This window comes from Ruegeria sp. BJ6 (genome assembly GCF_056537885.1).
The window spans coordinates 115,343-207,666 of record NZ_JBQFSG010000010.1 but is presented as its reverse complement, the minus strand read 5'-3'; the positions used below and the strand labels follow the sequence as shown (position 1 = coordinate 207,666).

Here is a 92,324-nt window from a genome sequence, read left to right as displayed (position 1 = left end):
ATAACCTCAGATGCCCCCAGTCTATCCTGAGCGTCTCCGCCGCTTCCGCCGCGTCCCAAGCGCCTCAGCAGCGCCGGTGAAGGGGTATTTACGGATTAGGTCCGAGACCTGCAACCCCCATTTTGAAAAAACTTCACATTTCTCGGTGAAAACTTACCCACTTTAATGAAAACAATAACTTAGGTTAATAATGCACTTATTTTCCCTGGTCACACTCCCCCAAAACCATCCGCTATAAGACCCAGAAGACCGCCTGGGAACGGAATCGTACCTCCAACACGACTTTCACCAGAAACTCACCAATAGAAAACGCCGCCACGGTTTCCCGTGACGGCGCAGTTCACCAATATCCGGGTGAAGTTACTTCAGATCAAACCGATCAGCGTTCATCACCTTGTTCCATGCAGAGATGAAATCGCAGACAAATTTGCCTCCGGCATCAGCCTGACCGTACACTTCCGCAATCGCTCTCAGCTGGGAATTTGAGCCAAAGACCAGATCAACACGGGTTCCTGTCCATTTGACGTCGCCCGTGGTGCGATCGCGGCCTTCATACACGCCGCCTCCGTCTGCGGCCGGTTTCCACTCGGTCCCCATGTCCAGAAGGTTGACGAAGAAGTCCGTGCTAAGTGTCCCGACTCGGTCGGTGAAGACACCATGAGACGTCCCATCGGAATTTGCACCAAGAACGCGCATACCGCCGACAAGAGCTGTCATTTCGGGCGCGGACAAAGTGAGCAGTTGCGCTTTGTCGACCAGCAACTCCTCTGCTGAAACACTGTATTCCTTTCGCTGATAGTTGCGGAAACCATCTGCAATCGGTTCCAGCATCCCTACGGATGCAACATCCGTCTGGTCCTGGGACGCATCCGTGCGGCCCGGGTTGAACGGAACCTCAACATCATGACCCGCCGCTTTGGCGGCCTGCTCGATTGCAGCGCATCCGCCCAGTACGATTACATCGGCCAGCGACACTTTCTTGTTGCCCGATTGCGCATCGTTAAAGGCAGTCTGCACAGCCTCCAGCGCAGTCAGGACCTTGGACAGCTTCAGAGGTTCATTGACTTCCCAGTCCTTCTGCGGCGCCAGACGGATACGTGCGCCATTGGCACCGCCGCGCATGTCGGACCCCCGGAAAGTCGAAGCCGACGCCCAGGCCGTCGAAACCAGTTCGGATACCGATAGGCCAGAGGCCAGGATGCTTGCCTTCAGCCCGGAGATATCCCCGTCATCAACCAGATCATGATCGACGGCCGGAACATTGTCCTGCCACAGCAATTCCTCTTCCGGTGCCTCCTCACCCAGATAGCGGGAGCGCGGGCCCATGTCGCGATGGGTCAGCTTAAACCACGCGCGCGCAAAGGCATCCGCGAATTCATCAGGATTTTCATGGAACCGCTTTGAGATCGGGCCATAGATCGGGTCCATGCGCATCGCCATGTCGGCGGTGGTCATCATGGTCTTGACCTTTTTCGACGGATCACCCGCTGCCGGGGCCATATCCTCTTCCCGGACACCGACGGGTTCCCAGATCCACGCGCCCGCCGGGCTTTTGGTCAGGTTCCAGTCATATCCGAACAGCAGGTCGAAATAGCCGTTGTCCCATTTCGTCGGGTTTGCGGTCCAGGCGCCTTCGATGCCGCTGGTGGTGGTGTCGTCACCCTTGCCGCTGCCAAAGTCGTTGATCCACCCCAGGCCCATCGCCTCGATCGGGGCCGCTTCGGGCTCGGGGCCGACCAGTTCAGGATCACCCGCGCCATGCGCTTTGCCAAAGGTGTGGCCACCAGCGACAAGCGCAACGGTTTCTTCATCGTTCATCGCCATCCGGCCAAAAGTGTCACGGATATCACGGCCCGAGGCCAGAACGTTCGGCTCGCCATCCGGACCTTCCGGGTTCACATAGATCAGGCCCATCTGAACGGCGGCCAGCGGGTTTTCCAGATCACGCTCGCCACTGTAACGCTCATCCCCCAGCCACTCGGTCTCAGTCCCCCAATAGATGTCCTCTTCGGGTTGCCAGATATCCTCGCGGCCTCCGGCGAAGCCAAAGGTCTTGCCGCCCATGGACTCGATGGCGCAGTTCCCCGCCAGAATCATCAGATCGGCCCACGAAATCTGGTTTCCGTATTTCTGCTTGATCGGCCACAGCAGGCGGCGCGCCTTGTCCAGATTGCCGTTGTCCGGCCAGCTGTTGAGCGGCGCGAACCTTTGCGTACCGGTCGAACCGCCACCACGGCCGTCTGCCGTCCGGTAGGTGCCTGCACTGTGCCAGGCCATACGAATGAACAGACCGCCATAATGTCCGTAGTCCGCAGGCCACCAATCCTGCGAGTCGGTCATCAGCGCATAAAGGTCCTGCTTGAGCGCCTTCAGGTCCAACTTTTTGAACTCTTCGGCATAGTTGAACTCCCCGCCCATTGGATTGGACGCAGGCGCGTGCTGATGAAGAATGTTGAGGTTCAGCTGGTTGGGCCACCAGTCGCGGTTCGACCTGACCCCCGAGGTTGCGTGCATGACAGGGCATTTACCCATGCTGGCATTGTCGCTTCCGTCCATTTCAGTCTCCAATCATGGCTAAGGTTTTGGCAGATTTTAATTTAGAAACAGAGATATCGCCGAAGACGAAAGCACATCTTCCATCAAGCCACCAAACCTCGCCTCACGTTAATTCCTGCGAAACGCCAATGTCTGAGAAAGCTCGGTTCAGAAAATGTGACTCCCTGTCTCGTCGTGAACAGATCTAACACTTTTGATCCATTCTAATAAGTTTTGTTTTTCAATCAATTTCATAGATTATTCTTATGGGTTGGCCAAAGTCACTTTGATGGCCGCCAGGCCAACTTCGGTAAACCAAAGCTTAGATGCAGCCGCAGAGCGCGATATCCAAAAATCATAAGTACTTGATTTAAATTTATAAATTACTGTCGCCAATTCACCGCCTAGTATTGGAAGAAAGCCTCGTGGATCTTCTCAGTTGTGAAAACAAAGGAGCAATCACATGGCAAAACGAACTTCAATGACCTCTTCCGCAGTTAGCCGGATCAAAAGTGCCACGGCAAAATCTTCTGGCGGAAAAGTGCCCAAAGGTTCCTTCGCGGCAAGGGCGGAATCTGCAGCCGCCAAGCAGGCCAGTTCCAAAGTTTCAAGGCTCAAATAACCAAAACTCATTGTGGCGGACGCCAAGAGTGTCCGCCATTATCAAGGATACAAGTATGAAGTACTGCAACGACAAAGACATCCACAAAATGATTAAAACAGAAGTGAAGCTTGGGTCGGTTTTTTACCGCGGGGGCAAGCATGGAAAGCTTACTCTGCCCAATGGTGGCGTTCAAATCGTCCCCTCAAGCCCGAGCGATCGAAAAACGCTGTCGATATTGAAAGCACAAGTACAATTTTTGAAGTCTCAGGGAGTTTAAGGGCAATGGAGAAAAATGAACTTAGCCCGATCCCTCAGATTAGTGAAATTGTCGCGTTCTTTTTGCAGAATTTCACAGCGCAACCAGACGTAAAAACCAAAAAAGCGATGGATAAAGCCATCGAGAGACTTCGCGATGACACTCCTTTGAGCGTTGAAGATGCCGCGAAAATACTGAGAAGGTACGCTTCCAAAACAGTGAGTCTTTTAGATCCATCAAAGCAACTGATCAACGACCTGCGGATTGCCTTGCAAGGCTATATCGAACACGTGTCGGAAATTGATTGCGGGCCGCTTCCATCACACGAAGTGAGGCGTACCTTTGATCGATACGCGAGAAGCTATTGGTACATGGTTTTTTCCTTGTATTGCCCGCTTCTGGACGACCAACAAGTGCGGACGTTGATGAACGACCCGAATTCCGCGGTTCCTATTGCTTGGCGTGCATTTCGAGAGGGAAAATCTTGGAGCGAAGCGCTGGTTAAAATTTCCACTCTCAGGCGTTCAAAACGACAAGAAACTTGGGAAGAACAAGTAAAGGGCTGGGAAAACGGAACGGAAATGCGCGTTTCTACAATCTTGGAAATTGCCACCGTTGAGCGTGAGCAAGCTGTGGCGCTTCTTTTGGCGAGGGCTTACGCGCGCTACTGCCAACAAAACCTCGCTGCGAATTCCGCATACATGCCTACCTATATCATCACGATTGAGCAAATTCAGCCAGCGCTACAGTCTCTGCTAGCCGGACCATATGCGGACTTAGAAACATTCGATCCAGTTACAGAAAATTCCGTGCTCGAGCTGGTAAAGTTACTAGATCCAAACCGCCGCAAGGAATTGGGTGACCTAACCAAGGCAAGAGAGTGTATTAACGCCATTGAAGCGAGGCCAGAAAAACATCTAAGGCCGTCTGAGTTACACATTTTCAAAGGAATACTTGAAGTTCAGTGCGGAAACTTTGAACAGGCGATGCTTGAGTTCGAGCAATCTGCAACATGGTCTAAGTGGCGCTGCCCACATCAGTTCAGGACAGCACTATATCTCATCCTCATCGCGGCTCCCGCTCTCAAAAGAAAACAAAAGAGTATTTTCAAAAAATGGCGAGGTTGGGCTGAAGCCTATGGTTTAGCCACCGTTGAGTTTGAGCAAGCCGGAAAGCTCTTAGAAAACTTTCCTTATCCTTTCTTGGAGACAAAACAGCGGCAAACAAAACTCACTATGGAAACCAGTAAGAGTCTCGTGACGGTGCAAGACGTAATGCGCGCCATTATGGAAACAACAGGGGAAAATGCTGATCTCCCTGCGCGCACAATAGTAAACCAACAGGATAAAAGCGGACGAACGTGCTTGCAACTGGCGGTTTGCCTTTGCAAGCCAATTTGGGTGCAAAAACTGATCGATGCTGGCGCTGACGTTGAGGTGCAAGGCAAGTTTGGCCAGACACCGCTCTATGACGCTGTTTCTATGTTCCAAAAAAATTGGGCTGGAAGTTCGCAGTGTCCAAAGACGGAACTTCAAAACGCAGTGGGTCTATTGCCGACAAGATCACAAGTGAGCGTATCGCCGTTCTTGAGCGATGAGATTAAAGCACTGCTGTCGTCCCGTCCCGAACTTGCGCGATTGCTGAATGTACTTAACGAAGAGTTCACGCCCAAGTTTCCCAAGGGCGCCTCTAGGAGAATTGTGATGACATTGCTCCACGACGGAGGGGCCAACCCTAATACGCGCGTGGCAAATAAAGAGGATGGTCTGACGCCATTCTTGTGGGCAGCGGAGATCGGGGACCCTTGGTTGATCGAAACCTTACTGAACGAAGACGCCAACATATGCGATTCTAGCCAGGGGGCTAACGCTTATGATCGCCTTGTGAACTTCGGGCACGTCGATGTGGCGAAATGTTTCGAAGATCGACTAAGGGATACTGACCAGAATAACGACGCGCTGCCCGAACGCATGCATTGATAGTGCGCTGGCGTATCGAATGTTGCCGTGCGGTTCTTTTGTGTCTCTTCGATGATCCACGCTGACTGCAGGCGAATGGCCGCTGCGCCGGTCGCTTCCTGTGGTCCAGGATTGGTGGTCTGAGCACCAATTCAAGGCCTCTCCTCTGCCGTCCGCTAGGGTCCATTATGTTAGTTGTTTGCCCCTTACTGGGCAGCGTCTAGTCTGGTGGAGCTTAAAGGTCCAACCATTTCACCAGGCAAGCACAGCCATGGTAGTCTTTTTCGATTGTCTAATGCGCTCACAGAAATCCGGGTCTGAGCAATCCTGTGCCCGGATGCGAAAAGTACGCTACTGTTCGAGCGTCTCTAGATAGTAGTACGTCAATTTTGTTTCGTTCCTCTGCAGACACCGCAGATGTGCATTGTGATGCGGCTTTTTCGAGGGTTTGCCTCGCAATTTCATTTGCGAGCACCAGGTGAACATTTTCAAGTTGCTCGGTACCCAACTCTACGTCCAAGTGAATTGTCTTCCGCGGTCCGAGGCTACCTAAAAGCTCTCTTTGTAAGGTTACTTGACCTTCCATGAGCAGCGGTTGCAAGCGTTCGTACTTGTGCACCCACTTTTTCAACCCCCAATTATCTTTGTGACTGAGTGGCACCAAGCTGCTAGCTGCACCCTTTGTAGTACCGATGCTTAAAGTTCTCTGTGCTTCAATAGGTATGTCGAACAAAGAAACTAAGTCGGAAGCGGCAATAAGCTCCGGTCCGTTGGCGATCATTCCGCCGTCCGCATACCGCTGATCGCCTATCCTGTGCAATGGGAAGTAGCCGGGGGCTGCAGCCGATGCCAAAATGACGTCTACGAGTTTGATCTCTTCTTGGCTTCGATCGTAACTCCTAAAGATCTCAGGACATCCTTTGGTTTCATTTACGGCAGGAATCAGGAGGGCTTTATTCATATCTCCCAAGCGCTTATCTTTTAGTTTTTCCTCCAGAACTTCCCTCAGTTTACCCGAAGAGAAACGAGCTGACGTAATCCCAGGTTTGGTTTTCCAGTAGCGCCGTTCTGGAAAAATATCCTCCCCATTGTCTCGCATTAGTGAGAGGACTTCGTCTGTTGGGATTTCCGCGGCAACTGACGCGGCGAGGATTGAACCTACCGAAGTACCGCAGATGATGTCAAAACTGCTTGTTAGAGCACTGTTGTCTCCAAGCTTTTCTTTTCTCAACTTCAGCGCATTTGCCACTAGTGCTGAAAAGTAGCCCAGGAATCCTCCGCCGTGAAAGCTTAACACACTTGCTGTGGAGGGTGGCGAATATACAAGACCATCAGGTGCTAATGCGGGCATCAATCAGCCCACTGGATTCTTATGTCTATCCCGGCATTTTCTAGTAATTCAATGGTCTGAGAGTTTTCGTCTGACTTCACGAGAAGCAGAGTGGCGTCCTCTGCTCGGACGATGGAAATTGTCTGACAATCAAAGATATCTACTTGGTCAACCGGCGTCGCTTCGCGGATATGGCCAAATGCGTCGATGCTATCTCCGGAGAACGAAATGAGCTTGTATGCTGGGGGAGCGACCTCTAACCCCGGGCTACTGTTTTCCTCAGTCCCTTTCAGAATTCCATCCAGCCTGTTGCGAAGCTTTGTCTTCTCTGCTTCGTCATCCATTCCAAGAATAGCGTCTAGAGCTCCAGCGATTGCTGGAGCAGCTAGCGCAACGACTTGTGTTGTCTCCCTGAGCGCTCTCATGATCGGTAGTTCAATCGAACCATCCACAAGTTGGATCGTCTCTGTGACGCCGAGGATTATCATTTCTTTTTAGACCTTTCTCACCTTCCTGCCGAAAGAGCCTCTGACAATGATCGACGGTTCTGAAAAACCTTCTTCCGAGGTCTAGTAGAGATCTCATTGGCTGGAGACTCGTGAGCTAGGTCGCGAAAAAGATCCTGCCCAGTTGCATAACGCGGCTTGGACAGCTCCCTAAGTGCTTCCAGCATTGCATCCACCTCGCTTTCGAGCAAGAGAACAGCTCTCTCTTTGCCGGCTTCCTTTGCGTTCCCAATTAACTGAGGGCCAACCTCTTCAAGTTGCTTCAGGATGTCGGCGTACCTTTGCTTCAAGTCCGTTCTTTTCCATAGCCCTTGCTTTGTTGCGCCGTATTCTCGCCTCTTCCTGCTGGAGAGGAAAAAACGCAGCCTACTTTCGGCCCTCGACGTATTCTCGGTGTTCGACTCAACAACAGAAGCACCCCTTAGTACGTGGGCAATGATTGCAGCCTCGCGACTTTCGACTTCGTGATTTGTTATCGTCATTGGCTTGCCTCCTCGAAGTGGCAGGGTAGAGCTATGTATAGGTGCATTTATATGCCACATAGGTGCGGTTGGCAACATAAATGTACCTTTCAAACCTCAATATGCACCTTTGCATGCATGATTTCAAGGCTCTCCAAAGCAGTAAAATCTAATTAGAAACACCCCAACATATGGTGCTCGAACCTACACCGCTCACATGATAGTGGGTCGTGAGCGCGGGAAGGGGCCCATAAGCGCCCTTATGATATTTTGTGCCGATAAGCGCTTTTTGTGGGCCAACAGCGCTACGGCCAGCAGCCTTGACGAACTAGCCGACCGTAACGCGTTCCTTGCAGGCCTCGGTCTCACCGGTATTTGGTTTGAAACTAAGCGCTACGAGTGCGTCGAAAGTATCTTGAGGCTCGCTCGAAACGAACTCGCATACCGCGAGGCCCAATAGATATTTTCCATTAAGTATTTGATTTGTCTTGGTAAGTGGTGCCTCAAGAGGGACTCGAACCCCCGACCTTGTCCTTACGAAGGACCTGCTCTACCAGCTGAGCTATTGAGGCTTTCAGGCCCTACTATGGCCCTACTAGTTCTATGCTTTTTCCGCGAACCCTTTGGTTTTGCAAGTCATTCTCGCGGGGACCCGCTAATTACGAAGGACGTGCTCTACCAGCTGAGCTACAGCGGCACACCGGGGGTTCGTTTAAACGGTCGGCCGTAATCGTGCAAGGCGTAATCGGGTCGGGATGATGACTTCAGTTTCCAGCAAACCGAGCGCTCGAAGTTCCGAATTCCCGACACTTCACAGCCCCCGAAATATCGCGTGTCCGTTTCGGTAAACTCGTCTCACCAGCGCGTGACAAAAGATGTCATCGGATTGCTCACCTCTTATTCTGTTGGCAGCCTGCCTTCGAAGGAGACGCAGATGACCCCGATTGCAAAACACAAACCTCTTGCGCTTGCCGCAGTCTTCGCACTAACCGCATCGTTGACCCCCGCTGTCGCGCAAGCCGCTGAAACCCAGTCGCTGACAGTGGCTGGCGGATGTTTCTGGTGCGTTGAATCGGATTTCGAATCTGTTCCCGGCGTGATCGAGGCTGTATCCGGTTATACCGGCGGCAAGGTGGACAACCCCACATACGATCAAGTCTCACGCGGCGGAACCGGCCATTACGAGGCCGTCGAAATCACGTTCGATCCGGCAAAAGTGTCGCGGGAAACGCTGCTGAACATGTTCTTCCGATCGGTCGACCCGACCGATGCCGGGGGCCAGTTCTGCGACAGGGGGGAAAGCTATCGCACGGCGATATTCGTCTCTAATACAGGCGAAAAGGCGCAGGCTGAGCAGGCCAGGAAGGACGCTCAGAACGCGTTGGGGCAGGCGATCGTTACACCGATCCTGCAGCAATCGACCTTTTATCCGGCCGAAGCCTACCATCAAGACTACTACAAGGGTGACAAACTGATCTTCACCCGCTTTGGCCCCAAACGTCAGCGCAATGCGTATAAGGCGTATCGCAAGGCCTGCGGGCGTGATGCCCGCGTCCAGGAGCTTTGGGGCACTGCCGCACCATTTGCGGCCGGTCACTGATCCAGTCGGGCCGCTTGCACCTCTTTCAGGTCCGGGATCACATCGGCTGTTCCGCGCCGCGTCACCATAAGGGCTGCGGCGCGCATGGCCTGTGAAATCGCCTGCGCCATCGGCAAACCGCGATCCATTCCGGCCAGAACATATCCGGTAAAAGTATCGCCCGCGCCGGTGGTATCGACCGGGTCAACCTTGTGCGCTGGAAACTCCTGAGGTGCCTGACCGCGCCGGATATACCGCGCGCCCTGCGCTCCAAGCGTGACAATGACGTGTTCGACCGGCAAATCCGAAGCCGCAAGGCCCGTGCTCTGACGCAGTTGCTCGGCCTCGATCTCGTTCAGGATCAGAAAATCCAGATAAGGTTGAATGGCTTTGACCGCATCTGCGTCAAACGGAGCGGCGGCATAGCAAACCACCAGCCCCCTCTCACGTCCCAGTTTTGCGGCATCAACCTGTGCGCTTGTTTCGTTCTGCATCACCAGCAGATCGCCCGACTGCGCCCCGGTCAAGGCCTGCGCCACCTGCTTTTGCTGAATTTCCTGATTGGCACCCGGGAAAAGAACGATCTGGTTTTCACCATCGGCATCGACCGAGATGATGGCATGGCCCGTCGGCGCATCAACCTCGGAAATCTGGCGGGTATCCACTCCATATTCCGTCAGCCGATCCCGCGCCCAGCGCCCATCTGGCCCGATCGCGCCGATATGGCAGACATGCGATCCCGCCCGCGCCGCGGCAACAGACATATTCGCACCCTTGCCGCCCAGAAACTTGTCCAGCGCCGAGGCGGCAAGTGTCTCACCCGGGCCGGGCAGATGCGGAACGGCATAGACCATGTCCGCATTGATCGAGCCGAGGTTCCAGATCGTCATGGATCACCCGATATCGCAGGAGGCCAGAATGGCCATGTTTAGGATGTCATTCGCAGTCGAAACCGTCGAGCAGATCTGAATCGGCTTGTCGATCCCGGTCAGAATCGGGCCGATCACTGTCGCACCGCCCATCTCCTGCATCAGTTTGGTCGAAATACTGGCAGAATGGCGGGCCGGGACGATCAGGATGTTGGCCGGGCCGGTCAGGCGTGAGAACGGATAGGCCTCCTGTTGATGCGCGTTCAGCGCGACATCCACGGTCATTTCACCCTCATACTCGAAGTCGACGCGGCGCGCCTCAAGCACCTGTGGCGCTTTATAGAGCTTTTCTGTCCGTTCCGAGACCGGATAGCCAAAGGTTGAAAAGCTGACGAACGCCACACGCGGGTCCAGCCCCATATGCCGGGCAACAGCGGCGGCGCGTTCAGCAATCGTCGCCAGATCATTCTCATCCGGCCATTCATGCACCAGAGTGTCGCCGATCAGTACAATCCGCCCCTTGTGCAACAGTGCCGTAATCCCTGCCGCGCCATCCGCAGCACCTGCGTCAAACACATGGTTGATCTGGTCCAGAACATGCGCCGATTTACGCGTTGCGCCTGTTACGAGACCATCTCCGTGCCCATGTGCCAGCATCAGGGCCGAAAACACATGCCGGTCCCGTGCGGCAAGACGATGAACGTCCTTGCCGTCAAAACCCCTGCGTTGCAGGCGTTTGTACAGGAAATCCTTGTAGGTCTGCAGATGCTGGGTGTTGGCCGCATTGACGACCTCTATCTCGCGCACGGCATCCGCCAGACCGGCAGCTTCCAGTTTTTCCCTCACATCGTCGAGCCGACCCACAACCAGCGCTTTGCCGAACCCCGAGCGCTGATACATCACCGCAGCGCGCAGCACGCGGGGATCGTCACCTTCGGCAAAGATCATCCGGCTTTGCGCAGCACGCGCCCGGGCGTTCAGGCCGCGCAGGATACTGGCCGTCGGATCCATCCGCGATTTCAGGCTCAGCTCATAAGCCTCCATGTCAATGATCGGACGCCGCGCTGCCCCGGTGTCCATCCCGGCCTTTGCCACGGCTGGCGGAATGCGGTGAATCAGACGCGGGTCGAACGGCGTCGGGATGATGTAGTCGCGACCGAATGTCAGCGACTTGCCATAGGCCATCGCCACCTCGTCCGGTACATCCTCGCGCGCCAGACGTGCCAGCGCGTGCGCGCAGGCAATCTTCATCTCGTCGTTGATGGCGCGGGCATGAATGTCCAGCGCTCCCCGGAACAGATAGGGGAAACCCAACACGTTATTGACCTGGTTGGGATAATCGCTGCGCCCAGTAGCGACGATGGCATCGACACGCACCTCATGGGCCTCTTCCGGCGTAATCTCGGGATCCGGGTTGGCCATGGCAAAAATCACCGGATTGTCGGCCATGCTGGCAACCATCTCCTGCGTCACGGCACCTTTGACCGAAACGCCAAGGAACACATCGGCACCCTTCATCGCATCCTCAAGCGAGCGCAGGTCCGTCGCGATCGCATGGGCCGATTTCCACTGGTTCATGCCCTCGGTCCGGCCCTGATAGATCACACCTTTGGTGTCACAGACGATGCAATTCTCGTGCCGCGCGCCCATCGCCTTGAGAAGCTCGATACAGGCGATCCCCGCGGCACCTGCCCCATTCAGCACGATCTTCACATCCTCGATCTTTTTGCCCGAGATCTGAAGCGCGTTGATCAGCCCCGCCGCACAGATCACCGCTGTACCGTGTTGGTCATCGTGAAAGACGGGGATGTCCATCTCTTCCTTCAGGCGCTGTTCGATGATGAAACATTCGGGCGCCTTGATGTCTTCAAGGTTGATGCCGCCGAATGTCGGCCCCATCAGCCGCACTGCGCGACAAAACTCATCCGGGTCTTCGGTATCCAGTTCGATGTCGATCGAGTTCACATCCGCGAACCGCTTGAACAGGACCGATTTCCCCTCCATCACGGGTTTCGAGCCCAGCGCGCCCAGATTGCCTAATCCCAGAACTGCCGTCCCGTTGGAAATCACTGCAACAAGGTTGCCCTTGTTGGTATAGTCATACGCCGTTTCGGGGGCTTCAGCGATTGCTTCACATGGAACAGCCACGCCGGGGCTGTAGGCCAGCGACAAATCCCGCTGTGTGGTCATGGGAACGGTGGCCTGCACCTCCCACTTGCCGGGGGTTGGTTCGATGTGAAAGGCCAGCGCCTCTTCTTTGGTGATTTTCGCTTTGGGCATGTGATGGGTCGTTTCTCTGCATCTTCGGGGCTTCCGCCTCATAGCGCAGGCAATCGCCCGCCTCAACGGGAATACGTTTTCATCTTTCACAGCAGAAGGGGGATTTGTAAGGTCGCGTCCGGAATACGCCAGAAGGGGGCCGCCTTGTCCACAGTCACGCCGATGATGGCGCAGTATCTCGAAATCAAAGAGGCCCACGCCGATGCCCTGCTGTTTTATCGCATGGGCGATTTCTACGAGATGTTTTTTCAGGATGCCGTCAACGCGGCCGAGGCGCTGGATATCGCCCTGACCAAACGTGGCAAACACAATGGCGACGACATTCCAATGTGCGGCGTACCCGTCCATGCCGCCGAGGGTTACCTGCTGACGCTGATCCGCAAAGGGTTCCGCGTCGCCGTGTGCGAACAGATGGAAAGCCCCGCCGAGGCGAAAAAAAGAGGCTCTAAATCAGTCGTAAAGCGCGATGTCGTGCGTCTGGTGACGCCCGGCACCCTGACCGAAGACGCCCTGCTTGAGGCCCGCCGCCACAACTATCTGGCCGCTTACGCCGAGGTCCGGGATGAGGCCGCACTGGCCTGGGCCGATATCTCAACCGGCGCGTTTCACGTGATGCCGCTGACCTCGGTGCGGCTTAGCCCTGAACTGGCCCGGCTGGCTCCATCCGAGCTGATCGTGGCCGATGGGTCCGAACAGTTGCTGCAGGAACCCATCCGCGATCTGGGGATTTCATTGACGCCGATTGGACGCGCCAGTTTCGACAGCACCGCGGCGGAAAAACGCATCTGCGGCCTGTTTCACGTGGGCGCGCTGGATGCATTCGGCACATTCGGGCGCGCCGAGATTGCAGCGATGGGTGCGCTGATCGATTATCTGGAGATCACGCAAAAGGGTAAACTGCCCCTGCTGCAAACACCACTGAAAGAATCCGAAGATCGCGTCGTACAGATCGACGCCGCCACACGGCGCAATCTGGAACTAACCCGGTCCCTGTCAGGGGGTCGCGCCGGATCGCTTTTGTCCGTGGTCGACCGCACCGTCACACCGGGCGGTGCGCGGTTGCTGGAACAACGTCTCTCAAGCCCATCGCGCAATCTGGATGTGATCCACGCCCGTCTGGACGCGGTATCCTTTGCGGCCGAAGACGGGCTGACTGCATCAGACCTGCGCGAGGCGCTGCGCAAGACCCCCGATCTGGACCGCGCCCTGTCACGTTTGTCGTTGGAAAGGGGCGGCCCACGCGATCTGGCCGCCATCCGCAACGGGTTGGCGCAGGCCGCGACCATTGCTGAACTGTGCGAAAGCCGCGACTTGCCGGTCCTGCTGGCCACTGCCGTACAAAACCTGACCGGATTCGACGACCTGCTGTCCCTGCTGGACGAAGCCCTTGTTGCCGATCCCCCGCTGCTGGCCCGTGATGGTGGCTTCATCGCACCCGGTTACGACGAAGAGCTGGACGAAGCCCGCACCCTACGCGACGAAGGCCGCTCGGTCATCGCTGGTTTTCAACAGAAATACGCGGAACACACCGGCATTACGTCGCTGAAGATCAAGCACAACAACGTGCTGGGTTATTTCATCGAAACCACGGCCACCCATGCCGAGAAAATGCTGAATCCACCCTTCAGCGAAACCTACATTCACCGACAGACAACCGCCAATCAGGTCCGGTTCACCACCGTCGAACTGTCCGAGATCGAAACCCGCATCGTGAACGCGGGCAATCTGGCATTGGAGATTGAAAAGCGGCTCTATCAAAGGCTTTCTGGCGAAATACTGACCAAGGCCGCGCACTTGAATCAAACCGCTCGTGGGCTGGCCGAACTGGATCTGACCACAGCACTGGCCGATCTGGCACGCGGAGAAAACTGGTGCCGCCCGCAGGTCGACACGTCTCGCGCCTTCGACATACAGGGCGGTAGACATCCGGTCGTCGAACACGCGCTGCGCCAACAAGGGGGCGACGCTTTCATCGCCAATGACTGCGGTCTCAGCGCCGAAACAGGAGCAGCGATCTGGCTGCTGACCGGCCCCAACATGGCGGGTAAGTCGACCTTTCTGCGCCAGAATGCACTGATTGCCCTGCTGGCCCAGATGGGCAGCTATGTTCCGGCAGAACAGGCGCATATCGGCATTGTAAGCCAGCTGTTCAGTCGGGTCGGAGCCTCAGACGACCTTGCGCGCGGGCGTTCGACCTTCATGGTCGAAATGGTCGAAACCGCCGCCATTCTCAATCAGGCGGATGACCGCGCTCTGGTCATCCTCGATGAAATCGGGCGCGGCACGGCCACTTACGACGGCCTCTCCATCGCCTGGGCGACGCTTGAACACCTTCACGCCTCGAACAAATGCCGCGCCCTGTTTGCCACGCACTACCACGAACTCACCGCTTTGGCCGGAAAACTGAAAGGCGTCGACAACGCCACTGTCGCGGTCAAGGAGTGGGAGGGTGAGGTGATTTTCCTGCACGAAGTCCACAAAGGCGCCGCCGACCGATCCTACGGGGTGCAGGTCGCGCAACTTGCCGGCCTGCCGGCATCCGTCGTCGAACGCGCCCGCGTTGTATTGGACCAACTGGAGAAAACCGAACGAGAAGGCGGCAAGCAAAAGGCTCTGATCGACGAACTGCCCCTGTTCTCCGTCGCGCCTCCGTGGGCACCTGCGCCCAAAGCTTCACCCGTCACGGATATGCTCAATGACATCCTGCCGGATGAACTCACCCCGCGCGAGGCCCTCGACCTGATCTACAAACTGAAAGAGGCGGCCAACACCTGACCGCCCCTTCATCTTTTCAAAAATACTCTCGCCGAAGGCTTGGCCTCTACGAGGCCAATCAGCTCGCAGGCGTCGAAGACACACCAACCTGTGCTGGACGCAGCAACCGGTCGTGCAACATGAACCCCTCGGCCGAGACCTGAATGATGTCCCCTGCCCGGGTTCCCGGCACCGGCGCTTCGAACATCGCTTCATGGACCTTCGGGTCGAACCTGTCGCCAACCTCGGGCGTGATCACCTCGATCCCGTGTTTCTGGAACACGTCCTTCAGGGCACGCATGGTCAGCTCGACACCTTCGATCAGACCGGCAGCCACTTCTTTCTGCTCATCGGTCGCCGCCTCAAGCGCGCGCTTCATGTTGTCGTAAACCGGCAGCATGTCGCGTGCCAGTTTTGAACCACCGTACTGTTCCGCATCTCGGCGCGCCTTGTCGCCACGTTTGCGCGCGTTTTCCGCATCCGCCAGCGCGCGCATGAATTTGTCCTTGAACTCGTCACGTTCCGCGCGCAGCGCATCAATTTCCAGCGCCTCTTCGCTGATCTCCGCAAATTCCTCGGCCAGCTCTTCCGCTTCGGCGGTTGCGATATCGTCCAGAAAATCTTCGTTCTTGGGCTCTGCCATCTCTTACCCTCTAGCTCCGGTCGGATATCAGCTTGCCGACCAGTTGCGCCGTATAATCCACGATCGGCACGATCCGTCCATAATTCAGTCGTGTGGGTCCGATGACCCCGACCGCACCGATTATCTTTCGATCAGCGTTCATATATGGAGACACCACCAAAGAGGAACCCGAAAGTGAGAAAAGTTTGTTCTCAGAGCCGATAAAAATGCGCACACCTTCGCCTTCTTCGGTCAATTCCAGAAATTCCGCGATATCCCGCTTGCGTTCCAGATCGTCAAACAGCGTTCGGATCCGGTCCAGTTCCCCGGCTTCGCCCGGTTCACCCAACAGATTCGCCCGCCCCCGGACGATCAATCTGGCCGAGTCGGTCCCGTCGCCCTCCCACACGGCCATGCCGCTGTCGACCATCTCACGCGCCAGAACGTCGATTTCCTGCTTGCGCGATGCGATCTGACTTTGCATTTGACGGCGCACTTCGCTCAGCGTCCGTCCCTCGATCAGTGCGTTCAGAAAATTCGCCGCCTCGCGCATCGAACTTGGCGTCTGCCCCGGAGGAGGCGTGAACAGGCGGTTTTCGACCTGCCCGTCCGAAAAGACCAGAACCACAAGCGCGCGATCATGGGCCAGTGAGACGAACTCGATATGTTTGATTTCAGACTCGTGCTTGGGGGTCAGAACCAGCGACGCCCCATGTGTCACGTGTGACAATGCTGACCCGACCCGGTCCAGCATTCCACCCACATCCCCTGCGTTAGAGCCTAATGTCTCGTCCAGCTTCTGCCGGTCATCAGCCCCCAGATCACCCACTTCCAGCAAGCCATCCACGAACATCCGCAATCCCTGCTGCGTCGGAATCCGGCCGGCACTGACATGAGGGCTGTCTAGCAGACCCAGAAACTCCAGATCCTGCATCACATTGCGCACGGTCGCGGCACTGACCTTTTCCGACAGGGTGCGTGTCAGGGTCCGGCTGCCGACGGGTTCGCCGCTGTCCAGATAACTCTCGACGATCAGCCGGAACACCTCACGCGACCGATCATTCATCTCGTCCAGAATTTTACTTGCTTCGCTCATCGGCGTTCCCTTGCTGGACCGTCATTAAATCGCAGGCAATTGAAAGGTCAATCGGGGTTGCATCGTAACGCCGCGGGGCGTTATCCCCAACCCAGCAAACAAAGGATTTTCCATGCGACCCTCAGGACGAGATTTAAGCGAAATGCGCGCCGTTTCAATCGAAACGGGGTTCACCAAACATGCCGAAGGTTCCTGCCTGATCAAGATGGGCGACACCCATGTTCTGTGCACCGCCACGATCGAAGATCGCGTGCCCCCCTTTATCAAAGGGTCAGGTCTGGGTTGGGTCACCGCCGAATACGGCATGCTGCCCCGCGCCACCAACACCCGGATGCGGCGTGAGGCGGCGAGCGGCAAACAAGGCGGACGAACCGTCGAAATTCAACGCCTGATCGGTCGTGCCCTGCGCGCGGGCGTAGACCGGGTTGCACTGGGCGAACGTCAGATCACTGTGGACTGCGATGTGATTCAGGCCGATGGCGGCACCCGCTGCGCGTCGATCACCGGCGGTTGGGTTGCGCTGCGTCTTGCGGTGAACAAGCTGATGAAAGCCGGCGATGTAATTTCCGATCCGTTGGTCGATCCCGTGGCCGCCGTGTCCTGCGGTATCTACGCCGGTCAGCCGGTGCTGGATCTCGACTACCCCGAGGACAGCGAGGCGGGTGTCGACGGCAATTTCATCATGACTGGATCGGGCAAACTGATCGAGGTACAGATGTCCGCCGAAGGCTCGGTCTTTAGCCGCGCACAGATGGATCAGCTGATGGATCTGGCGGAAAAAGGCGTGGGCGAACTGGCCGCAGCCCAAAAGGCCGCCACCGCATGACACGCAAGTTCGACGGTGACAGGCTGCTGGTAGCCACCCACAACAAGGGCAAGCTAGAGGAGATGGTCCATCTCCTCGAACCCTTTGGCGTGACTGTTGTCGGCGCGGGAGAGATGGACCTGCCTGAACCGGAAGAAACCGAAGATACTTTCGTCGGCAACGCCCGGATCAAGGCCCACGCCGCCGCCAAGGCTACCGGCCTGCCTGCACTGTCGGACGATTCCGGCATCACCATCGACGCGCTGGACGGTGCACCGGGGGTGTACACCGCCGATTGGGCCGAAACTGGCAATGGTCGCGATTTCCTGATGGCGATGACCCGTGCGCATGATGAGCTGGAGGCGAAAAACGCCGCCCATCCGCGTACCGCACAATTCCGCTGTACGCTGGTTCTGGCCTGGCCCGACGGTCATGATGAAGTGTTCGAGGGCATCGCCCCCGGCCATCTGGTCTGGCCGATCCGCGGCAAGGACGGGTTCGGCTATGACCCGATGTTTGTCCCCGACGGCCATGACATTACCTTTGCTGAGATGGATCGCTGGGAAAAGAACAAGATCAGCCATCGCGGTCGCGCGGTGGAGATGTTCGTGAAAGGCTGCTTTGGCGGATGATTGGCGCAACGGGGGCTTTGGCCTATATGTGCATTGGCCTTTTTGCGAGGCCAAGTGCCCCTATTGCGACTTTAACAGCCATGTATCAAAAAATATTGATCAAAAACAATGGCTTGATGCATATCTAAGCGAATTGAAGCGGTCTGCGGCCGAAACGCCTAACCGCGTCCTGAACACGATCTTCTTTGGTGGTGGTACGCCTTCCCTGATGGCGCCCGAAACCGTCGCCGCCGTGATCGATGAGGCCCGTGCCCTCTGGCGACCCGCCAATAACATGGAGATCACACTTGAGGCCAATCCCGGCTCGGTCGAAGCGGGCCGGTTTGCCGCTTATCGAGACGCTGGTGTGAACCGCATCTCAATGGGTGTGCAAGCCCTGAACGACGTAGATTTGCGACGCCTTGGGCGCATTCACACCGTCACCGAGGCCCGATCAGCCTTCGATATCGCCAGAAACTGCTTTGACCGCGTCAGTTTCGATCTGATTTATGCGCGGCAACACCAAACCCTCGAAAACTGGCGCGCGGAACTGACCGAGGCGTTGTCCATGGCAGTTGACCATCTGTCACTTTACCAGCTGACCATTGAAGAAGGCACCGCCTTTGGTGATCGCTATGCCATCGGCAAACTGCGCGGCCTGCCCGAAGATGACAGCGCCGCAGACATGTATCTGGCCACGCAAGAGATTTGCGAGGCGTATGGCTTGCCCGCTTATGAGGTTTCGAACCATGCCCGCCCAGGGGCCGAGTCACAGCACAACCTGATCTATTGGCGATACGGGGATTATGTCGGCATCGGTCCCGGTGCGCATGGACGGATAACAGTTGGTAATCGGAAGCTGGCCACGGAAACCTATTTGTCCCCGAATACCTGGCTCAACGCGGCAAACAGCGGCAGCGGGGAAAAGCAGCGAGACGAGCTGTCGCGGCAAGATCAGGCGAGTGAATACCTCATGATGTGTATGCGGATCATTGAGGGGCTAAATATTGACAGATTTAATGCACTGTCAGACTATCCGCTACCGCAGGACAAGCTGAATGATCTTATCGAGTTTGGCATGGTAGACCAAACAGGCGGACGACTGATCGCCACCAAAGATGGGCGTGCCGTGCTGAATGCCGTGATTCGCGAATTATTGGGGTAGAGGATGCAGTACATTTGGGCCGCCTTAGGTCTGATCAGTGTTGGGCTTGCCGTGATTGGAATTGCCCTACCCCTATTGCCGACAGTGCCCTTTCTGCTTTTGGCGGCGTTCTTCTTTGCCCGTTCCTCATCGCGATTGCACAATTGGCTGATTTCTCACCGAACCTTTGGTCCCATGATTCTGGATTGGCAAAGTTCCGGAGCGATTCGACCGGCCGCAAAAAAGGCGGCCACCGTCTCGGTCGCCGCCGTGTTTGGCCTGTCTGTTCTACTGGCCTTGCCGTCGCACGTTCTGATCATTCAGGCCGTGGTTCTGTCCGCAGTGATGATCTTTATCTGGACGCGCCCTAACGGCTGAGCTTTGCGCACAGATCGTCCAGCTGATCCAGGTTTTCATAAGTCAGAACCACTTGCCCGGTTTCCGTTCCGGCCTTGTGATTGATTGAAACCTTCATCGCCAGAATGGCCGACAAATCCTTTTCCAAGGCACGCGTGTCTGCATCCTTATCTGCGCCTGCACTTTTAGCGCGCGTCGGAGATTTTTCTGCATCGCCCTGAAGCTGCTTTTTGACCAAAGCCTCGGTCGCCCGCACCGACAACCCATCCCGAACCACGATTTTGGCCAGTTCCGACGGGTTTTCAGCAGTAATCAATGCCCGTGCATGCCCGGCCGACAGCTTTCCTTCGATCACCAATGCCTGAACATCCATCGGCAGGGACAGCAAACGTAAAAGGTTGGCAATGTGGCTGCGGCTTTTTCCAAGGGCCTCGGCCAGCTTTTCCTGCGTGTGGCCAAACCGATCCATCAGCTGTTTGTACCCGGCAGCCTCCTCAACCGCATTCAGGTCTGCGCGCTGGATGTTCTCGATAATCGCAACTTCAAGAACCTCGGTATCATCAAACTCGCGCACGATAACCGGGATTTCGTGCAACTGCGCCATTTGCGCGGCCCGCCAGCGGCGCTCACCCGCAACGATTTCATACTCTCCAGCATTCAGCGGACGGACGATCAGGGGCTGGATGATCCCCTTTTCCTTGACCGACGCTGCCAGTTCGTCCAATTGCCCCTGCGAAAACGTCCGGCGTGGCTGATTTGGGTTGGCGCGCAGCTTTTCGATTGGCACTTCCATGTCCGGGCGGCGCGGCAAGGTCGCAACGGCACCCTCTACATCATGGGTGACATCCGCCATCAAGGCGGACAATCCGCGCCCCAGCCCTCTGGATTTTCCCTTTTTGACGTTCACTGTGCCCTCCTGACCGCCGTTCAAGCAGCAATTCTGTTGTGTTTTTGCATGACCTCGCGCGCCAGATGTCGATAGGCCATGGCCCCAAGCGAACCCGAGTCATACTGCAACACCGGAAGCGCAAATGACGGCGCTTCGCTGACCCTGACATTTCTTGGTATCTTGGTTTTAAACACCATCCCGCCCAGATTGTCACGCGCATCCTTTTCCACCTGACGGGACAAGTTGTTGCGGTTGTCGTACATGGTCAACACAACACCTTCGATTCTCAGGTTCGGATTCGCAGTCTGCCGAACCTCGCGAACAGTCAGCATAAGCTGGGACAATCCCTCCAACGCGAAGAACTCACTTTGAAGCGGAATAAGTACCGAATGTGCAGCCACCATTGCATTTACAGTCAGCAAATTCAGAGACGGAGGGCAATCGATCAGGACATAATCGAACTCATACCCGTCAATCGCGGTTTGTCGCAGTGCATCATGCAAAAGATAGCTGCGTTTTTCGTTTGAAATCAGTTCAATATCCGCAGAACTCAGATCGACGGTCGCGGGAACAATGTACAAACCACCGATCTCGGTTTCCTGAACGACCGCCTCCAACGGTGCATCGTCTAAAATCAGATCATAAGTGGTCCAATCCCGGTCCTCGACCCCCAATCCGGTCGATGCGTTGCCCTGAGGGTCCAGATCTACCACCAGAACCCTGCAGTTTGCCTCGGCGAGGCCCGCCGCTAGGTTGATCGCTGTCGTGGTTTTTCCAACTCCGCCCTTTTGATTGGCAACCGCTATGATCCGGGGCCCAACAGGACGAGACAAATCAACCACGTGTGACTCCTTTTATTTTCAGGATAACTGCCTGAGGTTCAGTCAAACTTGTAATCGGCTCAGCATCGAATTTCCATTCCTTGCGAGCCTCTGCCAGTTCTTTTTTCCACGTGGCGCCTTTTGGAAACAGCGCCGTGCCGCCTGCCCCCAAATGCCGATGACAAAAAGATAGCAAAACTGTCAGATCCGCCAGCGCCCGAGCTGACAAAATATCCGCATTCAACGGCTCAACTACCTCGATCCTTTTTGAAATCACCCGGGAAGACGCGCCGCATTCCCGTGCCGCATTGCGTAAAAACGCCGATTTACGCTGATCGCTTTCCACCAGCGTAAATTCCATCCCCGGCGCTTCCTCTGTTGCCAATATCGCGCAAATTATCCCGGGAAATCCACCCCCACTCCCCAGATCGACCCAGTTCTTTGAGGCAGAGATGCACCGAAAAACCTGCACGGAATCAACAATGTGCCGAGTCCATACATCCTTCAGACTGTTCTTCGAAACCAGATTGATCTTTGGGTTCCACCGCTGCAAGAGATCTACGAATACCGCCAGGCGCTCTTGTGTTTCACGTGAAACATTAAGATCAGCAAGCATCTGCCCGTGTTCAGGACTCATGCCTTCATAGCTTTCTGTTTACGGCGCAGCTTTGCCAAAACCAGCGTCAATGCGGCGGGTGTCACACCTTCTACGCGGCTGGCTTGCGCAATATTGGCAGGTTTCGCCTCTGACAGCTTCTGCTTCATTTCAGCGGATAGACCGTCCAAAGCAAAATAGTCAAAATCCCTTGGGATTTCATGCGCTTCATCGCGCTTCATTGCTTCTACATCGCGCTGCTGACGCGCTATATAGTTGGCGTACAAAGCATCCCTTTCGATCTGACGGCGAGTGTCGCCATCGACCTCTTTCAATCCGTCTACCAACGGCAGCAACTGTTCAAATGTCACATGAGGGAAGGCCAGAATGGCCATTCCGTTTCGCCGGTTTCCATCCTGATTAACCTCGATCCCTGCTGACAGAACCTCACGCGGTGTATAAGTTCGACTGGTCAGCGCCAACCTCACGGTTTCCAGCTTCTCCAGTTTCTTCTGAAATGCTGTCCGCCTAATGTCACCCACACATCCAACATCGATTCCTATCGGAGTAAGCCGCTGATCGGCATTGTCCGCCCTCAGCGAAAGCCTGAATTCTGCGCGTGATGTAAACATCCGATAGGGTTCTGCCACACCACGGGTAGTAAGATCGTCGATCATAACCCCAATATAGCTGTTTGAACGGGTGAAGTTCAGATGGTCCCTACCCAACACCTCCAACGCGGCATTAAGCCCGGCAACCAAACCTTGTGCGGCTGCCTCTTCGTATCCAGTTGTACCGTTGATCTGCCCTGCCAGGTACAGGCCGGACACTTCGGGCAAGGAAAGTTGGGCAGTCAGGACACGCGGATCGACGTAGTCATATTCGATAGCATAGCCCGGTTGCAGAATCGTGGCGTTCTCCAGCCCTTTGATGGAACGTACGTATTCCTCTTGAATATCTTCGGGCAAAGACGTGGAAATACCGTTTGGATAGATCGTATGATCTGAAACGCCTTCAGGCTCCAAAAAGATCTGATGCGAATCCTTATCTGCAAAGCGAACAATCTTGTCCTCGATCGAGGGGCAATACCTCGGACCGACCCCGTCGATGTGCCCCCCGTACATGGCAGAGCGGGACAGGTTTTTTTCAATGATTTCATGGGTCCGCGTATTTGTATGCGTGATACCGCAGGCAATCTGGGGGGCAACTACCTGTTTGGACAGAAAGGAGAATAAGGTTGGGTCCTCATCACCATCCTGCCGTTCCAGATCAGACCAGTCGATTGTACGCCCATCCAAACGCGGGGGCGTTCCAGTTTTCAATCTGGCCAAAGGCAGATCAAAACTATCCAGACGCTCAGCCAGCCGGACGGATGGCCGATCACCCATACGCCCACCGGGTCGCGAAACGTCTCCGATATGGATAACACCCCGTAGAAACGTCCCCGAAGTCAGGATCACCGTTTTGGTTGGGACAATCGAACCGTCTGCCAGTTCTACTCCGGTAATTCGATGGTTTTCGATAAGGAAATCGACAACTTCGCCTTCAACAACCGTCAGGTTTTCCCGCCCCACCGTTTCACGCTTCATGGCTGCGCGATACAAGGCACGATCAGCTTGCGCCCGTGGTCCCTGCACGGCCGGACCCTTTCGCTTGTTCAGCAGGCGAAACTGAATCCCTGCCTGATCCGCGACACGTCCCATGACACCGTCCAATGCATCGATCTCGCGAACAAGGTGCCCCTTTCCCAACCCACCAATTGCCGGATTGCAGGACATGACGCCGATATCATTTTCTGACAGCGTTGCCAAAGCCGTGTTCGCGCCCATGCGAGCAGCCGCATGGGCAGCTTCGGTTCCAGCATGGCCCGCACCAACAACGACAACATCGAATTGTGAATGTTTCACGTGAAACACTCCTTACTTACCAAGGCAGAAACTGGCGAAAATCTCGTCCAGTAGATTTTCAACATCTATTCTGCCGACCAGTGATTCTAAGGCGCGAATGGCGGTTCGCATCTCTTCAGCAGCGATATCATACAAATCGTCACCCGATTCCAGAACCTCCAAGGCAGCGCCAAGCGCAGAAAACGCCTTGTTCATAGCAACACGATGCCGTTCCCGCGTTGCAATACCAGAACTTGTAGCTCTGTCCGATAGAACACGCGATATCTGGGATATTAACCTATCAATCCCCTGACCTGTCTTCCCCGAAATTCCGGCATCACTAGTTCCGCGGGTATCGGATTTTGGCAGAACGTGAATATCACCAGGTTGCATCGGAATACCCAGATCATCGGGAGAGTCTGTCAGGAACACCCTCAAATCAGCTGATTCAGCCCGCCTGCGCGCCAAGGCAATTCCCAAGCCCTCGACATGATCATCGGTGTCCCGCAATCCAGCCGTATCCAGCAGGGTGACCGGCAGTCCGGCAAGATCCATTCTGACTTCGATAACATCCCGCGTCGTCCCGGCGTATTCCGAGGTTATGGCAGCTTCCCGCCCCGCCAGTGCATTCAGCAAGGTGGATTTTCCCGCATTTGGCGGACCGACGATCGCCACTTCGAACCCGGTCCGGATGCGTTCAGCGATTGTGACACCCTTTGCTTCCCGCTCCAGCTCTGCCATGACGTCGGTCACAAGGTCGCGCACTTCCGGGGTTACATCCGTAGGCACATCCTCATCGGCAAAGTCGATCACCGCCTCCAACAAGGATGCAGCCCGGATCAACTTGCGCCTCCATCCTTCGGCCAGTTGACCTAACTCCCCGGCCAGTATGGTCTGGGCCTGCCGGCGTTGCGCTTCGGTTTCGGCGTCGATTAGATCGGCCAGCCCTTCGACTTGCGCCAGATCCATTTTACCATTTTCCAATGCCCGCCTGGTAAACTCACCGGGTTCGGCCATACGCAGGCCTTCAACCTCAGACAAACATCGCAAAATTGCATTAATCGAGGCCGTGCTGCCATGAATCTGCAACTCGGCAACATCTTCGCCGGTGAAGCTGGCCGGGGCCTGAAAGGTCAGAACCAGCCCGTCATCCAGCCGCGCGCCATCGGACGCAAACAGGCTGCGCACACGCATCCCGCGCGCTGGAAGGCTGGCACCGGTCAATGCACTTGCTGCGGAAATTGCCTGAGGTCCAGAGAGGCGAATGACCGCCACCCCGGCTTTGCCTTGTGCGCTGGCCAAGGCGAATATCGTGTCCATTCGAAGGCCTCGCGTCGTTTAAGACCTGTGTCAGGTGTTCATAGAATCGAAGAACTCACCGTTTGTCTTGGTCTGTTTCAACTTCGACAACAGGAACTCGATCGCATCGGTTGTTCCCATCGGGTTCAGGATGCGGCGCAGGACAAAGGTCTTGGCCAGATCGCCCTTGTCAACCAACAGATCCTCTTTCCGCGTGCCGGACTTGAGAATGTCGATGGCCGGGAAGACGCGCTTGTCCGCGATCTTGCGATCCAGAACGATTTCCGAGTTACCGGTGCCTTTGAATTCTTCAAAGATCACTTCGTCCATCCGGCTGCCGGTATCGATCAATGCGGTGGCGATGATGGTCAGCGACCCGCCCTCTTCGATGTTCCGGGCAGCACCAAAGAACCGCTTTGGCCGCTGCAGCGCATTCGCGTCCACACCACCGGTCAGAACTTTACCCGAGGATGGCACCACGGTGTTAAACGCTCTACCAAGTCTTGTGATCGAGTCGAGAAGAATAACAACATCTCGTTTATGCTCGACCAAACGCTTGGCTTTTTCGATGACCATCTCGGACACAGCCACGTGACGGGTCGCCGGTTCGTCAAAGGTCGAGGATACAACCTCACCCTTCACCGAGCGCTGCATGTCGGTCACCTCTTCCGGGCGTTCGTCGATCAGCAGGACGATCAGATAACACTCAGGATGGTTCTGTTCGATCGAATGCGCGATGTTCTGCAGGATCACCGTCTTACCGGTCCGCGGCGGCGCGACGATCAGCGAACGCTGACCTTTACCGATGGGGGCCACCAGATCGATCACACGGGCCGACTTGTCCTTGATGGTGGGATCCTCGATCTCCATCTTCAGCCGCTCGTCGGGATATAGCGGCGTCAGGTTGTCGAACAGGATCTTGTGTTTGGCCTTTTCGGGGTTTTCAAAGTTGATCTTGGTGACTTTGGTCAGGGCAAAGTAACGCTCGTTATCGTCGGGCGCCTTGATTTCACCTTCGACCGTATCCCCGGTGCGCAGCGAATGCTGACGGATCATGTCAGGCGACACATAGATGTCGTCTGGACCCGGCAGGTAGTTCGCCTCAGGCGACCGTAGAAAGCCGAAACCGTCCTGCAGGACCTCCAGCACCCCGTCACCGCCAACGACCCATCCTTCGTCCGCACGTTCGCGCAGAATCTGGAACATCATTTCGCCCTTGCGCATGGTCGAGGCGTTTTCGATCTCCAGCTCTTCGGCCATCGCCAGAAGGTCTTTGGGGCTTTTTGCCTTGAGGTCGGCAAGATTCAGGGATTCAGTTGTCATGATGATACGGACCTTGGCCACATCAGTTGCAGCTCAGAGTTGGATTTCAAACAGGAAGAGACGCCACCCGGACGGGCGCGTTTTGACCTACATAGGCTGACTGCTGTCCGGAGTCAAACCTGCTTCAGAATTTCAGAACCACGGCAAGCACGATCACCACCATCAGAATGGTGGGAACCTCGTTCATCATGCGGTACTGGCGCCCTGTCAGGGTGTTTCGCCCTTCTGCGAAATCCCTGCGCCTGGCCAGCAGCCAGTGATGAAACCACGTCATGCCGATCACGGCTGCGCCCTTAGCCCAGGGCCAGGCCCAGTCCCAGCCGACAACACCGGGGGTAAAGACCATGATCAGCCCGCAGGCCCATGTCACGATCATCGCCGGGCGCATGATGACACGCAGCAGTTTGTCTTCCATCTCAAGGAAAATCTTTGATGCTCCGTCCACCTTCTGTGCTTGTTCGACGTGATAGACGAAAAGTCGGGGCAGGTAGAACAAGCCAGCCATCCAGGAAATGACAGCCATGATGTGAAACGATTTCACCCATGGGTACAGTGTGTAAAGCAGATCGGTCATTCCGGCTCCGGGCGTTGGACGGGTCATCCCTAATAAAAAAGAAAGAAAAGAAAAAGGATGATGGTTTTGTAGTGTGAACAAAAACCGTGGATTACTTTTTTACCCCTCAGTTTTCCCCAGGTGGAAAGGAAAGTTCCGGGGCAGATTGAATGGCTCCGATAAATCTGATTAATTATATAATATCAAATAGTTACATGAACACGCACGGGTATCAATCTGGGGATAACTACAGGATGGTTCTGGAATATCCCGTTTATCCGGATCAGGCCACTTATCCTTGTCCCGGCTGGACAGAGTTCGGGCGACTCAGGGAAGTTTCGGGCGAAATTCGCGGGGTTGCGTGTCAACCGGAAACCCATACAAACCGTTCAGGAACGTTCAACGATTTGCCCACGGGGTTTTCCACATGTCTGTCCCCCTTATCCTTGCATCAGGCTCAGCAATCCGCGCGCAGCTGCTGGAAAATGCGGGTGTTCCATTTGCTGTTCAGGTTCCGCGTGTCGACGAAGATACGGTAAAGCAGGCCCTTCTGGCCGAGGACGCCCCGCCCCGCCATATTGCCGATGCGCTGGCCGAGTTGAAGGCGCGCAGGATCAGCGACAAGAACCCCGGTGCAATGGTTTTGGGCTGCGATCAGGTTCTGGACTTTGACGGTCAGCTTCTGTCGAAGCCTCAATCGCCCGACGAGGCGCTGACGCAGCTGAAAAAGATGCGCGGCAAGCGGCATATGTTGTTGTCTGCGGCCGTGATCTATCAAAACGGCGAACCGGTGTGGCGACATGTCGGGCAGGTGCGGTTACGGATGCGCGCCAGTTCGGACGCTTATCTGAAATCTTATGTGGCGCGAAACTGGGACAGCATCCGCCACGCGGTTGGTGCCTACAAGCTTGAGGAAGAAGGCGTGCGCCTGTTCGCCACCATTGACGGCGACTACTTTAACGTTTTGGGTATGCCCCTGCTGGAGCTTCTCAATTTTCTGGCGTTGCGAGGTGTGATCGAACAATGACCGACAAGCGGATTCCACTGGCCGGGGTGATCGGGCATCCCATTGCGCATTCCAGATCGCCGAAGCTGCATGGTCACTGGCTCAGAACTTATGACCTGCCGGGGCACTATGTTCCGATGGACGTTGCGCCCGCCGATCTGGAACAGGTGTTGCGCGCATTGCCCAAGGCTGGTTTCGTGGGTGCCAATGTCACCGTTCCGCATAAAGAGGCTGCACTGTGTCTGGCCGATCATGTCTCGGACAGCGCATCGGTGATCGGGGCGGCAAACACCCTGACCTTCCGCCCGGACGGAACCATTCATGCGGACAATACGGATGGCTATGGTTTCATGGAAAACCTGCGCGCAGGCGCGCCCGACTGGAACCCGCAGGATGGGCCGGCCGTTTTGTTTGGCGCAGGCGGTGCGGCCCGCGCGGTGATTGCGGCCCTGTCCGATGCAGGTGTTCCCGAGATTCTGCTGACCAACCGCACCCGCAGCCGGGCCGATCATCTGAAAGAGGAATTCGGTCAGAGGATCACCGTGGTTGACTGGGTTCAGGCCGGAAATGTCATCGAAGGGTCCGAGCTGGTGGTAAACACCACTTCGCTTGGCATGACCGGTCAGCCCGAACTGCGTGTCCCCTTGGATGGTCTGCAGCCGGGCACGGTTGTGACCGATCTGGTCTATGCTCCTCTGCAAACCCACCTGCTGCATGTGGCGGAAAAGGCCGGATGTACCACCGTTGATGGTCTGGGCATGTTGCTACATCAGGCGGTTCCGGGTTTTGAGCGCTGGTTCGGACAGCGCCCCGAGGTGGATGAGGCAACCCGCACGGCGGCCCTGGCATGAGTTTTCTCCTTGGTCTGACCGGCTCGATCGGCATGGGCAAAAGCACCACGGCGCAGATGTTCGTCCAGGAAGGCTGCGCGCTGTGGGATGCGGATGCGGCCGTACATAGACTCTATTCAAGGGGTGGAGCGGCGGTTGAGCCAATGCGCTCGGTTTTTCCGCAAGCCATTGTTGACGGCGCCGTCAGCCGCGATGCGTTGAAACGGATCATCTCGGAAAACCCCGAAACCCTGAAACGTATCGAAGCCATTGTTCATCCGCTGGTGGCCATGGATCGTGCGCAATTCCGTCAGGATGCGGATGCCGACATTCTGGTTTTTGACATTCCGCTGCTGTTTGAAACCGGCGGTGACGCCGCGATGGACGCGGTTGCTTGCGTTTCCGTTCCGGCCGAGGTTCAGAAAGACCGCGTGATGGCGCGCGGAACCATGACGGCAGAGCAGTTCGATCAGATCCGCGCTAAACAGATGCCCAACGATGAAAAATGCGCCCGTTCGGATTTCGTGATTGTTACGGACACTCTGGACCATGCGCGCGCGCAGGTGCAGGATATCGTCAGGCAGATACGGGCAGGGCTGACACATGCGTGAGATCGTTCTCGACACCGAAACCACCGGCTTTGACCCGGAAAGCGGCGACCGGATCGTTGAAATCGGCGCGGTCGAGCTGTGGAATCACGTGGCCACGGGCGAAACCTATCACGTCTATATCAATCCCGAACGGTCGATGCCCGAAGAGGCGTTTGGCGTTCACGGCATCGGCCCTGACCTGTTGGATCCCCCGCGCCCGCCGGAATCGGGGCAGATCACGCTTAGGGACAAGCCGGTCTTTGCAAAGGTCGGGCAGGCATTCCGCGATTTCGTGGGCGACGCTAAGTTGGTGATCCACAACGCGTCATTCGACATGAAATTCCTGAACGCTGAACTGGGCTGGATGAATGTCCCCCTGATCCCGATGGATCAGGCTATCGATACGTTGGCCATCGCGCGCAAGAGGTTTCCGGGCTCGCCCGCATCGCTGGATGCTTTGTGCCGCCGTTTCGGCATCGACAACTCGAACCGTGTTTTGCACGGCGCGTTGCTCGACTCGGAAATTCTGGCCGAGGTCTATCTGGAACTGATCGGCGGGCGTCAGCCCGACTTTGGGTTGGCGACGTCCGCGGCCTCGATGGGTTCCGGCGGGGCTGGCGACTGGCGCCCCACCCCGCGCGCTACGCCGTTACCCTCGCGTATTACCGAGGATGAGCGCGCCGCGCATGAAAGTTTTGTCGGGAAACTGGGCGAAAACGCCCTGTGGAACCGCGCCTGACCGATATCAGGCGCGGATAATCTGATCAGGCTTCGGATTTCTGCGCCTGTTCGGCCTGACGGCGCATCAGCTCGTTACGGTACAGCGCAACAAAGTCGATGTTGTCCAGGTTGACCGGCGGATACCCACCATCGCGGGTCACGTCGCTGACGATGCGGCGCAGGAACGGGAACAGCATGCGCGGGCATTCGATCAGAAGGAACGGATGCATTTGATCCTCGGGCACACCCTCGACGTGGAACAGCCCGCAATAGTCGACCTCGAACAGGAACAGAACGTCTTCCATGCCTTTGGCCTTGGATTTGACGCTCAGCTTGATCGAAACTTCGTACTGATGCTCGGTTGGCCGTTTCTTGGCATCCAGATTTACCTGAACGGCGACCTCGGGCTGTATATCGCCCGATACACCTTTCTGCGCCATTACGTTTTCAAAGGACATGTCGCGGATGAACTGCCCCAGAACACGCATCTGAACCTGTGGTGCCTGTTCGGCCGCGGCGTTTCCTGCGGCGCTTTCTTCGGTCATGGAACTACTCCAAAAATGAAATTCGCCACTGCTTAGCAACTTGCGCGCGGCACCTCAATGCCGGTGCGGGCCTTCGACCCATTTCGAGGGTCCGGACGATTCTCTTTTGGGCTTTACCTCGGTGAATTCGCCGTCGATCGTGTCACCCTGACCAAACGGATCCTGCCCGGGTCTGAAATTGGCCTGGGTTCCCATCTGGAAATGGGAAACGGTAACTTTCGACTGAACGTACCGGAACACGCCCACCCGAACGGCAGGGATCAGCAAGGCAAACCCGATAGCGTCGGTGAAAAACCCCGGCGTCAGCAGCAGAACACCCGACAGCAGGATCATCGCTCCATGGGCCAACGGCTCGGTCGGGTCGTCCAGTTCGGCAAACGAACGCTGCAGTTGTCCAAGCGCCATGCGACCTTGTGTCCGGACCAGAACCGTGCCCATCACGGCCGTCAGAACGACGATGGCAAGGGTCGGCCACAGCCCGATCAGACCGCCAACCTGTATGAACAGGGCGATTTCGATGATCGGAACCAGCAAAAAAGCCAGAAAAAGGTACATCCGGGTTATCCTTTCATGCACGGCGGGCTGTGGACTTGCCCCCGACTGTCACCTACATAGTACCACGAGGCCATGTATACAAAGTCTCGGTTCTGAAAAGAGGACGAAATGAATTCACCCCTGATCCAGCTTCTCGTGCTGGCCGGCATTGCAGTTTTCCTGATCCTGCGTCTGAAGAACGTGTTGGGTACGCGCGAAGGGTTTGAAAAGCCGCCCCTGTCGCAGCAACCCGACAACAACAAGTCGCGCCGGGATTTCGAGGTGATCGAAGGTGGCCCTGATCACGACATCACAGATCATGTGCCCGAAGACAGCGAACAGGCGCAGACGCTGGCCGCAATGAAGCGGGTGGAGCCGACCTTTTCGGTCAGCGAATTCGTTCAAGGTTCGCGCGGCGCCTATGAAATGATCGTGATGGGGTTCGAACGCGGCAATCTGGACGAGATTCATCCGTTTCTGGCGGAAGATGTGTTTGACACCTTCGTCTCGGTTGTTGCCGCCCGCGAAGATCAGGGCCTGACCATCGAGGCCGAGTTCATCGGCGTTCGCGAAACGGTGCTGGCTGATGCACAGTTCGACAAGGATACCAACCGCGCCGAAATCACCATGCGGTTTGTAGGCGAACTGACCTCGGTCGTGCGTGACCGCGGCGGCGATATCATCGAAGGCAACCCGAACACCGTGAAACGCCAAAAGGACAGCTGGACCTTTGCCCGTGTTATGGGCACCGACGATCCGAACTGGCTGCTTGTTGCAACGGACGCATGATTGGTGCCCTCCGGTCGCTTGCTCTGGCGGGTGCGATGACTGCGGCAGGCGCGGCCGGAGCGGATGTGACGCGAACGATCCTGTCGTTTGACGAACTGGATGGCTGGGCCGCTGATGACCACGGGGCGGCCCTTTCCACTTTTCTGAACACCTGCGGGGATCTGAACGATCCGGACTGGCGCGCCCTGTGCGGTGTGGCGCGAACCTATTCCGGTGACGCCGCCAAGTCGTTTTTCGAGCTGTTCTTTCGCCCTGTGCTGGTCGAGGATGGCAATGATGCCCTGTTCACCGGCTATTTCGAACCGGAGCTGGACGGGTCCAAAACTCGCTCTGACCGATACAGATACCCGCTGTATCGCATCCCGCCAGAGGCGCGCGATGCATCACAGTGGCTCGACCGGCGCGAGTTGCTGAGCAGCGGTGTGATGGAAAATCGCGGTCTCGAAATCGCCTGGGTGGACGACCCGGTCGAGCTGTTCTTTCTGCAGATACAGGGTTCGGGCCGTATCCGTTTGCCAGATGGCAAGATGCTGCGGGTCGGGTATGGCGGCGCAAACGGCCATCCCTACCGTTCCATCGGGGCCGAGCTGGTCCGGCGTGGCTTGTTGGGGGCGCATCAGGTCAGCGCCCAGATGATCCGAAGCTGGGTCCGCAAAAACCCCGAGGCCGGGGCCGAGCTTTTGTTCCATAACCCGTCCTATGTGTTCTTTCGCGAGGTCACGCGCGTAGCGCCCGAACTTGGGCCGCTGGGTGCGATGAACCGGTCGGTCACAACCCTGCGCACGATTGCCGCCGATCCGGCTTTTACCCCGCTGGGTGCGCCGGTCTGGGTCGAAAAGGATGGCAAAACCCCCATGCGCCGCCTGATGGTCGCGCAGGATACCGGGTCGGCCATCAAGGGCGCCCAGCGCGCCGATATCTTTTTCGGTACCGGAGATGCGGCAGGTCAGGCGGCGGGCAGATTGAAAGACCCGGGCCGTATGGTGGTTTTATTGCCTATCCAGCGTGCCTATGCCCTTTTGCCGGATGAATTCTGATGTCGCGCCGCAAGCTGACGTCAGAAGAGATCGAGCTGTGGCGCAAGGTTTCGCGCCAGGCCGAGCGTCTGCACCCCGAAATCCCGCAATCGGTTCACCCGGTGAGCCTGCCCAAACCCAAGCCGAAGAAAACGCCGAAATCCCGTGTCGATGAATTCGAAGTCGGACAATCCGCCAAACCCAAAGCGGCTGCGGACCGGTTCAAACCTACCCTGACCGAAAGCCTGCGCGCTGCGCCGGTTCAGATGGATAAAAAGGCTTTTGGCCGGATGAAACGGGGTAAACTGAAACCCGAAGGCCGGATCGACCTGCACGGGATGCGGATGGACACTGCGCATCCGGCCCTGGTCCGGTTCATCCTGTCGGCACAGGCTTCGGGCAAGCGGCTGGTGCTGGTGATCACCGGCAAGGGCAAGGACCGGGATGAACCCGGCCCGATTCCCACACCCCGCGGCGTTCTGCGCAATCAGGTGCCGCAATGGCTGTCCCTGCCGCCGCTGACGCAGGCGGTGATGCAGGTCACGCCCGCGCATATCAGCCATGGCGGTGATGGGGCCTACTACGTCTATCTCCGCCGCACCCGCTAAAGGCTGCGCACAGCGCGGGCGATACCGACCCCCACCGACAGACAGGCCAGCAGGAAAAAGACGGCGATCCATCCGAACTGCGTTTCCAACCCGACCCCCTGATCGATCAGAACGCCCGTCAAGCCCGGCCCAATGGCCGACCCCAGAACCATGACCGCTGCTGCTGTTGCCTTGATCGCACCGATGTGCCGGGTGCCGTAGAACTCGGCCCAGAAGGCGCTGGGCAACGTACCGTTTGCACCCATGGTCACAGCAAGAAAAGACATGGCCACCAGTGCACCTCCGACCGACTGGATGGTGGACAGAATCCCGAAGCCGATCGCCATTGGCAGCAGGGAAAACGGCATCATCCGCGCGGTGCCCCATTTGTCCAGCGCCCAGCCCGAAGCGAACATGGAAATCATCGCAACTGCAGTAAAGGCGGGAAACAGCGCGACCAGCTCCACATGCTGCCAGCCTTTTATCTCGGCCAGATGAACCTGATGAAAGAAAAACGCGGTGATGAAGGCGGACGGGCCCAGCAAGGCCGGTGTCATGAACCAGAACAGGGGATGCAACAGCGCCTCGCGCCGTGTCCAGTGACGGCCTTCCATGCCGGTTGCCGAGTATGAGGTGGACAGGCTTTGCGGTGTACGCTCTCTGCGCAGCAACCGCATCAGCACGGGGATTCCCAGTAAGGCGACACAGGCGGACCCGACCCACAGCAGTCGCCAGTCGATCACGGCCATCGCTGAAACGAACAACAGCGGCAACAGTGCCTCACCGGCGGCAAAGCCAAGCGTGGCGATGGCCAGCGCCCTGCCCCGCGTCGCCGTAAACCAGCGCGCCATGGCCACCAGCGCCAGATGGTTACTCATGCCTTGTCCGAAAAACCGCAGCAGGAAAATCACCACTGGCAGCAACAACAGCCAGGTGTTGAATGCCATTGCCAGCGCTGCCAGCCCCAGCCCGCCCAGAACTGCCGGCCCCAGAACCCGGACCCGGAATATGTCGGTCAGACCGCCTGCCCAGATCATGACAACCGCCGACGCGGTGGTTCCCAGCGAATAGATGCCGCCCCATCCCCCGTGGCTCAGCCCGTACTCGGCCCGGATTTCTCCGGCAAAGACCGAGATAAGGAAGGTCTGACCGAAGCTGGACAGAAATGTCAGCAGAATTCCCGCACTCAACCAGGTTGCGTTCCCGGCAAGGTACCGGCGCAACCCGGCCATCATCATTCGGTTGCGACAGTCGCAGACCCGCTTTCGGTCAGTACGATTTCCGTAGCGCCCGAGTCGTGCCGGACATGCGGCGGAACCAGCAGATCAAACCCCGCCTCGGGGCCGAATGTGTTGCTGACCCTGCTTGCGGAATTGAGGATGGACAACATCGCAGGCGAGGTCGCGGCCACAAAATGCGACGACCCCGCATCGCTGCTGAAGGCTGTCGTGTTCACCACGTCGATCGGATACTCGGCCACCTTTTCGACCGAGTCGATGCTGCCCAACCGATCACTTCTGGATGTGCCGCGAATGCGTGCTGAAATGTTCAGTATCTTGTCCTTCTCGGACACCATCACGACGAAGGGCTGAGGCGGGTTCTTGATGCTGTCCATCTGTGATCGGAACACATCCACATCCAGATCGGGTGAGATCAGGATTACACCTTCGATGTTTTTTGCCGACCAACCCGGCTGGCGCAGCTCGGCCTGGCGCATCATCTCCATCGTCAGGGCCGATCCCATAGAATGGGCGACAATGACCACACGCTCCACCCCGAGGGCCTTGAGGTCGCGGATCGTCTGTTCCAGCCCGTCGCGCGCAAACAGCATACTGTCGATGTCATAGGCATAGCCACCTGCCTTGGCCCGGCTGGGCCAGGAATAGATCAGGATCGATCCGGGGATACCGATATCATGTGACAGCTGCGCCGCGCGAAACGCCGTCTCGGTCTGAGTGGCGTTATACCCGTGCACAAAGATCGTCACCTCGCGGGCTGGCCTGCCCTTTCTGTTCCGCAGTTGTCGGCCGAATTCCTGCACCGAATTGTATTCGGTCACACCGGCCAGCACGAACTGCTTGTTCGGATTAGGATTGCCGTATGAAAAATTCAGGTTGCCCGGCGTGTGTGTCGGTGGAACGGATACGGTCATTTTCATAAACCGAAGCCGATCGGCACGCTCAAACCCGTATGTTCCATCCGATTCCTTTGCGCGGGTCGTTGCGGCAAACACCGTTTCCGGTGTGCCAACCTCCAGCGCTTTGGGCACAGTGACCGAAACACTGCGATCCGTACACGCGGCCATCGCGAACACGACCAGAAAACCAAGAAGAATCCGCACCTGAGCCCAACTCCAATTCAGTCAGCGTCACGTTATATAAAAACGGGGACGCGTCCAGTGGGTTCGGGCATATGGTGGTTAATCCGCGAATGCCTGCCAGCCGCTACAGGACGTAGCGGCTCAGGTCGGTCGATTTCGTCAGTTCGCCAAGGTTGTCCTGCACGAATTTCGCGTCCACCGTGATCTGTGTGCCCGCCTTGTCGGGCGCCACAAAGGACAGTTCCTCGAACACGCGCTCCATAACCGTATAAAGCCGCCGCGCGCCGATGTTTTCGACGCTCTGGTTTACTTCGGCCGCGATCCGCGCAAGGGCTGCGATGCCATCCTCGCTGAAATCCACCGTGACCTCTTCGGTGCCCATCAGCGCGGTGTATTGCAGCGTCAGCGCGTTGTCGGTTTCGGTCAGGATACGCACGAAATCCCCTTCGGTCAGCGCCCGCAGCTCGACCCGGATGGGCAGACGGCCCTGTAGTTCGGGCAACAGGTCGGATGGCTTGGCGATGTGGAACGCGCCACTGGCGATGAACAGGATATGGTCGGTCTTGACCGGGCCGTGTTTCGTGGACACCGTGGTGCCTTCGATCAGCGGCAGCAGATCGCGCTGCACGCCTTCACGGCTGACATCGCCGCCACGCGCCTCGGTCCGGGCGCAGACCTTGTCGATCTCGTCCAGAAACACGATGCCGTTCTGTTCGACCGCTTCCAGCGCGGTTCGGGCGACGGTTTCGTCATCCAGCAGCTTGTCGGCCTCTTCGCCGATCAGCGCTTCATAACTGTCCGCGACGGTCATCTTGCGCTTGACCGTCCGGCCTCCGAAGGCCTTGCCGAATATGTCACCCAGATTCATCATCCCCATCTGGCTGCCGGGTTGGCCGGGGATGTCGAACATCGGCATCGGATTCGATGTGTCCGACAGTTCCAGCTCGATCACGGTGTCATCCAGCTCACCCGCTTTCAGCTTTTTGCGGAACATTTCGCGCGTGCCTTCGCGGGCGTCCTCACCAGCGATGGCGGCAATGACCCGATCCTCGGCGGCCTGGTGCGCCCGCGCCTTCACATCCTCACGCATGTACTCACGCGTTTGTAAGATCGCCGCATCTGCCAGGTCGCGCACAATCTGTTCCACGTCGCGCCCGACATAACCAACCTCGGTGAACTTGGTCGCCTCGACCTTGATGAAGGGCGCGCGCGCCAGTTTGGCCAGACGGCGGCTGATCTCGGTCTTGCCGACGCCGGTGGGGCCGATCATCAGGATATTCTTGGGATAGACCTCTTCGCGGATGTCATCGGGCAGCTGCTTGCGCCGCCAGCGATTGCGCAGGGCCACGGCAACCGCGCGTTTGGCATCCTTCTGGCCAATGATGAAACGGTCCAGTTCCGAGACGATCTCGCGCGGGGTCAGGTCGGTCATGTGTTTTCTATCCAGTTGTTCCGCCCCGGAACCTAATCATGGGGCGCAAAAACACAAGCCGATCACGAAAAGATCACGCGTGCACACGAAACGCGCACGCTTTCTCGTTGTGTTGTGAGTGGCTTACTCACCTCATCCTCCGACATAAAGAACGGCATCAGGCATGTCGCCTGTATCTATTCAATGGAGACCACCGAAATGCTGACTCGCCGTTCCCTTTTTCTTACCGCTGCTGCTTCGGGCGCGGCCCTGACCCTTGCCAGCGCCACCACCGCATTGGCCGGTGGCTACAAAAAAGGCAGCTTCGAAGGCCGTTCGAACCATGTAACCAGCGGCTCCGTCAAGCTGGTCAAAAACGGTGACCGCTATATCGTCGAACTCGGCGATAACTTCTCACTGGATGGCGGCCCGGATCCGCGCGTGGCGCTGGGCAAGGACGGAACATACGATCCCGACACCAAACTGGGCGCTCTGCTGAATCTGACCGGCAGCCAGTCTTACGCGGTGCCGCCGACGCTGGACACGTCGAAATACAACGAGGTTTACATCTGGTGCGAAGTCGCCGGCGTGCCATTGGGCGTTGCGACGCTGAACTAAGTCAGGTCGTAAAAGTCGATGTACAAGGGGCCGGATCCGCCGGCCCCACTTGCATTCCGAACCCAGCCATTCCGATCCGGTGGGAAAAAACGGAAATTCTGCTAAACTCCCGCCATTGGGGGAATTTTGCATGACAACCATTACCCGGATCACATTGCTTTTTGTTGTTTTTGTCGACCTGATCGGACAGGGATTGGTCTTTCCGATCATCAACTCGCTGATCATGGAGACGGATTCCGGGTTTCTCCCCAAATCGACGCCGATGGGCAGCCGCCATTTCTATTATGGCCTCGTCATCGGATCGTTTTTCCTGTCGTGGTTTCTGGGCGTTGTTTACGTTTCCAAGGTTTCGGATTCGATTGGACGCAAGAACGCCCTGCTGATCTGTCTGGGTGGCGCGTTGGCCGGGTATGCCATCACGATCGTGTCGCTATATCTCAACAGTCTGGCCCTGCTGATACTTGGACGGTGCATCACCGGATTTACCGCGGGAAACCAGCCCATAGCGCAGGCCGCCATGATCGATGGCAGCACAGATGCGGCGGATCGAGACCGCAACATGGGTTATATCGTGACAGGTGTCAGCTTTGGCCTTGTCGGCGGCCCGATCATCGGCGCGGTTCTGTCGGACAAAACCCTGCTGGGCAGCGCCGCAACACTCAAAACACCTTTCTACGGCGCCTTCATTCTTGTCTTCATCGCGATTTTGCTGGTGCTGTTCTTTTTCAAGAATACCCGGACCGAAAGGGTGCCGTTCGTATTTCGCCCGCGTGACATCACCGACAGCCTGATCGCAGTACGCGGACATCCGATGGTGCTGAAAATCCTGCCGGTCTATACCTTTTTCATGATCGCCAACGTCACGTTTTACGTCTTCGTTGATAACTTCCTGACCAGCGCTTTTGGTTACGGCGTCGTGGGCGGCAGCATGGCGATGGTGACCATCGGTTTTGCGCTGGCCTTTTCAAGTACGTTTCTGGTGAAACCTGCGCAGGAACGGTTCAGCAAGCACGCCATCATTCACACTTCACTTGTGACCATGGTCATCTGCGGCTTTGCCTTTGCCTTCAGCCCCAGCGGCGTGCTCAGCTATATCCCGGTGTTCTTATTCTATTTCCTGTTCGGGGTTGCCTATCCGACAATGCTGGGCCTGTTTTCCTCCAGCGTCAGCGAGGGGGATCAGGGCTGGGTCATGGGCGTCACGACCGCCGTGTTCTGCCTGGCAGGCGGCATCATGTCGCTGATTGGCGGCGGATTGATGAGCATCGACATCCGCGTGCCGTATTACATCGTGATCGCCTCGGCCATCATCGGCATCATCGGGATGTATCGCAGATGGCGCGGCAAAGAGATCGCCGCGCTGTTGGCCTGACCCGTCACTAGATGGTTTCAACCGTCAGGTTGCCGTTGGTATACACGCAGATATCGGCGGCAATCGCCATTGCCTCGCGCGCAACCTCTTCTGCGGTTTTGTCGCTGTCCATCATGGCCCGCGCGGCGGCCAGCGCGAAGTTACCACCCGATCCGATGGCGGCCACATCATGCTCGGGCTCCAGCACATCCCCTGCCCCGGTGATCACCAACAGCTCGGTGCCGTCGGTCACGATCAGCATCGCTTCAAGCTTTTGCAGGTACTTGTCGGTGCGCCAGTCCTTGGCCAGTTCTACCGAGGCCCGCGTCAGCTGACCCGGTGTCGCCTCCAACTTGGCCTCAAGCCGATCGAGCAGGGTGAAGGCATCCGCGGTCGAACCGGCAAAGCCCGCCACAACCTCGAACCCGCCCGGCGACAGGCGGCGCACCTTGCGTGCGGCCCCCTTGATCACGGTCTGCCCTAGGCTGACCTGACCGTCCCCGGCAATGACAACCTTGCCGCCCTTCTTGACGCCGATGATGGTCGTGCCGTGCCAACCGGGAAAATCGTTATCTGCCATGAAAGCCTCCGTTGGGTTCGCAGAACTATATGGGCCGACTGCGCGTGTGACGCAACCGGTTCTCAAACCACCTCAAAGATATGCATAAATTGCATTCCGGGGCTGTCGAACCGGCAATTGTGGGACTCAGTGAATGCACTTACATGAGCCTTACAACCGACGAGGGGTCGGCTGTTTGAGTTAAAAGGAACGCGCAAAATGGCAACTACCGCAAACATCCATGCGCCGCTCGGAGCAGCTACCGTTCTCCATGTAGTGGACGCTTTCATCTCGGCCAAAAACGCCATCATCGAATGGAACGAAGCCCGGGTGACCCGTAAAATTCTGTCGAAGCTGAGCAACGCCCAGCTTTCCGATATCGGCCTGAGCCGTAGCGACATCGAAAAAATCTGATCCTGACAACGGATCACCAAATTAAGACAGGCCGCTCATGTGAATGAGCGGCCTTTTTTGTCAGCTCTGCCTGTATTGACCGGAAAGATCCGGCAAAAATGCCTCGATCGCCGCCGTTGCCACAACGTGACGTGTGCCCGTGTCGGCATCCTCGACATCCAGTCCGCCCTTGACGGCCCGTACCTTCGCCTGCCCGCGCGGCAGATCGGCAGCAACCAGCACGCAATCCACCTTGTCAGGCTGCTGCACGGCAATGGTCACTTCGACCCGCATTTCACTGTGATCAATACCTAGGTTTGAAAACAGGGTGATCGACGAATGGTGCAGCGCGTCCTGAACCGCCCGGCGGGCGGCTTTAGTATAATCCTGACCATACAGGTCATTGCCGGTGCCCATTTCCAAAATGATGCGTTTGTCGGTCATGCGGTGCGCTCCATGTCAAACGAAACGGCAATGGCCGCGTTGGCAATGACGGTCCGGTCCTGGCCTTGTGGTTTATCGATGTCCAACCCGCCCTGCGTGACGGTGATCGACGGCTGACCATATGGAAACACGGCTTTCAGCGCCTCGGCATCCACCTTGTCGGGCTGCTGCACTCCGATCTCGGCATCTATGATCATCGCTTCCTTGGGAAAGCCGAACAGCTCGGCCATGTTGACCGAGTTGCGCCACAGCGCATCCCTGACCGCCCGCAGCGCGGCCTCGGTATAATCTTCCCGCCTGAGCGACGTGCCCATTCCGAATTCCACAAGTACGCGTGTTTTGGGCATGTGGCCTCCTTTTCATAATTCCATGGCCAGACCTGCACGACTTTGCGCAAATAGAAAGGACCAGAATGGCCGGGTACATCCGGCCACCTGACCCGTTAGCCGGTCAAGGGATTTAGTAGCGCCAGAGAAGTCGTTTAGCCAAATTTTCTAAACGTTTATTGTTCAGTTCAATAAAGGAAAGGATTCGAGTTATGAAATTTCTAGGACTTATACCTGCCTTCTTATTTCTCAGCTCAGTTTCAACATTGGCTATGGCTGAGGAAATTAAGGGAAAACAAGAGTTTATCGAACTGGTTTCCGATAAAAAGCTTGTTCTGGATAACAGTTGGGTAAGGATTCTCAGGAACGGGACGGTCGAAGGCAAAGGTCCTGATCAAGGTGACATCACCGGCAAATGGGAATGGAAGGGAAGGTACTATTGCCGCGATATTGTAATAGACGGAGAAACGCTGCCACATGACTGCCAGACAGTTACCGTTGAAGGAAACATTGTCACTTTCACACACAAAGAGGGCAGCGGGATTTCGGTAAGCTGGGCAATGGATTGAGCCACGGCCCTGTTCCAGGGGCATTCTTGCGAACAAAAAAAGGCGCCCGTTTCAAGGCGCCTTTTGAATTCTTCGTTGGGATCGCTCAGATCGACTCGTCGATCCAGCTTTGCAGCGCCGCCTTGGGTGCTGCGCCTGCCCGGTTCGAAATGACCTGACCATCCTTGAAGATGAACAGCGCAGGAATGCCACGCACGCCCATGGCAGCGGCGGCGTTCGGGTTGCTGTCAACATCAACCTTGGCGATCTTCACCTTGCCGCCATACTCGGCAGCCAGTTCTTCCAGAGCCGGGCCAATCTGCTTGCACGGTCCGCACCATTCGGCCCAGAAGTCCACGACAACGGGAACGTCCGAGTTCTTGACTTCTGCGTCAAAGGTTTCGTCAGTGACGGCTACGGTGGACATATTCTGTCTCCTGAATGAGATACGCTTGGGAACTGAAAGTATGTGCCGCGCTATGGGAGGTCAAGATATGTGGGCTCGCTCAAGTGCATCAGTCACAAGATCGTGCGGTAACCACATCAGGCTGGCGGTTCGAGTCCACAGGATGGCCGTGCGGATACCTCGATCCGGATAGATCTGGCGCAAGGCTTCGGCGTAGGCCCCCATCTGGCGCAGCAGTCCTTCGGGGCAGTCGTGCACATCCGCCGGAACGGTCATATTTGATTTGAAATCAATAATCTGAACCTCGGCATCCGTCACGATCAGCCTGTCGATCACCCCGTGAATCCGGTGCTCGCCCAGATTGGCGGTAACGGAAACTTCGGCCAGTGCATCCGGATGGAATACGACCTGTAGATGAGGCGCCGTAAGAACGCCCGTGGCCTCGTTCAGCAGGGCATCCCGTTCACCCTGCTGCATATCAGGCAGAAGCTTGCCGCAAACCTCGGCCCAATCAGATTCGGCACTTTGAGGCAGGTGCTCAAGAAGCAGGTGCATCCGTGTACCCCGCACCTTTGCCGCCTCTTCATCCAAACCCGCATCGCCGGCCAGAGCTTTGGCGCCGCCCAGATTTGACGGACTCAGAACCTCGGGTGTTTCCGGCGGAGCATCCGCCGGTTTATGGAACATGTCCGGTAGCGGTTCCGGATGTTCGACGACGACTTCGCTGTCCACGGCGGGTAAACCATCCCAGTCGCCATGCTCCAGCCTGCGGGTGTCCGTGCCCGTAACAAGTGCGGCCCCGGCCTGCGACATTGCGCCTTCGACCATCTGATACCAACTGTTGCCGTCCTTGCCGACATCCCCCGCCGCACAGACGATCAGCCACTTTTCCGCCCGTGTCAGAGCCACATATAACAGACGCAGACGCTCATTTTCTTCCCGGGTTCGCGCAGCTTCGCGGGCTTTGGCAATGATTGCCGGGGAAGCATCCGCCGGAACTTTCCACACCGGCGTTCCGTCGGCCATCATGATCTCCGCATCGCGCGGCGGTTGTCGTTTGCCGGTATCCGGCAGGATCACGATGGGCGCCTCCAACCCCTTGGAGCCATGCACGGTCATGACGCGGATCATGTCACCAACGCCACTCATCTGTCTTTTGATCTCAAGATCGTCGGTCTGCATCCAGACCAGAAACCCGGTAAGGCTTGGAATGTCGGTACGCTCATAGGCCAATGCCTGCGACAGCAGGGCGTTGATCCCGTCCTCAGCCTCGGCCCCCAACCGGCCCAGCAGTTTTCGCCGACCATCATGGCGGGTCAGAATCCGTTCAATCAGGTCATAGGGGCGCAGGAAATCCGTCTGCCCCCGAAGATCGTTCAAAACGGCAAGGGTTTCGGGAAACTCGCCTTCACGCTTGCGCAGCGCGGCCCACAGGAATTTTTCCTGCCGCCGGTGCGCCAGATCGAAAAGCTGCTGTTCCGTCCATCCGAACAAGGGCGAGCGGAGCACGGTGGCAAGCGAAAGACTGTCTTCGGGCGTGGCCAGAAAACTCAGCAGCGCCGCCAGATCCTTGACCGCCAGTTCCGCGCCCACCTTCAACCGATCCGCCCCCGCAATGGGCAGGCCGGCCGTCTTGCAGGCGCGGATGATCTCGGCAAACAAGTCCGACCGGCGCTGGACGAGGATCAGAAAGTCCCCCGGCCTGACCTTGCGGCGCACAAAGCTGCCCCGCGTTTCACCATCCTCGGGGATCGTGTCACCGTTGTCGATCATCGACTTGATCGATTGCGCCACCTGCTCTGCCAGAATGACGGTGTGGTGGCGCGCGCCGGGCCGGTCAACGGGATCGGTCCAGTCGCCATCCTGTGCTTCTTCGACCTTTTCCACGACCGGCCACAGATCGACACGGCCCGGCAGGTCTGACTTGAAGGCGCGATGAAGCGACTCCTTGTGAAACCCCGCATCAGTGCGGCCATCGAACACCAGATCAACCAGATTCAGGATTGCGCTGGACGAACGGAATGAAAATTCAAGCGTCAAATCCGTCAGGTTAGAGCCTGATTCCTGCAGTTTTCGCCCAAACTCGGCCTGCATCCGGTCGAATGCTTCGGGGTCGGCGCCCTGAAAGGAATAGATCGACTGTTTCTTGTCCCCGACGACGAAAATCGTGCGCTCAACTCCGGATCTTGCGCCCTCGCCGCTGGTGAATTCCTGTGCCAGTTTTTCGACCACATCCCACTGGTCGGGGCTGGTATCCTGCGCCTCATCCACAAGGATATGATCGATCCCGCCATCCAGCCGGTACAGCACCCATTCGGCAACTGCAGGGTCATTCAACAACTGCCGCGCCTTGAGGATCAGATCGTCGAAATCCAGCCATCCGCGCAGCTGCTTGCGCCGCTCATATTCCGGCAGGAACGCGGCGGCAAAGAGGTGCAACGCCAGTGATTTCTGTGCTGCAACATACGCAAGACGCCGCTCGCGGGCCGCTTCGACCCGAAGCATCAGCGCCTCAAGCTGTGGCATCTGGCCCGCCAAGGCCCCTTCCCGCAACGCCTTGGTCGGAAAGGAACCGATTTTGGCGGTAAAGGGTTCTTTTGCCGAGGCACCTGTCAGCAGAACGTTCTCCAACAGCGGCAGGCTTGTCAGGTCTGGCGCGGCAATGCTGGCCAGCTTGTCCGCAGCCTTTGCATTATTGCCGCCGCTTTCAGCGAGAGGTGTCAGTATTGATCGGATCAGCTCGATCTCACCACCAACAAAGACCCCACTCAGCAAGGCGCTGTCGTCAAATTCGCCGGGCAGGCCAAACAGCTCCAACAGCGCATCCCTGTCCAGCGACCGGCCAAATCCGTTTCGTTTATGAGTGATTGCACCCGCAAGGGTGTCAAAACCGGTATCGGTGACAAATCGGGCAATGCCGTCGATCAGGTGCGCCTGCGGGCCACCTGCAAAATCCTCGATGATCTCCTCGCGCAGCAAGGCGGCGGCGCGGTCTTCCATCTCCGAAAACTGCGGGCTGACACCTGCCTCAAGCGGGAAGCGGCGCAGCAAAGAGGCGCAGAACGAGTGAATGGTCTGAATCTTCAAACCGCCCGGTGTCTCGATCGCGCGGGCAAAAAGAGTTCGCGCATGCGACAGGCTCGAAAGGTCGATGTGACCTTCGGCACCCAGTTCCGTCAGCTGTTTCAGCAGATTTGCATCATCCAGCATCGCCCATTCGCCCAACCGCTTGAACAGCCGGTTCTGCATCTCGCTGGCGGCGGCCTTGGTATAGGTCAGGCACAGAATATGCTGCGGCTGGACGCCGCTCAGCAGCAATCGCGCAACGCGGTCGGTCAGAACGCGGGTCTTGCCGGACCCGGCATTTGCCGCCAGCCATGTGGACGCGTTGGGGCGCGCGGCCTGGACCTGACGCTCGGTTGCTTCATCGCGTGGGGTCACGTCAGCCTCTCGGGTTTGGGTTCGGCTGTTCGGTCCCATTCTCCGAACCGGGCGAGGTGATCATAATCTCCAATATCGCTGTCCTTGTGCAGCATCCGGCGCGATGAGAAGCCCTGATCAGGCTCTAAATAGGCTGATATCAGCTTTTTTAGTTCTGCCAGAACCTTGTCAGACGGTTCTTTCTGCAGCGGTGCGGGCACCTCTTTGTAGGTGCCGCCCATGCCAATGAATATGGCCTGCCCAACGGGTGTTGGGTCAAACCCGTCTATGCCACCCTCTTCGGCCATTGCGGCCTCGATCAGCAATTGCTTGTCGAACTTTGCCTGCTGCGATTCTGTCGGTGGTGCGCCGGTCTTGTAGTCAATGATCCGCAAAGCGCCGCGGTTGTTGAGGTCGATGCGATCAGCACGGCCCACAATGGAAAAGTTCAGCGGGTCAAGGCGCAGCTTCATATCAACCTCAAACGCGACCGGGCCACCATCTGCCCGGCGCGCAGCCTCGGCAGTCAGAAACGCGTCGGCAATCCTGTTCAGCCGCGCCAGCCACAGCTTGCGGGCCGTCGGCCAGGCGACATGTTCCATCAAGATTGCCTCGGCGCGTTTCAGGAAATTTTCACGGGTTAACAGCGCCGTATCCACGACACTGTCCTTGATGAAATGTTCCAGAACTTCGTGAATCACGATCCCGCGCAATAGGGCATCCGGTGCCTGAACCAACGGGTCCAGAGGTTTCAGGCGCAGGACATGTTTTGCGTAAACAGCATATGGGTCGCGGATCAGCCGCTTGATCTCGGTCACAGACAACCGATCCGGTCGCGCGCTGACCGGAGGTTGCGGCGACGGGCGTTCCGCCGGGTCGATATTCGGCGCCTTTTCAAGGGCTTCAGCCCAGTGCAGCCATTTCTGACCCCGGTCGCGCATTGCGCGCAGGCTGTGCCGCCCGCCCTGCTCTGCCAGACCCTGCAAAAGGTTCGAAAGCCGGTTCAGCCAGCGTGACGGCACGGTTTCCGCATCGTCGGATCGGGTTGCCCGGGTCAGCCAAACCTCGGGGGCACCGACGGCCTGCTGAAAATCATGGGCCGACAGGCCGATCCGCCTTTCCGGCAACAGTAATCCGGCCTTGTCGCGCATCTGCCGGTTCAACCACGGATCGGGCGATGGTGCTTCGGGCCAGCTTCCTTCGTTCAGGCCACCCAGAATCAGCAGGTCGGCCCCCTGAACACGCGCCTCCAACGTTCCCCAGATCATGATGTGCGGATGCGGCGCGTCCCGGTCTCTCACTTCTTCGCCCGCCAGCAAGGCGCCCAGCAGATCGGCAAAATCGCGGGCTGTCATCGGACCGCCGTGATCAGCCTCATCCTCAAGCTGTGAAATTACCGCCAGCGCCTTTTGACCGGCGTTCTTGTCCCAAATCGTACCACCCTCACCCGTATAGCCCGCCGAGATGGCCTCGGCGCTCAGGCGCAGTTTGGTAACCCAGTCCTTCAGTGGCAAAACCCCGTCCACTTGCTGATCGCAGAACCGTTCTGCGACCCAGTTGACCCAGTTTTGGTCCGCATCCTTGCGGGTGGCGAATAAGGTCAGGCTATTCCGGTCCGGAAAGGGCGGTCCGTTGCGGCGCAGGTCAAGCTCAAGATCACGGGTGTGCAGCAGATGTGCACCCCGTTCGCCGCCGTCATGGCAAAGCGGGTGCTTCAAAAGTGTCAGCAGCGCCTCACCATCCAGCCGCCGGGTGAACAGCCCCGCGACATGCCTCAGGAAACGGCCCGGCGGTGACAGTTGCAGGGGAAGCCCGGCGCTGTCATCAGGCAGGATGTTCCAGCGATCCAGCGCGGCGCTGACCTGACGGGTCAGCATGCGGTCGGGTGTGATCAGGGCGGCGGTTTGCCCAGTTTCGGCGGCTTGCCTCAGACGCAGCGCAATGGCCAGCGCTTCGGCACGCGGCGATTGCGCCTCGACCAGCGTTACATCGTCCGTGGCGTCTTGCAGGTTGGTAAGCTGTGGACCTTCGCTCATCCATGCGTCGGTGACGGGCGCTGGGCGCAATGCCAGAGAAATCAATCTATTACGGTCGGGCGAGGGGGCCTGTTCATCCGACCAGCGCTGAATCTGTCCCGGATTCAAACCCAGTTCCCGCATCAGCTTGCGGAACCGGTATTGAGGATGGTCTTCCGACAATAGCGCGTCATCAAGGCCGGACCAGACGTGATCCGGCTGATCGAAATCATATCCCGGAAGGATCAGAGCCCCTTGCGGCAGGCGTGCGATGGCCTGCATCAACATCATTGTTGTGCCGCGCGATCCGGTTGATCCGGCCAAAACGACCGGATGTTGCGGCGGTGCGGCCTGCCATCGGCTTATCAGGTTCTGAACAACCCGGCGCTGTCGCGCCTGAACGTCCAGCGTCATGTCATCGGTTCCGATGAACCGATCCGCGATCCCGATAAATGCCTGAGCACGCGCCCAGTGACCGGACAGGTCGCTGACATCCAGCTGGCGGATGGTCTCGGGCAGCACACCTTCGCCCTGCATCTCGTCGATCAGGGCGGCAAGACTGTCCGACAGGTCGAACAGCGAGGATCGCGCGGCAAGATCGGGTTGCTGCTCCAGTAGCTTTGAAATCAGCTGAGTCAGCTCCAGCCGTCGGCGCAACGGGGGTATCGCGGGGGGCAGGTCAGACAATTCAGCCGCTTCACCCAGATCCGTGACCAATGAGATTTGCGGCAAGAGACAAGGCGACCCCTGATCGAACAGGTCCCTGACCCGCCGCGCCATGCGCCGGGTGTTTACGACCAGCTGAACCCGTGCAAGCTCTTCTGGCGGTCGGTGTGCGCTGCGGTGCTGCAGCCCGTCCACCAGAACCTTTGGGAAATCCGCGCCGGGAGGTACGGCAAAAACACGCGGGGTGTCGCCCGTTTCAAACATCCGCAAGCAGACCTTCCGCCAAAGCGATGCCTTCGGGCCGACCGACATCGCACCATTTTCCTGGATATTCGACCGCGAACAGCCGCTGTTGATCGTGCATTCGATCCCAAAGCTGGTTGAGCGAAAAGGCCTTTTCCGGAAACTCGCCCAACCCATCGGTCTTGATGATCTGGGCACCGCCATAGATCAGGCCGGGGCCGCGTGTGATCCGGCCCTCGGCATCGGCGGTAAAATCACCGGACCCGGCATGGCCAATTGCGTTGGGTACCGGCACGCACATCAGCAGCGCATCCATGATGTCGGGGTTCCACGAGTCCCGCAAAAGGGTCAGGGGGTTCGGCCCGGCCCAAATGGCGTCTGTGTTCAGGGTGAAAACCGGCTCGGCCCCCAACAGGGGCAGTGCCGCGCGCAACCCGCCGCCCGTCTCGAGTATTTTAGGTTCTTCCCGCGACAGCAGAACTCCTTTGGGTTTCAGATGCGCTTCAAGCTGATCCGCGAGGTAGTGCAGGTTTGCAACCGTACGCAGGGGTCCGGCATCCTGAACCAGATCAAGCGTGTGATCGACCAGAGGGCGCCCACCCACTTCGATCAGAGGTTTGGGCCGGTTCCGGGTCAGCGCGCCCATGCGCGTTCCGAACCCGGCGGCAAACAGCATGATGGACTGCGGATGCCGGGTCATGATGCTTTCAGCCTCGCCAGATTTTCTGCGGTGGGTTTCGGCAGCGCTTCGCGAAGCATTCCGGCGACGGAAACAAGCGCTGGATTTTCCAGTCCGCGCATCAGTTGCGTCCAGGTCGCCGGGATCAGGTCCACGTAGTGATGCTTGCCCCGCTCCAAGGCCAGCCGGGCAAAAACACCAAGAATACGTAGGTTTCGTTGCACGCCCAGAACGGCATAGGCGGTTCGGAAATCGTGATCATTCACGCCGGTTGCGGTGATGTAGTGGTTGAGCATGCGCATCTCGATACCAATGGGAACATCGCGGCGCACGTCCTGCAAAAGCGAGACCAGATCATAGGCCGGATGCCCCAGCATGGCGCTTTGGAAATCCAGCAATCCGACGCGCGAAAGACCTTCGCGCTCGGGCAGCCAGATCAGATTTTCCGCGTGATAGTCCCTTAGGATCACGACCTTTGTTCCGTGCGTTTCCTGATGCAACAGATCGGCGAACCGGCGCTCGAACTGTTCGCGTGCGGTCGTATCGTGTTGCCCTAGAATGCCCTGTGCATATTTTGTAAACGCCAGCGCGGCCAAATCCGCCATCATCGATGGATCATAAGTGTTGAGCGGCAGAACGGGCGCCTGATGCAAGTGGACAAGGACATCTGTCGCGGCCTCGTAAAGCGGGCGTTCCAGTTTCGGCTGCTTTTTCAGTACGCGGGCAAACAGATCATCTCCAAAATCTTCCAGCAGCAGAAATCCGAACTCTGAGTCTTCGGCATAAATCTCAGGCGCGTTCAGTCCGACTGAACGCAGATATTCGGCAACCCTGACAAATGCGTGTACGTCTTCGCCTGTATCCGGAGGCGCATCCATCAACACCGCAGTCCGTCGCGTGTCCGGATCGGTCAGACGTTCATATCGTCGGTAAGACGCATCCCCGGCCAGCGGGGCGCTGGATGCATTGACCCATGGGGTCCGCGCAATCAGCGCCTTGGCCAGCACTGTCCGGTTGGTCATGAAATTTTCTCCATCAGCGTCGACCATTTCGGGTCCGACCAGATCATCGATAGCTGGCGGACCTCCTCATGGTCGGGATCGGTTGAAAAGGTCAGTGTCAGTGCCGAGTCCGGCCGTAACGGCCCAAGTTTTTCAGGCCATTCAATCAGGCAAATGGCCGAGTCGAACGCCTCGGTCAGGCCCAGTTCTTCAAGCTCTTCCACGGCGCTGAGGCGATACAGATCCGAGTGCCAGACCTCACCTTTTTGGGTGTCGTACACCTGAACCAGCGTGAATGTTGGTGAGGGGACGTCCTCGGGCACGGCCATCAGCGACTGAATCAGATTGCGCGCAAAATGGGTCTTGCCACTACCGATGGTTCCGCCCAGCAAAAGGCAGTCGCCCGGGGTCAGTTGAGCCCCAAGACGGGTGGCGAACGACGCCGTTTCATCGGGTGTTCGCAGCGTGATTGAATGCGGTGTTTGCATCATGGCGCCACAATGGCCTTGCCGCGACTCAGCCGCAACCCGGTTCAGGCGTGGATTTGTCTGAGATCGGGAATTTCGACCGGAACCGTGTCCCCGGTAAAACGAACGATGGTGGCCCCGTTCTGGACCGGGCTAACCGTACAGATCAGACCCTCGCCCGAGCGCAGGCGGATTTCGGCGGACCATTCCGCCCGATTTTCCCGCATCTCGACGAAATCGCGTATTTCGCCCCATATCGGCGTGGCCGCACATCGTTCCTGCCAGGTCCGGGTGGCCTCCAGCACCGTCATCGGGGCGAAGCCTTCTTCTGCGCTTTCGTCCCAAAGAATCTGGTGTGCATAGTTTGAGAATGCCAGCGTCCCATCATCCGAAAACACTGCAATGGCGTCGGCCAGCTTGTCGAATACCGACTGCATGAGGTCCATCTCGGACCGGAACCGGCGGGTCAGGGTGATTTCCGCCGTAATATCCTCGAACAGAAAGGCCACTGCGCCATCCGGGTGTGGTCGGCCGTTGACGGAATACACCGATCCGGAAGGCAAAGACCAGGTTTCCTGATAGTTGCCCCCCTCTGCCGCTTCCAGCAGATCATCCATCTGACTGCGCCAGCTGCGGTAGTTCTTTGGCTCGGGCATCATGTTCTGATCGCGCAGGCGGTCGAAAAAGCTGGGCAGGCTGGGACGGCAACTCAGGAAATCGGGCGGCAGTTTGGTCAGGTCGATGAGCGCCGGATTGAACAGGGCTAGTTGCCGGTTTCGATCGAAAATGGCCAGCCCGATAGAGAGCTGCGCAAAGGTCTTGGCCATTGTCTGCACAAATTTCCTCTGTGCAGTTTCCGCCTCGACAATCGGGTTTATGTCTGCCGCGTAGCAAAGCACGCCATCATTCCGGTTCACCGGCGTCAGATCGAACCACAGTTTTCGACCCGATGGGTCGGCATCAATCGAAACCCGAAGCCTGTTGTGGTGCTGAACAGAGTTGTCGAGCCCGGTAAAAAGCGGCTCTGTCAGATCGGCGTCCGGCCCCCGGACCCTGCGGACCAGCGCGATGTAAGCTGCGTTGCACCAGCTGACCTTAATCCGATGATCCTGAAACCAGACCGGATAGGGTGCTTTTTCCATAGCCAGCCGCATGGGATCGCTGGTTTCGGTGTGAACCGGGCCGGGTTTATCGGCGATGTCGTGCAGCCTGACGCGGACAACGCCATCGATCCATTCGCATGACACCACGCGCTGGACCGTGCAGTCGATGGCCGAGACCACCACGTCACCACGCGCACGAACGATATCGGGGGTTTCGGGAAAGGTGGGAAAATCCCGTTGCAGCAGTCGGCGCAGATCATCCCAGTCGGCGACGGTTTCATACCCCGCAAGGGCAATGTCCGAATGGCTGATCAGTTTGGGGCCGTCAAACAGGAATACGGTGTCAAAGATCGAGTTCGGTGACGACAGGCCAAACGTCGTGTCCCCATGGGTTTGCCTTGGGCGCAGCCATAACACCGCCAGACAGGCAGAGGTCAGGCTCACTGCGATCAGAATGATCCAATCAATCATCACGAAAATGCCCTTGCGGGGGAAACTGCGTGGACTATGCCGCCACAATGGTTAACGGCGTGTTAACTCACACCTGAATCTGCTGGTTCGCACCCGAGGGCACCGGGTTGTCGCCGGTTTGCGCGTCAACCAGTTTGCGTGGCCAGATGACCTTTACGATCGCGCCGCGCCGGTCCGGTTGATCCGTCAGGTTTTGGTAAGGATCGGATCCGTTGGCAAATTTCAGCTCGGCGCCGCTGCGTTCCAGTAGGGTTTTGGCGATGAACAGGCCAAGCCCCATGCCTTCGTATTCGGGGCGTCTTTTTTGCTCGGATTCGGCGCGCCTCCGTCGCATGAACGGGTCACCAATCCGGCCGATCATCTGCGGAGGAAACCCGCGTCCGTCATCCATGATGTCTATCGTGATCCAGTCTTCGGTCCATTCCGCTTCGACCCAGACATCCGAACGGGCAAAATCCACCGCATTCTGAATCAGGTTGCGCAGTCCGTGAATGATCTCGGGTTTACGCAGGATTGATGGTTGCTGAACATCACCCCCGTCACCGGGGCCTTCATCGAACAGAACGTTCTTGCCGCGGTTGATATGAGGCTCTGCCGCCTCGTGTATCACCGTCGAAAGCGGCGCCTGGCGCAGATGCAGGTCGTCCTTGCCTGCCCGCCCCATGTCCCGCAGAATATCGCGGCACCGGTCCGCTTGTTCCCGGATCAGGGCCGCGTCTTCTTTCAGGTCCGGCTGGTCATCCAGTTCTTCGATCAGTTCGGAACTTGTCAGCTTGATCGTGGCCAGAGGCGTGCCAAGTTCGTGCGCGGCGGCCGCGACGACACCACCCAGATCGGTCAGCTTCTGCTCGCGCGCCAAGGCCATATGGGTGGCTGACAACGCTTCGGACATGGACTGGATCTCGGAGCTGATGCGATAGGAATAGGCGCCAAGAAAGACAATGGCGATCACGATCGCGGCCCAGTTTCCGAACACCAGAATTTCGGGAATGTGTAGAACAAGGCCCAGCTCGGTCCTGAGCGGAAGGTGAAACTGGGCCAGCAGGCTTGTCAGTATGACGGCAACACCACCGATGATCAGGGTCGAACGCAGGCTCATGACATTTGCCGAAATCGTCACCGGCCCCAAAAGCAACAGGGCAAAGGGGTTGTTCAGCCCGCCGGTCAGATACAGCAGAAAGGCCAGCTGCAGTAGATCGAAAAGCACCATCAGAAAGTTTTCGAATTCCGACAGGCGCTTGTTTTCCGGAAACAGCAGGATCGCGGTCAGGTTGCCCATGACGGACACGCCGACCGCGAAATAACACAGACCCAGTTCCAGCTGCACGTGATAGGTGCGCTGGGCAACTGTGATCGCCGTGATCTGCCCGATGATTGCCACCCAGCGCAACAGGATCAGCGTGCGCAGGCGAATCCAGCTGCTGCGCTCATGCCCGCGCCATAGGCTTGTCTTGGAATCCGTCATGCGTCGATTATGTCCTGTTGCAACGGCTGTGCAACTTGATAGGTGTCCCGGCCGAAACGATCAACAAGCCCAAACGTCAGGTATTTTATCATGACCCGCCTTCTTGCCATTGCCGCAACCGTCGTTCTTGCCGTCGGACTGGGAGCTATGTGGCTGCTGACGCAGAGAAATGGCTCGGACGACAAATTCGCGCAATGCCGGTCCAGCCAGATTGCCGGTGGTGCAGGGGCTATTGGCGGCCCGTTCGAACTGGTCAATGCCAAGGGCGAGACGGTGACTGACAAGGATGTGATCACCGAACCGACGCTTCTTTATTTCGGCTATACCTTCTGTCCGGATGTTTGCCCTCTGGATGTGGCCCGCAACGCGGAAGTTATTGATGTTCTTGCCGAACGCGGTCAATCCGTCACACCTGTCTTCATCTCCGTCGACCCCGATCGCGACACGCCCGAGGTGGTCGGAGATTTCGCGTTTAACCTGCATGAAAGAATGATCGGGCTGACCGGATCGCCGGAACAGGTCAAGGCGGCCAAGAATTCATACAGGGCCTATTCCAAGGCCCATGACAAAAGCGACGAGTATTACCTGGTCGATCATTCGACCTTTTCCTATCTGGTGACGCCGCAGGACGGTTTTGTCGAATTCTTCAAACGCGAAGAGACGCCGGAGCAGATGGCCGACAAGATCGGTTGTTTTCTGGAAAAGATGTAACCGAAATAGGGCGTTTGATCTTTCTCAAGGCGCTGCTAATACTCTCTGTTAAGCCAAAGAACAGCAATAGCGGAAAGTATAGGCATGGCAGACACCCCTCAGCTGGAAATCGGTCCCGACAAGTCGTTGCTTCTGGTGGATGACGATGAGCCGTTTCTGAGACGTCTGGCCAAGGCCATGGAAAAACGCGGGTTCGAGATTGAAACCGCCGGTTCCGTCGCCGCAGGCAAGGCGATCGCCACCGCCCGCCCGCCCGCCTACGCCGTGGTCGACCTGCGGTTGGAAGACGGCAACGGGCTGGATGTGGTCGAGGTACTGCGTGAAAAACGCCCTGACAGCCGGGTGGTGGTGCTGACCGGGTACGGTGCGATTGCCACCGCCGTGGCAGCGGTCAAGATCGGCGCGACGGATTACCTGTCAAAACCCGCCGATGCGACCGACATCACCAATGCGCTGCTGGCCAAGGGCGACGAACTGCCCCCACCACCGGAAAACCCCATGAGCGCGGATCGCGTACGCTGGGAGCATATTCAGCGGGTCTATGAGCTGTGTGACCGGAACGTTTCCGAGACCGCACGGCGCCTGAACATGCACCGCCGGACGTTGCAGCGGATTCTGGCGAAGCGTAGTCCACGGTAAGGCACTGCCTATCGGGACCACTCAATATTCGGGCTCTGATCTCAAGAATTCCATTAAGTCTGTTAAGCGGGCAAATAATGAAGGTCTGCTTTGCAGAGTGTGCCCGCTTCATTCTGCATCGCCGGTAGGAAGGTTCCTATTTGTCATCGGAGTCTCGTCACTAGCGGTAAGAATTACGCCATCGAACCCTAACGATGCGGCTGGAACCTGATGTCCGTCGGTCACTTCAGGTACGCGTTGAAGCACGTAGTTAACAAACTCCGATACGGTAATTGCCCCGTTGCCGTCCTCATCACCATCACCTGCGAGGGCCTCCAGGAGAGCAAGAGTCAGTGCACCATGATTTTGGGAAGCAGTATCCAAACAAGCTTGACCAGGAAGTGAGGCAACAACCAAGGTTAGTCTTTCTTGAGGGAGCACATTCTCTAATGCGCGATAATTCCCACCCGGACATGCATCTATCGTGAGCACGACGAACGTAGTTTCGATTAGTTCTGACAGCAGCTCCCCAAGTTCAGAGATCGAAATGAATGACGCATTAATAGGTCCGGCCTCGCTATTAAATTCCGCGTCGAAAGGCACGATAAAGAACTCTTCGTCTACCTGATGGGCATGTCCTGAAAAGTGAATGAGTGCAACATCGCCACTAGCTGCAGAGGCTCTGTAATTGAGATCTTCAACGGCTCTTAGAATGTTGCTTCGGGTTGCCTCTGCGTCGGTAAGGAGAAATGATGAGACTTCACTATAGAGTCCTCCACGTTGTCGAATTGCGTTCGCAACAACAGCTTCAGCATCACCCACAGGCGCGCTAAGGGGAAAAATCGTAGAAGCCTGATAGTCCCCAACACCCACAGCCAGAACATGTAGCCTGCGAGAAGGAACATCACCCGGCGCAATCTGTTGAGGCAATCGAGGTATTCTCTCATCGGGCGTTGTTTTGAGATAAATCGCAAGGCGCCTGATCAGGTCTTCATTTTCGATGAGGCCGGCCTCGATCAAAAATTGCAAATTGTTGCGAACAGCTGTCGCATCCCCACTCTTGATCATTTCCAAGATACGAGCGGCTTCAGCTCGTTGATCTTCAAGCTTCAGCTGTGCTTGTGTTCTCTGAAACTCCAAAGCACGCTGCTGTCTTGCGTCAAGGAATGAGATCGCACCATTGCTAATCGCAGCCAATGCAGCCGCTGCAATTGCAACGACCAACGGGCTTCTCCACCCAGAGCGGGACATTTCGCGCTTTTTGAGTTCGTGTTCGTCACGGCGAAGTTGAATCTCGTCGCGCCATTTTTCGCGCTCAAACTGTAACCTATCGTCTGACATTTTCGATCTGAGGTCTGTCGTGATAGCGTCTAACCAACTGTAGACTACACGATAACACGCGCACCTGTCATAGTGTGATGCCTGTTTCGCACCTCTCATCGCAGTTCACGACAATTGGCGCTTACCCAGCTTTGTGCACACGTTCAGGGTAGGCATTGGCTCAAACCGGATTATTAAAGTAACTCCAATAATGCCCCATGCCTTGCGGTATACGCCTCCCGCACCTCAAGCGGCGGGCGTAACCGGATTTCCAGCCCCTCCATCACCGATTTGTCCGGGCGACCAAAGAACTTCGTCGCCTCGGCCTCGGAAAAGCCCGCGATTTGGGTGGCCTCCATCCATGCGCTGATCTTGTCGGCCTTCTTGATCTGCCGTTTCACCGCTTTGGGCACCGCCGCAGGCAGGCCGAACCGGATGTGGATGGCTGCCGCCAGCCGATCATCCAACGCGCCGTAGTCGGGACCGACGGCGGATTTTACGGGCGAGATCATGTCGCCGATCACATATTCCGGAGCGTCGTGTAACAGGGCCGCCAGCCGCCATTTTGCCGGTGCTTTGGGGGAAATGCGGCCAAAAAGCTCTTCGACCAGCAGGGAATGTTCGGCCACGGAATAGGCAAAATCCCCCGCCGTCTGCCCGTTCCAGCGCGCCACAAAGGCCAGTCCGTGGGCGATATCTTCGATCTCGATATCCACCGGCGTCGGGTCCAGCAGGTCCAGCCTGCGGCCCGACAGCATTCGCTGCCATGCTCTGGGTTGTGTTGCCATTATGCCATGCCTCGTCCGAACAGCCGCGATTAAGCCGCATTTTTATGGTATGCTTTACCTGTCAGGATCACATGCTGCCAACTTTTTCTTGAGCATTCGTGCTTTGAACCGGCACGTGGTGATCCCGACATAAAGACCTGAGGGGGGCGCATGCTTCTCCCGGTGTGCCCCTCTCGGAACGAAACCAGTTACGAAAGGAGCATGTCATGTTCAAACGTCTGTTGGGTGTTGCCCTTGCATTCGGCATGGCCGCCACTGCGCCGCCTGCCCTCGCCGCCAGCTGTGCGCAACGCGATGATGTCATCGCGAAACTGCAGAGTACCTATTCCGAGGAACTGACCTTTGGAGGGTTGCAGAAATCACGTGGTGCACAGTCGGTGATGGAGGTCTGGTCCTCGAAGGCTACGGGCACCTACACCGTGCTTTTGACCAATGCCAACGGCATAAGCTGCATTGTTGCCGCCGGCACAGATTTTTTTGAAGCGATACCAAAAATAAAGGCAGAAGGCACGCCGAGCTGATTTGCAGCCGCGCGGCCCATAGTCCTGCCATCTGCGTTGCCACCTGTTTCAGGGGATGTTAGGGGCTTTCCGGAACATTATTAACCGGAATGGAGCATCTGATGGCCGGGGACTATATCGTCAAAGACATTTCGCTGGCTGATTTTGGCCGCAAGGAACTGGATATTGCGGAAACCGAGATGCCGGGCCTGATGGCGTTGCGCACCGAATACGGGGACAGCAAGCCACTCAAAGGCGCGCGCATCGTCGGCTCGCTGCACATGACCATCCAGACCGCCGTTCTGATTGAAACACTGGTGGCGCTGGGCGCAGATGTGCGTTGGGCATCATGCAACATCTTTTCGACGCAGGACCACGCCGCGGCTGCAATCGCCAAGGCAGAAATTCCAGTATTTGCCATCAAGGGCCAGACCCTTGAAGAGCATTGGGATTACCTCGACAAATCCTTCCTGTTCGAAGATGGCCCGAACATGATCCTGGATGATGGTGGCGACGCAACGCTGTATATCCTGCTGGGCGCGCGCGCCGAAGCGGGTGAGGACATCATCCCCGTTCCGGGTTCGGACGAGGAAGAGGTGATCAAGGCGCAGATTTCCAAGCGCATGGCGGCCTCTCCGGGCTGGTTCACCAAGATGCGCGACCAGATCCAGGGCGTGTCCGAGGAAACCACCACCGGCGTGAACCGTCTGTATCAGCTGGTCAGGGACGGCCACCTGCCGTTCCCGGCGATCAACGTGAACGACAGCGTTACCAAGTCGAAGTTCGACAACAAGTATGGCTGCAAGGAATCGCTGGTCGACGGTATCCGCCGCGCCACCGACACCATGATGGCCGGTAAGGTTGCCGTGGTTTGCGGCTATGGCGATGTGGGCAAAGGCTCGGCCGCGTCGCTGCGTGGCGCGGGTGCCCGCGTGAAAGTCACCGAAGTTGATCCGATCTGCGCCCTGCAGGCTGCCATGGACGGTTTCGAGGTGGTGTTGCTGGAAGACGTCGTCGACAGCGCCGATATCTTTATCACCACCACCGGCAACAAGGATGTGATCCGCATCGAGCATATGCGCGAGATGAAGGACATGGCCATCGTCGGCAATATCGGTCACTTCGACAACGAAATTCAGGTGGCCAATCTGAAGAACCACAAGTGGACCAACATCAAGGATCAGGTGGACATGATCGAAATGCCCTCGGGCAACCGTATCATCCTGCTGTCCGAAGGTCGCCTGCTGAACCTTGGCAACGCCACCGGCCACCCGTCGTTCGTGATGTCCGCCTCGTTCACCAATCAGGTTCTGGCGCAGATCGAGCTGTTCACCAAGGGTGATGAGTACAACAATGACGTATACATCCTGCCCAAGCATCTGGATGAAAAGGTCGCCCGGCTGCATCTTGACCGTATCGGTGTCCGGTTGACCCAGCTGGATAACGAGCAGGCTGACTACATCGGTGTGAAACCCGAGGGTCCGTTCAAGCCGGAACATTACCGTTACTGATGATCAGGGCCTGCGCTTTTTGCGTGGCTTTATGGGCGGCCCCCGCGGCCGCCCAATACGCGGTAGAAGAAGAAACCGTATACTATTCGGTGTCGGGCAATTCGGTTCCTGAATTGCGCGCCGAAATGAAAGCGGGTGGCCCCTATGGATGGTGGGGTTACACCAGATGGTCTGTGGACTGGGGCGCTGATTGTAGCGTGAAGCTGCGCGTTTCCATAACCTTACCCCGCCATACAGATCCGAATTCATTGCCGTTGAACGCGCGGTCCAGATGGAATGTTATGCTGTCCGGATTGACCGCTCATGAAAAGCAACACGCTCGCCATGGACATCGCGCGGCCGAGCAGATTGCCCGGCAGGGGTGCAAAGGCGCATATTCAACGATCTTGAAATGGCGCTTTCAGGACCGGTTTTTTGATTGGAAAACCGACCACGGTGCGCTGGAGGGTGTTTCTTTTTAGCGCAGCGGCGGCATGAAATCTCCGCGTCCTTGCGGTGTCAGGTCAAGCAGGTTCCACAGTGGCCAGATCGTGTCGATATGGCGGGGGTGCCAGTTGCTGGGCTCAAAGAACAGCTCGGAACTCCAGAAATGACGGACGCCATCCGGATCTCGGACGAATATGTTCAGGATGGGCAGCTGGTCGCCTTTGTCGCTTTCAGCAAAATAGTCACGCTGATAGTTGGTCCCGAGTGCAGAATATAGCGGCAGGCTGTCCCAGTTCATGTGCGCCTTAAGCTCTTTCAGCTTGCGCGGTTCGTTCTGCGCCACCACAGCCACCGCCATTTTCTGCTTAATATGATCAACCTGACCGTTCAGCCCGTCCAGAAAGGCCGAGCACATAGGGCAGGGGGCCTTGGCGTTGGGGCCGTACATCAGGGAATAGACCGCCAGCGCGTCATGGTCACCAAACAGCGATGACAGATTGACTGGCTCACCACCCGGCTCGGTGAACGTGTAGTCCTGCGGGATCAATCCGCCCTTTGGAAGGGACCGGCGCAGGGCAGCCACTTCTTCGACTTGCGCGCGCAATGCCGTTTCGGCCGCCAGCAGTTTGTTTCTTGCGGTGCGGTATTCGGGGCTTTCGTTTGGCAGGGAAATGGGCATTACGAATCTCCGGCTATATTATTTAACAAAAATGTTAAATGATCGAGAATGAAATTTCAACCACGTCGTTGTGGCGACCAATGAGGTTAGGGGGAAAGGCCAGAATTTTTCCCTTTGATGATTTTTTCAATGCCGCTACCGTTTTCGGTGATTTTTACGGAAACCAACCCGATCAGGAGACAGCAATGGGAAAACGTGACGAGTTGATTGCGAAGTACGCAGATGATCTGAAAAATAAGTGCGGAATAGAGCCTGATATGGACTTGTTGACCAAGGTCACGATCGGTTGCGGCCCCGCCATTTATGACGCAGATGCAGCGACCGTTGCGGCCACCCAGGAAGGTGAGTTGGAAACCGTCAAGAACAACTTCCTCATCAAAAAGCTGGGCCTGTCCGATGGCCCCGAACTGATGGAGGCGATCAGCAAGGTCATGGAAACCTATGGTCAGTCCGAACGTAACAAGTACCGGGCCGTCGTCTACTACATGCTGACCAAGCAATTCGGCAAAGAATCCGCATATAGCTGAATTTTAGTGCGAATTTTTATTGGGCACCCGCATTTCATAATGCGGGTGCCTTTGTATTTGAGTCGAATTGTTCAAACTCGCCGATTGCAAGTCGTGCATGTTTCGCTAGTGTCAACTTGCGACCAGGATGGTCGGAACCAGAGTTTTGCAGATGCGTGTGGTGAGTAGGGAGCACGCGGGGCAGGGAAGGTTCTGATCAGTCAGGGCCTTCCCGAAATTCATCTGATTTCGTCAAGCAGGCGCGCAATGAACAGGTCGAAATCGGTCGGTTGCCGGTTAGAGTTACCCGTGTTGCCAGAACCGCCCCTTCCGGCCAGATAGACCTCGATCCGTCCGGGTTGGGTCTTGCTGCCGGCTTTCGTGAAATCCCGTGCAATTCCGCCAAGCGCTTCGGCGGCCAGCGTTGCATTGATGGCATCATCCGGGTGGTAATACCGAACGTGCGTTTCGCGGACCGAATAGGGCACCCGTGCGGTGGCGACCACAGTGGCCTTGCCGTTTGTCAAAGCCTCCAGCGCTTTGTTGCTGGCATCATCCGAAACCCTTCGGGGCACAAACAAACCGACCTCAATTCCGGTCGTTCGCGTCGGAATCGGAAGGGGTTTTACCTCGGAATACTGTGGTTCGATTGATGCTTTTGGCATTGGTGGTTCCGGATCGTATACCAATACGGCGTCCCCACCGGGGGCAGGCGCAAAATTCAGTTCTGGCGGACCGGTCGTCCGACCCGGAGAGTCGGTTGGCGAAACCGTCGTATTTGACAGGCTCGAATAACGGCTCAACATCTGGATATCCGAAGGCAATGTATCAATTCCCGCAGGCAACGAGCCATCAAAGGCAGCTTCGCTCGAAAGAGCCACGCCCAATGAAGGGGCGTCATTCCGGGTCACGATATTCTCGGGTTGCCGATCGTCCGTGACTTTGGCTGCCACCCACTGAAGTAAGGCACCGCCCAGCATTGCCGCCAACACGATCAGAACAATGCTATACCGGCGCTGGCGCTTTTTGGGTCGTGTCCGCTCGCGCGGGCGAATCCATTCCTCGGCATCGGCTACGGGCGCAGCCTCGACCGGCGCGGAATCCGGCACAGTCTCGGGCTTCTTCGGGGCTTCATCGGGGGTTGTATTTGCCGTCGGTTGCTGTCGTGCCTTGGCCAGCGCCTTGGCTCGCTGTTTTCGCGCCAATTCTAGGCGATCTTCCCACTTGCCGGAGTCCTTCGCCGCGACAAACTTTCTGGGTGTTCCCCTGCTGCCCTTAGCGTCAGACATGGGTTTAAACTCTCAAAAAATGACCGATCTCTATCAGAGCAACGCCAAACGATCTGGACCTGCGAAAACCGCCGCCAACAGCCCCCCGCATGGCGCAGCCAGAAAATAATAGCATTTTTTCATGTTTTTGAGAAGTTTCTCGTCTTTTCCGGCCCAAGCCGTCAATCGGTGCGGGTCTGTCCCAGATCGCAAATCACCGCCCATTCAGCGTCGCTTACGGGTTGAACCGACAGGCGCGAGTTTCTGACCAGCACCATTTCAGAGAGCCGCTCATCACCTTTGATCTGATCCAGTGTGACCGGAACCTCAAATGCCCGGACGGCCTTTATGTCCACGCATTCCCAACGCTCATCGTCCGTTGTGCTGTCAGGGTGGGATTCGGCGCAGACCTCGACGATCCCCACAATCGCCTTGTCCTTTTGCGAGTGATAGAAAAAACCGCGATCGCCCAGCTTCATCTCGCGCATGAAATTCCGCGCCTGATAGTTACGCACACCGTCCCATTCCTCACCAGCCGCGCCTTTGGCAACCTGCTGGTCCCAGCTCCAGGTGGACGGTTCGGATTTGAACAACCAATTCGCCATCAGCCGATAACCTTTTTCCATGGGATCAGTTCAACCGACTGAAACAGCCCGGCTTTGGCATAGGGGTCACCATCGGCCCAGGCCTGCGCTACCGCCAGATCCGCCACATCCAGAATGATCAGCGATCCGATCATCTGATCGCCATCCAGCAACGGCCCAGCCTGAGACACAACGCCAGTCTCCTCGATATAGGCCAGATGCGCCGCGCGATTATCAAGCCGGGTCTGCAGGGCGTTGTCCTTGTCGCGGGCAATCAGGGCGATCAGCATTTCATTCCTCCTTCAGGGGTCGGTTGAGCAGAGACTGGATGGCCTCGGCCACACTGTATTTTCCGCCGCTCAGTTCGGCCACAGCGGTACTGATGGGCATGTCCAGACCTTCGGCTACCGCAATTTCGGCCACTGCGCGCGCGGTGGCAACACCCTCGACCGTTGTCGTGCCATCAAAGGCCTCCTGCCTTCCAAGAGCAAGCCCAAAGCGAAAGTTCCGCGACAGGTCCGATGCGCAGGTCAATGCCAGATCCCCAAGCCCCGACAGCCCCATCAACGTTTCCGGTCTGGCACCGCGCAAGGCCGCAAAGCGCTGCATCTCGGCAAATCCCCGCGTCATCAGCGCTGCACGCGCGCTTTCGCCCATGCCTTCGCCGATACAGGCACCGCAGCCAATGGCCATGACGTTTTTCAGGGCGCCGCCAAGCTCGGCCCCGATTGTGTCCGTCGTACGGTAAAGGCGCAGATTGGCGGTCGTCAGTTCGACCTGTAACCGCTCACCCAGTTCTGCATCCGCGCAGGCCAGTGTCAGGGCCGTGGGCAGCCCGCGCGCAATGTCGTGGGCAAAACTCGGGCCGGTCAAAAGGGCGGATCGGGCCTGTGGCATCACTTCGGCAATCACCGAAAGCGGGCCCTGACCCGATTTCAGTTCGATCCCCTTGCAGCAGGCAACCAGAACCTTGCCGTCCAGTTGCTGGGCGTGTCCCGTCAAGGCATCGCGCAGTTTTTGCATCGGCACGGCCAGCAAAACCACATCACCCTCGGCCGCATCCTCGAATCCGGTGGTCACGCGCAACGTATCGGGCAGGGGGACACCGGGCAGGCGTTGGGTGTTTTCACGCTGATCCTGCATCCGTAGCGCCTGTTCCGCAGACCGGCAAAGCAATGTTACGCGTCCGTTCCCGGCAAGTGAAATGGCCAGCGCAGTGCCAAATGCCCCCGCGCCAAGAACCGAAACCGTCATGCCTTGGCCCCTTTCTTTCCGCCACCCAAAAGGGCGGGGCTGCTTTGATCCAATGGCCATCTGGGCCGGGCGGTCAGGTCCAGACCATCGCGTTCGCCTGCGCGAAACCGTTCCATTCCGGCAAAGGCGATCATTGCCGCGTTATCCGTGCACAGGGATAGGGGCGGGGCCGTGAAGCGCGCGCCATGCGTTTCACAAACAGACTCTAATTCAGCGCGAATGCTGGAATTTGCGGCCACACCGCCAGCCACCGTGACAACCGGTTCTCGGGGCTGTTCCTCCAGATACACCAATATCGCCCGGCGGGTTTTCTCGGCCAGCGTATCGACAATGGCCTGCTGGAACCCGGCGCACAGATCGGCGCGGTCCTGGCGTGTCAGGCCGCCCTTTTCGGCAACGATCTGATCCCGCATCCGCATCAGCGCGGTTTTCAGCCCGGAAAAGGACAGGTTGCAGTCGGGCCGGTCCAGCAGAGGGCGGGGAAAGCGAAATCGCTTTGGATCGCCATGTTGCGCCTCAGCCTCAACCGACGGACCGCCGGGCTGCGGCAGTCCAAGCAACCGGGCGGTTTTGTCAAAGGCTTCGCCGGGGGCGTCATCAATCGTGCCACCCAAACGGGTAAAGCGGTCGGGCCCGTGCGCAATCAGATATTGGCAATGCCCGCCCGAAACCAGAAGCATCAGATAGGGAAAGGCCACGCCATCCGTCAGACGGGGGGTCAGCGCATGACCCGCAAGGTGGTTCACACCAACCAGCGGCAGTCCCGTCGCGGCGCTCAGCCCTTTGGCGCACATCACACCCGACATCACGCCGCCGATCAAGCCGGGACCGGCAGTGACCGCAATGGCATCCATCTGCCTCAGCGACAGACCGGCTGCTTCCAACGCCTGTACCACGCAAACATCCAGCTTTTCCGCATGGGCGCGCGCGGCAATCTCGGGTACGACGCCGCCAAAAGCGCTGTGCAGTTCGGTCTGTCCAAAGACAATCGAAGACAGGATTTCGGCCGGTTTACCCGCAGTTTGGCGCACAACGGCGGCGGCCGTGTCATCACAGCTGCTTTCCAGTCCCAGAATCGTAAGTGTTTGCGCCATTGGCCTGAACCGTTGCATCATGATCCGACTGCGGGGTATCACTCCGCGCGGACGCAAACAATCCCGAGGCCGAAGGCGCCGACCCTTGTATTTGCTGATGACCCGCCCTCGCGCCGCCTCGGAAAGGTTTGTCGCGCAGCTGCCCGCCCGGCTTCAGGGCCGGGTTCAGATCGTGCATTCTCCGCTTCTCGACATACGGACAACTACTGGCGACGTCGAAACCGACGGTGTTCGCGGATTAATCTTTACGTCGGCCAATGGTGTGAACGCGGCCGCCAAATTGCACGTTGATCCGGATCTTCCCGCCTATTGCGTTGGTCCGGCAACGACACAGGCGGCTAACCAGGCCGGATGGTCCGCGGAAATGGCCGGCGAAACCGCCGAAGAGCTTGTCGCCGCCCTGTTGCGACAGCGCCCTCAGTCCCCGCTGCTGCACTTGCGCGGCGAACACAGCCGGGGAAATGTTGCCGAGCGGCTGACGCAAATGGGTCTGACCGTGCAGGAGAAGGTGATTTACCAGCAACGTCTGCTGTCATTTTCTGATGAGGCGCGCCGCATCATGGCCGGAAATGCCCCTGTGATCGCCCCGATCTTCTCACCTCGTACCGCGCGACAATTTGCCGACCTCTGGTTCGGACCGGCGCCGCTTTGGGTGGCATCAATCAGCGAAGCGACCGCAGAACCCCTTGAAACACTGGATATCGAACGTTTGCGCATTGCCAAACGGCCAACCCCGAAAAAGATGCGCAAGGCCGTAAAAAAGCTGGTGAAAGATGTGATGCGGGTTGAGAGAGCGATGGACGCGGATTAACCTTGTATCGGTCTGTTGTTCAGGTTTTTTACAGAATCAATAAGGGGGTGTGACGGTGGCTGATAAGAAAGACGCGGATCAGGAACCGGGCACCGATCCCAAATCGGAAGGTGTGTCAGAGGATCAGACCGGCGAAACCGGTGCTGCCGCGGATGACGAATCTCTTGACGCCGGTAAGTCAAAAGATGAGCTGATTTCCGAAGCCGAAGCCGAAGCCGAAGCCGAAGCCGAAGCCGAAGCCGAAGCCGAAGCCGAAGCCGAAGCCGAAGCCGAAGCCGAAGCCCCTCCTGCGGTCGAAGAAAAGATCGTCGAGCGAACAGTGGAAAAACGCGGCGGCTTTGTTCCGGCGCTGATTGGCGGCATCATCGCGGCGGGCATCGGGTTTGCTGCCGGCCGTAGCGACATGATCTTTCCCGCCGATTCCGGACCATCCGATGCGATAGCCGCGCTTGAGGCAAAGCTGGCCGACCAGACCGATCAGATCGCAAAACTCTCGAAAGCGGTGACCGATGCGCCGGACCTGTCCGGCCTTTCCGACAAGGTAACCGCCCTGACCAGCCAGCTGGACCCGATCGAAAGTGATCTGAGGGCGGTGAAATCCAGTGTTGATACGCTGAGCAGCAAGGTCGATCCACTGGCCAACCGGCTGACGGAACTGGAAAAACGCCCGATCACCGAAGATGCCTCGCCCGAGGCCGTTGCCGCCTATGAGGCGGAGTTGAAGAAATTGCAGGACTCGCTGGCCACCCAGCGGGCAGAGGTTGAAAAGATGGTGTCCGACGCGCAGGCGCTTGAGGCCAAGGCATCGGCCGAGGCTCGGGCTGCGACAAATGCCGCCATCATTTCGCGCCTGCACGGTCAGCTGGATGCGGGTGTTCCGTATTCCGACCTGCTGGCCGAACTCAAGGCCGGTGGCGTGGATATCCCTGACGCGCTTTCCGACCCGGCTGACAAAGGTGTCGCGACCCTCTCGGCGCTGCGCGCCTCGTTTGCGCCTGCTGCCCGCACGGCACTGGCCGATGCGCGGGATACGCAGGCCGGAACCGGCATCGTTGCCTTCCTGCAGCGACAGACCGGCGCGCGCTCGGTCTCACCGCAAGAGGGCGATGACCCCGACGCGATCCTGTCCCGTGCCGAAGCGGCGCTGGTCAGTGGAGACCTTTCTGACGCGCTGACCGAGCTGAAGGCGCTTCCGGATGCCGCTCAGGCTGCCATGGCGGATTGGGAACAAACCGCGACGACCCGTTTGTCGGCTGTGCAAGCCGCCGATGCGCTTGCGCAAAGCGCGAACTCGAACTGAAGGACCTGCCATGCTGTGGTCATTGTTAAAGATATTGGTTTTTGTGGCGATTATCGGTCTGCTGGCACTGGGTGCTGGTTTTCTCATGGAAACAAGCGGTGGCGTGCAGGTCACCGTGGCGGGGACCGAATACACGCTTGGGCCGCTGCAATCCGTCATCGCGCTGGGTGTGCTTGTGGTCGGGGTCTGGCTGTTCTTCAAGCTGCTCAGCCTGCTGATCGCCACGCTGAAGTTCCTCAATGGCGATGAAACCGCGCTGTCGCGTTACTTTGACCGCAGCCGTGAACAGCGCGGCTATCAGGCGCTGGCGGATGGTTTGATGGCGCTGGCCTCGGGTGAGGGACGTGTGGCCATGACCAAGGCGGCCAAGGCCGAAAAGCTGCTGAACAAGCCCGAACTGACCAACCTGCTGGTGGCGCAGGCCGCGGAAATGACCGGGGATACCAAGAAAGCCTCGGATACCTACAAGCAATTGGTTTCCAACAATGCGACCCGGTTCGTCGGCGTTCGCGGCATCATGAAGCAGAAGCTGGCCGAAGGGGATGACGAAACCGCCCGGAAACTGGCCGAAAAGGCGCTGGAGATGAAACCCCGTCATGAAGAAACGCAGGATGTTCTGCTGAACCTGCAGACCAAGGCCCAGGATTGGGCTGGTGCGCGCTCGACCCTGACGGCCAAGCTGAAGTCAGGCGCCCTGCCGCGCGATGTCTACAAACGCCGCGATGCGGTTCTGGCCTTGTCCGAGGCCAAGGGCATTCTGGACGAAGATGCCAGCATTGATCAGCAGGAACGCGCGATCGAGGCGAACCGGCTTTCCCCCGATCTGGTGCCAGCCGCCGCAATGGCCGCCCGTGCTTATATCGCCAAGGGCAAGGCGCGTTACGCGACCAAGATCATCAAAAAAGCGTGGGAGGCACAGCCGCATCCCGATCTGGCCCATGTCTTTGCCGAGATCGAGCCCGAGGAATCACCTGATGCGCGCGTCAAACGGTTCACCGCCCTGACGCGGATTCACCCGGAAAACCCGGAAACCCGTTTAATTCTGGCCGAGCTGAACATCGTCGCCGAAGATTTCCCCGAAGCCCGCCGGGCGCTGGGCGATGTCGTCGAAAAACAGGCAGATGCCCGGGCCTATACCCTGATGGCCGCAATCGAACGAGGTGAAGGCGCGACGGACGCAGTTGTGCAGGGATGGCTTGCCAAGGCTCTGACTGCGCCGCGTGGTCCGCAATGGGTGTGCGACAATTGCCACGACATTCACGCCGAATGGGCACCGGTTTGTCAGAACTGCAACAGCTTTGACACCCTCAGCTGGCAGACGCCGCAAACGCCGGAAATCGCAACCGCCACAGGCGTTCACATGCTTCCGCTGATCGTGGGCGCGCTGGAGGACAAGGCCGCCGATGTCGATGAAGCTCCGGAAGCGGACTCGGCAGACCCGGATACTCCGGACACTCCGGACGCCGAAACCGTTGAGATTGAAGCAGAACCCGTCGAGGCCGAGGCCAAACCCTGACTGAATTCAGCCTGACTGCTGCGGCTTAACCGAGAAGCTGTCCCAGTTTCATTGCGACCCCCATGTCGCCCGATATCTTGAGCTTGCCCATCATCACGCCGGTCATGGGGTTCAGCTTGCCGGTCAGCAATTTGGTCAGGTTGTCGCGTGAGATGCGGATGGTGCAATCGGTTTCGCGGTCTTCTGTCGAGGCCGCGTTGTCGGCCAGAACGATGACACCGTCATCACCGCAATCGAATTTCAATGACCCGTCGAAAACCTTGCCATCCAGACCTTTCTGAATGCCGTCGGCGATATCCTGAAGCATAGTCCTGCCCTCCGCTCTTTACCTTCGGGTAAAGAATGAGCACAGCGAATGGCAAGGCTGACCCAACGATAACGGGTCAGAATTACGGGGTTTCAGGCGCGTCCAAGGGCCTGCAGGGTCAATGGGCAGGGAGTCCCGCCGTAAAACGCATCCAGAACGCCCTGAAACTCACCCGGCGCATCCGCAACATTGGTGAACAGCGTCATGCAGGACCGCAGCTTTTTGGCGTCTATACCGCCCAGAATATCTTCGGGCTTGGCACCGGTATGGGACAGCATCAACCGGCTGACTTCAATCAGGCGGCTGCGTAGTTCGGGATGTTCCAGATAGGCGGTTGCCTCTTCCAGATCCTCGATCCCGTAAAGCTGCGCCATGTGGGACCGACCGAGATCAGCAAGCTGAGGGAATACGAACCACATCCAGTGGCTGGTTTTCTTGCCATCGGCCAGTTCACGCAGGACATCGTTCCACACGGTGTCCTGCGCCTCGACGAACATTTCCAGTTCGTCGCCTATGCCGTCATCATCCATCATTTGCCGATACGCTTGTCGCGTGCCGCCAGCAGTTTCAGACGCAGCGCGTTCAGCTGGATAAAGCCCGCCGCATCCGTCTGATCATAGGCGCCGGCATCTTCCTCAAAGGTCACATGTGCCTCGGAATACAGCGAATGATCCGACCAGCGGCCCACGGTCGAGGCCAGACCTTTGTACAGTTTCACGCGGACGGTGCCGGTGACGTGTTCCTGGCTCTTGTCGATGGCGGCCTGCAGCATCTCACGCTCGGGGCTGTACCAGAAACCGTTATAGATCAGTTCCGCATATTGCGGCATCAGCTGGTCTTTTAGGTGCATCGCGCCGCGATCCATGGTGATGGATTCGATCCCGCGATGCGCTTCCAGCAGTATGGTGCCACCCGGTGTTTCATAGATGCCGCGCGACTTCATTCCAACAAACCGGCCCTCGACCAGATCGAGACGGCCAATGCCGTGCTTGCCGCCATATTCGTTCAGCTTGGTCAGGATGGTGGCCGGGCTCATCGCCTCGCCATTGATGCTGACCGCGTCGCCTTTTTCAAAGCCGATCTCGATGAATTCCGGCTCGTTCGGCGCGTCTTCGGGGTGGACAGTGCGCTGATAGACATAGTCGGGCGCCATATCGGCGGGGTCTTCCAGAACCTTGCCCTCGGACGAGGTGTGCAGCAGGTTCGCATCGACCGAGAAAGGCGCCTCGCCACGTTTGTCCTTGGCAATCGGGATCTGGTTGGCTTCGGCGAACTCCAGCAGCTTGGTGCGGCTGGTCAGGTCCCATTCGCGCCAGGGTGCAATCACCTTGATGTCGGGGTTCAGCGCGTAGGCCGCCAGTTCGAAACGGACCTGATCGTTGCCCTTGCCTGTCGCGCCATGTGCGACGGCATCGGCACCTGTTGCTTCGGCGATCTCAACCAGACGTTTCGAGATCAGCGGCCGCGCGATCGAGGTACCCAGCAGATACAGCCCCTCATACTGCGCATTGGCGCGGAACATCGGGAAGACGAAGTCGCGGACAAATTCCTCGCGGATGTCTTCGATATAGATGTTTTCGGGCTTGATCCCCAGCAGCTCGGCCTTTTTGCGGGCGGGTTCCAGTTCCTCACCCTGACCCAGATCGGCGGTAAAGGTCACGACCTCACAACCATACTCGGTCTGCAGCCATTTCAGGATGATCGAGGTATCAAGGCCACCGGAATAGGCCAGAACAACTTTCTTGGGCGCGGACATCTGACTTCCCCTAATTCAAACGACGATTGGCCCCTAGCGGGTTTTGGACGTGGGGGCAAGCGGTGCGGATTGACGCCGCCCGGGAATTGGGGTGAAACGGTTGCAAGTAATACAAAGAATGGTTGAGAGGGCGGGTTTGATGTTGGGACTCGAGATATTTGTACATTCGGTAAAGATGGTTCTGCGTAACCTAAAACAGGCATTGCAGATTTCGGTTGTTCCGGCACTGGTCGGAGGGGTTCTGATCACCGCCCTGCTCTATGTATTCGATATCCCGCTTGAGGCGCTGGACAGCTCCGAACCAGGATTGCCGCCGGGGACAAGTTCCGGCTCGATTATGGCGTTCATTCTTTGCATGCTGGCCGTTTTCGTTGGCACGGTGTTCTGGATCGTGGTGTCCTGGCACCGGTTTGTCCTGCTCGAGGAATATCCGCGCGGATTTCTGCCCCCGTTCCGATTTGACAGAATCCTGGCCTATTTCGGACGTGCTGTTTTGTTGGGCTTGCTTGGGCTCATTGCCCTCCTGCCCGCGTCCTTCATTTCCGGAGTGGCGGCGCAGGCGTCGCCTGCGATCAGCGTCGGGGTAATGTTGGTTTTCTTGCTGATGATTCTGATCGCGTTTTATCGGCTGTCGCCTATTCTACCCGCTGCGGCCATCGGAAATTCGCTAACTTTCTCCGAGGCATGGGCGGCAACAACAGGTGCAAGTGGTGCGATAGTTGTCCTGCTTGTCGTGGCCACTCTGTTTCAGCTTCTTATTCAGTTTCTGGGTGGATTGCTGATCTTCATCCCGGTGATCGGCCCGCTGATCCTTGTCTTTGTCGCGATGCTTGTTCTGCCACTGATCAACGTCAGTATCCTGACCACAATGTATGGCGTCTTCGTCGAAAAACGCGAACTCTCCTGACGCGCGTACACATATGTATTCCTTGCCCTTTCGGCGGTGATGCGGCACTGACACGGACATGAGCGATTTCATGACCCGCGCCCGCGCCGCCGAACAGGCGATGCGCACCGTTTTCCCGGCAACCCCGTTGCAGCGGAATGCCCATCTGTCCGACCGTTTTGGCGCCGATATCTGGCTCAAGCGCGAGGACCTCAGCCCGGTGCGGTCGTATAAAATCCGCGGTGCGTTCAACGCCATGCGCAAGCAACAGGGACAGGACCTGTTCGTTTGTGCCAGCGCCGGAAATCACGCCCAGGGTGTGGCCTTCATGTGCAGGCATCTGGACGTGAAAGGCGTGATCTTCATGCCGGTGACCACGCCGCAGCAGAAAATCCAGAAAACGCGCATGTTCGGCGGTGACAATGTCGAGATTCACCTGATCGGGGACTATTTCGATGACACGCTGGCAGCAGCGCAGCAGTGGTGTACGCGTCAGGGCGGGCATTTCCTGTCACCATTTGACGATGCGGATGTGATCGAAGGTCAGGCGTCGCTGGCGGTCGAGATCGAAGCGCAATTGGGCGGCGTGCCGGATCACGTGGTGCTGCCGGTGGGCGGAGGGGGCATGTCCTCGGGCGTAGCAACGTGGTTCGGGGATCGCACCCATTGCCTGTTTGTCGAACCGGCGGGCGGTGCCTGCCTGCGCGCGGCGCTGGCGGCCGGTCATCCGGTGGCACTGGACCGCGTGGATACTTTTGTCGATGGCGCCGCCGTGGGGCGGATTGGCGACAAGCCGTTTGAATTGCTCAAGAAACGCCACCTCTCGGACGTTCTGGTCATGCCTGAGGATCGGATCTGTACCACGATGATCGAAATGCTGAATGTCGAAGGCATCGTTCTGGAACCCGCAGGCGCGCTGGCGGTCGAAGCCGTTGCGGATGTGCAAAGCTTTATTCGCGGCAAGACCGTGGTTTGTGTCACCTCGGGCGGCAATTTCGACTTTGAACGCCTGCCGGAGGTCAAGGAACGCGCCCAGCGCTACTCCGGGGTTAAGAAATACTTCATCCTGCGCCTGCCGCAGCGGCCCGGTGCGCTGAAAGAGTTTCTGGGCATTCTTGGCCCGGACGATGACATCGCCCGCTTTGAATACCTGAAGAAATCGGCGCGAAACTTCGGCTCGGTCCTGATCGGGATCGAAACCAGCAGGCCCGAGAATTTCGTGCGCCTGTTCGCGCATCTGGACGACGCGGGGTTCACCTATACTGACATCACCGACGACGAAACTCTGGTTCAGTTCGTGATCTGAGTTTCATATCTGTCTGGCCAGTTCATTCTGAAAGACAGTTTTTGACTGTTCGAAACAGGTAATAATGGCGTCCAGGTCGATATCCATCCTGTTGCCGGCAGACGCATCACGTTCGCCATCCTGGCACAGTCGGGAAAACGTCGCGAACCCAAGGCTCATCCCGCTGCCTTTCAGGAAATGCAGGTTCTGTTCGATCTGCGCACGCCCCTTATCCGCCTGCAGCCGGCCAATCATCTCTGTGACCTCGTCCAGAAAAAGCGCGACGACTTCGTCAAATTCGCTCGCTCCGACCTCGTGGTGCAACTGCCTGACCCTGGGCCAGTCGATCATGTCCAAACCTCCCTGCTGATACGCCGGTGGTCTGTTGATATTCGTTTGCAAGTAAAGCCGCGGTTAAGAGGCTGAGTGAAAATCGCAAAAACCGGTTTCACCGGATGTTAAGGCGTGGCCCCTAGCTTGCGACTAACAGGTCTGTCGCGGACAACAGGAAATTCAATGTGTTACAAGGTGTAGAAGCGGATGTAGGTTGTGAGCAGGATTTTGGTGCCATCAAAAAGGTGATGGTTGTCGACGACAGCCGCCTGCAGCGCCGTATCCTTGTTGCTTCGCTCAGGAAATGGGGGTTCGACGTTGTCGAGGCCGACAACGGGCAGACTGCGATTGACATCTGTTGCGCCGATCCCCCCGATCTGGTGCTCAGCGACTGGGTCATGCCGGGGATGAGTGGGCTGGAATTCTGCAAGGCGTTCAGACGTCTGGAAAACGACCAGTATGCGTATTTCATCCTGCTGACCTCGAAAAGTGAAAAACAGGAAGTGGCGCAGGGGCTGGACGCCGGGGCCGACGATTTCCTGATCAAGCCGCTTGGGGCGGATGAGTTGCGCGCTCGCATCTCTGCCGGGGCTCGCATTCTGGGGATGCAGCGGGAATTGTCGGACAAGAACCGACTTATCGAAAAGGCGCTGGATGAGTTGAAGCTGGCGCATGAGGCCATCGACAAGGATCTGGTACAGGCCCGGAAAATTCAGGATTCGCTTGTTCCCGAACTGACGCGGCAATTCGGCAAATCCCGTGTCAGCCTGCTGCTGAAACCCTGCGGCCATATCGGCGGCGATCTGGTGGGCATGTTCTCGCCCGGCGTCAACCGGCTGGGGTTCTACAGCATCGATGTTTCAGGGCATGGCATCACCTCGGCAATGATGACCGCGCGTCTGGGGGGGTATCTATCCAGCGCGCATTTCGACCAGAACGTCGCGATGGAGAAACGGTTCGACAAATTTTATTCTCTGCTGCCGCCCGAGAAGGTTGCCGCAATCCTGAACGCCCGGCTCATGGCCGATACGGGGATCGAGGAATATTTTACCATGGCCTACGCCATCATCGATCTGCGCAATGGTCATCTGAAGATGGTGCAGGCAGGCCATCCGCATCCGCTATTGCTGCGCGCGGATGGCAGTGCGGAATTTCTTGGCGAGGGCGGCATGCCTATCGGTCTACTGCCGGATGTATCGTTTCAGCAGATCGACACCTACCTTCAGCCGGGCGACAAATTGTTGCTCTATTCCGATGGTTTTACCGAATGTCGGTTGGCGGATGGAAGTCACCTGGATGAATCCGGCCTGCTTGGCATGGCACTCAATTGCGCGGCTGATGCCGACGGGCCGGAATTTCTTGACGACATGTTCTGGCGGCTGACGCAGAACATCCCTGCCGGAAGCGGGATGGAAGACGACACCTCTGCCGTTTTCTTCGAATATAACGGGCCTTAAAGCCCCCGCATGTGACGCGCTGCAAAATGCCGGTCCCCGGCATTGCCCAGAAGGGTGACCGCATCGACGGCATCCATCCAGATCGCCTCGTGACAGGCTTCGGTCGGCGGCCCCATGCGGCGCACCGGTCGGGCGCGGTAGATGACACAGACCTTTTCGGCCCAAAGGTCGTATTCCGGCATATAGGTGAACCGCCTGAAGGCCCCCAGCCGACGGGGTGCCGCGATCAGCCATCCGGTCTCTTCAAATACCTCACGATGCAGTGCGGATACCGGTGATTCTCCGGGGTCGATCCCGCCTCCGGGCAGCTGCAGGTCCGGGCCGGGTTCGGTCTGGCAGGTCAGCAACAGGCGACCGCCCGCAGGTAACAGGGCATAAACGCCGATGCGCCGGGTATACCTTCGCCCGGCTTGTGGGGTTTCACCAAACCGTCTGATCATGTATGGCCCCTTTCAACCCAGTCTGTTGGACCTATATGGTGGCGGTATGCCAACCCGTGGCGTGTAAGGAAACCCCATGTCTATTGGAACGAAAATCGCGTGGGACGATACGGTCCTGCCCTTTCAACTCGACGTATCGGATATGCGGGGTCGTGTGGCCCGGCTGGACGGTGTGCTGGACGGCATTCTGAAACAGCACGACTATCCCGAACAGGTCGAGGCGCTGGTGGCCGAAATGGCCCTGCTGACCGCGCTGATCGGCCAGACCGTCGCATTGCGCTGGAAGCTTTCCCTGCAGGTGCAGTCCAAGGGCCCGGTGCGGATGATTGCCACCGATTACTACGCCCCACAGGAAGAAGGACAGCCCGCAAAGATTCGCGCCTATGCCAGCTTTGACCGCGAGCGTCTGACCAGCGGCGCACCCTTCGATCAGGTTGGCGAAGGGTATTTCGCCATTCTGATCGATCAGGGAAAGGGCACGCAGCCTTATCAGGGCATCACCCCTCTGGCCGGTGGGTCGCTGAGCGCCTGCGCCGAATCGTATTTCGCCCAGTCTGAACAGCTGCCCACCCGGTTTTCGCTAAGCTTCGGGAAATCCATCGAACCCGGCGTGGACGAGCATTGGCGCGCTGGCGGGATCATGTTGCAGCATATGCCCAAGGCATCCCCGTTCGCGGCCAAGGGTGAAGGCAGTGGCGAGGTTCTGAGTGCCGAAGATCTGGTCGACGGAGAAGCGGGTGAAAACTGGGGCCGGGTGAACATCCTGCTGGACACGGTCGATGATCTGGAACTGATCGGCCCTACAGTCCAGCCGACAGACCTGCTTGTCCGTCTGTTCCACGAAGAACAGCCTCGGGTCTATGATGCGCAGCAGGTTCAGTTCGGCTGCACATGCTCTGAGGAACGTGTGCGCCAAAGCCTGTCGATCTATTCGGCCAGAGATATTGAAAAGATGACCACGCCCGAGGGCACCGTGACGGCGGATTGCCAGTTCTGCAGCGCGCATTATGTCCTTGCTCCCGGTACGGTCGGTTTCGACGCCGAAAATCCGGACAGTGCGTGATCCTGCCGCTGAACTGACGGCGGCCCTGAACCGCCCGGGGAACGGGTCGAGCGATTTCGACCTGAACCCCGACACCGTATTGCCCGCCGGTCGCAGGCTGCGCCCGGCCGGCGTTCTGGTTCCGGTCTCGCTGGTCGGTGACGAACCACGGGTCATCCTGACCAAGCGGTCCTCGGCACTGAAACACCACCCCGGCCAGATCGCCTTTCCCGGCGGGAAACAGGACGAAGATGATGCGGACGTAACCGCAACCGCCCTGCGCGAAGCCCAGGAAGAGATCGGCCTGCCAACCACGTTGCCGCAGGTGCTGGGTCATTTGCCCGCGCACGAGACCGTCACGTCCTTTACCGTCACCCCGGTGCTTGCGGTTTTGACCGAACAGTTCTCTCCCGTTGCAGAACCCGGCGAGGTGGACGAGGTGTTTTCCGTCCCGCTCGATCACGTTCTGAACCCTGGCAACTATGTCATCGAGTCGCGTTTATGGCGCGGCCAGAGGCGGTATTATTTCGCCGTACCCTTTGGGCCTTATTACATCTGGGGGGCGACAGCACGAATCCTGAGGGGGCTGGCGGCCAGGGTGAATGAATGAACCGGATCACGGATGACTGGGTCTCGCAAACGGCGACGCAAGATGTTTGCGCGGCCCTGACCGATGCAGGCGCGCAGGCCCTGTTTGTCGGAGGTTGCGTCCGCAATGCGCTGTTGGGTGCGCCTGTGGCCGATATCGACATTGCAACCGATGCCCGGCCCGAACAGGTCATCGCCTATTCCGAAAAGGCCGGGATCAAGGCCATTCCCACTGGGATCGATCATGGCACTGTGACGCTTGTCAGCAAGGGCGTCCCGCACGAGGTCACGACCTTTCGCCGTGATATCGAAACCGATGGCAGGCGCGCGACGGTCGCCTTTTCGGATCGGGTCGAAGAAGACGCGGCGCGGCGCGATTTCACCATGAACGCGCTGTATGCCAGTCCGGATGGAACCATTCTGGACCCGCTCGGCGGATTGCCCGACTTGCAGGCCCGGCATGTTCGTTTCATCGGCAATGCCGGGGATCGCATTCGCGAGGATTACCTGCGCTCGCTGCGCTATTTTCGGTTTCACGCGTGGTACGGAGATGCCGACGCGGGCTTTGACCCCGACGCGCTGGCCGCGATCGCGGCCAATCTGGATGGCCTGTCAAAGCTCTCGCGCGAACGGGTAGGGGCTGAACTGCTCAAGCTATTGTCAGCCCCTGACCCGGCCCCGTCTGTGGCCGCGATGCGCAGCACCGGCGTTCTGACGCAACTTTTGCCGGGCGCTGATGATCGGTCTCTGGCACCGCTTGTGGCGCTTGAGAGCGATGCCGGCGCCGCACCCGATCCGATTCGCCGTCTGGCCGCGATCGCGGACCCGGAACAGGCATCTACCCTGCGCCTCAGCCGGGCCCAGATACAGCGCCTGACCAGAATGAGGGACGAAGCCTCCGGCCCGGCAGGGGTCGCGGAACTGGGCTATCGGTACGGTTCCGATGGCGGGCTGCATGAAACGCTTCTGAGATGTGCATTTCTGGAACAGCCGTGGTCGCACGACCTGACCGAGGCCCTTGAAAAAGGCGCTGCGGCCAGCTTTCCGATAAAGGCCAATGACCTAATTCCGGAATATACCGGCCCGGCGCTGGGCAAGAAACTGGCCGAGCTTGAGGCCCGCTGGATCGCGTCAGACTTTCGGCTGAACCGTCAGGAATTGCTGGCGGAATAGCCTGAAGTCTCAAAAGGGGATGACAAAGCGGATCATTTGTGGCTAGGGTGCGCCTGTCACATGGATGGAGGAATGCGAATGTATTACGGGATCTGGTTCTTCTAAACCCGGAACGCCTGACCCGTTGGGGTGGTGTTTCGGTGCCATCTTTCTTCGCATGTCCAATGTATCTGCTCAATCGGAGCACTTTCCATGTTTCGCTATTTCGAAAACCTCGTTGACCCCTTTGCCGACTATCAGGAAACCGACACACCGCCGACGCGGTTGTGGCCCTTTATGGTGGAATATACCCGCCCGTTCTTTCGTGTGTTCTTCTGGACGGCCCTTCTGTCGGTGATCGTGGCCGGGGTCGAGATCGGCCTGATCTATTACATGGGCCGGGTGGTTGATCTGTTGTCCGGCTCTCCGACCGAGGTCTGGCAGGTGCATGGCACGGAATTGATCCTGATGGCGATTTTTGTGCTGTTGCTGCGTCCGATGCTGCATATCGTGGACGTGCTGCTGCTGAACAATGCGATCTTGCCGAACATAGGCTCGATTTTCCGTTGGCGCGCGCACAAGCACGTGTTGCGGCAATCTGTTGGCTGGTTCGAAAATGACTTTGCCGGGCGCATTGCCAACCGGATCATGCAGACCCCGCCCGCTGCGGGCGAGGCCGTGTTTCAGGTCTTTGACGCGATTTCCTTTTCGCTGGCCTACCTGATCGGGGCCGCCATTCTGCTGATGGCTGCAGATGTCCGGCTGCTGGTCCCGCTTCTGGTCTGGTTCGCGCTTTATGCGCTGCTGGTGCGCTGGACGATCCGGCGCGTCGGGCCTGCCTCGCAGGCCGCGTCGGATGCGCGTTCGACTGTCACGGGTCGGGTCGTGGACAGCTATACCAACATCCATTCGGTCAAGATGTTCGCGCATGATGACCAAGAACTGGATTATGCCCGCGAAGCCATCGAGGAAACGCGCCGCACATTTCAGGCTGAGATGCGGATATTCACCATCATGGATGCCGTGCTGGTTACGCTCAACGGCCTGTTGATCGTAGGTGTGGTTGGCTGGGCGATCATGCTGTGGATGCAAGGCAGCGCTACCGTCGGCGTCGTCGCGGCGGCCACGGCCCTGACCCTGCGGCTGAACGCCATGACCGGCTGGATCATGTGGGCGCTGACCAGTTTCTTCCGCCAGCTGGGCGTTGTTGCCGAAGGGATGGAGACCATTGCCCAGCCCATCGACCTGCTGGACGCGCCGACTGCGGCCCCGCTGCAACTCGACAATGGCCGGATCGAGATTCGCGATCTGTCGCATCACTATGGTCGGGAAACCGGTGGTCTGGATCACATCAACCTGACCATTCAGCCGGGCGAAAAGATTGGCCTGATCGGTCGCTCGGGTGCCGGTAAATCGACTCTGGTAAAGCTGCTTTTGCGTTTTTACGACGTCGAACGCGGTGCCATCCTGATCGATGGTCAGGACATCTCGCGCGTGTCGCAGGACAGTTTGCGCAGCCATATCGGCATGGTTCAGCAGGACAGTGCGCTGCTGCATCGCTCCGTGCGCGACAATATCCTGTATGGCCGTCCCGAGGCCACAGAGGATGAGATGATCAGGGCCGCCAAACAGGCCGAGGCGCATGAGTTCATCCTGGATCTTCAGGACCCGCAGGGGCGGACGGGATATGACGCGCATGTGGGTGAGCGCGGCGTCAAGCTGAGCGGTGGCCAGCGTCAGCGCGTGACGCTTGCGCGTGTGATCCTGAAAGATGCGCCGATCCTGCTGTTGGACGAGGCCACATCGGCCCTTGATTCTGAGGTCGAGGCGTCAATTCAGGAAACGCTTTACGGCATGATGCAGGGCAAGACGGTGATCGCCATTGCTCACCGGCTGAGCACCATCGCCCAGATGGATCGCATTCTGGTCATGGATCAGGGCCGGATCGTGGAAGAAGGCGGACATGGCGAACTTCTGGCGCAGGGCGGGCTTTACGCGCAGTTCTGGGCACGGCAATCTGGTGGCTTCCTGAACCCGGAGGCCGCGGAATGAGGATTGCCGACCTTATCGACCCGTTTCGCACCACCGAAACGCCCCCACCGCAAACGCTGGGGGCGTTCATACGCTGGTGCCTGTCGGGTGCCTGGCCAATGTTGTTCGTGGCGGCATTCTTTTCGGCAGCAGCAGGCGTGATGGAGGCAGGCACGGCCTGGATATTGGGGCGCGTGATCGACCTTGCCTCATCAAGCGGGCCTGAAAATTTCCTGACCGCGCAGAACATGTGGATGATCGGCGGGGCGGTTCTGTTCTTCATGATCCTGCGGCCCGCACTGTTCGGCCTGTCCTCGGTGTCGAACAACTATATCGTCATGCCCAATATCTCTCCGCTGGTTCTGGCCCGTCTGAATCGCTGGACGCTGGGTCAGTCGGTGACCTATTTCGATGACGACTTTGCCGGTCGGATTGCGCAAAAGCAGATGCAGACCTCCAATGCGCTGACGTCGGTCGTCTCGGAAACCATCAGCGCCATTGTCTTTGCATTGGCGTCTCTGGCGGGGTCTTTAGCCTTGTTAGGGTCTATTCATCCTCTGGTGACGCTGCCCTTTGTGCTTTGGCTTGTGGTCTATTTTGCGCTGATCCGCTGGTATCTGCCGCGTATCCGCAAGCGGTCCGGTGCCCGGGCAGGCGCGCGGGCGATGGTGACGGGGCAGATCGTCGACACGATCACCAATATCAAAACGGTGAAACTGTTCGCCCATTCCGATCACGAGGATCAGGCCGCGCGCACAGCCATGGTCGAACTGCGCGAGAAATCGCTGGATTTCGGTCGCCTGTCCGCCAGTTTCCGGTTCATCCTGATGGTACTGGCCGGGGTTCTGCCCGTGCTGTTGCTGGGGGCGACGCTGCTGTTGTGGCAGGCAGGAAGTGCGACGCCGGGGGATATCGTGGCCGCAGGTGCCGTGTCGATCCGTATTGCCCAGATGACCGGTTGGGTCAGTTTCACGCTGATGGGTCTTTACGCCAATGTCGGCGAGGTTGAAAACGGCATGAAGACCCTTGCCGTGCGCAACCGGGTCGAGGACGGAAGCACCGCAACAGAGCTGTCGGTTCCCCAGGGCCAGATCGATTTTGACGATGTCAGTTTTGCCTATGGGCGCGACATTGGTGGCGTCGCGAACCTGACGCTTAGCGTGAAGCCCGGTGAAAAGCTGGGCATCGTGGGGGCGTCCGGCGCCGGGAAATCCACGCTGGTTTCACTGCTTTTGCGACTCTATGACAGCGAAGATGGCGCCATTCGCATTGATGATCAGAAGGTCTCAACTGTTACTCAGGACAGTTTGCGTCGCGCGATCGGCATGGTCACGCAGGAAACGGCGATGTTCAACCGCTCGGCGCGCGAGAACATCCTGTATGGCCGCCCAGACGCCTCCGAAGAGGACCTGATCGCGGCAGCACAGAAAGCCGAAGCACATGAATTCATCCTCGGGCTTCAGGACGGGCAGGGCCGTACCGGGTATCAGGCGCATCTGGGTGAACGCGGCGTCAAGCTAAGCGGCGGTCAGCGGCAGCGTATCGCTCTGGCGCGCGCCATCCTCAAGGATGCGCCTATTCTGGTTCTGGACGAAGCAACCTCAGCCCTCGATTCCGAGGTCGAGGCCGCGATCCAGACGGCACTGCATCGGGTGATGGAGGGCAAGACGGTGCTTGCCATTGCCCACCGCCTGTCAACGCTCAGCGAAATGGACCGTATCATCGTTCTGGATCAGGGGCGCATCGTGGAAAGCGGTACGCATGCCACCCTGCTGGCCAAGGGCGGGCTTTATGCCCGGTTCTGGCATCGCCAGTCAGGTGGCTTCATTCAGACGGAAGCTGCCGAATAAGGGTTTTGTCGCGGGCCAAGCCCAGCTATCAGGCCCGTCATGATGCAGGAATTCACCATACTCCGCCTCGGCCATCAGGGTGACGGTATCGCCGATGGTCCCGTTTACGCACCACGCACCCTGCCCGGCGAAACCGTGCAAGGAACGCTGGACGGATCTCACCTGACCGACATCCGCGTCATCGAACCGTCGGACCAGAGGGTCAAGGCGCCTTGCAGACATTATAAATCCTGCGGCGGTTGCCAGTTGCAACATGCCTCCGACAGCTTTGTCGCGCAGTGGAAATCCGATGTGGTGCGCACTGCGTTGACCGGGCAGGGGCTGGACGCTGATTTGCGTCCGATCCACACATCTGCCGCGCGCTCGCGCCGCCGCGCCACGATTGCCGTGCGCCGCACCAAAAAGGGGGCACTGGCCGGATTTCACGGGCGCGCCTCAGACACCATCACCGAAATCCCGGATTGCCACCTGCTTGATCCGGCTTTGATCGACGCCATTCCCGTCGCCGAGGCGCTGGCACTTCTCGGCGGCAGCCGAAAGGGCGTTCTGGCGGTGACGCTCACCCTGTCCACGGCTGGGCTGGATGTTTCGGTTCAGGGGGGAAAGCCCCTCGATGGTCCGCTGGAACTGGCGCTGGCGCAGGCGACCGAACGGTACAATCTGGCGCGTCTGGCCTGGGATGGAGAGGTTGTCGCCATGCGGAACGCACCCGTTCAGACCTTTGGTCCGGCTGCGGTGGTCCCTCCGCCCGGAGCATTCCTGCAGGCGACAAAAGACGGTGAACAGACTCTGTTACAGGCCGTTCTTGAGGCTGTTGAGGGGGCAAAGACAATTGCCGACCTGTTTGCAGGTAGCGGAACATTCTCGCTGCCGCTGGCTCAAACGGCCGAGATTCACGCGGTCGAAGGCGAGGCCGAGATGATCCGCGCTCTGGATCAGGGCTGGCGCAAGGCGCAGGGGCTCAGACGTGTGACCGCAGAGGCCCGCGACCTGTTCCGCCGCCCCCTGACCCCGGATGAGCTGAAACCCTTTGATGCCGTTGTTCTGGATCCGCCCCGCGCCGGTGCCGAGGCGCAGGTGGCCGAGCTTGCCCAGGCGAAACCACCCGTGATCGCCTATGTCTCGTGCAACCCCGTCACCTTTGCCCGCGATGCAAAAAGGTTGGTTGATGCCGGATACACCCTTGATTGGGTGCAGGTCGTTGACCAATTTCGATGGTCGACACATGTGGAACTGGCAGCGTCATTCAGACTGGGGAAGAAAACAGCATGACCGATCAGCAGAGCATTCCCGGCGGGTTCAGGCAGCGGCTGCGGAACCTGACCGAGTCTCCTATTTTCGGGCGCTTCATCACCGGCGTCATCATATTCAACGCGATCCTTCTAGGCATGGAAACCGCCCCCGGCCTGATGGAGGATTTCGGGCCGGTCATCGTGTTTCTTGATGGGTTGTGCCTGACGATTTTCATCATTGAAATAGCGATGAAACTGGTCTCGCAGGGGGGCAGGTTCTTCAAAAACGGGTGGAACGTTTTTGACTTTACCATCGTCAGCATCGCACTGGTTCCCGGTGGTGCGGGCCTGTCGGTGCTGCGGGCGCTCAGAATTCTGCGGGTATTGCGCGTCATTTCGGTGGCTCCGCGTCTGCGGCGCGTGGTCGAAGGCTTTATTCAGGCCTTGCCCGGCATGGCCAGTGTGTTCCTGCTGATGGCGATCATCTTTTATATCGGCGCCGTGATAGCGACCAAGCTGTTTTCCCAATCGTTTCCCGACTGGTTCGGTGATCTGGGCCTCTCCGCCTATACTTTGTTTCAGATCATGACGCTGGAAAGCTGGTCCATGGGCATCGTGCGTCCGGTGATGGAGGTTTATCCCTACGCGTGGCTGTTCTTTGTGCCCTTCATCATGATCACGACCTTTGCGGTGGTAAACCTGCTGGTCGGTCTGATCGTGAACTCGATGCAGGATGCCCATCATGCCGAGGATGAGGTAAAAACCGACGCTTACCGGGATGAGGTGCTTGAGCGGCTGGAATCTATAGAAAACCGGCTGAGAGAGCAGCAGAACATCAAAAAGTGATTTTGAATTTCTGAATTTTTGGCATAATGGCAGGCAAAACAGGCAGCAGGCAGTGAAAAAAATGGACCGTCGAGCATTTGGAATGGGAGCGTTGGCGACTCTGAGCCTTTCGGCTTGCGCGTCGGCAAGTTCCCCAAGATTTCTTACCTATAACGGGCCCGAGGTGACATCATTGGTCATCAACAAGGGCGCGCGAAAAATGTACCTCCTTCATAACGAGAAAATCCTGAAGGAGTACGAAGTTGATCTGGGTTTTGCGCCCAACGGTACGAAAAAGGTCCGGGGCGACGGCAAGACGCCCGAGGGAACCTATCTGATCGACCGCCGCAACCCAAACAGCCGCTATCATCTGTCGCTGGGTATCTCTTATCCGAATTCACAGGATATTGCCGAGGCCAAGGCGGCGGGCATTGATCCGGGTGGCGACATCTTTATTCACGGGCAACCCAACCGGAAGAAAGAGCGCAAGCGCGCCAAGAAAACGCCGGATTGGACCGCCGGATGCATCGCGGTCAAAAACGATGAGATCGAAGAGATTTATTCGATGGTCAACGAAGGCACGCTGATCACATTGCGGCCCTGATCCGGTTCAGACCGGTCTCCAGCGTCCGAACCCAAGTTGCAGATAGTCGCGGCGGTAAATTTCCGCCGCCATCTTCTCAAGGTCCTCATCATAGATTTGGTCAAGTTCGAATGGCGTGTCCGATGTCGCCGCTGCGGGCGTAGGCGGGGCGGGATGCCCCAATTTCCGGGCTAGATCGGGTAGGTCAGACGCCATGTCCTCTTCCCGGATCACATGATCGGGCAGCGCGAATTCTGCAAAGCCTGACAGCGCCTGCGACTGACTGCACCAAAGGCCATCGACCCGCGCCGCCGTCTGACCGGCAAGGTTCAGGCGCAGGAATTCAAGAAACCCGGCAAACGCGTCGCGATGCTGTGACAGGGAATAGTCCTTTCCCGGATCTTCGGCGGGGATCGGCGCCTTGAACTGTTTTCTCAGCAGATTTCGGATTTTGCTGTAGCTGCCCGGTCCCTTGGGCAGAATGCGTTGGCAGAATGCCGAATGCGCCCGCGCCAACGGGTGGCGCAGTACGGTGAATTTGCGATGCTGCGGATGTGTCCGCATCCACTTGCGCACCTGTTTCTGATTGCGGTTCGTCACCAGAGCCTCGGTATCAACTCGGTCAAGATCGGCCAGCCATCTGCGCACCTCATCCTCGGGCCCGCCACGCATCGGCAGATACATCAGGGGCGTTTCCATCCCGGCGACGTAATTGGGAACCGCAGGCCCCCGTCTGGGTTCAAAATTCGGCGTTCGGCTCAGGTTGAGCGGATCAAGATCGGCCAGCGCCGCCTTCATGTCATCCGGATTTGTCACCTTGGACAGAACAGGTGCCGGATTTTGCCGGGTTAGACTCTGATTCAGGCGTTCTAGCCGGGACTCAACGCCCAGCCATTTTGCAAGGCCGTTTATGACGTCGATCTGATCGAGGTCTTCGTAAGACAAATAAAACGGTGTCTGCCCCGACCGCTGCAACCGGTTCAGCAGGACGATCTGAAATTCCTGCAGCTTGCCGACATAGTCGGTGAATTCCGTGGAATCGAAACGGGCCTGCGCTTCCCGGCGCCGTTTGATGTTGGTCAGTTTCCACTGTCCGGTTTCGCGCGCGATCTTCCACGACACGTAACTGTCCAGAGGGTTGCGCGTCAGTATGATCTTGGCGCATCGGGCGTCTTCAAGCGTCGGTTCCAGCACCCGGGGGTCGTGGTCGTGAAAGTATCGAAACCCGTTCAGCACGCCCGGACCATTCCTGATCGCGTCGATGAGGCAGGCCGGATCGTCGTCGCGTTCTGGCTGGCTTACCCCCAGAACATCGGTTCGATTGGGGTATCCGATAAAGTGGGGGTTGAACGCTTCTCCATGGCAGGTGACGCCATCAAGCGCGTTCAGATTAGATTCCAGAAAGTTGGACCCGGTGCGCATCTCCGCGAAAACAATGAAATAGTCGAAATTCGCACCCATGGCTGACTATTGCACCAGATAGGGTTTCCGCACAGGCCGCGGAGCCGGTTCAAAATCATCGTCGGCTGGAAAGTCGCCAACCAGATAGGGATGCATGCCCTGGTTCTTCAGGTTCTGAAGAAACTTTCCAAAGCCGGTCAGATCAACAAGGGTTGGCGCTTCGGACACGGGCCTCAGGGGGATTGGGCTGATTTCCTCAATTATTGTTTGCAGCGGTTCCATCGGTGCCTCGATGAATTCGGCCAACGACCAGATTCTGACCCGCGCCTTGGTGTCGGCACCTCGCAGAACCTCCAGTTGTTTCGTTTCGGTCTGCTGCATTTGCGCGGCCTGCTGGCGGATATCCGCGAAATTCAAGTTCGACCGGAACAACGGGACAGCCCATGCGCCTGTGATGACCGAGATTTGCAGGTTCTTGTCACGGGCAAAAAGCGCGTTGAGCTTCTGATTGTCGGCGGGGCCGTACTGGAAACACTGACGCTCCCCTCTGGTGTTCCAGATCAGGTTCTGAAGAAACGCCGTGGGATTATAGTCGCGCAAGGTGGCGGCGTCGCAAAGCGACCCGTTCATCATGGTTTCACCGTCAGAGAATTCCGCCCTGTCGGGTCCGAACAGATGCCCGTGAACCCGCGTGCCGGTTGCGTTGGCCAGCCATGGCTGGAAATCCTCGAACAGTTCGGAAAATCCCTGAAACACAGAGTAGGGGTGGGCTGAAACGCCCTTTTCGCAGCTTTTTCGCGGAAATCTGCTTTGCATGTACAACCCGTCACGTCCACGGGTTCGGCGCTCGACCGCCTTGGCAAACACCCGGTCGATCTTACCGGGATTGGGCTCGGCCGGTTTCATTGCCGTTGTCCGGTCGGTCAGAAATGCCTGATACAGGCGGTCGGCCTGCGGCCAGATCTTGCGGGCCACAAAACAATCCGACCGGCGCAGCAGTTGCAGGTGATCATCGTAAAAAATGTGCGGACGGCCCTGATAGTCAAACTTCGACAGGGTCAGGGACCGGCTTTCGATACAGGTCGAATACACCCGCGCCAGAGTCTGGAAATAACTTTCATCGGGAATCCACACATGCCTGAAATAGGCATCATAGGTCTTTCGCTGGGGATCCTGCAGGATGGCCGACAGCGTTTGCCGGGACAGACACCACCATTGGCTGCCCATATGCGGAACCAGCCCATCGGGTATCTTTCGCCTGACGTTCATGCGGCGCTGCAGCCTGACATAGGCGTCGAACAGTTTGCGGTGCTTGCGCCATGAAAACGGAAACCGCAACGTAAAGCGTTCGCGATCCAGCCCCCCAACCGTCCAGGTCACATCCGATGTGGTGGCGCTTTCGATGAAATCCGCGCGCGGGCGGTCGGCAAGGTAATCGGTCAGCTCCTGTACCGGCCGCAAGGGCAGGCAGGCGCCGGAGGTCAGGAAAACGTGGTGAACGTCCGGGAACGTTTCCAGCATCAGTTCCGATGCCGATTGCGAGGCCGCGACAATTCCCCAGGTGCCCCACTCGCACAGATGGCGTTGGGAAAACCGGATCAGATTGTCGTCGGAACAAGACTCTGCAAAGGCGGAAAAGGTGCTTTTGGGCACCTTGCGGTCCACATGGATCACAACCGGACAGCCCGCCGCGGTCCAGTGGCGCGCGACCTGCTCGGCCCGGTCCAGCGCGGTGTGCACCAGCATGACGACGCCCAGACGGCTCATGCCCAGTTGCCTTTCGACATGAGGCCGAGAATCTCAAGCTGCCGCCAGTTGATGTACTTCTCGGACCATTTGCACCAGAAATCCGGGCAATCCTTCAGGTGTCCGGCATAGGCCTTGTATTCTTCGGAGGATCGGTAATGTTGCCCGCGGCTCAACTCTTCGACCGCTTTCACACCCAAAGACCCGATCAGTTTGGCGTGCAACAGGGCACCGCTGGTTTTTTCACCGCCGGAATCGTCGTACACCTGGTTCAGCCCTCTGGGTAATAGCGAGTGGGTCGAGCTGACATATGTGTAACGCCGGTCCCACCGAACAAGGGGAATTTTGTTCAGGGCGGGTGCTTTTTTGGGGTTGTCCCGAAAGAACATCCGGCACCGGGGACCACCCTGAATCCAGAGGTTCCCATAGGCCGGGTTCTTGGTGATCGTGTAGTTTCCCGTGTCGAACCAAGGCGCAATGTCCAGCGGGTTCTGCCCTTCGTGATACTGCGCCGCGTCTATGGGGCCTTTGGGATAGATGTCGATCAGCATCGTCCCAAAGCTACGGATGCCGGTTCCGTCCAGCCAGTCGGTCAGGGCGCGGATGGGGCGCGTATCGCAAAACGGATAGACAAAGAACTCATCCGGATCGACCGTAAGCACCCAGTGCTTGTGGGCGTATTTGCGCAAAAGGTAATTCATCCAGTCCACGCCGTAGGTGGCGCGCTTGTAGCTGTGGCCCGTTTCCCAGACAGATGTGTCGGGCTGACTGGTCAGGTAGGCGCGGGTGCCGTCGTCGCTGTCATTGTCGACGAACAGAAAATGGTTCACGCCCAGTTTGCGGTAATATTCCAGAAAATAGGGAAGCCGGGTCTTTTCGTTCCGAACCACGCTCAGCAGCAGCACGTCTTCGGGTCGGATATCAGCCGTATTGTCGCTGACCGGCTCCAGCTCGCGCCCCTTGCGCAGACAGCGCAACACACGGCGCCTGCGCCGCAATCTCATCCGGTAAGAGTCCAACAGGCTCACGCGACTGCCCAACCTTTTTGATACGCGAGCATGCCCGGGGCTGGTTGAGGCCAGAGTGGTGCCGGGCAATTGACGCTTTATGACACTTTTGTATCTTGCAAGGCAATGAATTTAAATAATCTTAGCGACGGTGTGGCTGATTGGGCCCGTAGTCTGGCGCCTTATTCAAATCCTCCGGCCTGTATCAGTTTCAACTGATCCAGCTGCCGCCATCCCGTGTAGCGCACTGAATTTTCTGTCCAAAGATCGGGCTGGCCGATTATCCCGTCATAGTATGATCCGAACTGATCCGGGCTATGGAAATGCTGGCGGCGCATCTTTTCGATCCGGGATTTTTCGACAATCTCGGGCAGGAATTTGGTGTGCAGCAAAACGCCCGAGGGCGCCGAACCCCCCGGGCCGTCATAGCCGTAATTCAGGCGCGCGGGCAAAACCGAATGACAGGAGTTGACATAGGCATACCGGCGCGACCAGCGCATCAGTGGAATTTTGTTGAGCGTGGGTGAGCGTTCGGGGCGGTCGCTGAAAAACATGCGTTCCCGAACACCGCCCTGCACCCACAGATTACCCAGCGGGTTCTGCCTCTGTGTCCGGTATGGTCCGCTGTCGAACCATGGCAGAACCTCTGTCGGATCGGTGTCCGGTGAACAGGCCTGAGTGCCCAGCGGCCCCTTTGGATAAAGGTCCAGCAAATGCGCGCCGAACACCTTTTGCCCTGCGGCGTCCAGCCAGTTTGTCAGTTCGTGCAGGGACCGGGTGTCGTGATGGGCATAGATCAGCAGCTCGTCGGCATCCACCATCAGCGTCCAGTGCCCGTGGCCGTAACGCATCTGCAGCCATGTCAGCCAGTCCAGCCCGAACCGGGCCGCGCGATAAGTGCTGCCGGTCTGCCACAGGGATACGTCCGGCTGTTCCCGCAACACCTCTGCCGACCCGTCGTCGCTGTGGTTGTCCACCACCAGAAAATGGTTCACGCCCAACAGGCGATAATGGTTGAAAAACCAAGGCAATCGTCCGGCTTCGTTTCGCAGCGTGGTAAAGGCCAGAATGTCGCCGGGCGCGATCTGGTTGGTGCGGTCCGACAGGCAGGCCAACTGATGCCTGCTGCGAAAGGATCGCCACAAAAGCCGCCGCCGCTTCCATCGCAACCGGTAGGATTGTACCCAGCCGGGAGTTCGGGCGTTGGCTGCGCTCATCTCCGCTTCATTTCTCGTAATGCCCGTTCTGATGCCAGCGCCAGGCATCCGCGACCATAGTCTCTAACGTTGACCTTTTGGGCTGCCATCCCAGTTCACTTTCGGCGCGGGTCGAACCGGATACCAGCTTGGTGCAATCCCCGGCCCGGCGGGGGCCGATCGTGTAGGGGACCGTCTGATTTGTGACTGCTTTGGAGTGTTCGATCACTTCCATCACTGAAAAACCCGATCCCGTGCCCAGATTGAAGACGCGGCTGTCCTTGCCCTGTTCCAGCCACTTAAGGCCAAGAACATGGGCATCCACCAGATCACAGACATGCACATAATCGCGGATACAAGTGCCGTCCGGCGTGTCATAGTCCGTCCCGAATACGGTCAGGGCATCCCGCTTGCCATCGATGGCGTCCAGCATCAGCGGAACCAGATGCGTTTCGGGGCGGTGGAACTCGCCCACCTCACTGTCTGGGTCGGCGCCCGCGACGTTGAAATATCTGAAAATGACGTGGTTCAGATCATGCGCCGACTGGAAATCCCTCAGGATATCCTCGATCGCCCGTTTTGATGCGCCATAAGAGTTAAGCGGGTGTTGCGGCGTGTTCTCATCCAGAACAACGTTATCGTGCTCGCCATAGGTGGCGCAGGTCGAGGAAAAAACAAAGTTCAGGCAGTTTGCGGCCACCGCCGCTTCGATCAGATTCAACGAGCCGGTGACATTGTTTGACCAGTACCTGCCCGGCTGCGACATCGCCTCGCCCACCTGACTGAGGGCGGCGAAATGCATGACCGCCGCTGGCTCGTATTTGGCAAAAACCTCGTCCAGACGCTGCCGGTCCAGCAAATCACCCTGTTCGAACGGCCCGAACTTGACCGCGTCCTGCCAGCCGGTGACCAGATTGTCATAGGTCACCGGGGTATAGCCCGCCTTGCTCAGCGCCTTGCAGGCATGGGATCCGATGTATCCCGCTCCGCCGGTTACCAAGATATTCGTCATGATGAATCCCGATCTGAAATCTGTAGTTTTCTGAGGTACCTACGTGTCATCGAAGCTGCGCGCCACGGGGAAAACGGCTCAGTCCAACCCCATGGCGGTCATCATCTCTTCGATTTTCGGCACGTCCTGTGGGTTGTTCAGCTCCCAGAACTGGCGTCCTCTGGCCTCGACCTCGACGCACAATATCTTGCGGCCGTTTTCCATGAAGCGCAGCTGCTCCAGCCCTTCCAGATTTTCCAGCGGTCCCGCTGCCCAGGCCGGATAGGCGCTTAGCGCATCGGGACGGTAGGCATAGACACCAACATGGTGAAAAACCGGTGTGTCGTCGGTGCTGGCATAAGTGTCCGAGGTAAAGGGAATGACCTCTTTCGAAAAATACATCGCGCTGTGGTCTGCACCGAACACGGCGGTGGTGCCGCCTACTCGTCCGTTCCTGCGGTCGTTCAGCAAACTGTTGAGCGCATCGCCGTCGCAGCGCAGGACTGGCGTCGCTACACCGGCATCAGGTGCCGCGCGCAGCCCCTTAACCAGATCCTCGACAAACCAGTGCGGCGTCAGCGGGGCGTCACCCTGCAGGTTCACGACAATTTCGTAATCTCCGCCCAGCGCCGCATGCGCCTCGGCGCAGCGCTCGGTTCCGTTGACGCAGGATTCCGAGGTCATCACCACTTCGGCCCCGAACCCTTCGGCCACCTCGCGGATGCGGTCGTCATCCGTTGCAACCACGACACGGTCCACGCCCGACACGGCTTTGGCCGCGCGCCAAGACCGTTCGATCAGCGTCATCGAAGTTCCATTGGCGCCGGTCAGCGGCACCAGCGGTTTGCCGGGATACCGGGTCGAAGCGTAACGGGCGGGGATCGCGATCAGAACGGACATCAGGCCTCCTTCAGCTCAACACCCGGAGCATAGGCGATGAAGAACGGATTAGCATAGCCATCCTTGCCGTATCCCAGCGGTGAATGATCATCAAAGCGCACCACTTTACCCCCTGCGCCCGCCAACACGGCGTGGCCTGCGGCAGTGTCCCACTCCATCGTGCGGCCCACGCGGGGATAGAGATCCGCCTCGCCGGTCGCCACCAGACAGAACTTGAGCGACGAGCCCGCGCTTTTGCTGTCCTGCACCTGATACTTGTTGATGTAATCCTCGGTCGCCTGATCCCGATGCGATTTGGACGCTACGATCAAAAGCGCTGAATTGTCCGGTTTAGACACTGATATCGGCGCCAATTCCCCGGCCTGTGCCTTGTCCAGCGCGCCGGTTTCCTCGACCGACTGACCATCGGCTTGTGTGTAGAACATCCGTCCTTTGGCCGGGGCATAGACCACGCCGCGGGTCGGCACACCGTTTTCCACAAGCGCGATATTCACCGTGAAATCGCCCCGCCGGTTGATGAATTCCTTGGTGCCGTCCAATGGATCGACGATCAGAAACGTATCGCCCTTTTCCGAATGGGATGCGGCCTGTTCCTCGGTCACCAGCAGGATATCGGGAAAGGCATCGCGCAATCCGGCCGAGATCAACGCATCCGCCGCTTCATCCGCTTCAGTCACCGGGCTGGAATCGGATTTGACCTTCACGTCGAAATCGTCGGCGTTGTAAATCTCCATGATCTTGTCGCCTGCTTCCAGGGCCAGACGGCGGATGACG

General features: G+C 57.9%; 91 protein-coding genes and 1 tRNA gene (1 of these 92 cut by a window edge). 39 read left to right on the top strand and 53 right to left on the bottom strand.

Going from position 1 to position 92,324, the window contains the following annotated elements:
• Positions 1-360: 360 nt before the first annotated feature.
• Together katG and ACR0D6_RS18720 are read right to left on the bottom strand one after the other, a co-directional pair.
• Positions 361-2,556 (bottom strand): catalase/peroxidase HPI, encoded by a 2,196-nt coding sequence (katG, locus tag ACR0D6_RS18725; protein WP_480766630.1) that lies wholly within the window; start codon positions 2,554-2,556, stop codon positions 361-363.
• 438 nt (positions 2,557-2,994) lie between these two features.
• Entirely contained in the window at positions 2,995-3,168 is a 174-nt protein-coding gene (locus ACR0D6_RS18720; protein WP_480766629.1) for a hypothetical protein, read from the bottom strand.
• 17 nt (positions 3,169-3,185) lie between these two features.
• On the opposite strand from ACR0D6_RS18720, the gene ACR0D6_RS18715 reads away from it, so the two are divergent.
• Both ACR0D6_RS18715 and ACR0D6_RS18710 read left to right on the top strand, forming a co-directional pair.
• A complete protein-coding gene (locus ACR0D6_RS18715; RefSeq protein WP_480766628.1) occupies positions 3,186-3,416 on the top strand; it encodes a hypothetical protein in 231 nt (76 codons plus the stop codon).
• A gap of 5 nt (positions 3,417-3,421) precedes the next feature.
• Entirely contained in the window at positions 3,422-5,374 is a 1,953-nt protein-coding gene (locus ACR0D6_RS18710) for an ankyrin repeat domain-containing protein (protein WP_480766627.1), read from the top strand.
• Between the two features lie 280 nt (positions 5,375-5,654).
• On the opposite strand, the gene ACR0D6_RS18705 is transcribed toward ACR0D6_RS18710, so the two are convergent.
• From ACR0D6_RS18705 to ACR0D6_RS18690, 4 genes are all read right to left on the bottom strand, one after another.
• Complete coding sequence (locus tag ACR0D6_RS18705; RefSeq protein WP_480766626.1) at positions 5,655-6,704, bottom strand: CBASS cGAMP-activated phospholipase; 1,050 nt, start codon at positions 6,702-6,704, stop codon at positions 5,655-5,657.
• A complete protein-coding gene (locus tag ACR0D6_RS18700) occupies positions 6,704-7,171 on the bottom strand; it encodes a hypothetical protein (protein ID WP_480766625.1) in 468 nt (155 codons plus the stop codon). The genes ACR0D6_RS18705 and ACR0D6_RS18700 overlap by 1 nt, the downstream gene beginning before the upstream one ends.
• Before the next feature lie 17 nt (positions 7,172-7,188).
• On the bottom strand, positions 7,189-7,671 hold the full coding sequence (locus ACR0D6_RS18695; protein WP_480766624.1) for a hypothetical protein: 483 nt from the start codon (positions 7,669-7,671) through the stop codon (positions 7,189-7,191).
• Positions 7,672-8,146: 475 nt separating this feature from the next.
• Positions 8,147-8,222, bottom strand: a tRNA-Thr gene (locus ACR0D6_RS18690).
• A 362-nt stretch (positions 8,223-8,584) separates the two neighbouring features.
• Here ACR0D6_RS18690 and msrA point away from each other — a divergent pair.
• Positions 8,585-9,250 (top strand): peptide-methionine (S)-S-oxide reductase MsrA, encoded by a 666-nt coding sequence (gene msrA, locus ACR0D6_RS18685; protein WP_480766623.1) that lies wholly within the window; start codon positions 8,585-8,587, stop codon positions 9,248-9,250.
• Here msrA and ACR0D6_RS18680 read toward each other — a convergent pair.
• Together ACR0D6_RS18680 and ACR0D6_RS18675 are read right to left on the bottom strand one after the other, a co-directional pair.
• A complete protein-coding gene (locus tag ACR0D6_RS18680; RefSeq protein ID WP_480766622.1) occupies positions 9,244-10,119 on the bottom strand; it encodes a ribokinase in 876 nt (291 codons plus the stop codon). The genes msrA and ACR0D6_RS18680 overlap by 7 nt on opposite strands.
• Positions 10,120-10,122: 3 nt before the next feature.
• Positions 10,123-12,378 carry an NADP-dependent malic enzyme gene (locus ACR0D6_RS18675; RefSeq protein ID WP_480766621.1) on the bottom strand — a complete coding sequence of 752 codons (2,256 nt, stop codon included), beginning with the start codon at positions 12,376-12,378 and terminating at the stop codon, positions 10,123-10,125.
• 162 nt (positions 12,379-12,540) lie between these two features.
• Between ACR0D6_RS18675 and mutS the strand changes: the two genes are divergently transcribed.
• The gene (gene mutS / locus ACR0D6_RS18670; protein ID WP_480766637.1) at positions 12,541-15,153 is read left to right on the top strand and encodes a DNA mismatch repair protein MutS; all 2,613 of its coding nucleotides are present in this window, start codon (positions 12,541-12,543) and stop codon (positions 15,151-15,153) included.
• A 58-nt stretch (positions 15,154-15,211) separates the two neighbouring features.
• Here mutS and ACR0D6_RS18665 read toward each other — a convergent pair whose 3' ends face one another.
• Positions 15,212-15,775, bottom strand: a complete 564-nt coding sequence (locus tag ACR0D6_RS18665; RefSeq protein WP_170655396.1) for a nucleotide exchange factor GrpE — start codon at positions 15,773-15,775, stop codon at positions 15,212-15,214.
• 10 nt (positions 15,776-15,785) lie between these two features.
• Positions 15,786-16,850: a heat-inducible transcriptional repressor HrcA gene (hrcA, locus tag ACR0D6_RS18660; protein WP_480730900.1), complete on the bottom strand. Its 1,065-nt coding sequence runs from the start codon at positions 16,848-16,850 to the stop codon at positions 15,786-15,788.
• Positions 16,851-16,962: 112 nt separating this feature from the next.
• Here hrcA and rph point away from each other — a divergent pair, with 112 nt between their 5' ends.
• The 4 genes from rph to ACR0D6_RS18640 are packed head-to-tail and all read left to right on the top strand — an operon-like array spanning position 16,963 to position 19,788.
• On the top strand, positions 16,963-17,676 hold the full coding sequence (rph, locus tag ACR0D6_RS18655; RefSeq protein ID WP_170655392.1) for a ribonuclease PH: 714 nt from the start codon (positions 16,963-16,965) through the stop codon (positions 17,674-17,676).
• Positions 17,673-18,287, top strand: a complete 615-nt coding sequence (gene rdgB, locus ACR0D6_RS18650; protein ID WP_480766620.1) for an RdgB/HAM1 family non-canonical purine NTP pyrophosphatase — start codon at positions 17,673-17,675, stop codon at positions 18,285-18,287. Before rph ends, rdgB begins: the two co-directional genes overlap by 4 nt.
• Positions 18,277-19,431, top strand: a complete 1,155-nt coding sequence (hemW, locus tag ACR0D6_RS18645; protein WP_480766619.1) for a radical SAM family heme chaperone HemW — start codon at positions 18,277-18,279, stop codon at positions 19,429-19,431. Before rdgB ends, hemW begins: the two co-directional genes overlap by 11 nt.
• A gap of 3 nt (positions 19,432-19,434) precedes the next feature.
• Complete coding sequence (locus ACR0D6_RS18640) at positions 19,435-19,788, top strand: YbaN family protein (RefSeq protein WP_480766618.1); 354 nt, start codon at positions 19,435-19,437, stop codon at positions 19,786-19,788.
• Here ACR0D6_RS18640 and ACR0D6_RS18635 read toward each other — a convergent pair.
• From ACR0D6_RS18635 to hemJ, 7 genes are all read right to left on the bottom strand, one after another.
• Entirely contained in the window at positions 19,778-20,674 is an 897-nt protein-coding gene (locus tag ACR0D6_RS18635; RefSeq protein ID WP_480766617.1) for a ParB/RepB/Spo0J family partition protein, read from the bottom strand. The two genes, ACR0D6_RS18640 and ACR0D6_RS18635, sit on opposite strands and share 11 nt — an antisense overlap.
• Positions 20,675-20,694: 20 nt before the next feature.
• Positions 20,695-21,498 (bottom strand): AAA family ATPase, encoded by an 804-nt coding sequence (locus tag ACR0D6_RS18630; RefSeq protein ID WP_170655382.1) that lies wholly within the window; start codon positions 21,496-21,498, stop codon positions 20,695-20,697.
• Positions 21,491-22,114: a 16S rRNA (guanine(527)-N(7))-methyltransferase RsmG gene (gene rsmG / locus ACR0D6_RS18625; RefSeq protein ID WP_480766616.1), complete on the bottom strand. Its 624-nt coding sequence runs from the start codon at positions 22,112-22,114 to the stop codon at positions 21,491-21,493. Before rsmG ends, ACR0D6_RS18630 begins: the two co-directional genes overlap by 8 nt.
• Positions 22,111-23,979, bottom strand: coding sequence for a tRNA uridine-5-carboxymethylaminomethyl(34) synthesis enzyme MnmG (gene mnmG, locus ACR0D6_RS18620; protein WP_480766615.1), 1,869 nt, complete (start codon positions 23,977-23,979; stop codon positions 22,111-22,113). Before mnmG ends, rsmG begins: the two co-directional genes overlap by 4 nt.
• A gap of 12 nt (positions 23,980-23,991) precedes the next feature.
• Positions 23,992-25,278 carry a tRNA uridine-5-carboxymethylaminomethyl(34) synthesis GTPase MnmE gene (gene mnmE, locus ACR0D6_RS18615; protein ID WP_480766614.1) on the bottom strand — a complete coding sequence of 429 codons (1,287 nt, stop codon included), beginning with the start codon at positions 25,276-25,278 and terminating at the stop codon, positions 23,992-23,994.
• A gap of 30 nt (positions 25,279-25,308) precedes the next feature.
• On the bottom strand, positions 25,309-26,580 hold the full coding sequence (gene rho / locus ACR0D6_RS18610; RefSeq protein WP_170655374.1) for a transcription termination factor Rho: 1,272 nt from the start codon (positions 26,578-26,580) through the stop codon (positions 25,309-25,311).
• A 124-nt stretch (positions 26,581-26,704) separates the two neighbouring features.
• Entirely contained in the window at positions 26,705-27,154 is a 450-nt protein-coding gene (hemJ, locus tag ACR0D6_RS18605; protein WP_480766613.1) for a protoporphyrinogen oxidase HemJ, read from the bottom strand.
• Between the two features lie 406 nt (positions 27,155-27,560).
• Here hemJ and ACR0D6_RS18600 point away from each other — a divergent pair, with 406 nt between their 5' ends.
• The 4 genes from ACR0D6_RS18600 to dnaQ are packed head-to-tail and all read left to right on the top strand — an operon-like array spanning position 27,561 to position 30,298.
• A complete protein-coding gene (locus ACR0D6_RS18600) occupies positions 27,561-28,160 on the top strand; it encodes a Maf family protein (RefSeq protein WP_480766612.1) in 600 nt (199 codons plus the stop codon).
• Complete coding sequence (locus ACR0D6_RS18595; RefSeq protein WP_480766611.1) at positions 28,157-28,990, top strand: shikimate dehydrogenase; 834 nt, start codon at positions 28,157-28,159, stop codon at positions 28,988-28,990. Before ACR0D6_RS18600 ends, ACR0D6_RS18595 begins: the two co-directional genes overlap by 4 nt.
• Positions 28,987-29,580, top strand: coding sequence for a dephospho-CoA kinase (gene coaE / locus ACR0D6_RS18590; protein ID WP_170655366.1), 594 nt, complete (start codon positions 28,987-28,989; stop codon positions 29,578-29,580). The genes ACR0D6_RS18595 and coaE overlap by 4 nt, the downstream gene beginning before the upstream one ends.
• On the top strand, positions 29,573-30,298 hold the full coding sequence (dnaQ, locus tag ACR0D6_RS18585; RefSeq protein ID WP_480766610.1) for a DNA polymerase III subunit epsilon: 726 nt from the start codon (positions 29,573-29,575) through the stop codon (positions 30,296-30,298). The genes coaE and dnaQ overlap by 8 nt, the downstream gene beginning before the upstream one ends.
• Before the next feature lie 25 nt (positions 30,299-30,323).
• Here dnaQ and secB read toward each other — a convergent pair whose 3' ends face one another.
• Positions 30,324-30,824 (bottom strand): protein-export chaperone SecB, encoded by a 501-nt coding sequence (secB, locus tag ACR0D6_RS18580; protein WP_170655362.1) that lies wholly within the window; start codon positions 30,822-30,824, stop codon positions 30,324-30,326.
• A 54-nt stretch (positions 30,825-30,878) separates the two neighbouring features.
• Complete coding sequence (locus ACR0D6_RS18575; protein WP_480766609.1) at positions 30,879-31,379, bottom strand: FxsA family protein; 501 nt, start codon at positions 31,377-31,379, stop codon at positions 30,879-30,881.
• Positions 31,380-31,487: 108 nt separating this feature from the next.
• Here ACR0D6_RS18575 and ACR0D6_RS18570 point away from each other — a divergent pair, with 108 nt between their 5' ends.
• Genes ACR0D6_RS18570 through ACR0D6_RS18560 form a run of 3 tightly spaced genes read left to right on the top strand, consistent with a single transcriptional unit; the run spans position 31,488 to position 33,771 of the window.
• On the top strand, positions 31,488-32,147 hold the full coding sequence (locus ACR0D6_RS18570; protein ID WP_480766608.1) for a Tim44/TimA family putative adaptor protein: 660 nt from the start codon (positions 31,488-31,490) through the stop codon (positions 32,145-32,147).
• Complete coding sequence (gene mltA / locus ACR0D6_RS18565) at positions 32,144-33,184, top strand: murein transglycosylase A (RefSeq protein WP_480766607.1); 1,041 nt, start codon at positions 32,144-32,146, stop codon at positions 33,182-33,184. The genes ACR0D6_RS18570 and mltA overlap by 4 nt, the downstream gene beginning before the upstream one ends.
• On the top strand, positions 33,184-33,771 hold the full coding sequence (locus tag ACR0D6_RS18560; protein ID WP_480766606.1) for a Smr/MutS family protein: 588 nt from the start codon (positions 33,184-33,186) through the stop codon (positions 33,769-33,771). Before mltA ends, ACR0D6_RS18560 begins: the two co-directional genes overlap by 1 nt.
• Here ACR0D6_RS18560 and ACR0D6_RS18555 read toward each other — a convergent pair.
• The 3 genes from ACR0D6_RS18555 to hslU form a co-directional block, all read right to left on the bottom strand.
• The gene (locus tag ACR0D6_RS18555; protein ID WP_480766605.1) at positions 33,768-34,988 is read right to left on the bottom strand and encodes an MFS transporter; all 1,221 of its coding nucleotides are present in this window, start codon (positions 34,986-34,988) and stop codon (positions 33,768-33,770) included. The two genes, ACR0D6_RS18560 and ACR0D6_RS18555, sit on opposite strands and share 4 nt — an antisense overlap.
• Positions 34,985-36,091 (bottom strand): alpha/beta hydrolase, encoded by a 1,107-nt coding sequence (locus tag ACR0D6_RS18550; RefSeq protein ID WP_480766604.1) that lies wholly within the window; start codon positions 36,089-36,091, stop codon positions 34,985-34,987. The genes ACR0D6_RS18555 and ACR0D6_RS18550 overlap by 4 nt, the downstream gene beginning before the upstream one ends.
• Positions 36,092-36,194: 103 nt before the next feature.
• Positions 36,195-37,502 (bottom strand): ATP-dependent protease ATPase subunit HslU, encoded by a 1,308-nt coding sequence (gene hslU, locus ACR0D6_RS18545; RefSeq protein ID WP_480730940.1) that lies wholly within the window; start codon positions 37,500-37,502, stop codon positions 36,195-36,197.
• Between the two features lie 198 nt (positions 37,503-37,700).
• Here hslU and ACR0D6_RS18540 point away from each other — a divergent pair, with 198 nt between their 5' ends.
• Positions 37,701-38,099 carry a DM13 domain-containing protein gene (locus ACR0D6_RS18540; RefSeq protein WP_170655348.1) on the top strand — a complete coding sequence of 133 codons (399 nt, stop codon included), beginning with the start codon at positions 37,701-37,703 and terminating at the stop codon, positions 38,097-38,099.
• Between the two features lie 130 nt (positions 38,100-38,229).
• Positions 38,230-39,471, top strand: a complete 1,242-nt coding sequence (locus ACR0D6_RS18535; RefSeq protein WP_170655346.1) for an MFS transporter — start codon at positions 38,230-38,232, stop codon at positions 39,469-39,471.
• A 7-nt stretch (positions 39,472-39,478) separates the two neighbouring features.
• Here the strand turns inward: ACR0D6_RS18535 and hslV are convergent, their stop codons facing one another.
• Positions 39,479-40,030 (bottom strand): ATP-dependent protease subunit HslV, encoded by a 552-nt coding sequence (gene hslV / locus ACR0D6_RS18530; RefSeq protein WP_480766603.1) that lies wholly within the window; start codon positions 40,028-40,030, stop codon positions 39,479-39,481.
• A 198-nt stretch (positions 40,031-40,228) separates the two neighbouring features.
• On the opposite strand from hslV, the gene ACR0D6_RS18525 reads away from it, so the two are divergent.
• The gene (locus ACR0D6_RS18525) at positions 40,229-40,423 is read left to right on the top strand and encodes a DUF1127 domain-containing protein (protein WP_480453090.1); all 195 of its coding nucleotides are present in this window, start codon (positions 40,229-40,231) and stop codon (positions 40,421-40,423) included.
• A 60-nt stretch (positions 40,424-40,483) separates the two neighbouring features.
• Here the strand turns inward: ACR0D6_RS18525 and ACR0D6_RS18520 are convergent, their stop codons facing one another.
• Together ACR0D6_RS18520 and ACR0D6_RS18515 are read right to left on the bottom strand one after the other, a co-directional pair.
• Complete coding sequence (locus ACR0D6_RS18520) at positions 40,484-40,846, bottom strand: Lin0512 family protein (protein ID WP_480766602.1); 363 nt, start codon at positions 40,844-40,846, stop codon at positions 40,484-40,486.
• A complete protein-coding gene (locus ACR0D6_RS18515; RefSeq protein ID WP_480766601.1) occupies positions 40,843-41,193 on the bottom strand; it encodes a Lin0512 family protein in 351 nt (116 codons plus the stop codon). The genes ACR0D6_RS18520 and ACR0D6_RS18515 overlap by 4 nt, the downstream gene beginning before the upstream one ends.
• A 191-nt stretch (positions 41,194-41,384) precedes the next feature.
• Between ACR0D6_RS18515 and ACR0D6_RS18510 the strand changes: the two genes are divergently transcribed.
• Entirely contained in the window at positions 41,385-41,741 is a 357-nt protein-coding gene (locus ACR0D6_RS18510) for a hypothetical protein (protein WP_480766600.1), read from the top strand.
• Positions 41,742-41,826: 85 nt separating this feature from the next.
• Here the strand turns inward: ACR0D6_RS18510 and trxA are convergent, their stop codons facing one another.
• From trxA to regB, 8 genes are all read right to left on the bottom strand, one after another.
• Positions 41,827-42,147: a thioredoxin gene (trxA, locus tag ACR0D6_RS18505; protein ID WP_170655334.1), complete on the bottom strand. Its 321-nt coding sequence runs from the start codon at positions 42,145-42,147 to the stop codon at positions 41,827-41,829.
• A gap of 60 nt (positions 42,148-42,207) precedes the next feature.
• Positions 42,208-45,567 carry a double-strand break repair helicase AddA gene (gene addA / locus ACR0D6_RS18500; protein ID WP_480766636.1) on the bottom strand — a complete coding sequence of 1,120 codons (3,360 nt, stop codon included), beginning with the start codon at positions 45,565-45,567 and terminating at the stop codon, positions 42,208-42,210.
• Positions 45,564-48,491: a double-strand break repair protein AddB gene (gene addB / locus ACR0D6_RS18495; RefSeq protein ID WP_480766635.1), complete on the bottom strand. Its 2,928-nt coding sequence runs from the start codon at positions 48,489-48,491 to the stop codon at positions 45,564-45,566. Before addB ends, addA begins: the two co-directional genes overlap by 4 nt.
• A complete protein-coding gene (locus ACR0D6_RS18490; protein WP_480766599.1) occupies positions 48,484-49,170 on the bottom strand; it encodes a nucleotidyltransferase family protein in 687 nt (228 codons plus the stop codon). Before ACR0D6_RS18490 ends, addB begins: the two co-directional genes overlap by 8 nt.
• The gene (locus ACR0D6_RS18485; RefSeq protein WP_480766598.1) at positions 49,167-50,171 is read right to left on the bottom strand and encodes an aminoglycoside phosphotransferase family protein; all 1,005 of its coding nucleotides are present in this window, start codon (positions 50,169-50,171) and stop codon (positions 49,167-49,169) included. Before ACR0D6_RS18485 ends, ACR0D6_RS18490 begins: the two co-directional genes overlap by 4 nt.
• Positions 50,168-50,638, bottom strand: coding sequence for a tRNA (adenosine(37)-N6)-threonylcarbamoyltransferase complex ATPase subunit type 1 TsaE (gene tsaE / locus ACR0D6_RS18480; RefSeq protein WP_170655425.1), 471 nt, complete (start codon positions 50,636-50,638; stop codon positions 50,168-50,170). Before tsaE ends, ACR0D6_RS18485 begins: the two co-directional genes overlap by 4 nt.
• 44 nt (positions 50,639-50,682) lie before the next feature.
• A complete protein-coding gene (locus ACR0D6_RS18475; protein ID WP_480766597.1) occupies positions 50,683-52,191 on the bottom strand; it encodes a PAS-domain containing protein in 1,509 nt (502 codons plus the stop codon).
• Positions 52,192-52,258: 67 nt separating this feature from the next.
• Positions 52,259-53,656 carry a sensor histidine kinase RegB gene (gene regB / locus ACR0D6_RS18470; RefSeq protein WP_170655318.1) on the bottom strand — a complete coding sequence of 466 codons (1,398 nt, stop codon included), beginning with the start codon at positions 53,654-53,656 and terminating at the stop codon, positions 52,259-52,261.
• Positions 53,657-53,746: 90 nt separating this feature from the next.
• On the opposite strand from regB, the gene ACR0D6_RS18465 reads away from it, so the two are divergent.
• Together ACR0D6_RS18465 and ACR0D6_RS18460 are read left to right on the top strand one after the other, a co-directional pair.
• A complete protein-coding gene (locus ACR0D6_RS18465) occupies positions 53,747-54,367 on the top strand; it encodes an SCO family protein (RefSeq protein WP_170655315.1) in 621 nt (206 codons plus the stop codon).
• 84 nt (positions 54,368-54,451) lie between these two features.
• On the top strand, positions 54,452-55,006 hold the full coding sequence (locus ACR0D6_RS18460; RefSeq protein WP_170655312.1) for an ActR/PrrA/RegA family redox response regulator transcription factor: 555 nt from the start codon (positions 54,452-54,454) through the stop codon (positions 55,004-55,006).
• Between the two features lie 108 nt (positions 55,007-55,114).
• Here ACR0D6_RS18460 and ACR0D6_RS18455 read toward each other — a convergent pair whose 3' ends face one another.
• Positions 55,115-56,326 (bottom strand): caspase family protein, encoded by a 1,212-nt coding sequence (locus ACR0D6_RS18455; protein ID WP_480766596.1) that lies wholly within the window; start codon positions 56,324-56,326, stop codon positions 55,115-55,117.
• A 173-nt stretch (positions 56,327-56,499) separates the two neighbouring features.
• Positions 56,500-57,093, bottom strand: coding sequence for an HD domain-containing protein (locus ACR0D6_RS18450; RefSeq protein WP_480766595.1), 594 nt, complete (start codon positions 57,091-57,093; stop codon positions 56,500-56,502).
• Between the two features lie 206 nt (positions 57,094-57,299).
• Here ACR0D6_RS18450 and ACR0D6_RS18445 point away from each other — a divergent pair, with 206 nt between their 5' ends.
• The 3 genes from ACR0D6_RS18445 (at position 57,300) to ACR0D6_RS18435 (ending at position 59,565) form a co-directional block, all read left to right on the top strand.
• Positions 57,300-57,614: a hypothetical protein gene (locus ACR0D6_RS18445; protein WP_170655303.1), complete on the top strand. Its 315-nt coding sequence runs from the start codon at positions 57,300-57,302 to the stop codon at positions 57,612-57,614.
• Between the two features lie 101 nt (positions 57,615-57,715).
• On the top strand, positions 57,716-59,104 hold the full coding sequence (ahcY, locus tag ACR0D6_RS18440; RefSeq protein ID WP_480766634.1) for an adenosylhomocysteinase: 1,389 nt from the start codon (positions 57,716-57,718) through the stop codon (positions 59,102-59,104).
• Positions 59,104-59,565, top strand: coding sequence for a DUF922 domain-containing protein (locus tag ACR0D6_RS18435; protein WP_480766594.1), 462 nt, complete (start codon positions 59,104-59,106; stop codon positions 59,563-59,565). The genes ahcY and ACR0D6_RS18435 overlap by 1 nt, the downstream gene beginning before the upstream one ends.
• Here the strand turns inward: ACR0D6_RS18435 and ACR0D6_RS18430 are convergent.
• Positions 59,562-60,209, bottom strand: a complete 648-nt coding sequence (locus tag ACR0D6_RS18430) for a DUF899 family protein (RefSeq protein ID WP_480766593.1) — start codon at positions 60,207-60,209, stop codon at positions 59,562-59,564. The genes ACR0D6_RS18435 and ACR0D6_RS18430 overlap by 4 nt on opposite strands.
• Positions 60,210-60,394: 185 nt before the next feature.
• On the opposite strand from ACR0D6_RS18430, the gene ACR0D6_RS18425 reads away from it, so the two are divergent.
• Positions 60,395-60,736, top strand: coding sequence for a DUF2853 family protein (locus ACR0D6_RS18425; RefSeq protein WP_170655422.1), 342 nt, complete (start codon positions 60,395-60,397; stop codon positions 60,734-60,736).
• A 218-nt stretch (positions 60,737-60,954) separates the two neighbouring features.
• On the opposite strand, the gene ACR0D6_RS18420 is transcribed toward ACR0D6_RS18425, so the two are convergent.
• The 5 genes from ACR0D6_RS18420 to tsaD all read right to left on the bottom strand — a co-directional run bounded on the left by ACR0D6_RS18420 (position 60,955) and on the right by tsaD (position 64,915).
• Entirely contained in the window at positions 60,955-62,004 is a 1,050-nt protein-coding gene (locus ACR0D6_RS18420) for a hypothetical protein (RefSeq protein WP_480766592.1), read from the bottom strand.
• 161 nt (positions 62,005-62,165) lie between these two features.
• Complete coding sequence (locus tag ACR0D6_RS18415) at positions 62,166-62,588, bottom strand: EVE domain-containing protein (protein WP_480766591.1); 423 nt, start codon at positions 62,586-62,588, stop codon at positions 62,166-62,168.
• Positions 62,588-62,857, bottom strand: coding sequence for a YciI family protein (locus ACR0D6_RS18410; RefSeq protein ID WP_480766590.1), 270 nt, complete (start codon positions 62,855-62,857; stop codon positions 62,588-62,590). Before ACR0D6_RS18410 ends, ACR0D6_RS18415 begins: the two co-directional genes overlap by 1 nt.
• Position 62,858: 1 nt before the next feature.
• Positions 62,859-63,821, bottom strand: a complete 963-nt coding sequence (locus ACR0D6_RS18405; protein ID WP_480766589.1) for an NAD(P)H-dependent glycerol-3-phosphate dehydrogenase — start codon at positions 63,819-63,821, stop codon at positions 62,859-62,861.
• Positions 63,818-64,915: a tRNA (adenosine(37)-N6)-threonylcarbamoyltransferase complex transferase subunit TsaD gene (tsaD, locus tag ACR0D6_RS18400; protein ID WP_480766588.1), complete on the bottom strand. Its 1,098-nt coding sequence runs from the start codon at positions 64,913-64,915 to the stop codon at positions 63,818-63,820. Before tsaD ends, ACR0D6_RS18405 begins: the two co-directional genes overlap by 4 nt.
• A 97-nt stretch (positions 64,916-65,012) precedes the next feature.
• Between tsaD and ACR0D6_RS18395 the strand changes: the two genes are divergently transcribed.
• From ACR0D6_RS18395 to ACR0D6_RS18385, 3 genes are read left to right on the top strand one after another with little or no spacing between them, the layout of a single operon-like run.
• Positions 65,013-65,726: a uroporphyrinogen-III synthase gene (locus ACR0D6_RS18395; RefSeq protein WP_480766587.1), complete on the top strand. Its 714-nt coding sequence runs from the start codon at positions 65,013-65,015 to the stop codon at positions 65,724-65,726.
• Positions 65,727-65,781: 55 nt separating this feature from the next.
• Positions 65,782-67,026, top strand: a complete 1,245-nt coding sequence (locus tag ACR0D6_RS18390; protein WP_480766586.1) for a COG4223 family protein — start codon at positions 65,782-65,784, stop codon at positions 67,024-67,026.
• Positions 67,027-67,036: 10 nt separating this feature from the next.
• Positions 67,037-68,542 carry a heme biosynthesis HemY N-terminal domain-containing protein gene (locus ACR0D6_RS18385; RefSeq protein WP_480766585.1) on the top strand — a complete coding sequence of 502 codons (1,506 nt, stop codon included), beginning with the start codon at positions 67,037-67,039 and terminating at the stop codon, positions 68,540-68,542.
• Between the two features lie 25 nt (positions 68,543-68,567).
• Here the strand turns inward: ACR0D6_RS18385 and ACR0D6_RS18380 are convergent, their stop codons facing one another.
• The 3 genes from ACR0D6_RS18380 to ACR0D6_RS18370 form a co-directional block, all read right to left on the bottom strand.
• Positions 68,568-68,849 carry an SCP2 sterol-binding domain-containing protein gene (locus ACR0D6_RS18380; protein ID WP_170655277.1) on the bottom strand — a complete coding sequence of 94 codons (282 nt, stop codon included), beginning with the start codon at positions 68,847-68,849 and terminating at the stop codon, positions 68,568-68,570.
• Positions 68,850-68,941: 92 nt separating this feature from the next.
• Positions 68,942-69,382, bottom strand: coding sequence for a DUF1810 domain-containing protein (locus ACR0D6_RS18375; RefSeq protein ID WP_170655274.1), 441 nt, complete (start codon positions 69,380-69,382; stop codon positions 68,942-68,944).
• Positions 69,379-70,605, bottom strand: coding sequence for an argininosuccinate synthase (locus ACR0D6_RS18370; protein ID WP_480766584.1), 1,227 nt, complete (start codon positions 70,603-70,605; stop codon positions 69,379-69,381). Before ACR0D6_RS18370 ends, ACR0D6_RS18375 begins: the two co-directional genes overlap by 4 nt.
• Before the next feature lie 175 nt (positions 70,606-70,780).
• On the opposite strand from ACR0D6_RS18370, the gene ACR0D6_RS18365 reads away from it, so the two are divergent.
• Together ACR0D6_RS18365 and ilvA are read left to right on the top strand one after the other, a co-directional pair.
• Positions 70,781-71,512: a hypothetical protein gene (locus tag ACR0D6_RS18365; protein WP_480766583.1), complete on the top strand. Its 732-nt coding sequence runs from the start codon at positions 70,781-70,783 to the stop codon at positions 71,510-71,512.
• Positions 71,513-71,570: 58 nt separating this feature from the next.
• The gene (gene ilvA / locus ACR0D6_RS18360; RefSeq protein ID WP_170655265.1) at positions 71,571-72,797 is read left to right on the top strand and encodes a threonine ammonia-lyase IlvA; all 1,227 of its coding nucleotides are present in this window, start codon (positions 71,571-71,573) and stop codon (positions 72,795-72,797) included.
• Positions 72,798-72,800: 3 nt separating this feature from the next.
• On the opposite strand, the gene ACR0D6_RS18355 is transcribed toward ilvA, so the two are convergent.
• Positions 72,801-73,127: an Hpt domain-containing protein gene (locus ACR0D6_RS18355; RefSeq protein WP_480766582.1), complete on the bottom strand. Its 327-nt coding sequence runs from the start codon at positions 73,125-73,127 to the stop codon at positions 72,801-72,803.
• A gap of 167 nt (positions 73,128-73,294) precedes the next feature.
• On the opposite strand from ACR0D6_RS18355, the gene ACR0D6_RS18350 reads away from it, so the two are divergent.
• Positions 73,295-74,566, top strand: a complete 1,272-nt coding sequence (locus tag ACR0D6_RS18350) for a PP2C family protein-serine/threonine phosphatase (RefSeq protein WP_480766581.1) — start codon at positions 73,295-73,297, stop codon at positions 74,564-74,566.
• Here the strand turns inward: ACR0D6_RS18350 and ACR0D6_RS18345 are convergent.
• On the bottom strand, positions 74,563-75,006 hold the full coding sequence (locus ACR0D6_RS18345; RefSeq protein ID WP_480766580.1) for an NUDIX hydrolase: 444 nt from the start codon (positions 75,004-75,006) through the stop codon (positions 74,563-74,565). The genes ACR0D6_RS18350 and ACR0D6_RS18345 overlap by 4 nt on opposite strands.
• Before the next feature lie 76 nt (positions 75,007-75,082).
• Here ACR0D6_RS18345 and hslO point away from each other — a divergent pair, with 76 nt between their 5' ends.
• The 8 genes from hslO to ACR0D6_RS18305 all read left to right on the top strand — a co-directional run bounded on the left by hslO (position 75,083) and on the right by ACR0D6_RS18305 (position 84,330).
• The gene (gene hslO, locus ACR0D6_RS18340; RefSeq protein WP_480452608.1) at positions 75,083-76,069 is read left to right on the top strand and encodes an Hsp33 family molecular chaperone HslO; all 987 of its coding nucleotides are present in this window, start codon (positions 75,083-75,085) and stop codon (positions 76,067-76,069) included.
• Entirely contained in the window at positions 76,014-76,658 is a 645-nt protein-coding gene (locus ACR0D6_RS18335) for a CoA pyrophosphatase (protein ID WP_480766579.1), read from the top strand. The genes hslO and ACR0D6_RS18335 overlap by 56 nt, the downstream gene beginning before the upstream one ends.
• Complete coding sequence (locus ACR0D6_RS18330; protein ID WP_480766578.1) at positions 76,655-77,809, top strand: CCA tRNA nucleotidyltransferase; 1,155 nt, start codon at positions 76,655-76,657, stop codon at positions 77,807-77,809. The genes ACR0D6_RS18335 and ACR0D6_RS18330 overlap by 4 nt, the downstream gene beginning before the upstream one ends.
• Positions 77,810-78,001: 192 nt before the next feature.
• A complete protein-coding gene (locus ACR0D6_RS18325; protein WP_480766577.1) occupies positions 78,002-79,840 on the top strand; it encodes an ABC transporter ATP-binding protein in 1,839 nt (612 codons plus the stop codon).
• Positions 79,837-81,669 carry an ABC transporter ATP-binding protein gene (locus tag ACR0D6_RS18320; protein ID WP_480766576.1) on the top strand — a complete coding sequence of 611 codons (1,833 nt, stop codon included), beginning with the start codon at positions 79,837-79,839 and terminating at the stop codon, positions 81,667-81,669. Before ACR0D6_RS18325 ends, ACR0D6_RS18320 begins: the two co-directional genes overlap by 4 nt.
• Before the next feature lie 39 nt (positions 81,670-81,708).
• Positions 81,709-82,941, top strand: coding sequence for a class I SAM-dependent RNA methyltransferase (locus tag ACR0D6_RS18315; RefSeq protein ID WP_480766575.1), 1,233 nt, complete (start codon positions 81,709-81,711; stop codon positions 82,939-82,941).
• Entirely contained in the window at positions 82,938-83,747 is an 810-nt protein-coding gene (locus tag ACR0D6_RS18310; protein WP_480766574.1) for an ion transporter, read from the top strand. The genes ACR0D6_RS18315 and ACR0D6_RS18310 overlap by 4 nt, the downstream gene beginning before the upstream one ends.
• Positions 83,748-83,808: 61 nt before the next feature.
• On the top strand, positions 83,809-84,330 hold the full coding sequence (locus ACR0D6_RS18305; RefSeq protein WP_170655238.1) for a L,D-transpeptidase family protein: 522 nt from the start codon (positions 83,809-83,811) through the stop codon (positions 84,328-84,330).
• A 6-nt stretch (positions 84,331-84,336) separates the two neighbouring features.
• Here ACR0D6_RS18305 and ACR0D6_RS18300 read toward each other — a convergent pair whose 3' ends face one another.
• The 7 genes from ACR0D6_RS18300 to cysQ all read right to left on the bottom strand — a co-directional run.
• Positions 84,337-85,770: a nodulation protein NodH gene (locus tag ACR0D6_RS18300; protein WP_480766573.1), complete on the bottom strand. Its 1,434-nt coding sequence runs from the start codon at positions 85,768-85,770 to the stop codon at positions 84,337-84,339.
• 6 nt (positions 85,771-85,776) lie between these two features.
• Positions 85,777-87,477, bottom strand: coding sequence for a DUF5927 domain-containing protein (locus ACR0D6_RS18295; RefSeq protein ID WP_480766572.1), 1,701 nt, complete (start codon positions 87,475-87,477; stop codon positions 85,777-85,779).
• Positions 87,474-88,460 carry a glycosyltransferase family 2 protein gene (locus ACR0D6_RS18290; RefSeq protein ID WP_480766633.1) on the bottom strand — a complete coding sequence of 329 codons (987 nt, stop codon included), beginning with the start codon at positions 88,458-88,460 and terminating at the stop codon, positions 87,474-87,476. Before ACR0D6_RS18290 ends, ACR0D6_RS18295 begins: the two co-directional genes overlap by 4 nt.
• 185 nt (positions 88,461-88,645) lie before the next feature.
• Entirely contained in the window at positions 88,646-89,680 is a 1,035-nt protein-coding gene (locus tag ACR0D6_RS18285; RefSeq protein WP_480766571.1) for a glycosyltransferase family 2 protein, read from the bottom strand.
• A gap of 7 nt (positions 89,681-89,687) precedes the next feature.
• Positions 89,688-90,671, bottom strand: coding sequence for a UDP-glucose 4-epimerase GalE (gene galE, locus ACR0D6_RS18280; protein WP_480766570.1), 984 nt, complete (start codon positions 90,669-90,671; stop codon positions 89,688-89,690).
• A gap of 78 nt (positions 90,672-90,749) precedes the next feature.
• Complete coding sequence (locus ACR0D6_RS18275) at positions 90,750-91,550, bottom strand: 3-deoxy-manno-octulosonate cytidylyltransferase (protein WP_480766569.1); 801 nt, start codon at positions 91,548-91,550, stop codon at positions 90,750-90,752.
• On the bottom strand, positions 91,550-92,324 hold the 3' portion of the coding sequence (cysQ, locus tag ACR0D6_RS18270; RefSeq protein WP_480731031.1) for a 3'(2'),5'-bisphosphate nucleotidase CysQ. It continues 23 nt past the right edge of the window; only the last 775 of its 798 coding nucleotides appear in the window; its start codon lies beyond the right edge, outside the window; it ends in the stop codon at positions 91,550-91,552. The genes ACR0D6_RS18275 and cysQ overlap by 1 nt, the downstream gene beginning before the upstream one ends.

What these genes read in the sequence shown, in the direction of transcription:
- katG (WP_480766630.1), bottom strand. Translation starts at nt 2,556, where the DNA reads ATGGACGGAAGCGACAATGCCAGCATGGGTAAATGCCCTGTCATGCAC.
- ACR0D6_RS18720 (WP_480766629.1), bottom strand. Translation starts at nt 3,168, where the DNA reads ATGAGTTTTGGTTATTTGAGCCTTGAAACTTTGGAACTGGCCTGCTTG.
- ACR0D6_RS18710 (WP_480766627.1), top strand. Translation starts at nt 3,422, where the DNA reads ATGGAGAAAAATGAACTTAGCCCGATCCCTCAGATTAGTGAAATTGTC.
- ACR0D6_RS18705 (WP_480766626.1), bottom strand. Translation starts at nt 6,704, where the DNA reads ATGCCCGCATTAGCACCTGATGGTCTTGTATATTCGCCACCCTCCACA.
- ACR0D6_RS18700 (WP_480766625.1), bottom strand. Translation starts at nt 7,171, where the DNA reads ATGATAATCCTCGGCGTCACAGAGACGATCCAACTTGTGGATGGTTCG.
- ACR0D6_RS18695 (WP_480766624.1), bottom strand. Translation starts at nt 7,671, where the DNA reads ATGACGATAACAAATCACGAAGTCGAAAGTCGCGAGGCTGCAATCATT.
- msrA (WP_480766623.1), top strand. Translation starts at nt 8,585, where the DNA reads ATGACCCCGATTGCAAAACACAAACCTCTTGCGCTTGCCGCAGTCTTC.
- ACR0D6_RS18680 (WP_480766622.1), bottom strand. Translation starts at nt 10,119, where the DNA reads ATGACGATCTGGAACCTCGGCTCGATCAATGCGGACATGGTCTATGCC.
- ACR0D6_RS18675 (WP_480766621.1), bottom strand. Translation starts at nt 12,378, where the DNA reads ATGCCCAAAGCGAAAATCACCAAAGAAGAGGCGCTGGCCTTTCACATC.
- mutS (WP_480766637.1), top strand. Translation starts at nt 12,541, where the DNA reads ATGATGGCGCAGTATCTCGAAATCAAAGAGGCCCACGCCGATGCCCTG.
- ACR0D6_RS18665 (WP_170655396.1), bottom strand. Translation starts at nt 15,775, where the DNA reads ATGGCAGAGCCCAAGAACGAAGATTTTCTGGACGATATCGCAACCGCC.
- hrcA (WP_480730900.1), bottom strand. Translation starts at nt 16,850, where the DNA reads ATGAGCGAAGCAAGTAAAATTCTGGACGAGATGAATGATCGGTCGCGT.
- rph (WP_170655392.1), top strand. Translation starts at nt 16,963, where the DNA reads ATGCGACCCTCAGGACGAGATTTAAGCGAAATGCGCGCCGTTTCAATC.
- rdgB (WP_480766620.1), top strand. Translation starts at nt 17,673, where the DNA reads ATGACACGCAAGTTCGACGGTGACAGGCTGCTGGTAGCCACCCACAAC.
- ACR0D6_RS18640 (WP_480766618.1), top strand. Translation starts at nt 19,435, where the DNA reads ATGCAGTACATTTGGGCCGCCTTAGGTCTGATCAGTGTTGGGCTTGCC.
- rsmG (WP_480766616.1), bottom strand. Translation starts at nt 22,114, where the DNA reads ATGAGTCCTGAACACGGGCAGATGCTTGCTGATCTTAATGTTTCACGT.
- mnmE (WP_480766614.1), bottom strand. Translation starts at nt 25,278, where the DNA reads ATGGACACGATATTCGCCTTGGCCAGCGCACAAGGCAAAGCCGGGGTG.
- rho (WP_170655374.1), bottom strand. Translation starts at nt 26,580, where the DNA reads ATGACAACTGAATCCCTGAATCTTGCCGACCTCAAGGCAAAAAGCCCC.
- hemJ (WP_480766613.1), bottom strand. Translation starts at nt 27,154, where the DNA reads ATGACCGATCTGCTTTACACACTGTACCCATGGGTGAAATCGTTTCAC.
- ACR0D6_RS18600 (WP_480766612.1), top strand. Translation starts at nt 27,561, where the DNA reads ATGTCTGTCCCCCTTATCCTTGCATCAGGCTCAGCAATCCGCGCGCAG.
- ACR0D6_RS18595 (WP_480766611.1), top strand. Translation starts at nt 28,157, where the DNA reads ATGACCGACAAGCGGATTCCACTGGCCGGGGTGATCGGGCATCCCATT.
- coaE (WP_170655366.1), top strand. Translation starts at nt 28,987, where the DNA reads ATGAGTTTTCTCCTTGGTCTGACCGGCTCGATCGGCATGGGCAAAAGC.
- dnaQ (WP_480766610.1), top strand. Translation starts at nt 29,573, where the DNA reads ATGCGTGAGATCGTTCTCGACACCGAAACCACCGGCTTTGACCCGGAA.
- secB (WP_170655362.1), bottom strand. Translation starts at nt 30,824, where the DNA reads ATGACCGAAGAAAGCGCCGCAGGAAACGCCGCGGCCGAACAGGCACCA.
- ACR0D6_RS18575 (WP_480766609.1), bottom strand. Translation starts at nt 31,379, where the DNA reads ATGTACCTTTTTCTGGCTTTTTTGCTGGTTCCGATCATCGAAATCGCC.
- ACR0D6_RS18570 (WP_480766608.1), top strand. Translation starts at nt 31,488, where the DNA reads ATGAATTCACCCCTGATCCAGCTTCTCGTGCTGGCCGGCATTGCAGTT.
- mltA (WP_480766607.1), top strand. Translation starts at nt 32,144, where the DNA reads ATGATTGGTGCCCTCCGGTCGCTTGCTCTGGCGGGTGCGATGACTGCG.
- ACR0D6_RS18560 (WP_480766606.1), top strand. Translation starts at nt 33,184, where the DNA reads ATGTCGCGCCGCAAGCTGACGTCAGAAGAGATCGAGCTGTGGCGCAAG.
- ACR0D6_RS18555 (WP_480766605.1), bottom strand. Translation starts at nt 34,988, where the DNA reads ATGATGATGGCCGGGTTGCGCCGGTACCTTGCCGGGAACGCAACCTGG.
- hslU (WP_480730940.1), bottom strand. Translation starts at nt 37,502, where the DNA reads ATGACCGACCTGACCCCGCGCGAGATCGTCTCGGAACTGGACCGTTTC.
- ACR0D6_RS18540 (WP_170655348.1), top strand. Translation starts at nt 37,701, where the DNA reads ATGCTGACTCGCCGTTCCCTTTTTCTTACCGCTGCTGCTTCGGGCGCG.
- ACR0D6_RS18535 (WP_170655346.1), top strand. Translation starts at nt 38,230, where the DNA reads ATGACAACCATTACCCGGATCACATTGCTTTTTGTTGTTTTTGTCGAC.
- hslV (WP_480766603.1), bottom strand. Translation starts at nt 40,030, where the DNA reads ATGGCAGATAACGATTTTCCCGGTTGGCACGGCACGACCATCATCGGC.
- ACR0D6_RS18525 (WP_480453090.1), top strand. Translation starts at nt 40,229, where the DNA reads ATGGCAACTACCGCAAACATCCATGCGCCGCTCGGAGCAGCTACCGTT.
- ACR0D6_RS18520 (WP_480766602.1), bottom strand. Translation starts at nt 40,846, where the DNA reads ATGACCGACAAACGCATCATTTTGGAAATGGGCACCGGCAATGACCTG.
- ACR0D6_RS18515 (WP_480766601.1), bottom strand. Translation starts at nt 41,193, where the DNA reads ATGCCCAAAACACGCGTACTTGTGGAATTCGGAATGGGCACGTCGCTC.
- ACR0D6_RS18510 (WP_480766600.1), top strand. Translation starts at nt 41,385, where the DNA reads ATGAAATTTCTAGGACTTATACCTGCCTTCTTATTTCTCAGCTCAGTT.
- trxA (WP_170655334.1), bottom strand. Translation starts at nt 42,147, where the DNA reads ATGTCCACCGTAGCCGTCACTGACGAAACCTTTGACGCAGAAGTCAAG.
- addB (WP_480766635.1), bottom strand. Translation starts at nt 48,491, where the DNA reads ATGTTTGAAACGGGCGACACCCCGCGTGTTTTTGCCGTACCTCCCGGC.
- ACR0D6_RS18490 (WP_480766599.1), bottom strand. Translation starts at nt 49,170, where the DNA reads ATGACCCGGCATCCGCAGTCCATCATGCTGTTTGCCGCCGGGTTCGGA.
- ACR0D6_RS18485 (WP_480766598.1), bottom strand. Translation starts at nt 50,171, where the DNA reads ATGACCAACCGGACAGTGCTGGCCAAGGCGCTGATTGCGCGGACCCCA.
- tsaE (WP_170655425.1), bottom strand. Translation starts at nt 50,638, where the DNA reads ATGCAAACACCGCATTCAATCACGCTGCGAACACCCGATGAAACGGCG.
- ACR0D6_RS18475 (WP_480766597.1), bottom strand. Translation starts at nt 52,191, where the DNA reads ATGATTGATTGGATCATTCTGATCGCAGTGAGCCTGACCTCTGCCTGT.
- regB (WP_170655318.1), bottom strand. Translation starts at nt 53,656, where the DNA reads ATGACGGATTCCAAGACAAGCCTATGGCGCGGGCATGAGCGCAGCAGC.
- ACR0D6_RS18465 (WP_170655315.1), top strand. Translation starts at nt 53,747, where the DNA reads ATGACCCGCCTTCTTGCCATTGCCGCAACCGTCGTTCTTGCCGTCGGA.
- ACR0D6_RS18460 (WP_170655312.1), top strand. Translation starts at nt 54,452, where the DNA reads ATGGCAGACACCCCTCAGCTGGAAATCGGTCCCGACAAGTCGTTGCTT.
- ACR0D6_RS18455 (WP_480766596.1), bottom strand. Translation starts at nt 56,326, where the DNA reads ATGTCAGACGATAGGTTACAGTTTGAGCGCGAAAAATGGCGCGACGAG.
- ACR0D6_RS18450 (WP_480766595.1), bottom strand. Translation starts at nt 57,093, where the DNA reads ATGGCAACACAACCCAGAGCATGGCAGCGAATGCTGTCGGGCCGCAGG.
- ACR0D6_RS18445 (WP_170655303.1), top strand. Translation starts at nt 57,300, where the DNA reads ATGTTCAAACGTCTGTTGGGTGTTGCCCTTGCATTCGGCATGGCCGCC.
- ahcY (WP_480766634.1), top strand. Translation starts at nt 57,716, where the DNA reads ATGGCCGGGGACTATATCGTCAAAGACATTTCGCTGGCTGATTTTGGC.
- ACR0D6_RS18435 (WP_480766594.1), top strand. Translation starts at nt 59,104, where the DNA reads ATGATCAGGGCCTGCGCTTTTTGCGTGGCTTTATGGGCGGCCCCCGCG.
- ACR0D6_RS18430 (WP_480766593.1), bottom strand. Translation starts at nt 60,209, where the DNA reads ATGCCCATTTCCCTGCCAAACGAAAGCCCCGAATACCGCACCGCAAGA.
- ACR0D6_RS18425 (WP_170655422.1), top strand. Translation starts at nt 60,395, where the DNA reads ATGGGAAAACGTGACGAGTTGATTGCGAAGTACGCAGATGATCTGAAA.
- ACR0D6_RS18420 (WP_480766592.1), bottom strand. Translation starts at nt 62,004, where the DNA reads ATGTCTGACGCTAAGGGCAGCAGGGGAACACCCAGAAAGTTTGTCGCG.
- ACR0D6_RS18415 (WP_480766591.1), bottom strand. Translation starts at nt 62,588, where the DNA reads ATGGCGAATTGGTTGTTCAAATCCGAACCGTCCACCTGGAGCTGGGAC.
- ACR0D6_RS18410 (WP_480766590.1), bottom strand. Translation starts at nt 62,857, where the DNA reads ATGCTGATCGCCCTGATTGCCCGCGACAAGGACAACGCCCTGCAGACC.
- ACR0D6_RS18405 (WP_480766589.1), bottom strand. Translation starts at nt 63,821, where the DNA reads ATGACGGTTTCGGTTCTTGGCGCGGGGGCATTTGGCACTGCGCTGGCC.
- tsaD (WP_480766588.1), bottom strand. Translation starts at nt 64,915, where the DNA reads ATGGCGCAAACACTTACGATTCTGGGACTGGAAAGCAGCTGTGATGAC.
- ACR0D6_RS18395 (WP_480766587.1), top strand. Translation starts at nt 65,013, where the DNA reads ATGACCCGCCCTCGCGCCGCCTCGGAAAGGTTTGTCGCGCAGCTGCCC.
- ACR0D6_RS18385 (WP_480766585.1), top strand. Translation starts at nt 67,037, where the DNA reads ATGCTGTGGTCATTGTTAAAGATATTGGTTTTTGTGGCGATTATCGGT.
- ACR0D6_RS18380 (WP_170655277.1), bottom strand. Translation starts at nt 68,849, where the DNA reads ATGCTTCAGGATATCGCCGACGGCATTCAGAAAGGTCTGGATGGCAAG.
- ACR0D6_RS18375 (WP_170655274.1), bottom strand. Translation starts at nt 69,382, where the DNA reads ATGATGGATGATGACGGCATAGGCGACGAACTGGAAATGTTCGTCGAG.
- ACR0D6_RS18370 (WP_480766584.1), bottom strand. Translation starts at nt 70,605, where the DNA reads ATGTCCGCGCCCAAGAAAGTTGTTCTGGCCTATTCCGGTGGCCTTGAT.
- ACR0D6_RS18365 (WP_480766583.1), top strand. Translation starts at nt 70,781, where the DNA reads ATGGTTCTGCGTAACCTAAAACAGGCATTGCAGATTTCGGTTGTTCCG.
- ilvA (WP_170655265.1), top strand. Translation starts at nt 71,571, where the DNA reads ATGAGCGATTTCATGACCCGCGCCCGCGCCGCCGAACAGGCGATGCGC.
- ACR0D6_RS18355 (WP_480766582.1), bottom strand. Translation starts at nt 73,127, where the DNA reads ATGATCGACTGGCCCAGGGTCAGGCAGTTGCACCACGAGGTCGGAGCG.
- ACR0D6_RS18345 (WP_480766580.1), bottom strand. Translation starts at nt 75,006, where the DNA reads ATGATCAGACGGTTTGGTGAAACCCCACAAGCCGGGCGAAGGTATACC.
- hslO (WP_480452608.1), top strand. Translation starts at nt 75,083, where the DNA reads ATGTCTATTGGAACGAAAATCGCGTGGGACGATACGGTCCTGCCCTTT.
- ACR0D6_RS18335 (WP_480766579.1), top strand. Translation starts at nt 76,014, where the DNA reads ATGTCCTTGCTCCCGGTACGGTCGGTTTCGACGCCGAAAATCCGGACA.
- ACR0D6_RS18330 (WP_480766578.1), top strand. Translation starts at nt 76,655, where the DNA reads ATGAACCGGATCACGGATGACTGGGTCTCGCAAACGGCGACGCAAGAT.
- ACR0D6_RS18325 (WP_480766577.1), top strand. Translation starts at nt 78,002, where the DNA reads ATGTTTCGCTATTTCGAAAACCTCGTTGACCCCTTTGCCGACTATCAG.
- ACR0D6_RS18320 (WP_480766576.1), top strand. Translation starts at nt 79,837, where the DNA reads ATGAGGATTGCCGACCTTATCGACCCGTTTCGCACCACCGAAACGCCC.
- ACR0D6_RS18315 (WP_480766575.1), top strand. Translation starts at nt 81,709, where the DNA reads ATGATGCAGGAATTCACCATACTCCGCCTCGGCCATCAGGGTGACGGT.
- ACR0D6_RS18310 (WP_480766574.1), top strand. Translation starts at nt 82,938, where the DNA reads ATGACCGATCAGCAGAGCATTCCCGGCGGGTTCAGGCAGCGGCTGCGG.
- ACR0D6_RS18305 (WP_170655238.1), top strand. Translation starts at nt 83,809, where the DNA reads ATGGACCGTCGAGCATTTGGAATGGGAGCGTTGGCGACTCTGAGCCTT.
- ACR0D6_RS18300 (WP_480766573.1), bottom strand. Translation starts at nt 85,770, where the DNA reads ATGGGTGCGAATTTCGACTATTTCATTGTTTTCGCGGAGATGCGCACC.
- ACR0D6_RS18295 (WP_480766572.1), bottom strand. Translation starts at nt 87,477, where the DNA reads ATGAGCCGTCTGGGCGTCGTCATGCTGGTGCACACCGCGCTGGACCGG.
- ACR0D6_RS18290 (WP_480766633.1), bottom strand. Translation starts at nt 88,460, where the DNA reads ATGAGATTGCGGCGCAGGCGCCGTGTGTTGCGCTGTCTGCGCAAGGGG.
- ACR0D6_RS18285 (WP_480766571.1), bottom strand. Translation starts at nt 89,680, where the DNA reads ATGAGCGCAGCCAACGCCCGAACTCCCGGCTGGGTACAATCCTACCGG.
- galE (WP_480766570.1), bottom strand. Translation starts at nt 90,671, where the DNA reads ATGACGAATATCTTGGTAACCGGCGGAGCGGGATACATCGGATCCCAT.
- ACR0D6_RS18275 (WP_480766569.1), bottom strand. Translation starts at nt 91,550, where the DNA reads ATGTCCGTTCTGATCGCGATCCCCGCCCGTTACGCTTCGACCCGGTAT.